This window comes from Staphylococcus ureilyticus (genome assembly GCF_025558845.1).
GTDB classification, from domain to species: Bacteria; Bacillota; Bacilli; order Staphylococcales; family Staphylococcaceae; genus Staphylococcus; species Staphylococcus ureilyticus.
Map to the genome: position 1 here is coordinate 807,400 of NZ_CP094825.1, position 115,343 is coordinate 922,742.

Sequence of the window (115,343 nt, forward strand, 5' to 3'; positions counted from 1 at the left end):
AAATAAATACGGCTGTAGTGTTTCAATGATTGATGATTTAATTTGATGCCATTGTATTTCTGGATTTTGATTCAGTTTAGAAATAACATCTGTTTTGATTTTTCTTTGGGCATCATAAATTAATTGACCAGATTCACGCATATAAACAAAACCACGAGAAATGATGTCAGGACCAGATAGTAATTTGTTCGTTTTAAAGTCTATACTAACAACGACGATGACTAGGCCTTCTTCTGACAATAGTTTTCTATCTCGGATAACTACGTTTCCGATATCTCCAATACCGCTACCATCCACTAAAACATTGCCAGATGGTATTCTTCCAGCTTTTCTAGCTGAATTATGTGTTAAAGCTAAAACATCACCGATGTCAAAGATAAACACGTTGTCTGGTTCCACACCACATTCAATTCCTGATTGGCCATGTGCTTTTAACATGCGATATTCACCATGAATTGGGAGGAAGAATTTTGGACGTAACAAGCGTAACATTAATTGTTGATCACCTTTAGATCCGTGACCAGATGTGTGAATATTTGATACCTTATTGTGTATGACTTCAGCACCTGCTCGGTATAATGCATTTATAGTGCGGTTAATACTTTTAGTATTACCTGGAATAGGTGAAGAACTAAATACTACAGTGTCTTCTGGAATAATTTTAATTTGTTTGTGTGTACCATTAGCAATTCTTGATAGAGCCGCCATTGGTTCACCTTGTGACCCAGTACATAAAATTAGTAATTCATGTTTAGGCACACTATTAATTTTATTTGGTTCTATAAAAGTTTCAGGTGGTGCTTTAATATAACCGAGTTCCATACCAATTTTAATATTGTTTTCCATTGAGCGACCAAAAGTTACAATTTTACGATTGTGTTTAATTGCAGCTTCAACAGCTTGTTGAACACGATAGATATTAGATGCAAAAGTAGCAAAGATGATTCTACCGCTACAATTACGGAATATCTTTTCAACATTTTGGCCAACTTCACGCTCACTCAATGTAAAGTCAGGAACTAATGAATTGGTAGAGTCTGAAAGTAAACAAAGGACACCTTCTTCTCCAAGTTTTGCCATCTTCGCAATATTTGCTGGTTCACCAACTGGCGTAAAGTCAAATTTGAAATCTCCAGTATGAACAATATTGCCTTCTGGTGTATTAACGATAACACCATATGATTCTGGGATACTATGTGTTGTTAAATAGAATGAAACTTCGAAATGTTTAGATTTAATAACAGAACTTTCTTCGATTTCAACAAGTTCTGTTGTTCTTAACAAGTGATGTTCTTCTAATTTATTTCTGATTAAACCTAAAGCTAATGGTCCACCATATATAGGCACGTTTATTTGTTTTAATAGGTAGGGCACACCACCTATATGGTCTTCGTGGCCGTGTGTTATGAACAGACCAACTATTTTGTCTTGATTCTGTTCTAAATAAGTAATGTCAGGAATCACGTAATCAATTCCTAATAAATTATCATCAGGGAATTTGATACCTGCATCTATAATTACGATTTCATCCTGATATTCTACGGCATAAGTGTTTTTTCCGATTTCACCTAAGCCACCAAGGGCATATACCGCAACTTCATTTTTATGAATTTGTTTCATTACTCAGCTTGCTCCACATTAAAATGATCTGATTGTTTTTCATATTCTAAATGTGCGCCCTCAAGTTTAGTAATAAACTCGATATTGTAATTACGGTCTTTCAAATATCTTCTTACTTGTTCTTCTGATTGAGCTTCAACATAAATTGTTTGTGTGTGTTCTCTTACGACTACTTCATCTTTGTTATGTTGAAAAAATACTTTAAATACTGCCATTATATCTATTTCCTCCTAAGTTTTGGTTAGATTATTTATATAAACCCTGAAATGTATAATATTTTGTGAGTTTCTCAATTTTAAATAAAATAAATTTCACTAAAAGTGAATTGAAACTACGTTTTATATAAAGAGAACATACGAGCAGTTGCCCAGTATGTTTCTAGGGTCATTTTAAATTCGTTCGTATAGAAAAATACAAATAGAACATATTCGTATGTTTTCAGTTATTTCTCATTTTACATGATGTAGTAGAATAAATAAAGCAGTTTTATTTTCTACTAAAGCTTAATATGTAGAAAAAAGTGATTCACTTTATAAAAGGTATTTAACTAAGTAAATTTAGGCTACATATATTCAAATATTAAATGAATCATCATATAGCTTGAGTCAATAATAAAAATTAATTATGATTAAAAGGAAATATAATAATTAATAATTTAAAATAGAAAGTAATAGTAGAAAGTAATAAAGACGAGATGAGGATGATTGCTATGGATAAAGTGAAGCGTATTGTTGAAGATATTAAAAGTGAGAAACAACGAACTGACAAGGTCTTTCAAGATATTACATTTGAAATACGTGCGGAACAAGTTATCATGTTTTTCAATTATAATGAAATCATTGACACTGTAAATGAAGATCAAAATTATGTGAAACACAATCATGACCCTGTATTTATTGATATTCAAGAATTAAATGCTTTGAAAAAAGAGTTACAAGAGCTCAATATTATATACCATGAAAGAAGAGACGACTTTATGTAAAAAGAACTGTTAGTAAGCGTACGCGATTGGCACGTTTACTAACAGTTCTTTTTTATACTTCTACTGCGTCTTCATGAGGTTGCAATGGATGTTCTGAATCTATGTGATCATAAAACATGATGCCATTAATATGATCTATTTCATGTTGAACTACAACGGCTGGATAACCCTTTAAACGTAATTTGACATCGTTACCATCTATATCTTTTGCTTTAACAGTAACTCTATATTTACGGTGTACTAGGCCTGGTATATTTTCGTCTACGCTTAAGCACCCTTCACCAGTAGGTAGATAAGCTTCTTGAATGCTATGACTCATAATTTTAGGATTCACTAACATCAAGTCATAACTTTTACCTTCGCCATCATCCGGTAAATAAACCGCAATCATTTTTTTTGAAATATTAATCTGTGGCGCTGCAAGTCCGACACCAGAACGAAGACCATATTTATTAGCAGTTTCTTCATCTTGACTATTTATTAAAAATGTTCTCATAGCTTTTAATGTTTCTCTATCTTCATTTGATAATGGAACCTCGACATCTTTAGCTTTTTCGCGTAGCGTAGGATGTCCATCTCGAATTATATCTTTCATTGTTAACATTTGTTCATACACCTTCCTTAATATAAAATATACCAAAGATTACCAAATAAAATACAGTAATTCATTTGATTTATTAAAATTTATTATATAATATAGCACACGAAAAAGGAGGATTTTTCAAAATGAAATTTAAATATGGTATTGGTGCCATACTAGCTTCCACAGTACTTATAGCTGGATGTACAACGGATAAAGGTGAGATTAAAGATTACAATGAAAAGATACAACAAGCATTTGATGAAGAAAAGCCTGTTTCTTCAGTAGGCAAAAAACTTAACGAACTAGAGCAAGAAAAACAAAAACTTGTGAAAAAAATCAATGGTAAAGACCAACAAGAAGCAAAACAAACTTCTGAAAAAATTGTAGATAATGTTGAGAAAAGAAAAAAAGAATTTAAAAAAGAAGAAAATGCTTTAGATAATTCAGAAGAAGCGTTTAAAAAAGCTCAAAAACATTTAGATAATATTAGTGACAAAGATAAGAAAAAAGAAGTGAAAGAGTTAAATGATGCTTTGAAAGATAAATATAAGGCACATGATAACTATGCAAATTCATATAAAAATATTATGGATAAAGAAAAAGATTTATTTGAATATGGCTCACGTGATCAAGCTAATCAAGAAGAAATGAATAAAAAAACAGAAGCTGTATCCAAATCATATAAAACTATGGACAAATCATTTAATAAATACAAAGACGCAATGGAAAAAGTAAATAAAGAAAAACAAGATGTTGATAATTTAAATTAACATAAAAATGCTATTAATTTGAAATTTAATGTAAATAACTATAGCATTATAAATGAGGGCGCTTACATTCCTTTGGACATTGACGCTTTGAAACTTGAGAAAAAATATAGTACAGCAAGTTTGAAATTAGTGATACAGTTTTAAAACTGTACCTATTTACTGTATTACAGAACTTTTCATATTTGTTTAACAGTGAAACAGTTTTGTGATACAATGTTAAAGGATAAAATGAATTTCTATTATACGGGAAAGGTATGGTGAATTGAATGGCTCCGAAATTAAAAGCCCAATTCGATGCAGAGAAAGTATTGAAAGATACTGAATCTCAATTTGAAATGATCCAAATTTTGGATGAAGACGGTAATATCGTTAATGAAGATCTAGTACCTGATTTATCAGACGAGCAATTAGTAGAATTAATGGAAAGAATGGTTTGGACACGTATTCTTGATCAACGTTCTATTTCTTTAAATAGACAAGGGAGATTAGGATTCTATGCGCCTACTGCTGGACAAGAAGCTTCACAATTAGCTTCTCAATACGCATTAGAACAAGAAGACTTCATTCTTCCTGGTTATCGTGACGTACCACAATTAATTTGGCAAGGTTTGCCATTAACTGAAGCGTTTTTATTCTCTAGAGGCCACTTCAAAGGAAATAGAATGCCTGAGGGTGTTAACGCGCTAAGCCCACAAATTATTATCGGTGCACAATATGTACAAACTGCTGGTGTTGCACTTGGACTTAAAAAACGTGGGAAACAAGCTGTAGCAATCACGTATACTGGTGATGGTGGTTCTTCACAAGGTGATTTCTATGAAGGTATTAACTTCGCTTCAGCTTACAAAGCGCCAGCAATTTTTGTGATTCAAAATAATAACTATGCGATTTCTACGCCACGTAGTAAACAAACAGCTGCTGAAACATTAGCTCAAAAAGCGATTTCAGTAGGTATTCCTGGCATACAAGTAGATGGAATGGATGCACTTGCAGTATATCAAGCCACTAAAGAAGCGCGTGATCGTGCTGTGAACGGTGAGGGTCCAACACTTATTGAAACAATTACTTATCGTTATGGTCCACATACAATGGCTGGTGACGATCCAACGAAATACAGAACTTCAGACGAAGATTCTGAATGGGAGAAAAAAGATCCGTTAGTTCGTTTTAGAAAACATCTAGAAAATAAAGGTCTATGGACTGAAGAGAAAGAAAACGAAGTAATCGATCGTGCGAAAGCTGAAATTAAAACTGCTATTAAAGAAGCGGATAATACAGAAAAACAAACAGTTACAGACTTAATGGAAAATATGTATGAAGAAATGCCTCAACATTTAGCAGAACAATATGAAATCTACAAAGAGAAGGAGTCGAAGTAACCGATGGCACAAATGACAATGGTTCAAGCGATTAACAATGCGCTTAAAACCGAATTACAAAATGATGAAAATGTCTTACTTTTCGGTGAAGACGTCGGTGTTAACGGTGGTGTATTCCGTGTAACTGAAGGATTACAAAAAGAATTCGGTGAAGACCGTGTATTTGATACACCTCTAGCTGAATCTGGAATTGGTGGCTTAGCTTTAGGTTTAACTACACAAGGCTACCGTCCAGTAATGGAAATCCAATTCTTAGGATTCGTATTTGAAGTATTTGACTCTGTTGCAGGTCAAATTGCACGTACACGTTTCCGTTCTGGTAACTCAAAACAAGCACCAGTAACAATTCGTGCTCCATTTGGTGGTGGTGTCCATACTCCAGAACTACACGCAGATAATTTAGAAGGTATCTTAGCGCAATCACCAGGATTGAATGTAGTTATTCCATCAAGCCCTTATGACGCAAAAGGATTATTAATTTCTGCAATTAGAAGTAATGACCCAGTTGTATATTTAGAGCACATGAAATTGTATCGTTCTTTCCGTGAAGAAGTTCCAGAAGAAGAGTATACAATTGAAATTGGTAAAGCAAGTGTCAAACAAGAAGGTAATGACATTACTTTAATTGCTTACGGTGCCATGGTACAAGAATCATTAAAAGCTGCTGAAGAGTTAGAAAAAGATGGTCATTCAGTGGAAGTGATTGATTTACGTACGGTACAACCAATCGACTTAGAAACGTTAGTTGCTTCAGTAGAAAAAACTGGACGTGCAGTTGTAGTTCAAGAAGCACAACGCCAAGCTGGTGTTGGAGCAACAGTTGCTTCTGAATTAGCTGAACGTGCAATCCTATCATTAGAAGCACCAATTGCTCGTGTAGCTGCTGCTGATACCGTTTATCCGTTTACTCAAGCAGAAAATGTTTGGTTACCAAACAAAAACGATATCATTGAAAAAGCAAAAGCAACATTAGAATTTTAATAAATATTAATAAGTTTGGGATAGCTTTTGAAATGTTATCCCAGCTTCAATTATTAATAATAAAACAGCATGAGATTGCGAATCATAAGTTCCGTTCTCATTTTCTAATTTTTGACTAAATATGAATTTTTAGGAGGATAATAACGTGGCATTTGAATTTAAATTACCCGATATTGGTGAAGGTATCCACGAAGGTGAAATTGTAAAATGGTTTGTTAAAGCTGGAGATAATATCGAAGAAGATGATGTTTTAGCTGAAGTACAAAATGACAAATCTGTAGTAGAAATCCCATCACCTGTGTCAGGTACAGTAGAGGAAGTACTCGTAGATGAGGGTACAGTAGCTGTTGTCGGCGATACAATTGTTAAAATTGACGCACCTGATGCAGAAGATATGGAATTTAAAGGTAGCGATAGCAGTGAATCTGCAGAAGAAACAGAAGCAGAACCTGCTAAAGAAGAAAGTTCTGAAGCAGCTGCGACACAATCATCAGCTGATGCAGATGTAGATGAAAACAAACGTGTTAAAGCAATGCCTTCAGTACGTAAATATGCACGTGAAAATGGTGTGAACATTAAAGCTGTTGTAGCTTCAGGTAAAAATGGACGTACAACGAAAGAAGACATTGATGCATACTTAAATGGAGATGCAAGTGCAGCTTCAACTGAGAGCGCACCTGAAACTGCAGAAGAAACTTCTGCGAGCGCAGCACAATCAGCGCCAGTTTCTAGTGAAGGAGAATTCCCAGAAACAACAGAAAAAATTCCTGCTATGCGTAAAGCAATTGCAAAAGCAATGGTGAATTCTAAACACACTGCACCTCACGTTACTTTAATGGATGAAATCGATGTTCAAGAACTATGGGATCACCGTAAAAAATTCAAAGAAGTAGCAGCTGAGCAAGGTACTAAATTAACATTCTTACCTTACGTTGTGAAAGCACTCGTTTCTGCGCTTAAAAAATATCCAGCGCTTAACACAGAATTTAATGAAGAAGCTGGCGAAATTGTACACAAACATTATTGGAATATTGGTATCGCAGCAGATACAGACAGAGGTTTATTAGTCCCTGTTGTAAAACATGCTGATCGTAAATCTATGTTCCAAATTTCAGATGAGATTAATGAATTAGCTGTAAAAGCACGCGATGGTAAATTAACTTCAGATGAAATGAAAGGTGCTACTTGTACTATTAGTAATATTGGATCAGCAGGTGGACAATGGTTTACACCAGTGATAAATCATCCAGAAGTAGCTATCTTAGGTATTGGTCGTATTGCCCAAAAACCTATCGTTAAAGATGGTGAAATTGTAGCTGCGCCAGTATTATCATTATCATTAAGCTTTGACCATAGACAAATCGATGGTGCTACTGGACAAAATGCAATGAACCATATCAAGCGTTTATTAAATAATCCAGAATTATTATTAATGGAGGGGTAAAACATGGTAGTTGGAGATTTCCCAATTGAAACAGATACTATTGTAATCGGAGCAGGACCTGGAGGATATGTTGCAGCAATTCGTGCAGCACAATTAGGTCAAAAAGTAACAATCGTTGAAAAAGGCGAATTAGGCGGTGTATGTCTTAACGTTGGATGTATTCCATCAAAAGCATTATTACACGCATCTCACCGTTATGATGAAACTAAAAACTCTGAAAATTTAGGTGTTATTGCTGAAAGTGTTTCACTTAAATTTGACAAAGTTCAAGAATTCAAACAGTCAGTAGTTAAGAAATTAACAGGTGGCGTTGAAGGATTATTAAAAGGTAATAAAGTAGAGATTGTTAAAGGTGAAGCTTATTTCGTAGATAACAACAGTTTACGTGTTATGGATGAGAAGAGCGCTCAAACTTATAACTTTAAACATGCAATTATTGCAACTGGTTCTAGACCAATTGAAATTCCTAATTTCGAATTTGGCAATCGCGTTATTGATTCAACTGGTGCTTTAAATTTACAAGAAGTTCCTGGTAAATTAGTAGTAGTTGGTGGCGGTTATATCGGTTCAGAACTAGGTACTGCTTTTGCTAACTTTGGTTCAGAAGTTACTATTTTAGAAGGTGCTAAAGATATCTTAGGTGGCTTCGAAAAACAAATGACACAACCTGTTAAAAAAGGTATGAAAGAAAAAGGCGTTGAAATTGTTACTGAAGCAATGGCTAAATCTGCTGAAGAAACAGACAATGGTGTTAAAGTAACTTACGAAGTTAAAGGTGAAGAACAAACGATTGATGCTGATTATGTATTAGTTACTGTAGGTCGTCGTCCAAACACTGATGAATTAGGCTTAGAAGAATTAGGTCTTAAATTCGCAGATCGTGGATTATTAGAAGTAGACAAACAAAGCCGTACTTCTATCGACAACATTTTCGCAATTGGTGATATCGTTCCTGGGCTACCATTAGCTCATAAAGCGAGCTATGAAGCGAAAGTAGCTGCTGAGGTTATTTCTGGAGAAGCATCAGAAGTGGATTACATTGGTATGCCTGCTGTATGTTTCACTGAACCAGAATTAGCACAAGTAGGTTACACTGAAGCCCAAGCAAAAGAAGAAGGATTAGAAGTTACAGCTTCTAAATTCCCTTATGCAGCTAACGGTCGTGCCTTATCATTAGATGACACAACTGGATTTGTTAAATTGTTAACACTTAAAGAAGATAATACACTTGTTGGTGCGCAAGTAGTTGGTACTGGTGCTTCTGATATTATCTCTGAATTAGGTTTAGCAATTGAATCTGGTATGAATGCTGAAGATTTAGCATTAACTGTACATGCTCACCCAACTTTAGGTGAAATGTCTATGGAAGCTGCTGAAAAAGCTTTAGGTTTACCAATTCATACAATGTAATAATTTATAAGCACAAATTGTTATGCTTTAGACGTTTTAACTTAAGTGATTAGGAAGTATGAACAGGAACACTGTTCTCGCACTTTCAAGTCAATGTTCAAACATTTAAAGGATATAACAAATATAAAGGGCGGGAATAAGAAATCAATTTAATATATTGGTTTCTGTCCCGCTCTTTTTTTACTTTTTTAAAATTTTGATAACTACTTGTTAACAAAAGGGAGTGTAATGATATGGAATATTCATATCCTATTGATCTTGAATGGACAAATGAAGAAATGATGCAAGTGGTAGCTTTTTTTAATGCCATTGAGCAATACTACGAATCAAAAGTTGAGGGCAAGCTTTTGTTAGAACGCTACAGTCAATTTAAAAAAGTAGTTCCAGGTAAAGCTCAAGAAAAGCAAATATTTAAAGAATTTGAGAAGCAAAGTGGCTATAATAGCTACAAAGCTGTAAAATCAGTCAAAGAGGCTTCTAACCAAAAATATTTTAGCTCAGAATAAATTTTACTATTGTCATATTAGCCATATTTTGATACTTTTATTAAGCACTAAACATAATGTTTGATAAAAGTAAACAAAATATGGTTTTTTGTGTAGAGCATGCTAACGTTGTGATTAACAATTAAGCTTTAAATGTGCAAAAGTATAAGTTATAAAATAAGGTGACAAAATGAAGATAGGGAAAAAATTAAAAAATCTAAGAAATATTAAACAACTTACTCAAAGTGAGTTAGCAGAACGTACAGATTTATCTAAAGGATATGTCTCGCAAATAGAAAGTGAACACGCTTCACCAAGTATGGAAACTTTTTTTAATATTTTAGAAGTGTTAGGTACGACCCCTCGTGAATTTTTTAATGATTCAGCGAATACTAAGGTGTTATATAAGAAAAATGAGCAAATTCACTATGATGAATCTGATAGAGGATATTTATTGAATTGGCCAATTACACAATCAAATAATTTCGAAATGGAACCTTTAATACTTACTTTAAGACCTAATGCATCTTATAAAAGTTTTGATCCTTCAGATTCCGACACATTCATATATTGTTTACAAGGTGAGGTTTCGCTTTTATTAGGGAGTGATTATTATCACGCTGAAGAAGGGGACGCGTTATATTTTAAAGCAAACCAAATACATAGGTTAAAGAACCTTACGTCACAAGATGTGAAAGTGATGGTTGTTGCAACAGCATCATATTTATAGGAGGACAATACATGAACCCTTTATTGACATTTGAATCGGTAAGCAAAGCTTACGATGGAACTCAAATATTAGATAACATAGATTTAAATATTGAATCTGGACATTTTTATACACTATTAGGTCCATCTGGTTGTGGCAAAACTACAATTCTCAAATTGATTGCAGGCTTTGAACAAGTTGATCATGGCCAAATCATTTATCAAGGAAAATCAATTAATCAAGTTCCTGCTAATAAGAGAAAAGTAAATACAGTTTTTCAAGATTATGCACTCTTTCCGCATTTGACTGTATTTGATAACATCGCATTTGGATTAAAAATAAAAAAATTAAACAAGGAAGTCATTAAAACTAAGGTACAAGAAGCTTTAAAATTAGTGAAATTAACTGGCTTTGAAAACAGAATGATAGAAGGCATGAGTGGCGGACAAAAGCAAAGAATTGCGATTGCGCGTGCTATTGTAAATGAACCTGAGATTTTACTTCTAGATGAATCATTATCAGCACTAGATTTAAAACTAAGAACTGAAATGCAATATGAATTAAGAGAAATTCAATCTAGATTAGGTATTACATTTATATTTGTAACACATGATCAAGAAGAAGCATTGGCACTAAGTGACTATATATTTGTAATGAAAGATGGAAAAATACAACAATTTGGTACGCCAATAGATATTTATGATGAACCAGTAAATCGATTTGTTGCTGATTTTATTGGAGAATCTAATATTTTGCAAGGTACGATGGTCAAAGATTATGTCGTTAATATTTACGATCAATCATTTAAGTGTGTTGATATGGGAATTTCTAGTCAACAACAAGTTGAAGTCGTTATCAGACCAGAAGACATTACATTAGTATCTCCTGGGGATGGGTTATTTGAAGTGACTGTTGAATCCATGTTATTTAGAGGTGTGCACTACGAAATCAATTGTGTAGATAGAAAAGGTTATGAGTGGATGGTGCATTCAACAAAGAAAACTGAAGTAGGCAGTAAAGTAGGTTTATATTTTGAACCAGAAGCGATTCATATTATGGTACCGGGTGAAACTGAAGCAGAATTTGATAAACGCATTAATAGTTATGAGGTAAATGATAATGCGTAAAATAAATAGATTTTTATTTATACCATACATTTTGTGGATGATTTTATTTATTGTTGTGCCAGTTATTTTGTTAATTTATTTTTCTATGATTGATATCCATGGTGATTTTAGTTTAGAAAATTATAAACAAATGATGACAACCAAATATTTTTTGATGTTATGGGACTCTGTATTGTACGCTGTACTTATTACGCTGACTACATTACTTATTAGTTATCCAGCGGCGTATTTTATTCGTATATCAAAACATCAGAATGTATGGTTATTGATATTAATTATACCTACTTGGATTAATTTACTTCTGAAGACCTATGCATTTATCGGATTGTTCAGTCATGATGGTATTATCAACCGAATATTATATAGTTTACACTTACCTAGAACGGAACTGTTATTTACAGGACCAGCGTTTATAATTGTAGCAAGTTATATTTATATTCCATTTATGATTTTACCAATTTTTAATAATATGAAAGACATACCAAATAATTTATTACAAGCTTCAAGTGATTTAGGTGCTAGTCGTTTAGCCACTTTTAAAAAAGTAATCATGCCTTTAACTAAACGAGGCGTATTAACTGGAGTGCAAGTTACATTTATTCCTGCACTTTCTTTGTTTATGATTACAAGGTTAATTGCTGGAAATAAAGTGATTAATATTGGAACGGCGATAGAGGAACAATTTCTTGTAATTCAAAATTATGGAATGGGTTCTACAATTGCATTATTTCTCATTCTCTTTATGGCATTTGTCTTAATCATCACAAATAATAAATCTACAAATGGAAAAGGGTGAATCATATGAAATGGTATGGCAAACTATATATCGGTATATTAATTGCAGTATTGTACATCCCTATACTGTTTTTAATGTTTTATTCATTTAATTCAGCAGGTAATATGATTCATTTTGAGCATTTTACATTAGCGCACTATCTATCTTTATTTAACAATGACAGATTGTTATCGGTTATTTTTAATACGATTACAGTGGCATTATTAGCTGCTGCAATTGCAACGGTCATCGGAACAATGGGAGCCATTGCTTTATATCATTTAAGGAATAAGAAATTAAAAATTTCATTACTAACTTTAAATAATGTGCTAATGGTTTCTTCCGATGTTATTATTGGTGCATCATTTTTGATTATGTTTACGGCAATCGGTCATTTTACAGGGTTAGGTCTTGGTTTTATCACTGTGCTCATTTCACATATTGCATTTTGCATTCCAATTGTAGTGATAATTGTGTTGCCTAAATTATATGAAATGAATGCACATACGTTAGATGCTGCTAGAGATTTAGGTGCCACTGAGTTACAAGTGTTAAACAAAGTGATGTTACCACATTTATTCCCAGCAATTCTTGGCGGTTTTTTTATGGCATTAACTTATTCATTAGATGATTTTACAGTTAGTTTTTTCGTTACGGGAAACGGATTTAGTGTATTATCAGTAGAAGTTTATGCTATGGCTAGAAAAGGTATAAGTATGGAAATTAATGCAATATCGACTATACTTTTTATAACAATAATCATAGGTATTCTTGGATATTATTTGATACAAAAAATTATCAAACGAAATAAAGCATTGAAGCAGGTGACTCAACAATGAAACGATTTTTACAATTAATCTTGCTCTCAATTTTTGTTGGATTACTATGTCTATGGATAAGTCAAAAACTCACTGAAAAAGAGCACTCTGCTTCAGGTGAAAAAATATATGTGTATAATTGGGGAGAATATATTGATCCAAGTTTAGTAAAAAAATTCCAAAAGGAAACTGGTATTGAAGTTGTGTACGAGACGTTTGATTCTAATGAGGCTATGGAAGCCAAAATACGCAATGGTGGAACAAATTATGATGTTGCTTTTCCAAGTGAATATACGATAGAAAAAATGAAAAAAGAAGGTTTGTTATTGCCTTTAAATCATGAGAAAATACCAAATATAAAAAATTTAGATAAAGATTATATGAACATGTCATTTGATAGAGATAATCGTTATTCAGTACCATACTTTTTTGGTACAGTTGGTATTTTATATAATAAAAATGTGTATCCAAAAGATAACTTTAATTCGTGGGAAAGTTTATATAACCCAAAATATGAAAATGATATTTTATTAGTGGATGGTGCAAGAGAAGTTATAGGTTTAGGTTTAAACAAATTAGGCTACAGTTTAAATGATAAAAAAACACAACACTTAGCAGAAGTTGAACATGATTTGAAACAAATAAGTCCTAATATTAAAGGTGTCGTTGGTGATGAAATAACTATGATGCTTGAACAACATGAAGCAAATATCGCGGTTGTGTGGAGCGGTATAGCAGCGCCAATTGTGCAAAATAATAGCGACTTTGATTACGTGGTACCCAAAGAAGGGTCAAACTTGTGGTTTGATAACATGGTTATTCCCAAGACTGCTCAAAATAAAGCAGGTGCACACAAGTTTATCAACTTTATGTTAGATGCACAGAATAGTAAACAAAATACGGAATGGGTAGCTTATGCAACACCTAATAAGACTGCAAGAGCACAATTACCAAAAAATATCAAAGACGATGAACGATTTTATCCTTCAAAACGTACACAAGCAAGATTAGAAGTCTATAAAGATTTAGGTAAGGATACATTAAGTGAATATAATGAACGCTTTTTAAATTTTAAAATGTCGTTAAATTAAAGCGTAGTATAGTAGTTATTTTATCGTTTATTCGATATAATAGTTTGATAAGTAGTATAAGGAGTTGTATAGAAATGTCAGGAGAACAATATACTCAAGTTAGGCGTCCAGTGAGTCGACTAGCAGAAAAGGTATTGGGTTGGTTGAGCTGGATATTCTTACTATTATTAACAATCATCACAATGTTTATTGCACTAGTTTCTTTTAGTAGTGAAAGTTCTATTCAAAATTTAGAAACGTCGTTAAATGGTAATGATTTTATTCAGCAAATACTGGCGAATAATGGATTAAATACGATTCAATTCGTTATTTGGTTACAAAATGGTATATGGGCAGTTATCGTATATTTTATTGTTTGTTTATTAATATCATTTTTAGCTTTAATATCAATGAATATTAGAATATTATCTGGTTTTTTATTTTTAATAGCTACAATCGTAACTTTACCTTTAGTTCTGTTATTTGTACCACTCATTATACCGATTCTATTTTTAATAGTGGCAATTATGATGTTTGCACGCAAAGATAAAGTAGAAATGATACCAGCATATTATTCTGGTGGTTATCAAGGTGGTTATAATGACTATGGACAAGAAAGAAAAGCAGAATCAAACCCTGAACCAAGGACAGAACCAAGGACAGAACCAAGACCAGAACCAAACCCACAATACAAAGCACAACAAGATACTTCTGACATAGAACAACCATCAAATCAAGAACAACAATTAAGAAGAGGTGGGTATAGTTCCGAAGTTGCTAATAAAGTAAATTCGGATATCAATTCAAAAGAGGAAGAACCTCAAGTACTATCTCGACAAGCCAAATACAATTATAAATCAAAACAGCAGTCAAATGATAATGATGAAAATCTTCAAAACGACCAAGCAGATCAAAACTTTGATAGCCAAGCCTCTGAAGAAGAAGCTAGACGTAGACAAGAAGCATTTGAAAAAGAACAACAACTTCAACGAGAAGCATATGAAGAACAACAGCGAATCAAGCAAGAAAAGGCTGAGGAAGCTGCCAGATTGAAACAAGAAAAAGCAGAAGAAAAAGCTCGGATCAAGCAAGAAAAGAAAGCACGTAAACAGCGTGAAAAAGAAAGACGTAAACAACAACCCAGTGCAGTTAATCAACGAAGAATGAATTTTGAAGAACGAAAGAAAATCACAAGTCAATCTGCAGAGTCATCAGAGAGTGATGAAGAACAAAACCAATCAAGTAAGAATATGCAAAGCGAAGCAGCAGATACAGATAAAGAAAAATAAAGCATGTATTTTATTATGCTATGCACAAAAAAGAGCAAATCCAAAATGGATTTGCTTTTTTTATATGAATATTTGACAATTTTGACCGTTCACAAAATCACTATAATAATGAAAACATACAGAAATCGTCATTAAACAAAGGTATTAGATTTAAAAATAAACAAAACAGCAACTTCAATAAAGAAATTGCTGTTTTATTAGTCTGTATATATTTAAGTAATATGTTTACATAAGTTCTTTAAATGTTTCTAATATTAAATATACATTTAATAAGCTTAAAATAATGATTAATAACCACGATATCGTATTAACCCAAGTTCTGTTTTTAAATTGTCCCATTAAATAACGATTGTTTGTCGCCAATTGTAAAGGTATTAATGAGAATGGTAAAGCTAAACTTAAAAATACTTGTGAAAATACTAGTAATTGTTCAATTTTAGCTTCATCACTTTTAAAAATAATGATACAGAATATAATTGGTAAAATTGCAAGTAGACGTGTAACCAGTCTACGTAACCAATTTGGAATTTTGAGGTGTAAAAAACCTTCCATTACAATTTGTCCAGCCATCGTTCCAGTAATTGTAGAATTTTGGCCTGATGCTAATAAAGCAATTGCAAATAAGGTACTCATAATTGCCCCCATAGAAGCTCCTAATATAGGCTGGTTTTGTAAAGCATGATATAGATCGTAGAAACCACCTAATTGATCAGTATTAACACCATAAAATAAGGCTGCACCTAAAACAAGTAATAAGCAATTAATAATAAATGCAATCGAAAGTTGAATATTAGAATCCATTGTAGCATATTTGATTGCATGTGCTTTTGATTTTAGACTATTTCTATCATACATTCTTGACTGCACAATAGAAGAGTGTAGGTATAAGTTGTGTGGCATAATTGTAGCACCAATAATCCCAAGTGCAATAAACAACGCGCTATTATTCGTTATGATTTCTTTGCTTGGTACAAAACCACTTAAAACCTCATTGACATGTGGTGAAGCGATAAACACTTCAAATATAAAGATCACAAGTACAGTGAAAATTAACGTACCTACGATTGCTTCTATCTTTCGGAAACCAAATCGCATAATAAAGAGTAATAAAAATACATCTAATACGGTGATAAGCGCACCAACAAGTAATGGAATGCCAAACAATAAATCTAATGCTATCGCACTTCCGATTACTTCTGCAATATCGGTTGCAATAATTGCTAATTCAGCAATAATCCAAAACACAAAAGATAATGGTTTATTTAAGTAATATTTTGTAGCTTGTGCTAAATCCATACCTGTAGCTATTCCTAATCTTACCGTCATACTTTGTAGTAACATTGCTGATAAGCTAGAGAGTAAAATGACGAATAGCAAAATGTATCCAAATTGTGCACCACCTTGCATTGAAGTAATCCAGTTACCTGGATCCATGTAACCAACTGCTACTAATAATCCTGGACCTAAATAAGATAATAACTTTTGACTAAATTTACCATTGGTATTAATAGAAACCGTATTGTTGATTTCTTCTAAACTTTTATTATGCATTTTTATATTATTAGTCAATAGTGATACCTCCTATACTTCTAACTAACTTTTTATAGATTAATCCAAAAAAATTATTAGGTCAACCTAACAAAGAAAAATTGTTAGGTTAAAATTTTACTGCTTTTAATTTTTTATTAGTAAATTAATATTTTGAAATATAGAAAATAATACTTTGTAATTTTGTAATATTGTTAAATTTGCTATGATAGTGATAATGAAAGAATAGGAGGAAAAAATGATGAATCGGAAAGCAGAAAAAATCCTTGCTTGGATTGCAAACGGTCTTAGTTTATTATTTTTAATACTCATGATTTTGGGGTTAATTTTATTGAATTTTCCCGAATCCAAGGAAGCATTAAATCAAATATATGAACAGCAAGGTATGTCTATATCAGCAGATGCACTTAAAGCGTCGATATTAATGCAAGGTGGATTTTTATTATTCGCGACGATTCTAGGATTCTGTGGTGTTTTTACAATTAAAGGAAACAGAATTTTAGCTGGGTGTCTTTTAATTGCAGCGGCTTTAATTAGTATTTTTACTGGTAATTTTATCGCATTAATACTTTGGATAATTGCTGGTATTATGCTGTTAGTAAAAAAAGACAAAATTCAATCACAATATCAAATGAAGTCAAATGACAATAGTGAAAATGGCAAGAATAATGATCCACGACAAAAAAATGACATGAATCCAGAGCAAGAATTAAAAAAGAAAAAAGATGAAGATCCATATATTTATTAAATTATGTGAACGATTCGTACCATTAAAAGATTTATAGTCAAATTGAAAATATACGCTAACTGCTAACAAAGTATTGTCTATGTTAGCAGTTTAGTTATGAGTATAATTTTTGGATTTAATAAGGATACAGACATAGAAATTAAATAAATATATTTTTTTGCTTCTGTCCGTTAATTTAAAGTTAGTTAACGAAATACGTTAAAGTACATTTATTAACATAAAAAAAGAGTCTAGGTCGACTCAACGATGACCTAAACTCTTTCATATTATTCTTTTTTTAATTCTAATCAACATGACTGGAGTGGGACGACGAATTTTTTTAATAATAATAAATTTCTGTCCCACTCTTTTTATAAGATCTAAGCTATTTATACCTTGGTTGCTTTATAGAATCGGAGTTAAACATTATTTATAAAATTTTAATAACTGTGCGAAAGTCTCTTCTAAAAAGTTTAAGAAAGCTTTATCTGTTTTTAATTCATTCGCATTTGGGGCAAGTGTGCGTGCAACAAATAATTCACCTTTTTTCACTTTTTTAACACGATCAATTGCACTTTGTATATCATCGTCTGACATGTTTGCGATGTAAGTTTTTTCTTGAGACATGTGGTCCAAGCTTAAACTATAATCGGATGGTAAATTTTTAAGGGTTTGAAATTGTTCTTCAAAAACCTTCACACGCTGCGCTTTATCTTTTGCTTCGTGCATAACACCATACATGACAAATAATTGGTTTTCAAAAAGACCTACTTGAAAATGAGGCAACATTTTATAACCGCGATTGTTAGTTGCAAATGCAACCCATGTATCCTTAGGCGGATTTACACTTCGTCTTGCATGTTTAGCTACGTGAGGATAAAATACTTCTCCTGTTGTTGCCTCTAAATATTGGGAAAAATATTCTCCTAATTCATGTAATTGTGGTCGAACATGTTTATTCAAAGCTTCCACTCTGTTATCTAAACCATCAACAGTAAATGCTTTAAAATCATTTGCTTTAAATGTATATTTAGCCATTTTAACCTCCTAGTATGTAATTATTATTTTTATTTTAGCACAATATTACGCTATAAACATTGCCATTGCATTTTTCTTTGAACGATATTACATTGCACAGAAACGTGTATAAACCTATGAATCAGGGTAAAAACATAGTATTATTAACTAATATGATATTACATACAATTGACTATTTTAAATATATAGAACTTTATCTTATTAAATATTAATGAAAAGTGAGTCGTGAAAAAGGAGAGGGATACAATGACTGTTTATGAGTTTGCAAAAGGCCTTATTTTAGAAGCGGGCATCAATGTAAAAAAAATCATGAAACAAGGTATAGAAATAGAAACTAAGTCAAATCCCAATGATTTAGTGACGAATGTTGATAAAGCGACTGAAAAGTATATTTTTGACAATATTAAGCAGACTTATCCAGAACATTTAGTAATTGGTGAAGAGGGACATGGACATGACCTTAAAGATGAATCAGGTATTGTATGGGTTGTTGACCCAATCGATGGGACGTTGAATTTTGTACATCAAAAAGAAAATTTTGCAATTTCTATAGGCATATTTAATGATGGCAAACCATATGCAGGATTTGTATACGATGTCATAAATGATAAACTTTACCATGCAAAAGTTGGAGATGGTGCATTTGAAAATGGGAATTCGTTATCTACTATTCAATCAAGTCCTTTAAAAACAAGTATAATTGGTATTAATCCAAATTGGCTTACAAAGCCAAATTTAGGTGAAGTGTTCAAACCAATTGTGGATGAAGCTAGAAGTGCGAGGGCTTATGGCTCGGCTGCCTTAGAAATTATTCATGTAGCTACGGGTAAATTAGGAGGCTACATTACACCTAGATTACAACCTTGGGATTTTGCTGGTGGTTTAATCATTTTGCAAGAAGTAGGTGGCATAGGCACAGATTTAATGGGAAATGCTTTGTCTATATATGAACCGAGTTCCATAGTAATGGCAAATCCTCAATTACATGCAGAACTATTAGAATTTCATTTTCAAAAAAATAATGAAATGATAGAAGCATTACAAAAACGATTAAAACATTAAGATGATTGTTTTGAATCATATAACTAATCAAATTTTAACTTTTAAAGTAAGTGATGTGATACAGAAAGTCAATGATGGTTTAATTAGTAGCGTGTTAAATACAAACTTTAAAGCATTTTTAAATAAAATTAACATATAAAAAAGGACAGAAAATACATTTTTTAATGATTTTCTGTCCTCATTTATTTTATAATTATAACCAATTATTCTCACGATATTTCTTTTTTAAAGTGAAACCGCACCCAAATGTTGCAATGAATAGTATAAATGTTAAAATCATCATTGGAACATTTGTAGCAGCGATACTAAAGCTAAACAAAAGCAAAAATATAACAGCTATGATAGCGAGTACCCAGAATATTGATTTAGATTTTTTTTGTTGCATCCCAACCACACCTTTATAGTTTTCTTTAACCAATTATATGATATAATAAAAAAGTTGCAAAGAAAAGTGGGAATTTACTCGAGAAAGGAAATTATATAAAATGACTAAAATAAGAGAAGATGTTCGTAATATCGCAATCATCGCTCACGTTGACCATGGTAAAACAACATTAGTAGATGAATTATTAAAACAATCAGGAATTTTCCGTGAAAATGAGCATGTTGATGAGAGAGCAATGGATTCTAACGACATAGAAAGAGAACGAGGCATAACAATTCTTGCTAAAAATACGGCGATTAATTATAAAGATAACAGAATCAACATTTTAGATACACCTGGACACGCCGATTTCGGTGGCGAAGTTGAACGTATTATGAAAATGGTTGATGGTGTAATCTTAGTTGTAGACGCTTATGAAGGTACAATGCCACAAACACGTTTCGTATTAAAAAAAGCACTTGAACAAAATTTAAAACCTGTAGTAGTAGTAAATAAAATTGATAAACCTGAAGCTAGACCTGAAGGTGTAGTAGACGAAGTTTTAGATTTATTTATTGAATTAGAAGCTAATGATGAACAATTGGATTTCCCTGTTGTTTATGCATCAGCTGTTAATGGTACTGCAAGTTTAGATTCTGAAAAACAAGATGAAAACATGCAATCACTTTACGAAACAATTATTGATTATGTGCCAGCGCCAATTGATAATAGAGAAGAACCGTTACAATTCCAAATAGCATTGTTGGATTATAACGATTATGTTGGACGTATTGGTGTAGGACGTGTATTTAGAGGAACGATGCGTGTTGGTGATAGTGTATCTTTATTAAAATTAGATGGCTCTGTAAAGAATTTCAGAGTAACTAAAATTTTCGGTTATTTCGGATTAAAACGTGAAGAAATTGAAGAAGCTTATGCAGGCGATTTAATTGCTGTTTCAGGTATGGAAGACATTAACGTAGGTGAAACTGTAACACCTAATGATCATCAAGAGCCTTTACCGGTTCTTAGAATAGATGAACCTACATTGGAAATGACATTTAGAGTTAATAACTCACCGTTTGCTGGACGTGAAGGTGACTTCGTAACGTCTCGTCAAATTCAAGAGCGTTTAGATGAACAATTAGAAACAGATGTATCATTAAAAGTAACGCAAACAGAATCTCCAGATAAATGGATAGTTGCAGGACGTGGTGAACTACATTTATCTATTTTAATTGAAAATATGAGACGTGAAGGTTATGAATTACAAGTTTCAAAACCACAAGTTATCTTAAGAGAAATTGATGGCGTTAAATGTGAACCATTCGAACGTGTACAATGTGAAGTACCACAAGAATATACAGGTGCTGTCATAGAATCATTAGGTCAACGTAAAGGTGAAATGCTAGATATGGTGACTACTGATAATGGTTTAACTCGTCTTATATTTATGGTTCCAGCACGTGGTTTAATCGGTTATACTACTGAGTTTATGTCACAGACACGTGGCTACGGCATCATTAACCATACTTTTGAAGAATTCAAACCTCGTGTTAAAGGCCGTATAGGCGGTAGAAGAAATGGTGCGCTTGTGTCTATGGACAAAGGTCAAGCAAGTTCATATGCAATTATGGGATTAGAAGATCGCGGTACGAACTTTATGGAACCAGGTACTGAAGTATATGAAGGTATGATTGTCGGTGAACACAATCGTGAAAATGACTTAACAGTAAATATTACGAAAGAAAAACACCAAACTAACGTACGTTCAGCTACAAAAGATCAAACAGTTACAATGAAACGCCCAAGAAAATTAACTTTAGAAGAAGCATTACAATTTATCAATGATGATGAATTAGTAGAGGTAACGCCTGAAACGATTCGCATTAGAAAAACAATTTTAGAAAAAGCAGCGCGTGAAAAAGAAGCAAAACGAATCAAACAATTAATGCAAGAAGAAGAGTAATTAGTAAATCATCATAGTATTGGAGCAATAAATACTTTTGATTAACCTGGCAATGTCAATTTCTATTGGAATAATATAGAGATTGATGTTGCTTTTTTTATGATATTCACTTGTTAAGTAGTAAAAATGATCTGTATTTGGTAATATAATTAGTTCGATTTTTAATTAATTAGGCGTTTTAGTAAAGCAGAGGTGTTATATTAACTTATAACTTTTATACACATGACATCAAATTAAATTATTTAATTGTATTTATTCATGATAGATAAATATTTTGATTTTGTAGCGAATATCTTTGATAAGTAATCGTGAAATCTAGAATAGTAGTTACTGATAAAACTTCAAAGTATATCATGAGTTGCTTGAGTATACAGGATCAGTGTTGTTTCACATCAAGAAAGTTAATTGATAAGCAATGGTGATATAAAACAAACCCTATAAAAGTTTCAAATTGATAGAAACTTCCACAGGGCGTATTTTAAGATTAAGGTTCCAGTTGACTTATAAAATATTAACAGTCGATGACGATGGTCAAAGCTATTAATGATTGCTAATATGATGAAGCTATATTTTGCTTTTTGATTTAAAACATGTGTAAGTCTGTACAAATAGATTATCGATGGTCGAAAGTTGTTGCTTGATTACGTTGTTTTGGTGTATCCAGACGACTTTTACATTCGTCGCACATAAATGTGTGCATTGGATCATTTCTTAATCTTTTAGCTTCTAATGTATTTTGATCAATGAATACTTCGGTATCACAGATAATACATTGCACTTTTATCATTTAAATCACCTCGATGTGAGTAACATACTTGAACTCATATGAATAACCTTGTTCTGGAATGTAGACAAAACTATCTACGAAGTTATCTTCATAAAGTCTTTTACCATCACGAGCGAATTGGAAGAAAAGATATGGTAGTAAATCTATTGGCACTTCTATTGAGTCTTTATCATTAAATAAACGTATTGCTTTCGCATGATCATAAGGCTCAGCATTTTTGAAAAATGGTGACATATTAATTACAAATGAATTTTCTAAAACTGCTCTTTTTCTATATTTAATTTCTGAATTAAGTGTTGGAGGATTTGTTTGCCCTTCTAAAATTGCACGATTCCATTCCCGATTGTCATCGAAATTGATTGGTTTAGTGCCGTCAAAAACACCACTCTCTAAATCTTCTAATTTAACTTTTCTATCATCAAATATCCAAGTTGTACTATCTAAAGTAATTGAAAATTTAACTTCACCCTTAATTTGAATCATAATCCCACTCCTAATGTATTATAAAAATTTTAAATAAAACGAATCGACAAAAAGTTCAGCCGTTACAATAATTGACATTTTTGTGAATTTAGACGTAATTAAATAGTTTATATCATATGAGTTGCTTCATATAAATAAAAATGTCTAATTGCTTGAACGCTCATAGCACAATGATTTGTGTAGTTCGTTTCATTAATTATATATGTAACTAAACTAAATATATCACTATTTCTAATATTATCATAAATAACTAGCCTTAGTATATTACTGAATTCGCTTGCTTTTTCTGTATCAGTAAGATAAACTTTTACATATAAAGTTACAATTGATAGGGGGAGTATGTCATGGTAAAGGGCCAAAAATTAAACAGTGCGGCATATGACCAATTAAATAAAGATGCAGACAGGATTCTTCAATTGATCAAAGTTCAAATGGATAATCTTACATTACCTCAATGCCCATTGTATGAAGAAGTTCTTGATACGCAAATGTTTGGTTTACAAAAAGAAGTTGATTTTGCTGTTGAACTAGGCTTGGTAGATAGAGAAGCGGGCAAAGATTTAATGCTTCGTTTAGAAAAAGAATTGTCTAAATTGCATGAGGCATTTACAAACGTTTAATTGGATTCAGTAATTTTAAAAGTATAAATTTATTTTTACTAAATAAAATGATATAAAGTGAAATTAAGTAGTTAAAAAACTACATAAGATATTTGAAGTGGCTAAGATGTCAATATTATATTGATCGTATCGTAGCCACTTTTTTTGTTTGATAACAAAGGATGTATTAGTATATTAATGATTGAACAACAAATTATATTTGTTCGAAAAATGAATACAATTTTTGATATACTGTTAAAGGTACAATTAATTTAAAAAACAATTTCGGTTTTTAGAATAACGTAACGTTTCTGAAACTTTTTATTAAAAATGATTAATATGTAAAGAATATATAAAATAGAATTGGATGATATGTCGAATGAATAACATAAAGAGTTTTTTTCAATATATTAGCAAGAATGCTAAATATATTGATTATCCGTTAGTAATTACATATTTGTTGTTATGTCTCATTGGCTTAGTCATGGTATATAGTGCAAGTATGGTTGCAGCCACTAAAGGTTCTTTAACAGGCGGTGTACCTGTGACAGGAACATATTTTTACACTAGGCAATTAATGTACGTAATTATGAGTATCATTCTTGTTTTTATTATGGCTTTTGTGATGAATGTGAAGTTTTTGGAAACAATTAAGTTTCAAAAATGGATGATGCTTGGGATTATCTTATTATTAATGGCAACGCTTTTAGTAGGAAGTAATATTAATGGTTCGAAAAGTTGGATTAATTTAGGCTTTATGAATTTACAAGCTTCAGAACTGTTGAAAATTGCTTTGATATTATATATTCCATATATGATTGAAAAGAAAAGACCAAAAGTTTTTAAAAATCCTAAATTAATGACTTCACCAATCATTTTATCTGCTATTTGTATTGGTCTTGTGTTTTTACAGCGCGATGTAGGGCAAACATTATTAATTTTAATAATTTTTTTCTCAATCTTATTTTATGCAGGTATTGGCGTTCAAAAATCGCTAAAATATGGTTTAATTGTTCTTACAGGTGTTGTACTTATTGGTGGCTTATTTTTACTCATAGGGCTCGTACCAGATTATTTAACGGCTAGATTCAGTACCCTTACAGATCCATTTAGTAATGAAGGTGGCACAGGTTACCACATCTCTAATTCATTAATTGCAATTGGTAATGGAGGATTGTTGGGCCGTGGTTTAGGAAATAGTATTATGAAATTAGGTTATTTGCCGGAACCACATACTGACTTTATTTTCTCTATTATTTGTGAGGAACTTGGACTTGTTGGAGGGCTAATTGTCATTTGCCTATTATTCTTTATTGTATATCGTGCATTTGAACTTGCGAGTAAAACAAGCTCATACTTTTATAAATTAGTTTGTGTAGGTGTTGCGAGTTATATAGGTAGTCAAACATTTGTCAATTTAGGTGGTATTTCAGGCACGATACCTTTAACTGGTGTCCCGTTACCATTTATTAGCTTTGGTGGGTCATCAATGATTAGCTTAAGTATTGCAATGGGACTATTGTTAATTACAGCTAAACAAATTAAAGTAGATGAATCGAAAAGAAGACAGCAACGTAAACATACTAAAAATTTTAGCGTGCCAAAAAATAATTAATTCGCGCAAAATAAGCAAACGATTCAACATGCAAATGTTGGAAACGTTTGCTTATTTTTTTATCTGTACAAGCTACTTTTGAAAAAGTTAATAAGTGTAACTCTGTTGATAAGTTTAAGTTATTAATAATGATAACTTTATATTATGTTGTTTTTGTGATATAATCTCTCTTAAATACGATAGGTATCCATTTTTTCAGTATTAATTACAATAAAATAGTTAGTCTTATCTTTAAAATAAAAGTAATGGTTTTATTGTAATTTTAAATAATGTGAAAACTATTTTACTGTATACATAGTTCGTATTTTGCTATAATCAATTTTATATTCAACTTTTTAGAAAATTCAAAATTTAAGGGGGACCATGATTTGAAACAAATTAATAAACTTATGGTAGCCAATCGTGGAGAGATAGCAATAAGGATTTTTAGGGCTGCAACAGAATTGAATATTAAAACAGTTGCGATTTATTCAAACGAAGATAAAGGATCTTTACATAGATATAAAGCTGATGAGTCATATTTAGTTGGGAAAGATTTAGGACCAGCAGAATCATATTTGGATATAGAGCGCATTTTAGATGTTGCGAAACGTGCAGGAGTGGACGCAATTCATCCTGGTTATGGATTTTTAAGTGAAAATGAAACTTTTGCTAAACGCTGTCAAGAAGAGGGGATAAAGTTTATCGGCCCACGTGTCGAACATCTAGACATGTTTGGGGATAAAGTTAAGGCAAGAACGACAGCTATAAATGCTGATTTAAGAGTTATTCCAGGTACAGATGGACCAATTGATAATCAATCCGATGCAATTGCTTTTGCAAATGAAGCCGGCTACCCATTGATGATTAAAGCTACAAGCGGTGGCGGCGGTAAGGGTATGCGTATTGTGCGTTCAGAAGATGAATTGGAAGAAGCATTTCACAGAGCAAAATCTGAAGCAGAGAAATCTTTTGGTAATAGTGAGGTTTATATTGAAAAATATATAGATAATCCAAAACACATTGAAGTACAAGTCATTGGTGATGAACATGGAAACATCGTTCATTTATATGAACGTGATTGTTCTGTCCAAAGACGTCATCAGAAAGTTGTTGAAGTTGCGCCATCTGTTGCACTTACTGATGATTTAAGAGAGCGTATATGTGATGCTGCGATTCAATTAATGGAAAATATTGAATATGTAAATGCTGGTACAGTTGAATTTTTAGTATCTGGAGACGATTTCTATTTCATAGAAGTTAACCCTCGTGTACAAGTTGAGCATACAATTTCTGAGATGGTAACAGGTGTAGATATTGTTAAAACTCAAATTCTTGTAGCAGATGGTGAAAAACTATTTGATGATGAAATAGGCATGCCACAACAAAAAGATATTCAAACATTAGGCTATGCGATTCAATGTCGTATTACAACGGAAGATCCGACAAATGACTTTATGCCAGATACTGGTAGAATTATTGCTTATCGCTCAAGTGGTGGCTTTGGTGTCAGACTTGACGCTGGTGATGGTTTCCAAGGTGCCGAGATTTCACCATATTATGATTCATTACTTGTAAAATTATCTACACATGGTATGACGTTTAAACAAGCAAATGAAAAAATGGACCGTTCATTACAAGAAATGCGTATTCGTGGCGTGAAAACTAATGTGCCATTTTTAATTAATGTAATGAGAAATACTCAATTCAAGACCGGAGACTATACGACTAAGTTTATCGAAAGTACACCTGAGTTATTTGATATTGAACCTACTTTAGATAGAGGAACAAAGACATTAGAATATATAGGTAATGTATCTATCAATGGTTTTCCTAACGTAGAAAAAAGGCCGAAACCGATTTATGAAACGTCGCCTATTCCTCAGGTTCCAAAAAAGGTTGTCGAAAAATTTGAAGGTACAAAGCAGTTATTAGATCATAAAGGGCCACAAGCAGTTGCGGAATGGTTAAAACAACAAGAAGATGTATTAATTACAGATACAACGTTCAGAGACGCACATCAGTCATTGTTGGCCACACGCGTACGAACTAAAGATATGATGAATATTGCTTCTAAAACAGCAGAAGTAATGAAAGATAGTTTTTCATTAGAAATGTGGGGCGGCGCAACATTTGATGTTGCTTACAACTTCTTAAAAGAAAATCCGTGGGAAAGACTTGAAAGATTAAGAAAAGCTATTCCAAACGTTTTATTCCAAATGCTTTTACGTGCATCTAACGCTGTTGGCTATAAAAACTATCCAGATAATGTCATTAAAAAATTTGTGAAAGAAAGTGCTGATGCAGGTATAGATGTCTTCCGCATATTTGATTCATTAAATTGGATAGATCAAATGAAAGTGGCAAATGAAGCCGTTCAAGAAGCAGGTAAGATTTCAGAGGGCGCTATTTGCTATACAGGTGATTTCTTAAATAGTAATCGTTCTGATATTTACACATTAGATTACTATATAAATATGGCGAAAACACTTGAATCAGAAGGATTCCACATTTTAGCAATTAAAGATATGGCCGGTTTATTAAAACCAAAAGCTGCGTATGAATTAATCGGTGAATTAAAAGCAGCGGTCAATTTACCAATTCATTTACACACACATGATACAAGCGGAAATGGGCTATTAACTTATAAAGAAGCTATAGATGCAGGTGTAGATGTCATTGACACAGCAGTTGCATCTATGAGTGGTTTAACCAGTCAACCTAGTGGTAATTCGTTGTATTATGCACTGAATGGTTTCGGTAGAAGCATGCGTGCAGATATTGATGGTATGGAAGAATTATCACATTATTGGGGTACTGTACGTCAATACTATAGCGATTTCGAAAGTGATATTAAGTCACCTAACACAGAAATTTATCAACATGAAATGCCAGGTGGACAATATTCGAATTTACGTCAACAAGCGAAAAGTTTAGGCTTAGGCAATAGATTTAATGAAGTGAAAGATATGTATAAACGCGTTAATTTCTTATTCGGTGATATTGTTAAAGTAACACCTTCATCAAAAGTTGTTGGTGATATGGCTTTATACATGGTTCAAAATGATTTAGATGAACAAACGATAATAAAAGATGGATATAAATTAGATTTCCCTGAATCTGTCGTATCATTCTTTAAAGGAGAAATTGGTCAGCCGGTAAATGGATTCAATAAAGAGCTTCAAAAAGTGATATTGAAAGGTCAAACACCATTAACTGAACGCCCAGGAGAATACTTAGAGCCAGTCGATTTTGAAACAGTGAGACAAGAATTAGAGGAAAAACAACAAAAAGAAGTCACTGAGCAAGATGTAATCAGTTATGTGTTATATCCTAAAGTCTATGAACAATTTATTTCGACACAAGAACAATATGGCAATGTATCACTTCTAGATACACCAACATTTTTCTTTGGCATGAGAGCAAATGAAACTGTAGAAATTGAGATTGATACAGGTAAACGATTAATTATTACACTTAAAACGATTACAGAACCTGATGAAAAAGGCGTACGTACGATATTTTATGATATGAATGGTCAGGCTAGACGTATCTTTATACAAGATGAAAATGTGAAAGCCAATGCCAGCGTTAAACCCAAAGCGGATAAACTGAATCCAAATCATATTGGTGCACAAATGCCAGGATCAGTTACAGAAGTTAAAATTACAGAAGGTGAATCTGTGACGAGTGGGCAAGCATTATTGATTACTGAAGCTATGAAGATGGAAACAACTATTCAAGCACCATTTGATGGTGTCGTAAGAAAAGTGACAGTACAAAATGGTGATGCGATTGAAACAGGAGATTTATTAATAGAAATTGAAAAAGAGCAAGAAGATTAAACTAAAAAATGCTGGGATACGGTTAACGTATCCCAGCATTTTTGTAAGTTAATTAAAGTAGATTATCCGCCACTTCTTATCGTTCTTAGCATCAATACAATAAAGTAAGCAATTAAACCAAACAATATTGTTATGAATAGTGCGTGCAATAAAGCAATTAATAAATTCACTTCAGTAATAATAGATAAAGCACCTGTAATCACTTGTAAAATTATTAAAATAAATGCAGCGGTATAACCAAAACGAATTGTTCGATTTTCTTTGTAATTATTAATTGCGTGTATAAACGTAATTAAAATCCAAATAAAAGCGATTAAAGCCATACCTCTGTGAGTGAAGTTCACCCAATCTTGTACGTTATGAGGTATTAAATCATTAAATGGAAGCGGCCATTGACCATAAGCTAAACTTGCTTCTTTATGTCTAACTAAAGCTCCAGTATAAATCGTTAAATATACAATGACTGCCATAATCCATGTGTAGATTCTAAGTGGTTTACGAATAAATAATTCATCAGCTTCGTATTTACGGTCTACTTCAAAGATAATTAACGCTAAAACAAATACTGAAGAAAATGAAATTAATGAAATACCAAAATGTAACGCTAAAACATAATCGTTTTGTTGCCACATGACTGCTGCCGCACCAACAAGTGCTTGTAATAATAAGAAACCAATACTAATCATGCATAACGGTTTAACTTCTTTGATATAACCAATATGTTTCCAAGCAACTATCACTAGCCATAAAACAAGAATTAAAGATAGACCTGATACTGCACGATGACTTAATTCAATTATTGTTTGTATAGGTAAATTTTGAGGTAAAAAAGCACCATGACATAACGGCCAGTCAGAGCCACAACCATCAGCTGAACCAGTTTTAGTAACTAGGGCACCTCCTAGCTGTACAAATGCCATTATTATCGCTGCCAATACAGATAACCATTTCAGGTTTTTTTTGTTAAACAAGAATTAACCCCCCACAAATAAATAAAACAGAATATGAGTAATGGTTCAGCTCAAATGATAACAACCATTATACTGTAAACCAAAGACTCTTTACATTTACTTCTTTATTTTTAAATAAAACTTAATTATTATTATAACAAGAAATACACTTCTAATTGTGTCACAAAAATGACTATTTGTGAATGTCGATAAAGTGTCACAAATAACTTTGTATAAATGTAGTCAATGACCTTAAATTGATATATCATTGTATTATATGGAAAATTTAGGAGGGAAATTATGAACAAAGAACAAACTTTGTCGCATAATTCTAGTCGTGTAACGTTTAAAGAGTTACAACAAATTATTAAGATGGGACTAGTACAGGGCAATTTAATTCCAGCGTTTGCCGGTTCATGGCTTGCAATTGTGTTGGCAAATCATTCCTTCCTCTCGTCAATACCACAGATTTTAATGATGTTGGTAGGTTCGACATTAATTATGGGGGGCGCATGCGCTTTAAATAATTACTATGATCAAGATATTGACAGTATCATGCCAAGTAAACAGCAAAGACCTTCAGTTAATGGAAAAATTTCAAATAGAAATTTATTATTACTTAGTTTTGGAATGATGCTCGTAGGGGAAGCATTATTATTTGCTTTAAATATACCATCCGGTGTAATTGGATTGTTAGGTATCGTTGGCTATGTGTCATTTTATTCAATTTGGTCTAAACGTCATACAGTTTGGAATACAGTAATTGGGAGTTTTCCTGGTGCTGTACCACCGTTAATAGGTTGGACAGCTATCGAGAGTAATATTAGTATAATTGCTGTAGCGCTATTCTTAGTAATATTTTGTTGGCAACCAGTACATTTTTATGCATTGGCAATAAAACGTAAAGATGAATATAGCTTGGCAAATATTCCGATGTTACCTTCTGTTAAAGGTTTCAAACGCACGAGAGTGAGTATGTTTATATGGCTAATATTGTTATTACCATTACCATTATTATTGAGTGATCTTGGTACAACGTTTATGGTATTAGCTACGTTATTAAACTTAGGCTGGTTATATTTAGGTTTAACTAGTTTTAACAAAGATTCAGATCAAACAAAATGGGCAACAAAAATGTTTGTTTATTCTTTAAACTATTTAGTAGTTTTCTTCGTACTCGTTGTTGTTGTTTCATTAATTAAAATGTTCTAATAAATATTAATAAGGATGGAATTTATGAATTTACCAATCTTACCTACAATTAGCACAACATGTATAGTGATAAGCGCAATCCTTATTGCAATCGGATGGCGTAAAATATGGAAAAGAGAAATCGAAAGTCATAAAAAATTTATGTTACTTGCTGCTGTATTTGCGCTAACGTTTTTTATTATTTATGCTTCGAGAACGATATTTATTGGTAATACTGCTTTTGGCGGCCCAGAATCAATTAAGATTTATTATACAATCTTCTTAATTTTTCATATCAATTTAGCTACCATTGGTGGGTTATTGGGACTTTTCCAGATTATCACTGCGTTCAAAGACAAATTTAAACTTCACAGATTTGTAGGACCAATTGCATCAATTGTTTGGTTTTGTACTGCTATCACAGGTGTGATGGTTTATGTACTACTCTATGTATTATATCCAGGCGGAGAAACGACATCATTATTGAAAGCAACTTTCGGTTTTATAAATATACTTAGCTAAGGATACGAGAGACTAATCTAGCTAAAATATTGATTATATCTAAAAATAACCTGCGACACTTTTGTGTCGCAGGTTATTTTTTATTTAAAGGTTACAGATACATTTGGATTTATTTTATATTAATAAAAATGTGAAAATATGAATTAAGTGTAGAAGCATCTTAACCTAAGATAAATATCTATTTAAGTGTTTTGCTGTAACAGAAGCAGTGTTTGTTAATAGATCATCCGGTTTCCCTTGATATAGTAATTTGCCACCTTTATTTCCAGCATATGGACCAATATCTATAATCCAATCGGCATGCGACATCATTGTTAAATTATGTTCAATGATTATCACAGTGTTCCCTTGCTCAATTAAATTGTCAAAACTAGCTAAAATAATTGGTATATCATCTTCATGTAAACCAGTGGTAGGCTCATCAAATACAAAGATATGGCCGCTTACAGTGTGTGTTAAATACTTGCTGAGTTTAACACGTTGTATTTCACCACCAGAAAGTGTATCAAGTGTTTGACCTAAACTCATATAATTTAAGCCAGTTGCCTTCAATGATTGTAAAGGTTCTGCAATAGACCTATTTGTATGGAAGAAATCTAACGCTTCATCCACCGTTAAGTTTAATATATCTGCTATTGAATAGCCTGCAATCGTTGCACTTAATACTTCAGGTTTATATCTTTTACCACCACATACATTACAAATTTGAGTGAAGTCTGGCATAAACGCAAGCTCAGTTTTTAACACGCCTTTACCATGACACTCAGGACAAGCGCCTTCAGAGTTGTAACTGAATAATGATTTCTTTAAGCCTGTATGATTACTGAAATAGGTACGGAGGTCATCAAATATATCAAGATACGTTAATAAATGAGAACGACTTGAAGCGTGCACCGGTTTTTGATCAATAATAATAGCATCAGTATTATTTTTTAAGCCCCCGTGTATAAGTGTGCTCTTGCCAGAGCCAGCTACACCGGTTACCACAGTCATTGCATGTTTAGGAATACGCGCTGAAATATCTTTTAAATTGTTTTGCGTCATATGGTTTAAGTTAATAAACGCATGAGTTGGTCTTACTTTTGATTTTAATTTGTGTTTTTTCTTTAGTGCTTGTCCAGTACTAGAATTTGATGATAACAGACTAGAATAACTACCAGTGAAAATAATTTCACCGCCATTTTTTCCGGCATAAGGTCCTAAATCTATGATGTGATCAGCGATTTTGATAACGTCAGGGTCATGCTCTACAACTAGAACTGTGTTACCTTTGTTTTTAAGCGATTGAATAATTTCATTTATTTTTTGAATATCCTCAGGATGTAGCCCGACATTCGGTTCATCAATGATATAAACTAGGTCACTTAAAGGACTATTTAGATGTCTGATAAGTTTAATACGTTGAGACTCTCCACCTGACAGGGTCTTCGTTTCACGATCCAAAGTAAGATAGTTAAGACCGATATAACTAAGAGATTCTAATTGCTTTAGCAAAGGGTTAATTATAAATTGTGCTTTACTAGATTCTAGTTTTTTTATGAAATGCATCGCATCATCAATAGATAAGTGTGTGAAATCAGCAATATCTAAGCCGTTAATTTTAGATTTTAATACATTTTGATTTAATCTCTTGCCATCACATGTCGGACATTTTTGTGACGTCACAACTCTTTCAATATCATTTTTGAATTTATTTTTTTCGAAATTATCATTTAATAAAAATGAACGTCTGAATCGATGGATCAGCCCTTCGAATTTTGCAGTTTTTGGCCAGTTTTCAGGAGGATTTTTCAATTTGGTAGGCTTCGTGTATAACAAAGTATCCAATTCTTCTTTAGTATAATGCTTTAATTTCTTGTCATTATCAAATAAACCTGAATATAAATAACGTTTACCACGCCAACTATCTGGTCTGAAAGAAGGGAAACGGATTGCATCTTCATTTAAAGATTTTTCAAAATCTAATAACTCTTCTAAGTTAATATCTTCTATGTATCCAAGGCCAGAGCATGTTTCGCACATACCTTTTGGGTTATTAAAAGAAAAGATATCAGAATATCCTACAAATGGTGTACCGATACGTGACCATAATAAACGGACTGAAGCATATATATCAGAAATTGTACCTACAGTTGAACGTGAATTTCCCCCTAATCTTTTTTGATTGATAATCATAGCTACGGGTAAGTGTTCTATTAAGTCTACGTTTGGTTTACTATATTGTTTTAATTGGTTTTGTATATATGTAGAATATGTTTCGTTAAGTAAACGTTCAGATTCGGCAGCAATTGTATTGAAGACTAATGATGACTTACCTGAACCAGAACGACCAGTGAATACAGAAATTTTATGTTTTGGTATATCTACGGAAATATCTTTCAAATTATTTTGTTTCGCACCGTGAATACGAATGATTGACATTTTTGTCACCCCTTTATTTATTTTATACCCAAAATTTTATTGTCTATTAAGTCGTGTTAAGATAATCTATGATGAAAATGTAAAGGGATGATTACAAATCAATAAATTTGAGGACATGCCTTGCTTGTATCTGTTATAAACATGTACAATGAACCAAAGAATAATGTAGGTGGATGAGCGATGAAGAAACTGATAATTAAAGTTATTGGTGTATTAGTATTGATTTGTTTTATAATTTATTTATTTTACTCACCGCGTTTGAAATTCGATGTTTTAGAAAATCCTAATAAAGATACGTCAAAAACAACACAAAATAAAGATTTTCGAAACACAAAAACAAATGTTGAAAATCCAAAGCTTAAAAAAGGTGTGGGTACTTGGATTGGACAAGATTTACATAATTTAACTGAAAATTATGGACAAGCTGATAGAGTGTATGCATATAAAGGTGGTTTTAAAAACTACGTCTTTAAACAAAAAGATCAATATTATCTTGTAACAACTAAAAAAAATAAGATTAAATCTGTGTATGCCACTGGTAAAAATGCTAACGCTAATCCGGTAGAAATTGGTGACAATGCATCTCATGTTTTCGAAAAGTACAGTATCAATCCGGAACCGACGATTAAAGCTAATGGCAAAACGTATGAAATAGAACTTTCTGATTCAGATATGAAAACACAGACATTAATTAAATTTAATGATGTTTATGCACAAATATATATTGATCAACAAGCTAACGAAATCGTAGGTGTAAGATATTTAGATAGTGAAGCATTAATGGCATTTAAACCTTATCAAATGATAACTGCACAAGAAGATAAAAAGGTGAAAAATAATTATAAAAAAATACCATATGAACAGAATGTAAATCAATTGATGACACTTTATGAAATAACTAATGAAATGCGTAAATTAAAAGATGCAAAACCTTTAAAAATCAACAATGACGTAGCTCATATCGCATCATACAATTTATACGAAGCTATTGATACTGACAGTGTAGAATTCACAGAAGATGCATTAAAACAAAAGCTGAATGAACAAAATATTTCTTTTGTTTCCACTAGTCAAAATGTGGGTTATGATTTTAACGAAGTACCAACTTTAATCCACAGTTGGTTAAACTCTGATATTCATAGATCAAGGATGTTAAATTCTAAATACAATGAAGTTGGCGGCGAAGTGTCAAACGGATATTATACAATTATTTTCATTGAAGATAAGTAGGAGAGATTATTATGATAACAGAAGAAACGGTGAATATTCTTGATGATATTGAGCATTTAAGTGATAAAATACTTGATTCACGATTATATCATTCATTTAAAAAAGCAGAACAAAATTTACAAGAAAACGATGAAGCACATTTACTCTATCAAGCCTTTTTAAAATCAAAAGAACAATATGATGAAATCATGAGATTTGGTAAATATCATCCAGATTACCAAAAAGTGATGTTAGAAACACGTAAACGTAAACGTGCTTATGAAATGCTACCTGTAGTTATGGATTACAAACAAAAAGAGGTTGCATTACAAGACTTAATAGATGAGGTTATCGTGAAAATAGCTTATGCTGTATCTGAAAATGTAAAGATAGAAACTGGCAATCCATTTTTCCAAAAAGATGCAAGTGGTTGTGCTACAGGCGGTTCTTGTAGCTGTTCTTTATAGCAAATCGACGCTGTAGTGTTAATTCATATAAAAGCTGGGCACTTGTAGTGACCCAGCTTTTGTATAATTATTTATTTCGATAGGTGTTTTTAAAACGTTCTGCTAAATCAGGTCTATCAGTGACTAACGTATGCACCCCAGTTTTAACTAAATCATTCATTAAATCTAAATTGTTAATGCCATAAAAGCCTGGAACGATGTTACGTTCATTTAACCACTGAATAAATCTAGGAGAAGTCAATTTAATACCATTAAAATTCACTGGCATTTGAAATGTATGTGCTTGTGGTTTAAACGTGTTACCTAAACCTGATTTGAATTTTAAGAAGCCTTCTGCCACTTCATTTTGGCTTGCGCCAATCGCTATTGTATGGTTGCTTTCTTTTTTGAACAAATTAATTTGATCGCTTTGAAAACTAGTAACTAAAACTCGATTTTGCGCGTGGTTTTTAACAATGATATCGTAAATTATTTTAGGTGCTAATTTACCTTGATCACTTTGTGAATCATCTTTAAGATCAACATTTATCAGTGTGTTAGGATATAATGTTAATAATTCATCAAAAGTTAGTATTTTAGCGTCAGGATGATTACGATAAGGTGTTGAGCCGTTTAAATCCTTGAAATGATAACCTGCGTCTAGCTGCTTTAATTCAGTTAAAGTATGTGTTGCTACTTTTCCAGAGCCATTTGTTGTACGATCAACATCTGCATCATGAAAGACCACTAATTGTTGATCTTTAGTCAATCTCACGTCAATTTCGAATCCGTCTACGTGATGTGATAAAGCATTGTCAAATGCGAGTTTTGTTAGCTCAGGTTTTACTGCCATACCACCACGATGTGCGAAAATGTACGGTGCAGGCTTAGAGAAAAAAGCTGGAACTTCTTGGTTCGTAGGTTTAGCTTTATATTTAGAAAAGAAAATAACACTACCTACTAAACCAACCGTACCTAAAAATGCACCTTTTATTAATTTGTTTATTGTTGTCATGCGCAAATCCTCCTTGATTTGAGTATATACAGTAATATAGCAAATGTTAGCTATTGTTCAAAATAATTGTTATTTATTAATCGAATTAGGCATGATATTATAAAGTGGCTAATAAATGGAGTGATAATAGTATGAATATTGTATCTAGAACAAGTTTAGTTATATATTTAAAACATATGAAACACGAACGCCAAATTAGAAAATTTGGACATATAGTCAGTACGAATAAGTTACAACGTTATGTTATTATGTATATAAATGAAGAAGAGGCTGACACTATTGTAGACAAACTGATGAGTTTAAAATATGTAAAACATATAGCAGGTTCTCCTTATAAATATCTTAAAAAGGAGTATCCAAAAGAACAACATGAATTTTCGTGATTGTATTAAATTTAAATATTTTTTATTAATAAACAAAGTCACATTAGCTTTAAATATAACTACGTGACTTTGTTTTATTTACGATTATTGTAATGGTGGTATCCACCGTTGAAGTCTCAATACACTGATTAAATAATTGAAATAAATACTGTTGGAATGAAAATGCTCGGGTGGTTGCACATCAATTTCTTTCACATCAATGTTGAAACTTGCTGCTTGTTCATTAATTAAATTGAATTTTTTATTCGAATATGGATATGGATATTTAACTGCATTTACCATAATGTACATCGCCTGAAAATGTTGACCTTGGGTAGGTTTCATAATAATAGCCACTGAAGATAATTGTTTATCAAAAGTAGGGGTGTGGAAATAAACGATATGCTCGATTCGTGCGTGATTGTATTCAATGAGCGTTGTAAATTCAAATAAGTCTGTAAGGCCCTCGCCCAATTGTATAAAGGCTTGTTTCATTTTGCCCCTCCTTTCATGCAGTATGTATTATATAAAAATAACTTAAAGAATGGAAGTGTTTCTCAATGAGAGTGATTTCTGGAATCCATAAAAGTAAACCACTAGAAAGTATGGAAGGTCGTAACACTCGGCCTACGATGGACAAAGTTAAGGAAGGAATTTTTAACAGTCTACACGAAGTATCAGGCATTGGGTTAGATTTATTTGCCGGAAGTGGTGCCTTGGGTATTGAAGCATTGTCTCGAGGAATGGAAAAAGTGATTTTTGTAGATCAAAATTTCAAAGCAATAAAAATTATCAAAGCGAACCTTCAACATTTAAACATTGATGAACAAGCGGAAGTTTATAAAAATAATGCAGATAGAGCACTTAAAGCACTTTCAAAAAGAGAAATACAATTTGATGTTATATTTTTAGACCCACCTTATGATAAGGGATTAATTGATGAAGCGTTAGACGGAATTATAAAGTTTAATTTATTAAAAGAAAATGGTATTATCGTTTGTGAGTTCAATCATAAAGAAGAGATTGATACAAAATCATTTCATGTGATTAAAAGATATCACTATGGATTAACAGACACTTTGTTATTAGAAAAAGGAGATTAAAATGTCTACAACTAAAGCAGTGATTCCAGGAAGTTTTGATCCAATTACATATGGTCATATTGACATCATTGATAGGAGTGCCGATCGCTTTGATGAATTGCACATTTGTGTTTTGAAAAATAACAACAAGTCGGGCACTTTTTCAGTCGATGAGCGCATTGAGTTAATAGAAGCATCTGTAAAACACCTTGATAATGTTACAGTACATCATTTTAATGGATTACTTGTAGATTTTTGTGATGAAATTGGAGCGCAAACAATTATTAGAGGTTTGAGAGCTGTAAGCGATTTTGAATATGAATTGAGATTGACTTCAATGAACAAAAAGTTAAATAGTAATGTAGAAACGATGTACATGATGACAAGTACAAATTATTCCTTTATTAGTTCCAGTGTAGTGAAAGAAGTGGCTGCATATAAGGCTAATGTATCCGATTTTGTACCAGAACATGTTGAAAAAGCATTAAATGAAAAGTTTAAGAAATGATAAAGAACCACTTCCCAACTTGTTGGGTTAGTGGTTCTTATGCATGAGCAGAAGCTCAGGTAATCCAAAATATACTTCCCAACTTGTTGGGTTAGTGGTTCTTATGCATGAGCAGAAGCTCAGGTAATCCAAAATATACTTCCCAACTTGTTGGGTTAGTGGTTCTTATGCATGAGCAGAAGCTCAGGTAATCCAAAATCCACTTCCCAACTTGTTGGGTTAGTGGTTCTTATGCATGAGCAGAAGCTCAGGTAATCCAAAATATACTTCCCAACTTGTTGGGTTAGTGGTTCTTATGCATGAGCAGAAGCTCAGGTAATCCAAAATCCACTTCCCAACTTGTTGGGTTAGTGGTTCTTATGCATGAGCAAAAGCTCAGGTAATCCAAAATCCACTTCCCAACTTGTTGGGTTAGTGGTTCTTATGCATGAGCAGAAGCTCAGGTAATCCAAAATATACTTCCCAACTTGTTGGGTTAGTGGTTCTTATGCTTTCGAGCAGCAGAGAGAAAGTAAACGATGTACACCTGTGATGAAAAATTTCTATCAAAAGGATGATAACCATTAATAATAATTCGAACTCACTATTTAATAAATTAAAAGAAACGAAATTAGCCTTTTCGTTTGAAGCCTTAAATATTGAAAACTGGAATCAAGCATATGAAGCTATCAATTTTATGTTTAATCATGTCACTTTTAAAAGTAGATTAGCTAAAAAAACACCAAAGAAACACGGCTATTTTGTTGCGATATGGCGTAAAAATGATCAAGGAAACAACGTACCTTTTAATTATGATGAGATGGAAGATAAATTAGTTATTAATATATTAGATGGAGTGAAAAAAGGACAATTCATTTTTCAAAAAGAAATTCTTATGCGCAAAAATATTTTAAGTTCTGAAAAGCAAAAAGGGAAGATGGCTTTTCGTGTTTATCCAAGTTGGGAAAAAGACTTAAACAAAACTGCAAAACTTACTCAAAAGTGGCAACTCGACTATTTTGTAGATTTATCATATGATGTCGATGAACAGAAACTAATTGAATTATATACATAGTGTTGATTCGAGCTGTTTAATATAGACATCAGTCATTTTCGTACGCTATAAATACGAAAACTAAATGAGACAAACGGATTTATTTTGATAAAAGTCAAAATGTAGGTAATTAATTACCATTATTACTGAAAATACCTATGAGATACTACTATTGAAAATTAAGCTAAATAATAAAAATAACGCTATATATAAAGCCTGTAAATAAAATTCTAAAAATTTGTTTACAGGCTCTATTACTAGGATCTTGTTTTAATTGTTTTGATTAGGATTCAGTCATTTTCAGTGCGTATGACATGTGTATTGAAGTCTGTTTCTGTGAAGTCTGTTTCTGTATGGTGTGTGAGCAAATTATAAATATGTGTTGAATGGATTTCTCGTTCAAATAAATGCGCGTTTTGTTGATTTATTTGCGTAATAAAATGACGTTCTGGAAATTTTTGTTTTAAGTATTTTAAATATTGTTGACCCTTTGCTGACATACCAAGAATGTGCACTGCATTTATAGCGTTATGTTTATGGTTTTGTTGAAAGTTTAGTAAAATATTCATTAAAATACGCTGTATATGCGTATAAGTATACCTTTTTGTTTTAATAAGTGACATGAAATGCTCGAATGATGTAGCATATCTAATTTTATCTAATATGCGATTTTCTAATCCTTCGGACATCGTATAGATATTTTTCAGGGATTGTGACGTATGACTTAAAACAGCATATTTAATATATGGAAACGTATCTTCTACAGTTGCTTGTGGTTCTTGATAGAGCTGTTGTATTGAGTCGGGAACAACTGATTTCCATTGGTCGTTATGAGCTTGTATTGCATTGCGAATGGAAGTGCCACTAGCGAAATCTAAATTTGAAATATTGGAATCATGGTGGTGACTGCTTTCTCTTGGTATCGTCCAAGGTTTGATATGAGGTGCTAACTTTTGAATCGCTCGCATATAAGAAATACCTAATGTATTATTGGGTGAAGATAATAATGTATGATTGTTTAAAAGTTCACTTAATATTCTTGGATAACTTTTGCCTTCTTTTAGTTTCTTAATAAATTCAGGCGATTGTTCTATTTTAGAGATATTTTGTAGCAATTCATGAAATGAATCGATGTCACCTGATTCACTACCAAATGATAGATGATCTGCATCAACGTAACTCGCTATTTGGACAGCTGTTTCTGCAAAATATTGGCCTGCTGATAATGCAGCTACTGCTGGTAATTCAATGACTAAATCCACTGCACTCAATGCCATTCGAGTACGTGTAAATTTATTATATATGGCAGGTTGACCTCTCATAACAAAATTACCACTCATAATGGCTATAGATATTTCAGAAGCAGTTATTGACTTTGATGTCTGGGCATGGTATAAGTGACCATTGTGGAAAGGATTATATTCAGTGACTAGTGCAACGCTTTTCATTTGCAATTCTCCCTTTCAGAATTCATTATAGATATTGTATCAGATTAATTTGTGTTAAGAAAAAATCTTGACAACTTTTGTCTATAAAGTTAAAATAAATTTTGTGCTTGTTAGAGGTGAAGCCATATGAAATGGTCAATAACACAATTAAGAAAATTCCAAGATAAACCATTTGAGTTCCATCAAACGGTGAATTTTGATCATTTAGTAAAATCATTAGATTTAATAGATTTATCTGATATTGATGTTGAGGGTGAACTAACTGTCAAATCAAATGAAGTCATTGCAGATATGCATATAACTGGAACCTATACGATGGCGTGCGCGCGTACGTTAGTACCAGTCGAAGTGCCTATTGACATAAAATCACAAGAAATTTTTGATTTGGAAGGTAACGCGTATATAGGTGATGACGAAGAAGATGAGCATTATCATGATGCCACAGACGGCATGATTAATCTAAAAGATATTGCTGAAGAACTTGTTATTATAGAAAAGCCAATGCGTGCTTTTGCAAATAATAGCGATCAGATGCTACGTGAAGGTAATGGTTGGGAAGTTATTGACGAGGAACAAGCGGTTGAGCTTGCTGAAGAAGAGGAAGCTGAGCAAATCGATCCTAGGCTTCAAAAACTACAACAATTATATGACGAAGAGCAATAGCGGATTTAAATAATTTATAGTATAATAGATTATTGAGTCTGAAAATAATTTAGTAATGTATGAATATAAGGAGGATATATCATGGCAGTACCAAAAAGAAGAACGTCAAAAACAAGAAAAAATAAACGTCGTACGCATTTTAAAATTTCAGTACCTGGTATGACAGAATGCCCAAATTGTGGTGAATACAAATTATCTCACCGTGTTTGTAAGAACTGTGGTTCATACAAAGGTGAAGAAGTTGTATCTAAATAATTTCATTTATTTAAAGGCTAATGTTTAGCCGAGATTAATCGTTCATTAATTATTCATATAATAATTTATGAGCGATTTTTTATTTTTAATAGTAATGTTATATACAATTGATGGGTTGTGTAAATGATGATTGAAATAAATGCATAAGTAATATTAGAAAAAATAGAAAATAGTGACAGCGAATGGTTGTATAATCAGTTTAGTGATTATTTTCAAGAAATTTCCTCCTATCACGAGTTAGAAAGATTATTGAAATCATATAATACAATTAGACATAAAAATAAATTATACAAACATATACAACTCAATTATAAAGAAGAATACATATGGTTAGATGTAAAGAAAACATCTAGTATTAGTGTGACGTTAAATAAGTACCATGAAATTATTGGTTTCGTGCTTATTCCTATGAATTTGTCAAACAGACATAAAGAAACGAATTTAAGGTATACGATACCAGTTCTAGACACGGGGTTTGTATACGCTGGTGGTGAAAATGAGCTTGTAAATCATCATTACTCATACAAAAATCAACGTTATGCATTAGACCTGATTCTAGTGAAAAATCATCTGACTTATCATGGCAATCCTAATTGCTGTGAAAGTTATTATAATTATAATCAAAGTGTGATTGCTCCATCAAATGGTGTTGTAATAGATATCGTAGACGGTATAGCAGATGCACTACCAGGAGAAAATAATATGAAACATCCAGAAGGTAATTACATTATTATTAAACACACGGACAAAGAGTTTAGTATGATAGCGCATCTTAAACCAAATTCCTTTGAAATCAGTGTCGGAGAGCAGATAAGACGTGGACAATTAATTGCACGAGTAGGAAATTCGGGCAACACAATGGAACCGCACGTACATTTTCAAATTATGAATCAAAACAATCCACAATTCGCTAAAACATATAAGTGTAAGTTGCTTGATAATGTTTTGCCTGAAAAAGGTGATATGGTAAGTTATAGTGGAGATAGTATAATATTAGAAAATCAATTTGACTTAGCTAGAAGATGCAAACAATTAAGTTCAAATATAAGACATATATTTAAAATTTGAAATAAAGAGGCTATATTATGGAAATGATAACTTCTGCACAAAACAATAAGATTAAAAACGCAAATAAATTGAAAAAGAAACGTGAAAGAGATAAAACAGGTCATGTGCTTATCGAAGGCGTACACTTAATTGACGAAGCACATGAGAGTAATATCAAAATCCTTCAATTATTTGCTATTGATATCGATAGATTAGATGAACAACTTGTAAATGATGTTGAAGAAGTATATGAAATCAATTTAAAAGTTGCAGAATCACTGTCTGGTACGGTTACGCCGCAGGGGTTCTTTGCGATTATAGAAAAAGTGCATTATGAGGAAAAAGCATATCAACAAGTACTGTTACTAGATCGTATCCAAGACCCAGGAAATATGGGAACATTAATACGCACTGCAGATGCAGCAGGCATTGATTTAATCGTGTTAGAAAAAGGAACCGCAGATCCTTATCAAGACAAAGTACTCCGTGCAAGTCAAGGTAGCGTTTTTCATATTCCTATTATAACGAGAGATTTAAGTGAATTTATCGAAGGTTTTAATGGCAATGTTTATGGTACAGCATTAGAGCATGCGATTCCTTATAATCAAGTGAAGCATCAAGAAAGTTTTGCACTGCTCCTTGGAAATGAAGGAGAAGGTGTCAATCCTGATTTATTAAAACAAACGACTCAGAATTTAAACATTCCTATATATGGTCAAGCCGAAAGTTTAAATGTTGCAATTGCAGGAAGTATATTATTGTATCATTTGAAAGGTTGACCCTTTGAATGAATTTCGTATATAATAAACACATCAATGAAAAATATTAACCTATAAAAAGACGTAAACTAATAGTAGCAGTTGTTCAAGGGAGATTATTCATAGACTGAAAGATAATCCACTGTGATTAGTTTTTTTCATCTTTTTGGTTACTTAAAGAAATTTAAGTCGGAAATCATTTCCGTTATCAAAGATTACAAGTGTATGCGTGTGCATAAATTTGGGTGGTACCACGGAAAGCTTTCGTCCCAGTTTTAAGGGATGAAAGCTTTTTTGTATGCAATTATTGATCATTTGAAAATATAGATTTTAAATAGGAGGCAAAGTATGGCGCAAACAGAGGCAATGTCTGAGATTAAACAACAAGCATTAGTAGATATAAACGAAGCTCAAAATGAAAAAGAACTACAAGATGTCAAAGTCAAATATTTAGGTAAAAAAGGTTCTGTGACTGGTTTGATGAAACATATGAAAGAATTATCGAATGAAGAAAAAAAAGCATACGGACAAAAAGTAAATGAAGTGAGACAAACGATTGAAGGTGAGATTGAATCACGTCGAGAGATTTTAGCAAATGCAAAATTAGAGCAACAATTAACAGAAGAAAAAATCGATGTGACTTTACCTAGCCGTAAAATTTCAATAGGTGCTAAGCATCCGTTAACAAGAACGATTGAGGAAATTGAAGATTTATTTTTAGGTTTGAGTTATGAAATTGTAGATGGATATGAAGTTGAAAAAGATTATTACAATTTCGAAGCATTAAATTTGCCAAAATCACACCCGGCGAGAGATATGCAAGATAGTTTTTATATTACTGAAGATATCTTAATGCGTACGCATACGTCACCGGTTCAAGCAAGAACAATGGAACAACGTAATGGCCAAGGGCCAGTGAAAATTTTATGTCCTGGTAAAGTTTACAGACGTGATTCTGATGACGCAACGCATAGTCACCAATTTACGCAAATTGAAGGATTAGTTGTAGATGAAAATATTCAAATGAGCGATTTAAAAGGTACATTAGAATTGTTAGCTAAACAACTATTTGGTGAAGACAGAGAAATTCGTCTGCGCCCAAGCTACTTCCCATTCACTGAACCATCTGTAGAGGTTGACGTATCATGTTTCAAATGTGGCGGAGCAGGTTGTAATGTCTGTAAACAGACAGGGTGGATAGAAATTTTAGGTGCTGGTATGGTTCACCCTAATGTTTTAGAAATGGCTGGATTTGATGCATCGAAATATACAGGTTTTGCTTTTGGCATGGGACCAGATAGAATTGCGATGCTCAAGTATGGTATCGAAGATATACGACATTTTTATACAAATGATGTGCGTTTCTTAGATCAATTTAAAGCGGTAGAAGATAGAGGTGAATTATAATGTTTATTTCAAAAGAATGGTTAGAGTCGTTTGTAGCAATTAATCAACCTGTAAATGTTCTTGCAGAAAAAATAACACGCACAGGTATTGAAGTAGATGATATTATTGATTACACAAAAGACATTAAAAATTTAGTGGTTGGCTATGTTCAATCTAAAGCACCCCATCCAGATGCAGATAAATTAAGTTTATGCCAAGTTGATATTGGTGAAGAAGCGCCAGTACAAATTGTCTGTGGTGCACCAAATGTTGATGCAGGGCAGAGCGTCATTGTAGCTACAGTAGGTGGACGTTTACCTGGAGGTATAAAAATCAAAAGAGCAAAATTACGCGGTGAACGTTCGGAAGGTATGATTTGTTCATTACAAGAAATAGGTATTTCGCCAAACCTTGTTCCAAAGCAATTTGAATCAGGCATATATGTATTTACTTCAGAAGTCAAACCTGGTACTGATGCACTTACTGCTTTATATTTAAATGATCAAGTTATGGAATTTGATTTAACACCAAATAGAGCAGATGCGTTAAGTATGATAGGTACTGCTTATGAAACAGCTGCACTTTATAATGTGCCAATGAAAAAGCCAGAAACACAAAGTGAATTAACGAATAAACAAGCCACAAATGAATTAAGTATCAATGTTCAAAATCAGGACAAGGTGCCTTATTACAGCGCTAGAATAGTGAAAAATGTTAAAATTCATCCCTCACCAGAATGGATGCAAATGAGATTGATTAAAGCAGGTATTCGACCAATCAATAATGTTGTTGATATTTCAAATTATGTATTATTAGAATATGGTCAACCGTTGCATATGTTTGATAAAGATCAAATTGGTTCTGATCAAATAGAAGTGCGTCAAGCTGAGGCAGAGGAAAAAATGACAACACTAGATGATCAAGAGAGAATATTAAAGGATAGCGATATTGTTATTACTAATGGCAATACTCCAATTGCAATTGCAGGTGTGATGGGCGGAGATTTCTCAGAGGTGACTGAAAATACTACAAATGTCATTATTGAAGGTGCGATTTTCGACCCAGTTTCAATTAGACATACTTCTCGACGACTAAACTTACGTAGTGAAGCTTCAAGTCGATTTGAAAAAGGTATTGCAACCGAGTTTGTAGACGAAGCCGTGGACAGAGCATGTTATTTGCTACAACAATATGCAAGTGGAACAGTACTACAAGATCGTGTAGCTGAAGGCGATCTAGATCAATTTGTGACACCTATTGAAATCACAGTTGAAAAAGTAAACAAAACAATTGGTTTTGAATTATCTAAAGAAGATATTGAAGGGATATTTGTTCAATTAGGATTTGAAACGACACAAGAAGGTAATACACTGACAGTAATGGTTCCTTCGCGCCGTAAAGATATTACAATAAAAGAAGATTTAATCGAAGAAATTGCTCGAATCTATGGTTATGATGAAATACCATCAACGTTACCAGTTTTTGAACACGTAACACCAGGCACACTAAATGATAGACAAGCAAAAACAAGAATTGTAAAAGCGACATTAGAAGGTGCTGGATTAAGCCAAGCGATTAATTATTCACTTGTAGATAAAGCACGTGCAACTGATTTTGCATTGCAGGATCGCTCAACGATATCATTACTGATGCCTATGAGTGAAGCTCATGCTACTTTGAGACAGAGTTTGATTCCACATCTTATTGATGATGTGTCTTATAATGTGGCTCGAAGTAATCATCATGTTGCGCTTTATGAATTGGGCCGTGTATTCTTTGGCAATGGAAAAGATCAATTGCCAGACGAAGTAGAATACTTAAGTGGTATACTAACAGGAGATTATGCTGTCAATACTTGGCAAAGTAAAAAAGAAGCGATTGATTTCTTTGTAGCAAAAGGTGTTGTTGAACGTATTGCTGAAATCTTAGATGTTCAATTTGAATATGAAGCTGGTGAAATAAGTGGATTACATCCAGGCAGAACTGCATTGGTTAAGCTGAATAATGAAATTGTTGGATTTGTAGGGGAATTACATCCACAAACTGAAAACGACTATGATTTAAAACGAACTTATGTATTTGAACTCAATTATGATAAGTTGATGTCAGTTTCCGTTGGTTATATTAATTATCAACCAATTCCAAGATTCCCTGGTGTATCGAGAGATATTGCATTAGTCATTAATCGCGCGATGCCATCAGCCAAAATCGTTAATGTGATTAAAAATAACGGTGGGGACATTTTACAAAATGCAGAAGTCTTTGATGTATATGAAGGTGAACATGTGGCAGAAGATGAAAAATCAATTGCACTTCGTTTATCATATTTAGATACAAAACAAACGCTCACTGATGATAAAGTAAATGAAGTACACGACCGCATTTTAGAAGCGTTACAAGCAGAAGGTGCGACGATTAGATAATATTATAAAGCCTTGAATCTATGCCAAATGTGGCGATGATTCAAGGCTTTGTTTTTTACATTAAGAACGTTTTGAGTTATAGATTATCGTTTATTGATGTTTTTTATTTATTAAATTCAAAGCTTTTGTTCTGTTCGCAAAATGCTTTTTAGTCATAGCGTCTAAATATTGGACACCGTTTTTATCAATTATTTTTGCAGCAGCTAAATCTACTTTATTGCTAGCGCCTTTAGGTAATTCAACTTTTGCATGCTTTGATAGTTGATCCATATTTTTCACAAAGGCATAACGTGAAATAATACTTGCAGCAGCAATTGCAATAGACTTTGATTCACCTTTTGTTTCAAATTTTGTCTTATTTTCAAACGGTAGATTGCTAAGTGCATATCTTTTATATACACCAGGCTCAGCAAATTGGTCAATCACAATATAATCAAGTTCATCCGTGTCAATTTTTGCAACGACATTTTTTATAGCTTCGTTATGTAACACTGCCTTCATTTTAACTTGAGACCAACCGGCTTTTTGTTTCTCATTGTATTTTTCATTATGCATTGTTAATAAAGAATGCGGGATGAAAGTTATAATTTGTTCGGCAATCTCTATAATTTTAGCATCAGTAAGTCTTTTAGAATCATCTACGCCAAGTGTTTTTAAAATTTGAGCGTGCTTTTTGGATACATAGGCTGCACAAACCGTTAGTGGCCCGAAATAATCACCACTACCTGCTTCGTCGCTGCCAATACATTGAAATTGATTATAGGAGATGTGCTGTTTAGTTTGTTTGCTTTGATTGTGTTTGGTGTTGCTTTTTGAAGGTATTGATTTATTAGGCAACATAGCGTTTGCTACAGATTCGGCATCTTTACCTTGAAACATTACTTTATTAGAATTGTATATCGTAATAGCGGTGTTACGATATTTCGTCCGTGCTTTCATACCTTGTGAAAGATTAGTCGTATTAAAATCAATTTTAGTCATTAATTGTTGTATTTCTTGGTTTGTTAATTTTTGTACTATATTAGCCATTTAGTGACCTCTCTTTGTTCATATAACTTATTTTAAAATTGGATAATGCATATCATATCATAAATTTAAATAAGTTAGTTATTTATGATATAAATGGCAATATGATATGAAATAAAAATGATTTAAATAATTGTTGTATAATCATTAAATATTTCAAATAGAACAATTCACACCTCTTACAAAAAAATATCTTGTCGTGTATAATAGTTCGTAATAAATATTATAAATTACCAACATATAAATATAAATAAAGTAAAATCATTCAGATTAGAAATAAAATTTAAAAGTCAGGAGTTATTATATGGGTGAGTTTAAAAATCGGATTAACGTAACTATAAATGATCAACATTATACAATAGTCGGAGAAGATAATCCTGAGCATATCCGTTATGTAGCACATTTGGTAGATGAGAGACTCAAAGAGTTAGCAAGTAAAAGTGCAGGTTTAGATACAACTAGAAAAGCAATTCTTACTGCGGTTAATATCATGCATGAAAAAGTGCAAGTAGAAGAAGAAAATGACCGTTTAAGACAAGAAATAAATCAATTGAAGCATAGTGAAGATTAATGATTTTTGATTTAGCGATAGTTGTCATCTTCATATATATTGGCATCATTGGCTTTAGAAGAGGCGTGTGGTTATCGACGATACATCTAAGTGCAACTATTTTTGCTTTGTGGATGGCTCAAAAATATTATTTACAGATAGCACAGCGTTTGGAGTTATTTGTGCCATATCCTAAGACACGCGCTTACGATATGAATTTTGCATTTCAATTTGCAGATTTGCAGCAACGATTTGAGCATATTGTCGCATTTGTAACGATAGCTCTGATTACAAAAGTCATATGTTATGGCATTATCGTTATATTCGATTATACCCTTAAACAAAAATTACCGAATATAACAAGCAGGTTATTTGGTATGATGTTAAGTATTATTCCATCAGTAACTATTAATATAATTTTGTTGTATAGTTGTGCCATTTATCCTAATAGGATGATACAGCAACAACTATCTAATTCGATTATAACAGAACATATATTATTACATATTCCGTTTATCTCAATGTTTATCACACAACTATAAAAATAGTGATGTGAAATTTATAGCTTTAAAAAACTAGGAGGTCAAGGCATAACTTAAATACCAAAATGGTTAGGTGATGCTGTCTTGACCTTTTTCTATGGAGTGAAACAAATGACTAAAAAAGAAATTATTCAATTATTAGAAAAAATTGCGATATATATGGAAATACAAGGCGAAAACACTTTCAAAATTTCTGCTTATAGAAAAGCCGCTCAAAGTTTGGAAATAGATGAGCGACCTTTAGACCAAATCGAAGATGTTACAGAGTTAAAAGGTATTGGTAAAGGCGTAGGAGAGGTGATTAATGAATATAGAGAAACAGGTCATTCTACGACTTTAGCAACATTACAAGAAGAAGTGCCAGAAGGATTAATTCCTCTACTTAAAATACAAGGACTCGGTAGCAAAAAAATAGCGAAATTATATAAAGCGCTTAATATTGATGGAAAAGAAGCATTGCAAAAAGCGTGTGAAGAAGGAAAAGTAAGTGAGCTAAGTGGATTCGCTAAAAAAACTGAACAAAATATCCTTGAAGCAGTAAAAGCATTAGGAGCGAAAAAAGAGCGTTATCCAATTGATCAAATGAGAGGACTCAATATAGAAGTTAGCGATTATTTATCCTCAATCGAGTCGATAGAAAAATACGAAGTTGCAGGGAGTTTCCGTCGCTATAAAGAAATGAGTAAGGATTTAGATTATATTATAAGCACAGAACAACCATTAGAAGTTCAAAAAGCTTTATTAAAAATCCCTAACAAGGTTAAAGAAGTAGCAGTTGGAGCAACGAAAATTTCGTTAGAGTTAACCTATGATGATGAAACCATTGGCGTAGATTTTAGATTAATCGAGCCATCTGCTTTTTACCATACACTGCAGCATTTTACAGGTTCAAAAGAACATAATATTCGAATCCGTCAATTGGCAAAAGAAAAAAATGAGAAGGTTAGTGAGTATGGTATAGAAGAAGTGGATGGTTCATTAATTCAATATAACAGTGAACAAGAAATTTATAATCATTTTGGAGTAAATTGGATTGCACCTTCAATACGTGAAGATGGTAGTGAATTTGACAAAGATTTAACAGATATAATCAATATCAATGACATCAATGGAGATATTCATATGCATACAACATATAGTGATGGCGCGTTTAGTATTGAAGATATGATAGAGGCTAATATCGCTAAAGGTTACCAGTTTATGGTTATTACAGATCATTCTCAGAGTTTAAAAGTAGCAAATGGACTTTCTGTTGAGCGGTTGTTGCGACAAAATGAAGAAATTAAAGCACTAAACAAAAAATATGATGATATTGATATATACTCAGGCATTGAAATGGACATTTTACCTGATGGACGTTTAGACTATGATGATGAAATATTAGCACAGCTAGATTATGTCATTGCAGCGATACATCAAAGTTTCAACCAGTCTCAAGAAGATATCATGTATCGTCTAGAGCAAGCATGTCGTAATCCTTATGTCCGTCATATTGCACATCCAACGGGGCGTATCATAGGTAAACGTGCAGGTTATGGGCCTGATATTGATAAATTATGTGAAATCGCAGAAGAAACAAATACTATTTTAGAAATCAATGCGAATCCTAAACGCTTAGATTTAAATGCAGATATAGTTAAAAAGCATACGAATGTGAAACTAACGATTAATACTGATGCGCATCACGTAGACCATTTAGAATTTATGAAATACGGTATAGCTACTGCACAAAAAGGATTTGTAAACAAAGAGAGAGTTATAAACACAATGAATCGAGAATCTTTTAAAGCATTTATTGACAATAATATAAAATTGAAGAAATAGAGGGATTGTATGAGACAAAAATCATTAAATGTCCTAGAGTTCGATAAAATTAAAACACTTGTTGAAAAAGAAACAATGAGTGATTTAGGGAGAGAGAAAGTTGTTGAAATGGAACCAGCAACTGATATTCAAACAGTCGAATTTCAAATGAATGAAACAGATGAAATTGCTCAAATATACAATAAACACCGTTTACCTAGTTTGAGTGGATTATCAAAGGTTTCATCACTGATTCATAGGGCAACAATTGGTGGTGTATTAAGTGTTAAAGAACTTAATACAATTAAAAGATTAATTCAAATTCAAAATCAATATAAAACATTTTATAATAATTTATTGGAAGAAGAGGAAGCAGTGAATTATGCTATTCTACATGATAGGATGGAACAATTGCCTGTACTTTCAGAGTTGTATCAACATATTCATCAAAAATGTGATGCTAATGATTTATACGATAATGCGAGTTATGAACTACAAGGTATCCGGAGTAAAATTTCTGGTACGACGCAACGGATAAAACAAAACTTAGATAAAATTGTAAAGCGTCAAGCAAATCAGAAAAAATTGTCAGATGCTATTATAACGGTACGTAATGACCGCAATGTTATTCCTGTAAAAGCAGAATATCGTCAAGATTTTAATGGTATCGTTCATGACCAATCAGCTTCTGGTCAAACACTCTATATTGAACCTTCGTCTATTGTTGAAATGAATAATCAGATTAGTCGTTTGCGCAATGAGGAAGCGGCTGAAAGTGAACGAATTTTAACTGAGTTAACTGGTTATGTAGCCGCTGAAGCAGATGCCTGCTTAATTTCGGAAAATATTATGGGACAAATTGACTTTTTAACTGCTAAAGCGCGCTATGCACGTTCAATCAAAGGCACGAAACCTGAATTTACAAGTGAACGAACTGTTTATTTACCTAAAGCATTTCATCCTTTATTAGATAGAGACACGGTTGTAGCTAATACGATTGAATTTGCCGACGATATTGAAACGGTAATCATCACTGGGCCTAACACAGGTGGTAAAACAGTAACGTTAAAAACACTGGGACTTATAATTTTGATGGCACAATCAGGGATGTTGATACCTACCTTAGACGGGAGTAAATTAAGCATTTTTGAAAATGTTTATTGTGATATCGGAGACGAACAATCTATTGAACAATCACTATCAACATTTTCATCACACATGAAAAATATTGTTGAAATTTTACAGCATACAAGCAGAAATAGTTTGATACTTTTTGATGAACTTGGTGCTGGAACAGATCCAAGTGAAGGTGCTGCTTTAGCGATGAGTATCCTAGATTATGTTCATGAAATAGGCTCATTAGTTATGGCGACAACACATTTTCCTGAACTTAAAGCATATAGTTACAACAGATCAGGAGTAATGAATGCTAGCGTAGAGTTTGATGTAAATACATTAAGCCCAACATATAAGTTGCTCATGGGTGTGCCGGGCCGTTCTAATGCTTTCGATATTTCAAAAAAATTAGGCCTTAATATGAAAGTGATTCAAAATGCGAAAGCAATGATTGGACAAGATGAACAAGAAATAAATGAAATGATTGCTTCATTAGAGAAAAATTCTAAACGTGTAGACGAACAGAGAATTGAATTAGATAGCTTACTGAGAGAAGCTCAAGAAACACATGATGAACTTGAAAAAGAATACGATAAATATCGTAATCATGAGAAACAATTAATGAGCGAGGCGAAAGACAAAGCCAATCAGCGTGTGAAAGCCGCTACTAAAGAAGCTGATGAGATTATTAAAGAATTACGTGAACTTAGAGACAAAAAAGGTGCCGATGTAAAAGAACATGAGCTCATCAATAAAAAGAAACAGTTAGATGATCAATATGAAGCCAAATCATTGAAACAAAATGTTGAAAAGAAAAAATGGGATGAAATTAAAGTTGGCGATGAAGTAAAAGTTCTAACATATGGGCAAAAAGGTGAAATATTAGAGTTACTAGATGATAATGAAGCAGTTGTTCAAATGGGCATCATTAAAATGAAATTACCTACTAGTGATTTAGAAAAAACAAAAAAGACAAAAGAAGCACCTTCTAAAATGGTTAAACGTGAAAATCGTCAAAGTATTAAAATGGAACTAGACTTACGTGGCTACCGTTATGATGAAGCAATGGTTGCTGTTGATCAGTATTTAGATCAAGCAGTGTTAAGTAATTACGAACAAGTATATATTATTCACGGTAAAGGAACTGGCGCGCTGCAAAAAGGTGTGCAAAAACATTTAAAACAACATAAAAATGTGTCATCATATAGGAACGGCATGCCAAGTGAAGGTGGATTTGGCGTGACCGTCGCAGAATTGAAATAAATGTGAGCAAGAGGTATGCAGATTTGCTTAAAGTCTGTTATAATTTCTTCATCATTTGAAATTTAAGGAGGATTGGCAGTTATGGCAATCGTAAAAGTAACAGATTCAAACTTTGATGAAAATATTCAATCAGGTGTCAATTTAGTAGATTTTTGGGCAACTTGGTGTGGCCCATGTAAGATGATTGCTCCAGTATTAGAAGAATTAGCTGGTGATTATGATGGAAAAGCTAATATTTTAAAACTTGATGTAGATGAAAATCCATCAACAGCTGCTAAATTTGAAGTAATGAGTATCCCAACTTTAATCTTATTTAAAGATGGCGAACCTGTCGATAAAGTTGTAGGTTTTCAACCTAAAGAAAACTTAGCAGAAGTTATTGAGAAACATTTATAAAAGTACAACGAAACGACCTGGGGCATCTATGAATGTCTCAGGTTTTTTCTGTGACTTTTTGTTATTCCAACTGAAGCCATAGTTGTTTGAAGTGTCTTTTTCAGAGCCACACTTCCATTTTGAGGATGAAAGCATTTTATGAATAACAATTAAAATATCTAGTTGTTACATTTTGATATGGAAATGAATACTTTGGTTTAATGCTAATGTATATTCTATAATGTAGGTAAGAATTGAAAAGTTTTATTTGCAAACAAGCGTTAATCTCTATATAACGGTTATGCAAATTTTTATAATTACTATTTTAACAATGTACTTTTATTAAGAAAGGAGGGGAACTTAAATGGAAAAATACCAAGAAGATATTAAACAAAAATTAACGGTAGTCCCCACTGAACCAGGTTGCTATTTAATGAAAGATCGAAATGATCAAGTCATTTATGTCGGCAAGGCTAAAAAATTAAGAAATAGATTAAGGTCTTATTTTACAGGTGCACATGATGCTAAAACGACACGACTTGTTTCAGAAATTAGAAACTTTGAATATATTGTAACTTCGAGTGAAACAGAATCTTTACTACTCGAACTTAATTTGATTAAACAATATCAACCGAGATATAACATTTTGTTGAAAGACGATAAAAGTTATCCTTTTATCAAAATTACAAAAGAAAAGTATCCTCGTTTAATCGTGACACGCACAGTTAAAAAAGGGACAGGAAAATATTTTGGACCTTATCCTAATGCTTATTCAGCTCAAGAAACAAAAAAGTTATTAGATAGAATTTATCCATTTAGAAAATGTGATAAAATGCCCGACAAATTGTGTTTATATTACCATATTGGTCAGTGTTTAGGACCTTGTGTTTACCCGGTAGATTTAAATAAATATGCAGAAATGACTAAAGAAATCACTGATTTTTTAAATGGTGAAGATAAAACAATACTGAATAACTTAGAACAGAAAATGAACGAAGCGAGTGAATCGTTAGACTTTGAAAGAGCAAAAGAGTATCGAGATTTAATTCAACATATTCACAATTTAACTAAGAAACAAAAAATCACTACTTCAGATAATACTATAAGAGACGTATTTGGCTACAGTGTGTCAAAAGGTTGGATGTGTATTCAAGTGTTTTTCATAAGACAAGGGAATATGATTAAACGAGATGCTACTATGATTCCGCTGCAGCAAACAGAAGAAGAAGAATTTTATACTTTTATAGGTCAGTTTTATGATTTAAATCAACATATTCTCCCTAAAGAAGTGCATATTCCTAAAAATTTAAACAAAGATATTATCCAATCGGTTGTAGATACAAAAATAGTTCAGCCGATTAAGGGCAAGAAAAAAGAAATGATTGATTTAGCAAATCATAATGCTGAAGTTACTTTAGAGAATAAATTTGAACTCATTGCTAAAGATGAATCACGTACCGTGAAGGCGATTGAAGAATTAGGTGACCGCATGGGAATTCAGACACCTATTCGTATAGAAGCTTTTGATAATTCAAACATCCAAGGTGTACACCCAGTTTCAGCCATGGTGTCGTTTATTGATGGTAAACCAAATAAAAAAGGATACCGCAAATATAAAATTAAAACGGTAGATGGCCCAGATGATTATAAATCTATGAGAGAAGTTGTGCGTAGACGTTATACTCGTGTTTTAAATGAAGGTACTCTATTACCAGATTTAATCATCGTTGATGGTGGTAAAGGCCATATGAGCGGGGTTATCGATGTGCTTGAAAACGAATTAGGTTTGGATATACCAGTCGCTGGGTTGCGTAAAAATGATAAACACCAAACTTCAGAGATTTTGTACGGTGAAAGTGCAGAGATTGTACCTTTGAAAAAAAATAGCCAAGCATTTTATTTACTTCAAAGAATACAAGACGAAGTTCATAGATTTGCAATTACATTTCATAGACAAACTCGCCAAAAAACTGGCTTGCAATCAGTATTAGATACCGTCGATGGTATTGGTTCTAAACGAAAAACTAAATTATTGCGAACTTTTGGTTCCATAAAGAAAATGAAAGAGGCAAGCATTGAGGATTTAAAATCTTCTGGTTTACCTCAAAAAGTTGCTGAGAATCTTCATCACGCACTATATAACAAATAGATAAAAAAGAATATGGCATGAGAATCATTCTCATGCCCAAAATTTTATGAATTAGTGTTACAATAGCAAATAACAGGAATTCTTTTTTTAAAAGTATATGGAAGCGTTTACTAATTGAGAAAAGTTATCACTTAAATCTAAATAATAAAACAATTGTCAAATTCAACTAGGGGTATTACTTCATTGTTTTATACATACATGTTGAAGTTTATATTGTTATAAATATAAAGCGATTGCATAACATGTTGTTGTTTAGTTTTAGTTGATAAGTATCATCACATTTATACTTTAAAAAAAGATACCAAAAAATTAATTGTTTCACAGGGGGGACTTCCTTTTGGCATATTCGAAAAATCAATTCTATTTAAGACGCTTACATTCTTTGTTAGGCGTAATACCGATAGGTGGATTCTTATTAGTGCATCTACTTGTTAACCATCAAGCTACAAAAGGCGTTGAAGCGTTTAACAAGGCTGCTGGATTTATGGAATCTTTACCATTCTTGATTGCATTGGAGTTTATCGTAATTTATATTCCAATTCTATATCATGCGGTATATGGTGTACATATTGCCTTCACGGCAAAAGAAAACGTAGGACATTACTCTCAATTTAGAAATTGGATGTTCTTATTACAACGTTTGACTGGTATTATAACGTTTATTTTCATCGGAATACATTTGTGGCAAACACGTATTCAGCGTGCATTAGGTGAAGAAGTTAACTTCGATATGGTTCATGATATTGTATCTAATCCAATTTGGTTAATTTTCTATATCATCTGTTTACTTGCTGTAACATTCCACTTTGCAAATGGCTTATGGTCATTTTTAGTTACATGGGGTGTTTTACAATCTAAAAGATCACAACAAATCTTTACATGGGTATCACTTGTTGTATTTATCGTAGTTTCATATATCGGAATAAGTGCTATCCTTGCTTTCGTATAATTTAAAAATGTTTCAGATATATTTAGGGGAGTGACTATTTATGGCAGAGAAGAAAATTATTGTTGTCGGTGGAGGACTTGCCGGTCTGATGTCAACAATTAAAGCAGCAGAACAAGGCGCACATGTTGACTTGTTCTCATTAGTGCCTGTTAAACGTTCACACTCTGTATGTGCACAAGGTGGCATAAACGGAGCAGTGAATACAAAAGGTGAGGGTGACTCACCTGCTGTTCACTTTGATGATACAGTTTACGGTGGAGATTTCTTAGCGAATCAACCACCAGTAAAAGCAATGGCAGAGGAAGCGCCAAACATTATACATTTACTTGACCGTATGGGTGTAATGTTCAATAGAACAAATGAAGGCTTGCTAGATTTCCGTCGCTTCGGTGGTACCATGTATCATAGAACGGCATATGCTGGAGCAACAACTGGTCAACAATTAATGTATGCCTTAGATGAACAAGTACGTAGCTATGAAGTGGATGGTTTAGTTACAAAATATGAAGGATGGGAATTCTTGGGCATTGTCAAAGATGATGACAATATGGCTAGGGGTATTGTGGCTCAAGACATGACATCTTCTGAAATAAAATCATTTGGTTCAGATGCAGTTATTATGGCTACTGGTGGTCCAGGTATCATATTTGGTAAAACAACTAACTCAATGATTAATACTGGTTCTGCTGCGTCAATCGTCTATCAACAAGGTGCGATTTATGCAAATGGTGAGTTTATTCAAATTCATCCAACTGCAATTCCTGGCGATGACAAACTACGATTGATGAGTGAATCAGCTCGTGGTGAAGGTGGCCGAATTTGGACATATAAAGATGGTAAACCATGGTATTTCTTAGAAGAAAAATATCCAGATTATGGTAACTTAGTACCTCGTGATATAGCTACACGTGAAATTTTTGATGTATGTGTGAATCAAAAATTAGGCATTAATGGTGAAAACATGGTCTACCTTGACCTTTCACACAAAGATCCGCATGAGTTGGATGTAAAATTGGGCGGAATCATTGAAATTTATGAAAAATTCACTGGTGACGATCCAAGAAAAGTACCGATGAAAATCTTCCCAGCGGTGCACTATTCAATGGGTGGACTTTATGTAGATTATGATCAAATGACAAATATCAAAGGTTTATTTGCAGCTGGTGAATGTGATTTCTCACAACATGGTGGTAACCGTTTAGGTGCTAATTCATTGTTATCTGCCATATACGGTGGAACAGTTGCAGGACCAAATGCGATTGAATATGTCGCTAATATTGAAAAATCATATACTGATTTAGATGATAGTATTTATGAAAAACGTGTTAAAGAAGAACAAGATAAATTCGATAATTTATTGAAAATGAACGGTACAGAAAATGCGTATAAACTTCATAGAGAACTTGGTGAAGTCATGACAGCAAACGTTACTGTTGTACGTGATAATAAAGCATTATTGGAAACAGACAAGAAAATCGTAGAATTGATGGAACGTTACCAAAATATTGATATTGAAGATACTCAAACTTGGAGTAACCAAGCGGTATTCTTTACGCGTCAGTTATGGAATATGTTAGTATTAGCACGTGTAATTACAATCGGTGCATATAACCGAAATGAGTCTCGTGGGGCACATTATAAACCTGAATTCCCTGAAAGAAACGACGAAGAATGGTTGAAAACGACTTTAGCATCATATCAAGGAAAAACAGAAGCGCCTAAATTTACATACGAACCAGTAGATGTAAGTTTAATCCCACCTCGTAAACGTGACTATTCAAGTAGTTCTAAAGGAGGTAAATAAAATGGCAGATACTAAAGAAGTAAATGAAACTCAAGTGCAAGACGAACAACAAAGCCAACAACAAAATCAAAATACAATTAAGCTCATCATTAAACGACAAGATGATGCAGAGTCTAATCCTTATGAAGAAGAATTTGAAATTCCTTACAAAGAGAATTTAAATGTTATTGCTTGTTTAATGGAAATTAGACGTAATCCAGTCAATAGTAAAGGTGAGAAAACAACACCTGTTATTTGGGATATGAACTGTTTAGAAGAGGTTTGTGGTGCTTGTTCTATGGTTATCAATGGTAAAGCAAGACAATCTTGTACAGCAATTGTTGATCAATTAGAACAACCAATAAAGTTAGAACCAATGAGTACATTCCCAGTTATTCGTGACTTACAAGTTGATCGTAGTAGAATGTTTGATAATTTGAAACGTATGAAAGCATGGGTACCGATTGACGGTACGTATGACCTTGGACCAGGTCCTCGTATGCCAGAGAAAAAACGTCAAACTGCATATGAATTATCTAAATGTATGACGTGTGGTGTATGTTTAGAAGTTTGTCCAAACGTTACAAGAAACAACGATTTTGTTGGTGCGCAAGCTATTTCACAAGTTAGATTGTTTAACTTACACCCAACAGGTTCAATGACTAAAGATGAACGTTTAAATGCATTGATGGGTACAGGTGGGTTACAAGAGTGTGGTAACTCACAAAACTGTGTTAACGCATGTCCGAAAGGCATTCCTTTAACGACATCAATAGCTGCATTAAACCGCGAAACTTCTTTCCATATGTTCAAATCATTCTTTGGTTCAGACCACCAAGTAAACTAATATATAATGAAAATGCTAACAAAGTTTAAACTTTGTTGGCATTTTTTTATGAAATATTTTATAGATACAAATTTAATACAGTGATTAAGCTTTAAAAAGTATATATACTATAATAAAATTTTTAATTTATTAGTGTATTAAAATATTGATATATAGATTATCTGATTATATAAAAATTTTCCATTAGAAATATTGTGAATTTTGTTAAATAGCGAAGCACTGATGTGACTCTATGATTCAATGATGCTAACCTATTGATAAGTATAAAATTTGAATTGTCTGCTATTTTGTATTATAGGTCTTGGAAAATGATTTTGAAAACGCAGCTATGCTACAATAAAAGACAAGTAAATATATAAGGATGAACAAGATATGGAGAAACCGATTGGAGTTATTGACTCTGGCGTTGGAGGTTTAACAGTTGCTAAAGAAATCATGCGCCAATTACCAAATGAAACCATTTATTATTTAGGAGATATAAAACGCTGTCCATATGGACCAAGAGAAGCTTCTGAGGTAAGACAATTTACTACAGAATTAGCTGAAAAACTCATGACGTTTGATATCAAGATGTTAGTGATTGCATGTAATACTGCAACGGCAGTGGCATTAAAACATTTACAAAACTTATTGGCAATACCTGTTATTGGCGTTATTGAACCAGGTGCTAGAACAGCGATTATGACAACAAAAAATCAAAATGTTTTAATATTAGGTACAGAAGGTACGATTAAATCAGAGGCATATCGACATCACATTAAGCAAATAAATCCAAATGTAGAAGTATCTGGTGTGGCATGCCCAGGCTTTGTGCCTCTCGTAGAACAAATGAGATACAAGGATCCAACGATTACGAGTATCGTTATACATCAAACGTTAAAACAGTGGAGAAATAGCAAAGCAGATACAGTTATTTTAGGATGTACACATTATCCTTTACTTTATCAGCCGATTAATGATTATTTTCACGGAGAAAAAGTAGTTATTTCATCTGGATTAGAAACAGCCAGAGAAGTGAGTGCATTATTAACATTCAGTAATGAACACGCAGGTTATAAGAAACAGCCCGCACATAAATTTTTTGCGACAGGAGAAACAGAACATATCGAACGTATTATTGAAGAATGGTTAAATATGAAAGCAACAGTTGAAAAAATAGAAGTTTAAAGTGAGGCGTAAAAAATGGAAGATATTGTTATTGCATCAAATAATAAAGGGAAAATAAATGATTTTAGAGTTATTTTCCCTGATTATAATGTTATAGGCATTTCAGAACTCATCGAAGATTTTGACGTTGAGGAAACAGGTGACACGTTTGAAGAAAATGCAAGACTAAAATCTGAAGCAGCTGCAGAAGCATTAAATAAGCGTGTTATTGCTGATGATAGTGGATTGGAAGTTTTTGCTTTAAATGGAGAGCCAGGTATATATTCAGCGCGTTATGCTGGAGAAACAAAAGATGATAATGCAAATATTGAAAAACTCCTAACTCAGTTAGGTGATGAAACAGACCGTAGTGCACAATTTGTTTGTGTTATTAGCATGAGCGCACCGGGTGAAGATACAGTACAATTTAAAGGAACTGTACAAGGAGAAATCACACTAAATAAAATTGGTGAACATGGCTTTGGATATGATCCTATCTTTTTTGTAGAAGACAAAAATAAAACAATGGCTCAGCTAACTGCAGAAGAAAAAGGACAAATTAGTCATAGAGGTAAAGCAATAGAACAGCTACAAGAATATCTAGAAGGTGATCAATAATGTCGAAATGGATTATAGTTAGTGACAATCATACTGAACAAGGTGTGCTATTTGATATTATAAATCAGCATGAGGATATAGATGCTGCCATTCACTTAGGTGACTCTGAATTCGCTTATGATGATAGTGAACTCAGTTACTTTTATAGAGTAAAAGGGAATACTGATTTTTATCCTGAGTTTCCAAATGAACAAACAATCGATATAAATGGTATTAAGGCATTTTTAACTCACGGTCATTTATATCAAGTGAATCGTACAAGAATGCCTTTAGCAGAACAAGCAAAAGCAGCAGACTGTAAATTTGCTTTTTATGGTCATACACATGTTGCTAAACATGAAACAATAAATGGTGTGCATGTCATAAATCCAGGTAGTATTTCACAGTCGAGAAGTAATATTGAAGAAACATATGTAGAATTGCTTATTGATGATACGAGATTAGAAGCAACTTTAAATTTCCGTAATCGAAATCATGAAATCATCAGTAGTGAAAATTTTGTACTCTAAATAAGTGGGGTGAATCTACGTCTAGAAATGATTGAATCGTAGGTTCATCTTCGTATTACTGTAAAGCGTTGAATGTAAGAAACATTTTACATTTCAGTGTTGTAAAAATAGTGCTCACGTTAATGGATTGTACTATTTAAAGAATTTAAATAAATTAGCAATATTATGATAAAAAGTTTACAATAGTGAAAAATCATATTTATTTTTAAGGAATAGAGTATTGCTTTATCAGTGTAAATTAGATATAATTATTCTTGTGTTCAAAAGATAATGTCCTGGTAGCTCAGCTGGATAGAGCAATGGCCTTCTAAGCCATCGGTCGGGGGTTCGAATCCCTCCCAGGACGCTAATAACGTAAAATACATAATAAATTATGTGTTTACTGACTAGGTCGCTAATATATTAGCGGTCTTTTTTTGTTTTGTTTGTTTTTTACATGCGCAGTGAACAACATATACTGTTAATTTATGGCTTAATAAAGTTAAACTGCTAATTGCAAAATAGGGTTACTTATGAAATTTGTTATTGAATCAAGTAAATTATACTCAAAATATAGGGAAGTTTTGTCAGAAAGTAATGCTTTAGCTAGTAAATTTAAACACGGCTTTGATTATATAGTTGTGGCATAACAATCATTATTATATATTGTTGTAATCATTTAAATTTATTAGGTGCTTAAATTGTATATAGACGATTAAGACAATAAATATGTTTTAGGATAATGCTAAGTGGTATTGAATATATAACTATAAGGTAATATAATTTAATGATTATTTGCGTTTGCGCTACTTCAATTTGAAGTGGCGCTTTTTTGATGTTTGTATCGAATCAATAAATGCATGTATAAACTGTTAGATAAAAATATTGAGAAATACCACAATAAGTATAATCATCGTTAAAGCATTTATTAATTTTATTTATATATAAATTTTATAAATAAATCATCGTTCATAAATTACATGGCATGAAATTGCGTAAAATACAGTTGGGCATTCAAAACTGTAAACCAATGTATCTTTTGCTACAGTTTTTACTACTATTTAACGAAGTATGAAATAAATCACAAATTTATATGCAAATGTCTTATAGTTATAGATAACAAACGATACTTAATTAAATAACAAATTAACAGTATCGTTTAAAACATAAAAAACAGTCATAAGCATTTATCTTATAATAAGGAGTGTTTATAATGGAAGGTTTATTTAATGCAATCAAAGATACAGTACAAGCTGGCATAGCAGGAGACGGTGCTAAATTAGGTACAAGTATCGTAAGCATCGTAGAAAACGGAGTAGGTTTAGCAAGTAAATTATTTGGATTCTAATATAAATATATAAATAATAAAGGAGAAATAAATTATGACTAAATTAGCAGAAGCAATTGCAAACACAGTAGAAGCAGCAAAATCAGGTAACGGTTCAGAATTAGGTACAAGTATTGTAGATATCGTTTCAAGTGGTGCAGGTTTACTAGGAAAACTTTTCGGATTTTAAAAATAGCAGATTATTTATTCTAAATAACATAATGAGGAGTGTTTATAATGGAAGGTTTATTTAATGCAATTAAAGATACAGTACAAGCTGGCATAGCAGGAGACGGTGCTAAATTAGGCACTAGTATTGTAGATATCGTAGAAAATGGTGTAGGTTTAGCAAGTAAATTATTCGGATTTTAATTTGAATTTCTATGACGGACTGGCCAAGGTAATAACCTTGGCCTTTTTTGTTTGCTAATATTTGAAATATGGTATGATGAAATAAAATTCGACTATGTTTATACATTAACGATGACATAATTAATTGACTTTATTAAGTGAATTCATTAAGGGGTTAGAAAATACTATGAATAAAAGATGTTTGCTTATCGATTTTGACGATACAATTGTAGATTTTCATGATGCTGAAGCATATGCATTTCATCAACTTACAAAAAAATATAATTTAGAGACAGATCAAAATGATTTAAATCAATTTATAACTGTAAACCAAGCACATTGGGAAGCGTTTCAACAAAATCAATTAACAAAAACTGAAGTGTTAAGTAAAAGATTTGAAGTGTATTTTGATTTACATCAAATCAATGTGAATGGGCAAGAAGCGGATGTAATCTTTCGGGATGAACTCGCAAATGCCCCAATAAAGTATTTTATGAATACGGTGGAAACATTGAGCATGCTCAAAAACACTCACGATCTATATATTGTTACCAATGGAGTTTTGGAAACACAACAAAGACGTATAGCAAAAACAGAAATGGGAGATTGGTTTAAAGGTGTGTTTGTATCTGAGCAAACTGGATATCAAAAACCTATGCCAGAATTTTTTGATTTTGTTTTTAATAAAATCGGTCATGACAAAAGAGCTCATGCAATGATTGTTGGCGATTCAATAACATCAGATATTTTAGGTGGAAAAAATGCGGCAATAAAAACATGTTGGTTTAATCCAAGAAATAAAATAAATGATACAGAAATTAATCCAGATTATACTATCGAATCGCTTGATCAATTGTTAGATATAGCAAAATAAAAGAAGCGTGAATTATAATCAGAAAAATTGATTGTAATTCACGCTTCATATTATGTTAATGATAATTTAAGAAATGAAAAAGTTTACTTTATAAAAAAACATATACTATATATTAAAAATGTGTGTATCATTATTTAGTGGTATTGGACAGGAAAATCATGGTGTCCAAATAAGTATATCGTGACCGTCTTTATTTTGTTGTTCGATATCTTTAAATCCATGTTTAATGAAGAAATTTTTTGATTGGTTACGAGCAATGACTTTAATAGGTTGGCCTTGTTCCTTAGCGAAATCTAGCAGTGCTTCGCCGTAACCACGACCTTGGAAATCACGTAAAACTTCTAATTTCCATAAAATATTATAATCATCAAAATCTGAGAAGTATACTTCTTCAACTTCTCCTTTACGGTATAAAGCCATACGAGCACCTAACCTATCACCGACATATATGCCATAAAATGGTGAGTCCGAACTAGCGTCTATCATTTCACCGCGTAATTCATCTACTAAATATAAATCTTCATTTCCGAAGTTCCTAAAATCTTCAAATAATTCATCTGTTTTGTAATTAATATCTAGTCGTTTAACATTACTCACTTTAGCTTCCCCCTTTGCTTTATTACTAACTATTATACCTTATTTTATTGGATATTTCACAAAAATGAATGCTTAAAACATTTTATGAAAAATCAATATTAATTTGTGCTTTGTTTTAATATATTTAAAGGTATTGATCGTATGTATAAGCATTGGATTACAACGTTGAAAGAGAGTAAGTATAATTTCTAATAAATTTATAAGCCGTAAAATTGTCAATGTTGAATATAAACTTTATACTAAATAGGAATAGAGTAACGTAAGGAGAATTACGAATGGATTGTATGACAACGAAACTTAATGAAAAAGATCAATTTATAGCGAATATTAAAAATAGTGATTCAACTTTAGCTAAGTATTATCATCTTGATGCAATGGATGAACAAAATTATAAAAAAAGACTACTTTCAGAAAATAATGGAAGAGAAGCGTCTCTAGCCAAAATCATTGAAGCATATATGGATGATTTAACATTAGATTATCAACAAAATAAAAATTTAAAAGCGCTTAGTAAAGGTGCGAAAGTTGTAATCGGTGGTCAACAAGCTGGTTTGTTTGGTGGACCTTTATATACGTTTCATAAAATATTTTCGATTATTACATTAAGTGAAAAACTATCGAAAGATTACGATACACATGTTGTCCCTGTTTTTTGGATTGCAGGTGAAGATCATGATTTTGATGAAGTAAATCATACTTATGTTTTTAATGAACATACGGCAACGTTACAAAAAATAAAATATAGTACTATGACGCCTCCAGAATCTAGTGTTTCAAAGTATACGCCAGATAAAGAAGCGTTACATAAAGCATTAAATCAATTTTTCAAAGAATTAAAAGAAACTGAGGCTTCTCCAAAACTATTAAACATGTGTAGAAAGATTATCGATAACTATGATGGTTGGACTGACATGTTTAAAGCGCTATTACACGAAGTTTTCAAACATTACGGATTATTACTGATAGATGCAAATGATAAAGCATTGCGTCATTTAGAAAAGCCAATGTTCAAGGATATTATTAAAAATCATAATTTAGTTGACGATGCCTTTAGGCAAACACAGGCTCAAACTATCACTGACGGCTTAGATCATATGATACAGACAGAGACGAATGTACATTTGTTTATGGATGATGGTGGTGTAAGACAACTATTAACTTTTGAAAATGAACGTTTCTATTTAAATAAATCAGAGAAATCGTTTTCGGAACAAGAACTTCTTAATATGGTAGAAACAGACCCAGAAAAATTTTCTAATAATGTCGTTACGAGACCAGTAATGGAAGAATGGCTATTTAATACAGTAGCATTCATAGGCGGCCCTAGTGAAATTAAATATTGGACAGAATTAAGTGAAGTTTTTCGAACATTACAAGTAGACATGCCTATCGTTTTACCACGATTAAGGATTACGTATTTAAATACCAGAATAGAAAAATTAGTAGCACAATATCGATTGAATTGTAATAATATCATTGAAAAAGGAATTGAAGCAGATAAAACAAAGTTTATTAGATCTAAAGCTTCGCAATCTTTTATAGAACAGATTGAAGCTTTAAAAGAACAGCAAAATGATTTGTTTCAATCTCTTCAGACAGAAGTTAAAGACAATCATGATAATAAGGTATTGTTGAACAAAAATAACGAAATTCATCAAAAGCAATTTGATTATTTAATAAAACGGTATTTATTGAATGTTGAAAGAGAAAATGACATTAGCATGAAACATTTTGAGCTCATAAGCCAAACACTCCATCCAATGGGTGGATTACAAGAAAGAATTTGGAATCCACTTCAAATTATGAATGATTTTGGGATAGATGTGTTTAGTCCCTCCACTTATCCACCACTTTCATACACATTTGATCATATATTGATAAAACCTTAGAGTATCAAGGGAAGCACCCGGTTCATTTAAAAGATGAATCGGGTGTTTTTTTCTATGTTTCAAGAAATTTTGGTGAAATTTGTATAATTAGTGGAGGATAGTGGTGAGATGTGGTAAATTATATATAAGAAGGTGAGGTGATTATAAATGTTCATGGGTGAATACGAGCATCAATTGGATACTAAGGGACGTATGATTGTTCCGTCCAAATTTCGTTATGACCTAAATGAGCGTTTTATAATTACCCGTGGCCTTGATAAATGCTTATTTGGTTACACTTTAGAAGAATGGCAAGTAATTGAAGAGAAAATGAAAACCTTACCAATGACAAAAAAAGATGCGCGTAAATTCATGCGTATGTTCTTTTCAGGTGCTGTTGAAGTGGAATTAGATAAGCAAGGGCGTATAAATATTCCTCAAAATTTGAGGAAATATGCCAATTTGAGTAAGGAATGTACGGTAATAGGTGTCTCAAACCGTATTGAAATTTGGGATAGAGAAACTTGGAATGATTTTTATGATGAATCAGAAGATAGTTTTGAAGATATTGCCGAAGACTTAATTGACTTTGATTTTTAAATGGAGGCGTTAAATTGTTTCATCATGTCAGCGTTATGCTAAAAGAAACTATAGATTATTTAGATATTAAAGAAGATGGCATATATGTCGACTGTACATTAGGTGGAGCAGGCCATGCCCTCTATTTATTAAATCAAATTGGTGACGAAGGTAGACTTATTGCAATTGATCAAGATACAACAGCCCTTGAAAATGCAAAAGAAGTATTGAAAGAGCATATACATAAAGTTACCTTCGTCCATAGCAACTTTAGAAAATTAACTGAAATTTTAGATGATTTAAATATTGAAAAAGTAGATGGTATTTATTATGACTTGGGTGTGTCTAGCCCCCAATTAGACGTACCTGAAAGAGGTTTTAGTTATCATAATGATGCGAAATTAGATATGCGTATGGATCAAACCCAATCATTATCAGCGTATGAAGTAGTTAATGATTGGTCATTTGAAAAATTAGTGAGAATTTTTCATCGTTATGGCGAAGAAAAATTTTCGAAACAAATTGCTAGACGAATAGAACAAAATAGAGCACAAAAGCCAATTGAAACAACTTTAGAACTGGTGGATGTTATTAAAGAAGGAATACCTGCTAAGGCAAGACGAAAAGGCGGGCATCCTGCTAAAAGGATTTTCCAAGCAATTAGAATTGCAGTTAATGATGAATTGTCTGCATTTGAAAATTCATTAGAACAAGCAATCGAGCTTGTGAAAGTGAACGGAAGAATATCTGTGATCACGTTCCACTCGTTAGAAGATCGCCTTTGTAAACAAATGTTCCAAGAATATGAAAAAGGCCCCGAAGTGCCAAGAGGCTTACCAGTTATTCCAGAAGCTTATACACCAAAATTGAAAAGAGTTAATCGAAAACCAATTATTGCTACAGATGAAGATTTAGAAAAAAATAATCGAGCGCGTAGTGCCAAGTTACGTATAGCTGAAATACTAAAATAAGGAGTGATTTTTGAGTGGCAGTAGAGAAGATATACCAACCGTATAATGGAGCAGAACAACAAATACCACAAACGCAACCGTCGCCTCATCCCCAGAGTCAACCCCAGACAGTTAAGCGTAAAGTAATTGTCAAGCTAACTAAGTTTGAAAAGATGTTATACATAGGACTTATAACAGTGATTGCTTTAATAAGTATTTATATGCTATCTTTAAAAATGGATGCGTATGAAACTCGAGAAAAAATTGCAGATTTAGATACAAAAATTGAAAAACAATCTAGTGAAAACAGCGCAATAAAATCTGAAATTAAAAAGAACTCCTCATATGAACGCATTTACGATAAGGCCAAAAAAGATGGAATGAGCCTTAAGAACGATAATGTAAAGGTAGTGCGTAATAATGGCGAAGCGAAGAATTAAATTAAAGAAACCGAAGTTTTCAATTAAAAAAAGTAAAATAGGGGCAGTCCTACTCATTCTTGGATTTGGACTGCTCTTTTTTACGTTGGTTTTAAGATACTCATATATTATGTTGACAGGACACTCTTCTGGTGAAGATTTAATTATGAAAGCGAACGAAAAATACTTAGTAAATAGTCAGCAGCAACCAGAACGAGGTAAGATTTATGACAGAAATGGCAAAGTGTTAGCGGAAGATGTGGAACGGTATAAAGTTGTGGCAGTTGTTGATAAAAAAGCAAGCGAAGGCAGCGATAAACCTAAGCATGTAAAAGACAAAAAAGAAACTGCAAAAAAACTTGCGACAGTGATTGATATGTCAGCAAAAGAAATTGAGAAAAAACTAGATAATAAAAAAGCCTTTCAAGTTGAATTTGGTCAAAAAGGCACAGATTTAACGTATCAAGAGAAAGAAAAAATTGAAAAAATGAAACTTCCTGGTGTGACGTTATATCCAGAAACGGAAAGATTTTATCCTAATGGAAACTTTGCATCTCACTTGATAGGTATAGCTCAAAAAGACCCAGATAGTGGAGAATTAAAAGGTGCTTTAGGTGTTGAAAAAATATTTGATAGCTATCTTTCAGGACAAAAAGGTGCTTTATCGTATATTCATGATATTTGGGGGTATATTGCACCAAACACCAAAAAAGAAAAAGTGCCTAAACGTGGAGATGACGTACATTTAACGCTTGATTCAAATATACAGGTTTTCGTTGAAGAAGCGTTAGATGGCATGGTTGAACATTATAAGCCAAAAGATTTGTTTGCCGTAGTGATGGATGCGAAAACAGGAGAAATCTTGGCATTTAGTCAAAGACCAACTTTTAATCCAGAAACTGGTAAAGATTTTGGGAAAAAATGGGCAAATGATTTATATCAAAACACATATGAACCAGGGTCAACTTTTAAATCTTATGGTCTAGCGGCAGCAATTCAAGAAGGTAAATTTAAACCTGATAAAAAATATACTGCTGAACCTAGAGAAGTAATGGGCTCTAAAATATCTGACTGGAATAAAGTAGGTTGGGGGAAAATCTCAATGTCTACCGGTTTCACGTATTCTTCAAACACTTTAATGATGCACTTACAAGATTTAGTTGGCTCAGATAAGATGAAAGAATGGTATGAAAAATTTGGTTTTGGTAAATCTACTAAGAGTATGTTTGATGGTGAATCTACGGGCGGTATAGCTTGGGATAATGAAGCACAGCAAAAAACATCCTCATTTGGTCAATCTACAACTGTAACACCAGTTCAAATGTTAAGAGCGCAATCCGCTTTTAATAATGAAGGTAAAATGCTGCAACCATGGTTTGTAGATAGCGTGAGCAATCCTGTTACTGATGATACTTTTTATAAGGGTAAAAAAGAGTTTGCAGGAAAACCAATTACTAAAGACACTGCTAAGAAAGTGCGTACTGAATTAGACAAAGTTGTAAACAGTGAAGATAGTCATGCTAAAAACTATCAAATTGATGGTTATGACGTAGCAGGTAAAACAGGTACAGCACAAGTTGCTGACTCTGATAATGGTGGTTATGTTCAAGGGGAAAATCCATACTTTGTAAGTTTTATTGGTGATGCACCTAAAGATGATCCAGAAGTAATAGTGTATGCTGGTATGAGTTTAGCACAAAAAAATGACCAAGAAGCTTATGAAATGGGTGTAAGTAAAGCGTTTAAACCTATTATGGAAAACACGTTGAAATACTTAAACGTAGGGGATAAAAACTCTAAAGATAAATCTGATGTGAAGTATAGTAAAGTGCCAGATGTTCAAGGTCAGGAAACGCAAAAAGCACAAGATAAGGTAAATGGTAAGTCTCTCGAACCAATTGTCATAGGAAGTGGAGATAAAGTTGTTAAACAATCAGTATCACCAGATAAAGAAGTGCTACCGAATAGTAAGGTATTATTACTGACAGACGGGGATATAACTATGCCAGACATGACAGGTTGGACAAAAGAAGAAGTGATTGCTTTTGAAACCTTGACGCAAACAAAAGTAACTACAAAAGGTAGTGGCTTCGTTTCTAATCAATCTGTTAGTAAAGGACAAAAAGTTGATAAAAAAGATAAAGTAGAAGTGACGTTATCTGCAGAAGCGGTTAATGGTGAGTCTTCGACGACATCATCCAAAGAAAAAGAATCGTCCAAAGATGATTCTAATAAAAAAGATGATAATAACTCAGGTTCAAACAGTGACAAACAAAGTGAATAAAAATTTATTGTATTTCTGACGTCACTGGTAAAACATGTTAAAATGTATCATTTGAAAATTGATGCGAGGTAGTAATTTAAATGTTGAATACAAAATATAATTTTGAAATTTGAAACATACTTACTGCCTCGTTACATATGATTTATAAGTTGCACTTAGCATTAACGACATCAATCCAATTTAATATTAAAGGAGCATAATATGGTTTATTTACTAGCAATCATTGCACTACTAATAACATTTATATTAGTCCCTGTATTGATACCAACACTAAAGCGAATGAAATTTGGACAAAGTATAAGAGAAGAAGGCCCTCAAAGCCATATGAAAAAAACAGGTACACCGACGATGGGAGGATTAACTTTCCTACTTAGTATCATTGTCACATCAATATTAGCTATTATTTTTATGGATAATGCAAATCCGATTATATTGTTGTTGTTTGTGACGATTGGTTTTGGATTAATTGGTTTTATTGATGACTATATCATTGTTGTTAAAAAGAACAATCAAGGATTAACGAGTAAACAAAAATTCCTTGCTCAAATCGCTATTGCAGTTGTTTTCTTCATATTAAGCCAAGTGTTTAATCTGACAGACTTTTCAACGGGAATTCATATTCCATTTACAGGTTTAGAAGTACCATTATCAATTGCATATGTAATTTTCATTGTATTTTGGCAGGTTGGTTTTTCTAATGCGGTCAATTTAACAGATGGATTAGATGGACTTTCTACTGGACTGTCTATTATTGGATTTATTATGTATGCCCTTATGGCATATATCCAAGGCGCAAATTCTATTGGCTTGTTTTGTATTATCATGATTTTCGCATTACTTGGATTCTTACCTTTTAATTTAAATCCCGCTAAGGTATTTATGGGAGATACAGGTAGTTTAGCTCTAGGCGGTATTTTTGCTACAATTTCAATTATGCTCAATCAAGAATTGTCACTTATTTTTATCGGTTTTGTATTTGTAGCTGAAACATTATCAGTTATGATTCAAGTCACATCATATAAGCTTACAGGAAAAAGAGTTTTCAAAATGTCACCACTACATCACCACTTTGAGCTAGTAGGTTGGAATGAAAGAAAAGTTGTTACTGTATTTTGGACAGTTGGTATTATTTCAGGTCTTATTGGCTTATGGATTGGAGTGAATTAAATTGCTGAAATATACAGGTTTAGAAAATAAAAATGTATTAGTAATAGGATTAGCAAAAAGTGGATATGAAGCTGCGAAATTGTTACAAAAACTTGGTGCAAATGTCGTTGTTAACGATGGCAAAGATTTAAGCCAAGATGCACATGCAATCGATTTAGAAAATATGGGTGTCAAAGTTGTTGGTGGAGCACATCCATTTTCCTTACTTGATAATGAACCACTCATTTTTAAAAATCCAGGTATTCCATACACAGTTCCGTTAATTCAAGAAGCGGAACGTCGAGGATTACACATACTTACTGAAGTAGAACTAAGTTATTTAGTTTCCAAAGCGCCCATTATTGGCGTGACTGGAACAAATGGAAAAACAACGGTCACTTCTTTAATAGGTGATATGTTTAAAAAAAGTAGAATTACTGGTAAATTATCTGGCAATATTGGTTATGTAGCTTCAAAAGTGGCACAAGAAGTAGAAGAAGAGGATTACCTTATAACTGAACTCTCTTCATTTCAATTACTAGGTATCGATCAATATAAGCCGCATATATCGATTATTACAAATATTTATTCTGCACATTTGGATTATCATGAGAATTTAGAGAATTATCAAAATGCAAAAAAACAAATATATAAAAATCAAACTGAAGAGGATTATTTAATATGTAATTATCATCAACGTCACCTGATTGAATCAGAATCCTTAAAAGCAAAAGTGTATTACTTTTCTACACAACAAGAGGTTGATGGTATATACGTAAAAGATGGTTATATTACATTTAAAGGTTTCCGACTTATTCATAAAGATGACTTAGTATTACCTGGTGAACACAATTTAGAAAATATACTCGCAGCTGTGTTAGCGGCACTGTTAGCAGGGGTTTCAGTAAGAGCCATAATAGATAGTTTGACAACTTTTTCTGGTATAGAGCATAGACTTCAATATGTAGGTTCAAACAAAACCAATAAATATTATAATGACTCTAAGGCTACCAATACTTTAGCGACACAGTTTGCTCTAAATTCATTTGAGCAACCCATTATTTGGTTGTGTGGTGGTTTAGACAGAGGCAATGGATTTGATGAATTGATTCCATATATGAATAACGTCAGAGTGATGGTGACCTTTGGTGAGACGCAAGAAAAATTTGTGAAATTAGGCGTGAATCAAGGTAAATATGTAATAAAGGCCACAGATGTAGAAGATGCAGTCGATAAAGTACAATCAGTTATTGAGCCTAATGACGTTGTATTATTATCACCAGCTTGTGCAAGTTGGGATCAATACAATACATTTGAAGAGCGCGGAAATAAGTTTATTAAGAGCTTCCAAGCGCACTTACCTTCACTTTAAAGGTTGTGAAATAAATGTCAGATAAAGTTAGTGAATTTGATTCTGAATATTTAAAAGAGAAACGTGCAAAACGACGTAAAAAACAAAAACAAATACAATACACAATCTTCGGTATTTTGCTATTTATTATTTTACTGATTCTTATTTATATGTTCACGCCATTGAGTAAAATCAACTCGGTGACAATTGAAGGTAATGACAATGTATCTAAAGCTTCTATAAAAAAAGCGATAGATGTAAAAGATGACTCTAGAATGTATACCTATAGTACTTCATCAGCTGTTAATAATTTGAAAAAGAATAAATTAATAAAGCATGCAGAAGTAACTAAAGTATTGCCGAATAAGGTGAAGGTTAAAGTGACAGAAAGCCAAATCGTTGGTTTAGTTAAAAAGAAAGATCATTATGTACCGATTCTTGAAGATGGAACAGAATTAGAAAATTATGAAGAAAGTAATGTAACAGATGACGGTCCCGTCCTTGAAGGATTCAAAAAAGAGAAAAAAGAAAAAATAATACAAGAATTAGCAAAAATGCCTACAAAAGTGCGTAGCATGATCGCCGAAGTGCAATATGACCCGCAAGAAAATTTACAAAACCAAATCAAGTTATATACGACAGATGAGATTCAAATTGTGGGTAATTTGAATACTATTGCAAATAAAATGAAGTATTATCCTCAAATGTCACAGTCGTTAGAACGTGATGAATCAGGAAGCTTAAAAAAATCAGGCTACATTGATTTGTCTGTTGGTGCTTCTTTTATTCCTTATAGTGGTGGAAGTACTACTAAATCAACAAGTGATCAAAATGTTGACAAAGGAAACACAGAAGAAGATAAGGCGAAAGACGAGTTACAAAGTGCCTTAAATAAGATAAATAAAGAATCAGACAAAAATAATTAAAAAATTTAGACAAATACATGTGTTTATAGTTCACAAGCGTCAAAACGTATTGTAAACTGTTAATAGTGTGAACATGAATAAGTTATTGTCAGGAGGTGCCTATCTATGGAAGAGCATTATTATGTAAGTATAGATATCGGTTCGTCAAGTGTTAAAGCGATAGTGGGCGAAAAATTTCACAATGGAATAAATGTGATAGGTACAGGACAGACCTACACAAGTGGTATAAAAAATGGTCTTATTGATGATTTCGACATCGCAAAACAAGCGGTTAAAGATACAATCAAAAAAGCCTCTATTGCGTCAGGCGTCGATGTTAAGGAAGTATTTTTAAAACTTCCAATTATCGGAACTGAGGTATTTGATGAGTCAAATGAAATTGAATTTTATGAAGATACTGAACTAGATGGTACACACATTGAGCGTGTACTTGAAGGTATTCGTAAAAAAAATGATGTACCCGAAACAGAAATAATAAACGCTTTCCCAATTAAATTTGTTGTGGATGGCGATAATGAAGTGTCAGATCCTAAAGAACTCATTGCAAGACATAGTTTGAAAGTTGAAGCTGGTGTTATTGCGATTCAAAAATCAATTTTAATAAACATGATTAAATGTGTAGAATCTTGTGGTGTAGATGTATTAGATGTATACTCTGATGCATATAATTATGGCTCAGTACTTTCGGCAACTGAGAAAGAACTTGGCGCATGCATTATTGACATTGGTGAGGATATAACACAATTGGCATTTTACGAAAGAGGAGAGCTTGTAGATGCTGATGCTATAGAAATGGCTGGTAGAGATATAACGGAAGATATTGCAAAAGGTTTAAATACTTCTTATGAAACGGCTGAAAAAATCAAACATCAATATGGTCACGCTTTCTTTGATTCAGCGTCGGATCATGATGTGTTTACTATTGATCAAATAAATAGCGAAGAAGAAGCACAATTTACTCAAAAAGATTTGGCAGATGTGATAGAAGCACGTGTGGAAGATATATTCTTTAATGTGTTTGATGTATTACAAGAGTTAGGTCTTACAAAAGTAAATGGTGGTTTCGTTGTAACAGGTGGTTCGGCCAATTTACTAGGCGTTAAAGAATTGCTGCAAGACATGGTAAGTGAAAAAGTAAGAATTCATACGCCATCCCAAATGGGTATAAGAAAACCAGAGTTTTCTTCAGCGATTTCAACGATTTCTAGTAGCATTACTTTCGACGAATTACTAGATTATGTTACAATAAATAATCATGACAGTGAAGAATTTGAAGAAGAAGTCATAGAATCAAATGATCGAGAAAATAGTACGAAGTCAAGCGGATTTGATTGGTTCAAAAAGAAATCAAACAAACAAGAAGAGCCACATACATCAACTTCTGATATAGAAGAACCAGAAGCGTCTGAGGCATACGAACATGAAGACAACATAGAACAAGAAGAAGAAAGTAAACCTCAAGACAAAGAAGAAAGTAAGTTCAAGAAACTTATGAAATCTCTATTCGATTGATTGGCCACTAAAACTAGGAGGAAATTTAAATGTTAGAATTTGAACAAGGATTTAATCATTTAGCGACGTTAAAAGTCATCGGTGTAGGGGGCGGCGGAAATAACGCTGTTAACCGAATGATTGATCATGGTATGAATAATGTTGAATTTATTTCAATCAATACGGATGGACAAGCTTTAAACTTATCTAAAGCTGAGTCTAAAATCCAAATTGGTGAAAAATTAACACGTGGTTTAGGCGCTGGTGCAAACCCTGAAATTGGTAAAAAAGCTGCCGAAGAATCTCGTGAGCAAATTGAAGATGCAATCCAAGGTGCTGATATGGTATTCGTAACAGCAGGAATGGGCGGCGGTACTGGTACAGGTGCTGCTCCAGTTGTAGCAAAAATTGCAAAAGAAATGGGAGCGTTAACAGTTGGTGTTGTTACACGTCCATTCGGGTTTGAAGGCCGTAAGCGTCAAACACAAGCAGCTGCTGGTGTAGAATCAATGAAAGCTGCTGTTGATACATTAATCGTCATCCCTAACGACCGTTTATTAGATATTGTTGATAAGTCAACACCAATGATGGAAGCATTTAAAGAAGCAGACAATGTATTACGTCAAGGTGTTCAAGGTATTTCAGACTTAATCGCTGTTTCAGGTGAAGTTAACCTTGACTTTGCAGACGTTAAAACAATTATGTCTAACCAAGGTTCTGCATTAATGGGTATCGGTGTATCTTCTGGTGAAAACCGTGCTGTAGAAGCTGCTAAAAAAGCTATTTCTTCTCCATTATTAGAAACTTCTATTGTAGGTGCACAAGGTGTGCTAATGAACATTACTGGTGGAGAGTCATTATCATTATTTGAAGCACAAGAAGCAGCAGACATTGTTCAAGATGCAGCTGATGAAGATGTTAATATGATTTTCGGTACTGTGATTAACCCAGAATTACAAGATGAAATCGTAGTAACAGTCATTGCTACTGGATTTGAAGATAAACCTTCATCTCAAGGGCGCAAAGCTTCAAATACTGGATTTGGCAACAGTGCATCATCTGGAAGTACATCTGCAAAAGAAGATTCATTCTCTTCTAGTGCATCACAAACGACAGACAGTGCAAATGAAGGTAGAACACATACTACAAATGAAGATGATATTCCTAGCTTTATCAGAAATCGTGAAGAAAGACGTTCTAGAAGAACTAGACGTTAATCTCGAATGGACTTCTTCTTCTGTTAGTTTTTTATAATAATTAATAATAATTTAGACAATATAAAATATATAAATGTCATCAGGTCCAAAGATCTGATGACTTTTTTGAATTTAGAAGTTGGCATATTATTTGTTGTGAACTACATTATTATGTAGAAAAATATAGTTTTCAATTATTTAGAATCTCCCGAATGTCTTTAGATAGTTTATAAATGTTGAATAGCTGGAGGTTTATAGCATGCAAGAGAAATTTATCAAAGATCGTCATATTTTAAAATATTTCGATAATCAATTAAAGAATGTAAAACTGGGTATAACAACAAGAGAAGAAGGATACAGCCATTACCCGAAAGATGCATTTAATATGGCTAGATACATTAATGATGATCAAGATAATGTAACGAGACACCAAGCGTTACTTGCTTCTGTAATTCAGTTTCCAAGAAATCAATGGGTTTTCCCGATTCAAACACATGAAAATAAGGTAGTTGAAATTACAAACAAAGATAAAGGTACTAATATTGATAGTCTTTCTAATGCATTACATGGTATAGATGGTATGTATACATTTGAAAATGACATTTTATTAACTATGTGTTATGCAGATTGTGTACCAATTTATTTTTATAGCGAAAAACATCACTTTGTAGGCTTAGCTCATGCAGGTTGGCGTGGCACAGTAGGTCAAATTGTCAATCAAATGTTAAAACGTATACCATTTGATTGGAACGACTTAAGCGTTGTTATTGGACCAGCAACTGCAAATTCATATGAAATTAATGATGATATTAAAAGCAAGTTTGAGCAATTACCTATAGATGCTCATCAATATATCGAAACAAGAGGTGACAATCGTCATGGCATAGACCTAAAAAAGGCGAATGCTATGTTGTTAGAGTATGATGGTGTTCCGAAAAATAATATTTATATAACGAATTATGCGACATCGGAAGATTTAAATTTGTTCTTTTCATATAGAGTAGAGAAAGGCGATACAGGTCGTATGTTAGCTTATATTGGTCAATAACTAAGAGGTGTATAAAAATTGGATGTACAACAAAGTTTAGCGCAAATAAATGAACAATTGAAAATACATTGCGAAAAAGGTAATATTACAACAGTCCCGCACGTGATAGCAGTGACAAAATATGTTACAATAGAGCGAGCTAATGATGCTTATCAAGCAGGTATTAGACATTTTGGTGAGAATCGTTTAGAAGGTTTTCAACAAAAGAAAGCAGCTTTACCAGACGATGTAGTCATGCATTTTATCGGTTCTTTACAAACAAGAAAAGTTAAAGAGGTCATTAACGATATCGACTATTTTCACGCTTTAGATCGTCTGAAATTAGCAAAAGAGATTAATAAAAGAGCTGAACATAAAGTGAAATGTTTTGTTCAAGTCAACGTTTCTGGAGAAACGTCAAAACAAGGTATCGCTTTAGATGAGGTAGATACGTTTATTAAGGATTTAGAGCAATATGAAAACATAGAAATAATTGGTCTTATGACGATGGCACCTTATACGGATGATGAACCGTATATTAAAGATTTATTCAAATCATTAAGAGCAAAGAGAGATGAAATTAAAGCGCTCAATTTAAATTATGCACCATGCACAGAATTGTCAATGGGAATGAGTAATGATTACCATTTAGCAGCCGAAGAAGGTGCATCATTTGTGAGAATTGGGACTAAACTTGTAGGAAAAGAGGAGTGAGCCCCGTGGCTTTAAAAGATTTATTTAGTGGTTTTTTCGTAGTTGAAGAGGAAGACGATGATTTACAAGCGCCACCTGAAGAAGAACAAGATAGACACCAAGCGCAGTCTCAAACAAATTATAATAATCAACAAAATGACAATACAGAAAGACAACGCATACAGTCCGTACCCAAAAAACAACCAACAAGATTACAACAATCAACCGGGGAAAGGAAGTATCAAATGAATAACAGTGCACCTAAAAATAATACTAGGAACGTTGTGAACATGAATAATCAAGATCAAAACAATTATGGTTTTACGCAAGAAAGTTCTAAAATGTGTTTATTTGAACCACGCGTCTTTTCAGATACTCAAGACATTGCGGACGAATTAAAAAATCGCAGAGCAACTTTAGTGAACTTACAACGTATTGATAAAGTATCTGCAAAAAGAATTATCGATTTTCTAAGTGGTACCGTTTATGCAATTGGTGGAGACATTCAACGTGTAGGTTCTGACATATTCTTATGTACGCCAGATAATGTTGAAGTTGCAGGAAGCATAACAGACCAAATCGAAAATATGGAATACCAAGGTGAATAGAGGTAAACATTCATGGATATAGGTTTATTAGCAAATATATTTCAATTTATTTTATTCTTGGTTCAAATTTATTACTTTGGGATGATTGTATATTTCTTTATGTCATGGCTTCCAGGCGCACGTGAAAATAAATTCGGTCAATTTTTATCAAAATTGTATGAACCGTTTTTAGAACCATTCCGTAAAATTATTCCACCTATTGGCATGATTGATATTTCATCCATTGTTGCAATAATTGTACTTGTATTATTCCGAACTGGTTTAGAAAATATTTTTAATTTAATTTTAAATTATTTAGTGTAAGTTTTGTATTGAGGATAAAATGATATTTGAATAAATTATAAAATAAATGTTAAGCACCTAACGTTAAAAACGCGAGGTGCTTTAACTTATATTTGGAGTGAAATCACATCGATATTTATCAACATTTTAGAAAAGAAGAACATGAATTAATCGATCAACTCATCGATAAGTGTTATCGTGCCAACGACCAGTTTGCACCAGTATTAACTTCCTTTTTAGATCCCAGAGGCCAATATATATTAAATGTTGTAGTTGGTAGTTTTCAAGATTTAGAAGTTACTTTTTATGGTGGGCCATATGCTGAGAGACAAAGAGCCATCATAGCACCAGATTACTTTCAACCTGAGGTGGAAGATTTTGAAATCATTCTTTTTGAAATCGATTATCCTCAAAAATTTGTCACACTTCAACACCAACATGTCTTGGGCACAATTATGTCATTGGGAATCGAAAGAGACCAATTAGGTGATATTGTTGTAGATAATCGCATACAATTTACTTTGACAAAGCAATTAGAATCATATATTATATTGGAATTAAATAAAATTAAAGGCGCGACAGTTAAACTAAATGCGCTACCAATAAAAGATATGATACAATCAGTAGAGAACTGGCACTCATCCGAAACAACCGTAACTGGTTTACGTTTAGATGTCGTTCTAAAAGAAATGATTCGTAAATCTCGTTCCATTAGCAAACAGTTAATCGAAAAGAAACGTGTTAAAGTTAATCATACGATTATTGATTCTGCAGATTTCCAACTGGATAAAGGAGACTTACTATCTATTCAAGGTTATGGCAGAGCAATGATTACTGATATTGGTGGAAAAACAAAAAAAGATAAAGTACGAATTTCCTACAAAACTTTATTTAAATAAGTTATACTTATAAAGTGTAGAACAACCGAATTTTAACGACTAAAATAAGCAATGATACCATATAAGATGAAATTTTATTTATGATATTTAATGAAATTACAAAATAGTGTATGATAGAAGGAGGATATTGACGCATGGCTTTTACACCAAGTGAAATAAAAAACAAATCCTTTACTCGTGTGAAAACGGGTTTTGAACCAACTGAAGTTGAAAGTTATCTAGAACAACTCAGTAATGAAATTGAACGTTTAAAAGAAGATAAAGCACAACTAGAAAAAGTTGTCGAAGATAAAGAAACAAATATTCAATCTTATAAAGATGTGCATCAATCTGTGAGCGATGCATTAGTTCAAGCGAAACAAGCTGGAGAAGAGACGAAAGCAGCAGCCAATAAAGATGCAGAGGCAACAATTGCTAAAGCAAAAAGCGAAGCAGATCGTATTGTCAATGATGCAGTTGAAAAAGCTCGCCGCCTTTCTTTCCAAACAGAAGATATGAAACGCCAATCTAAAATATTTAGATCTCGTTTCCGTATGTTAGTAGAAGCACAGTTAGATTTACTTAAAAATGATGATTGGGATTATTTATTAAATTATGACCTTGATTCTGAACAAGTAACACAAGAGAATATTAATCATTTAAATGAAAATGAATTAACTGAAGAAGAAAAAGCGATGAAAGCAAAAGCTGAAGCAGATAGTACGGCAGAGGCGGATGCAGAAGCAACAGATAACAGCGGTTCAACAGATAATGAGAATAATAAACAATAAACAGCAGACGCGTAAGAAACAGTCGATATATTCAAGCGAGTTAGGGATAGTGTGAGCCTAATATATATTTGTTTCTTATATCACTGTAGTTTTAACTGAATAACATGCAATGAGAGAACTCTAAGTTGAGTTAATCAGGGTGGTAACGCGGTATATATCGTCCCTGTTAATTGAACTTAGAGTTCTTTTTATTGTTAAATACTAAACAAGTCAGAATATTGTAATAAGGAGTGTAGGAAATGGACTACAAAGATACGTTATTAATGCCGAAAACGAATTTTCCAATGCGTGGAGGATTACCGAATAAAGAGCCAAAAATCCAAGAAGAATGGGATGCTAATGATATTTATCAAAAAGCATTAGACAAAAATAAAGATAACGAACATTATATTTTACATGATGGTCCACCATATGCAAATGGTAACTTACATATGGGACATGCGTTAAATAAAATTTTGAAGGATTTTATTACGCGTTATAAAACAATGCAAGGTTTCTATACACCATATGTTCCTGGTTGGGATACACATGGGTTACCAATTGAACAAGCGCTTACTAAAAAAGGTGTTAAGCGTAAAGAATTATCAATTGCTGAATTTAGAAGAAAATGTGAAGCATTTGCGTTAGAACAAATAGAAAATCAAAAAAAAGATTTTAAACGCCTTGGTGTTAAAGGAGATTTTGCTGATCCATATATTACATTAAAACCGGAATATGAAGCTGCACAAATTCGTTTATTTGGTGAAATGGCTGATAAAGGTCTTATTTACAAAGGTAAAAAACCAGTTTATTGGTCACCATCTAGTGAATCATCACTTGCTGAAGCAGAAATTGAATATCAAGATAAGCGTTCGCCATCTATTTATGTAGCATTTGATGTTAAAGATAGCAAAGGTATTGTTGATGAAGATGCAAAATTCGTTATTTGGACTACTACACCTTGGACATTACCATCGAATGTTGCGATCACAGTACACCCAGATTTAATTTATGGTCAATATAATGTGAATGGTGACAAATATATCATCGGTAAAGACTTAGTTGCTAATGTTGCTGAAGCATTAGGATGGAACGAAGATGCCATTGAATTAGAAAAAGAATTCAAAGGTAGTGACTTAGAGTATATCGAAACACAACATCCTTTTGTTGATCGTGTGTCACTTGTGATTAATGGATTACATGTCACAACAGATGCTGGTACAGGGTGTGTTCATACGGCACCTGGACATGGGGAAGACGACTTTGTAGTAGGTCAAAAATATAACTTGCCTGTTATTAGCCCTGTAGATGATAAAGGTGTATTTACAGAAGAAGCTGGTCAATTTGAAGGTATGTTCTACGATAAAGCGAACAAAGAAATTACAGATTTATTAAAAGAAAATGGTTCATTATTAAAATTAGAGTTTATTACTCATAGTTACCCACATGATTGGCGTACTAAAAAACCTGTTATTTTCCGTGCAACACCACAATGGTTTGCCTCTATTGATAAAGTACGTCAAGATATTTTAGATGCAATCGAAGATACACACTTCAAGGTTGATTGGGGTAGAACTCGTATTTATAACATGGTAAGAGATCGTGGCGAATGGGTTATATCACGTCAACGTGTTTGGGGTGTACCATTACCAGTATTTTATGCGGAAAATGGCGATATTATTATGACTAAGGAAACTGTTAATCATGTTGCAGATTTATTCCAAGAACATGGTTCAAATGTATGGTTTGAGCGAGAAGCTACAGAGTTACTACCTGAAGGGTTCACACATCCAAGCAGTCCAAATGGTGTGTTTACAAAAGAAACAGATATCATGGACGTTTGGTTCGATTCTGGATCATCACACCGTGGTGTATTAGAAGAACGTCCGGAACTTTCATATCCTGCTGATTTATATCTAGAAGGTAGTGACCAGTACCGTGGTTGGTTTAACTCTTCAATTACAACTTCTGTTGCTACGAGAGGAATTTCACCATATAAAATGTTACTTTCACATGGATTTGTAATGGATGGTGAAGGTAAAAAGATGAGTAAATCATTAGGTAATGTCATTGTACCTGATCAAATCGTCAAACAAAAAGGTGCAGATATTGCGCGTCTTTGGGTAAGTAGTGTAGATTATTTATCAGATGTGCGTATTTCTGATGAAATTTTAAAACAAACTTCTGATGTATATCGTAAAATTAGAAATACCTTAAGATTTATGTTAGGTAATTTAAATGATTATAATCCTTCAACAGATGCAATTGCAGAATCTGAGCTATTAGAAGTAGATAAATATTTATTAAATAGATTACGTGAATTTACTGCTAATACGCTAGACAATTATGATAATTATGATTATTTAGATATATATCAAGAATTACAAAATTTCATTAACGTTGAATTAAGTAATTTCTATTTAGATTACGGTAAAGATATCTTGTACATTGAAGAGCAGAATGCACATAAACGTCGCAGTATGCAAACAGTGTTGTACCAAATTGTAGTAGACATGACAAAATTATTAGCGCCTATCCTAGCGCATACGTCTGAAGAAGTGTGGTCACATATCCCACATGTAGAGGAAGAAAGTGTTCATTTAACACGTATGCCTGAACGTGTAGCAGTTGATGCTGAATTCATGGAAAAATGGAATACATTTATGAAATTGCGTGACGATGTGAACCGTGCTTTAGAAGTTGCGCGTAATGAAAAAGTAATTGGTAAATCATTAGAAGCCAAAGTGGTAATCGGTAGCAATGATAACTTTGATGCGACTACATTTTTACAACAATTCTCTGACTTACAACAATTATTTATTACTTCACAAGCGGAGGTAGTTGATAAAGTTGAAAATGGAGAATCATATCAATATGGTGATATCCACATTGAACATGCTCACGGAGAAAAGTGTGAACGTTGTTGGAACTATAGTGAATCATTGGGTTCAGTAGGTGAATTAGATAACCTATGTCCACGTTGTCAAGCAGTAGTTAAAACACTTGTTTAAATATGGATAAATGTTAAAGTAAGAACATGGCAAATACGTTATTCATAAAATATTAAACGGTTTTGTTCTGATGTATTTGAATAGAATTATAAAAGTGTACTATGTATTTTTTCATTAAAACAAGTTATGACTAATATTTTAGAAAAACCTGAGACATCACTACGATGTCCCAGGTTTTCTTTTCGCTAATATAAAAATGAAACGAGTTATTTCACAAATCCAAAAGTAAGATTAAAATGAGCATATTAAAATTTAAAATTAAACAAATCAGATATAATGGATGCAATAAGCAATTAGAAAGGTGTTAAATATGTTCCATAACGAAAGTGCCCATTTTGTAAATGGCATTATATTAAATGTAAGAGATAAAGATGAAATGAAAAAATTTTATGGAGATACTATTGGATTAAATGTAGTAAATGAATCATATTCTACAATTCAATATGAGGTTGGTAATCTGAATCACTTCATGACACTTAATCAAATCAATATGGGAAGAGAACCTCTTGTTTCAGAAGCAGGTTTATTTCACTTAGCGATAAAATTACCATCTAAAACAGACTTAGCAGACTTGCTTGTGCAATTCAGTGAATATAAAATACCTATCAATGGTGGCGAACACGACATTTCAACTTCATTATATTTAGAAGATACGGAAGGAAACGGCTTGGAGTTTTATGTAGATAATCCCATTGATGAATGGTCTATTGAAAATGAAAAAGCAGTTTTAGAAACAAAACCATTAAATGTACCTAAATTACTAACTTATGTCTCAGATGAGAAGTGGCAAGGTATTCCTGATGAAAGTATTATTGGATATATAAATTTAAAAACAATTCGATTAAATAGAGTTAAGCAATATTATAAAAATTACTTTGGTTTGGTACCTTCTTCTGTAGAAACTGACAGTGCGGTTTATTTAGCTTCAAATGGTTATCACCAACATCTCGTAGTGAATAATTGGTTATCAAGTGTAAAACGTATAGAAAATCATAGAACTTATGGTTTAGCGTGTGTAGATTTTCATTTTCCAGAAACAACACATAAATTATTAGTTGGACCTGATGGTATTCAATTTAGGTTTAATTATTATTCCGTACTCTAGAATAATGTCTATTTTAATAACATTTAAAAAAATCAACTTATTATTTGAACTGTAACTTTTTTTATAAGTTTGATTAGGATATAATGAGAGTTGTTGTAAAAAGCGACCGCACGAAGAACAAATAGGAGGTACAGACATGAAACGTCAGTACTATATTGGTATTTCTATATTTATAACAATTGTTATACTTATATTAGATCAAATCACAAAATTTATAATAACTAAAACAATGCAAATTGGTGACTCATTTGAAGTAATCCCTAATTTTTTGAGTATCACTTCACATAGAAATAATGGTGCAGCATGGGGAATTTTAAGTGGAAAGATGGCTTTTTTCTATATTATAACTGTCATTATTCTGATCATACTCATTGTCTTTTTTATAAAAGAAGCGAAGCATAATTTGTTAATGCAAATTGCTATAAGTTTATTGTTTGCTGGTGCTTTAGGTAATTTTATTGATCGTGTATTAAATGGTGAAGTTGTAGACTTTGTTGATACTTATATATTTAGTTATAATTTTCCAATATTTAACGTAGCTGATTCTAGTTTAACTATAGGCGTCGTTTTAGTAATAGTCGCATTATTAAGGGATATGAGGACAGAAGAATAGGAGAGATAGTGTATGGAATTTCATGAGTTTAATATAGATGACCCAGCTAATGTAGGACAACGAATAGATAAATTATTGCCTGAATTTAATACTGAATGGTCACGTACTCAAATGCAAGATTGGATTAAAGAAGGCCTGGTTAAAGTCAATGGTAAAGTGATAAAATCCAATTATAAAACTAAGTCAAATGATAAAATTATAGTAACTGAGAAAGAAATTGTTGAGGCAGATATTAAACCAGAAAATCTTAATCTGAATTTTTATTATGAAGACGATGATGTCGCAATTGTATATAAACCTAAAGGTATGGTAGTACATCCATCAGCAGGTCATTATACGGGTACATTAGTAAATGGATTAATGTATCAAATGAAGGACTTATCTGGTATAAACGGAGAGATACGTCCAGGGATTGTACATCGTATTGACAAAGACACTTCCGGGTTATTAATGATTGCAAAAAATGATGTTGCACATCGTAGTTTAGTAGAACAGTTGATAGATAAATCAGTAACGCGTAAATATATTGCATTGGTACATGGTAACATTCCACATGATTATGGTACTGTTGATGCACCTATTGGTAGAAATAAGAATGACCGCCAATCTATGGCTGTAGTTGATGATGGTAAAGACGCGATTACTCACTTTAATGTATTAGAACATTTTAATAAATATACGTTAATAGAATGTCAGTTAGAAACAGGCCGTACTCACCAAATTCGTGTGCATATGAAATACATTGGTTACCCATTAGTAGGAGATCCCAAATATGGTCAGAAAAAAACATTAGATATTGGTGGTCAAGCATTGCATGCTGCAGTAATCGGTTTTGAACATCCAGTTACACAAGCGTATATTGAAAAGACAGCACCTTTACCAGAGGAATTTGAGCAACTCTTAAATGATATTCGTAAATCTGATAATTAATAATGCTTTGCTAAGTTATATCGTGAATTTTAGATAATACTATGATATATAAATGGGATTGAAACGGAAATCTAATTTTATTAATTAGATTTCGTTATCTCACCTCAACAAGGATGACTAGAAGTGAAAAAATGATTTAAAGGCAAACGATCGCTTTTATAAAACGAACGATATTCTAATATAGACTTGCAACGATATGTTATTCATGATAATATAATGACAGTTTAATAAAGAACGAACGTCTTTAATTGAAAGTCCAGAGAGGCTTCGAAGACATGTAATGAAAATAGAATATACAAACAAAGTATTTAAGTTATAACAATAGCTAAAGCCATCGTAGTTTTTCGTAAAACGCGATAAAAGTCATAATCACAAGTACAAAAATGGTTATGATGGAGAAATCATCTAAGTTTTAGATATGTCTCTACATTTTGTTTGTAATATTTTATTACGCTACCTCATGTCTTCTGAAGATGTGAGTTTTTTTAATATCATTAAAATTAAGGTAGGTGTCCAAAATGTCAGAACGCGTAATTATGGATGAAGCAGCAATACAAAGAACAGTTACACGTATTGCACACGAAATCTTAGAATACAACAAAGGTACTGATGAATTAATTTTATTAGGCATTAAAACAAGAGGGGCATTTTTAGCACGACGTATCCAACAAAAAATTGAACAAATTGAGGAAATAACTGTCCCGACAGGTACGATTGATATTACACAATTTAGAGATGATTTAGAACAGACAATAGATCAAGTTGCAGAACAGACGTATGAAATTGATGTCAATATAACAAATCAAGTCGTGATTATTGTGGATGATGTTCTATATACTGGGCGTACAGTTAGAGCATCGCTTGATGCAGTACTTCAATATGCAAGACCTAGAAAAATAGGATTAGCAACGCTTATTGATCGTGGACATAGAGAGCTTCCAATACGCGCAGACTTTGTTGGTAAAAATATACCGACCGCTAGAGAAGAAGCTGTCTCGGTTTTTCTTAGTGAAATAGATAGTAGAAATGCAGTTGTAATTGAATAAATCAACACCTTTTAATTCAGTACGAGAGACTGAGAAAGGGAAGAGAATCATGTGGAAGTCAAAGGCAAGTTTCTAGGAAGCCACACTTCAAAATATAGTTATATTATAAAAACATATACTATAGATTCTCTCCATATCATCTGAACTTAATTTAAGCTAACTATTCAAACAGCAATGCTGATGATTTAAGTCGTAATGTTGTTTGAACAAGCTGAATTTTGATTTGAGGATAGATATTTTTTAAGTCTCTTTACATGAAAACAATGTAAAGGGACTTTTTTTATGAGAGGAAGCGGAAAGTCATGGAAAATGAAACAATGTTTGAACGGACAGCTAAACCAGTATTAGATGTACGAGATAAACCTAAATTAGGACAATGGGCATTTCTAAGCACTCAACATTTATTTGCAATGTTTGGATCGACTGTCCTCGTACCATTTTTAACTGGATTACCGATATCATCTGCTTTACTAGCATCAGGGATAGGGACATTATTATATATATTAATTACACAAGCGAAAATACCCGCATATTTAGGTTCAAGTTTCGCATTTATCACACCAATCATAACTGGATTGAATTCACATAGCTTAGGTGACATGTTAGTAGCATTGTTTATGAGCGGAGTGATGTATGTGCTTATTGGATTAGCTATTAGGTTAAGTGGAACAGGGTGGCTTATGCACTTACTTCCCCCGGTTGTTGTTGGACCAGTTATTATGGTGATTGGTTTGAGTCTGGCACCTACCGCAGTCAATATGGCGATGTTTGAAAATTCAGGAGATATGAAAGGCTATAACTTAAGTTATTTAGTAGTAGCAATGATTACGCTGCTGGTGACGATTATAGTTCAAGGATACTTTAAAGGCTTCTTGTCCCTTATACCTGTATTAATCGGCATTATAACGGGGTACATTGTGTCAATATTTATGGGGCTTGTTAATTTTAAACCTGTAGCTGAAGCAAAATGGCTGCAACTTCCAGAAGTGTACCTACCATTTAAAGATTACACACCATCATTTCATCTAGGTTTAGTACTTGTCTTAATACCAATCGTTTTTGTGACAGTTAGTGAGCACATTGGGCATCAAATGGTGATTAACAAAATCGTAGGAAGAAATTTCTTTAAGGATCCAGGATTAGACAAATCAATTATTGGTGACGGAGTGTCAACGATGTTTGCAAGTATTATAGGTGGCCCACCAAGTACAACATACGGAGAAAATATAGGTGTCTTAGCTATCACGAAAATTTATAGTATATATGTTATTGGAGGTGCTGCAGTCATCGCTATAGTATTAGGTTTTGTAGGCAAATTCACAGCATTAGTTTCATCTATACCAACCCCTGTTATGGGAGGTGTATCGATATTACTTTTCGGAATTATTGCAGCAAGTGGTCTGCGAATGCTTGTAGAAAGTGAAGTTGATTTTGCAAGTAACCGAAATCTAGTCATCGCATCAGTCATATTAGTTATAGGTATTGGTAACCTAGTCTTCAATCTAAATGGTATAGGTATAAATTTAGAAATTGAAGGGATGGCATTAGCAGCATTGGCAGGTATTCTACTAAACTTAATTTTACCGCAAGAGATTGAGTCAAATAAATAAACGTCTATTTCATTACTAGGAGGCTGAAAAAATGGATAACTTACTATCAATGGAACATCTAACTACAAATGAGATTTATGAACTAATAGAAATTGCAAGTGGTATTAAAAATGGATCATTTAAACCACATAATTATGAAGACAAATTTGTAGCAAACTTATTTTTTGAAAATTCTACCCGTACGAAAAGTAGCTTTTTAGTAGCAGAGCAAAAATTAGGATTAAAACTGATTGATTTCGAAACGAGCACTTCTTCTGTTCAAAAAGGTGAGAGCTTATACGATACATGTAAAACATTAGAACAAGTAGGTGCAGATGTTCTAGTAATTAGACATTCAGATACAACATACTATAATGATTTAAATTCACTTAAGTTACCGATTATTAATGCAGGTGATGGTAGTGGACAGCATCCAACACAAAGTTTATTAGACCTAATGACAATATACGAAGAGTATGAAACATTTAAAGATTTAAATATATTAATATGTGGAGATATTAAAAACTCCCGTGTAGCGAGAAGTAACTTTCAAAGTTTAACCGCACTCGGTTCAAATGTGATGTTCTCAAGTCCAAAAGCGTGGAGAGATGACACTTTAGAAGCACCTTATGTTGATATAGATAAAGTCATAGAGGACATAGACATTGTCATGCTACTAAGAGTACAGCATGAAAGACATGGTGATGAAGAAACAATGAATTTTGAAAATCAAAATTATCATGAAAATTTTGGTTTGACAAAAGCGCGTTATAATCGATTGAAGTCATCTACAATTGTTATGCATCCCGCGCCTGTCAATCGCGGTGTTGAAATAGATGATTGCTTAGTAGAAGCAGAAAAATCTCGCATCTTTAAACAGATGGAAAATGGTATGTATACACGTATGGCAGTAATTGAGTATATATTACAAACAAAGGAGGCAGCAATAAATGAAATTGCTAACTAATGCGAAAATCTTGGAAAATGGTGAACTTAAAACCACTTCAATTTTAATAGAAGGTAAAACCATTAAAAAAATTGCGTCAGACATAGAGGTTGATGCCGATGTTGAAATCATTGATTTAAAAGGACACTTTGTTGCTCCAGGTTTAGTTGATGTTCATGTACATTTGCGTGAACCAGGCGGTGAACATAAAGAAACAATTGCAACGGGAACACAAGCAGCTGCAAGAGGCGGTTTTACGACAGTTTGTCCAATGCCAAATACACGACCTGTACCTGACTCTGTTGAAAATTTAGAACGTTTAAACAAATTAATCGACGAAAATGCACACGTCAGAGTTTTACCATATAGTGCAATCACAGTTAGGCAAGCAGGTACTGAACATGTTGATTTTGAAGCTTTAGCCCAGTTAGGCACATTTGCTTTTACTGATGATGGCGTAGGTGTACAACAAGCAAATATGATGTATGAAGCTATGCAACAAGCAGCTAAAGTGAATAAAGCAGTCGTTGCTCATTGTGAGGATAATAGCTTGATATATGGCGGCGCTATGCATGAAGGGGAACGTAGTAAAGCATTAGGCATACCGGGGATACCTAATATTTGTGAAGCGGTACAAATTGCGAGAGATGTTTTGCTAGCTGAAGCAGCAGGTGCACATTACCATGTCTGTCACGTATCTACAAAAGAAAGTGTACGAGCTATAAGAGATGCTAAAAAGGCAGGAATTCATGTAACAGCAGAAGTGACACCGCATCATTTATTATTAACAGAAGATGATGTGCCTGGTGATGATGCAATTTATAAAATGAATCCACCTTTAAGAAGTAAAGCAGATCGAGCTGCACTAATCGAAGGATTATTAGATGGGACAATTGATTGTATTGCTACAGACCATGCGCCACATGCGAAAGAAGAAAAAGCACAACCAATGACAAAAGCGCCTTTCGGCATTGTTGGTAGTGAAACAGCATTTCCATTATTGTATACACACTTTGTAAAAAATGGTAACTGGTCATTGCAACAATTGGTTGACTATTTAACGATTAAACCATCTCAAGTATTTGATTTACCTTATGGAAGATTAGAAGAGGGCGGTTTAGCTGACCTTACTGCTATTAATTTAGAAGACGAGAAAGAGATTAGGGCAGAAGATTTTGCGTCAAAAGGGTCAAACACACCATTTATAGGTGAAAAAGTATACGGAACTCCAGTATTAACATTGGTAGAAGGTGAAGTTAAATTTAAGGAGGAAAAGTAATGTTGCAAAAACGCTATTTAGTTTTAGAAGATGGAACATATTATGAAGGTTATCCACTAGGATCGGACCATTTAACGAAAGGCGAAATAGTATTTAATACGGCTATGACTGGATATCAAGAAACGATATCTGATCCATCTTATACAGGGCAAATTATTACGTTTACTTATCCATTAATAGGAAACTACGGAATTAATCGAGATGATTTTGAATCTTTGATACCAACATTGAATGGTGTTGTTGTCAAAGAAGCAAGCACATATCCGAGTCATTTTCGCATGCAAAAAACATTCCACGAAGTGTTAAAAGATTATGATATCCCAGGTATTTCAGGTGTGGATACACGTAGTATTACTCGAAAAATTAGAAACTATGGCGTTTTAAAAGCAGCTTTTACAGATGACAAGGCAGATATTCCACAATTAATAGAAGAGTTGAAAGTAATTGAATTACCTAGAGATGAAGTGAAAACAGTGTCTACCAAAACACCATATGTTTCTACCGGTTATGATTTAAGTGTTGTACTTGTAGATTTTGGTAAAAAACAAAATATTGTGAGAGAACTTAATTTACGTGGTTGTAATGTTACAGTTGTACCTTATGATTCCACAGCAGAAGAAATTATTAGAATGTCACCAGATGGAGTCATGTTGTCTAATGGACCTGGTGATCCAGAAGAAGTCAAAGTTGCAATTAATATGATTAATGGCATTTTAGGAAAAATTCCTTTCTTTGGTATCTGTTTAGGCCATCAATTATTTGCACTTTCACAAGGTGCAACATCGTTTAAAATGAAATTTGGACATAGAGGTGCAAACCATCCTGTGAAAGATTTAAAGAGTGGGAAAATAGCATTAACTAGCCAAAATCATGGTTATGCGATCGATAAAGATTCATTAGCCAGTACACCTTTAGAAATAACACATATAGCGATTAATGACGGTACAGTTGAAGGTTTAAGACACCAATCATTACCTGCGTTTTCAGTACAATATCATCCTGAAGCAAGTCCTGGACCTACAGATTCAAATTATTTGTTTGATGAATTTATTAAAATGATGCATGACTTTAAAGAAAAGGAGATTTTGACAAATGCCTAAACGTAACGATATTAAAACGATTTTAGTTATAGGATCTGGACCCATTATTATAGGTCAAGCTGCAGAATTTGATTATGCGGGGACACAAGCATGCTTAGCATTACGAGAAGAAGGTTACCGCGTTATATTAGTAAATTCAAATCCAGCTACAATCATGACAGATAATGAAATTGCTGACAAAGTCTACATTGAACCTTTAACGCATGACTTTATTGCACGTATTATTCGTAAAGAACAACCTGATGCGTTGTTACCAACATTAGGTGGTCAAACAGGGCTTAATATGGCGATTCAATTACATGATAGCGGTGTATTAGAAGCGAACAACGTACAATTACTAGGTACTAAATTGGCTTCTATTCAACAAGCGGAAGATAGAGAATTATTTAGAGACTTAATGAATGAGCTAGATGTTCCAGTTCCAGAAAGCGATATCGTCAATACTTTAGAACAGGCGTTTGAATTTAAAGAAGCGGTAGGGTACCCATTAATTGTGAGACCGGCTTTCACGATGGGCGGTACTGGTGGTGGAATTTGCCATAATGATGAAGAGTTTAAACAAGTGGTAACGAATGGCTTACATTACAGTCCGGCAACACAATGCTTAATTGAAAAATCAATCGCAGGCTTTAAAGAGATTGAATATGAAGTGATGCGAGATAAAAATGATAATGCCATCGTTGTATGTAACATGGAAAATATAGACCCAGTCGGCATACATACTGGCGATTCAATTGTAGTAGCACCTAGTCAAACTTTATCAGATGTTGAATATCAAATGTTACGTGATGTGTCGTTAAAAGTTATTCGTGCTTTAGGCATTGAAGGTGGTTGTAATGTACAACTGGCATTAGACCCACACTCAATGAAATATTATATAATTGAAGTGAACCCACGTGTGTCACGTTCATCATCTTTAGCTTCTAAGGCTACAGGCTATCCGATTGCAAAATTAGCTGCAAAAATAGCGATAGGTTTATCATTAGATGAAATGTTGAATCCAATCACTAAAACCTCTTATGCTGCATTTGAACCGACGTTGGACTATGTTATTTCAAAAATCCCACGTTTTCCTTTCGATAAATTTGAAAAGGGTGAACGTGTGCTCGGTACACAAATGAAAGCAACTGGTGAGGTAATGGCGATTGGCCGAACATATGAAGAGTCTTTATTAAAAGCAATTCGCTCACTCGAATATGGCGTGCATCATTTGGGATTACCAAATGGCGAAACATACGATTTAGATTATATAAAAGCGCGTATACAAGACCAAGATGATGAGCGCTTATTCTTTATAGGAGAAGCGATAAGAAGAGGTACATCTTTAGAAGAAATACACGAAATGACTAAGATTGATTACTTCTTCTTAAATAAATTCTTGCACATCATTGATATAGAACATGACTTAAAAGTACACAAAGGAGATCTAGATTATTTAAAATTTGCTAAGAGTTATGGGTTTAGTGATCGCGTTATTGCACATCGTTTTGATATGTCAGAATCAGAAGTTTATAACTTAAGAAAACAACATAATATTTCACCAGTATATAAAATGGTAGATACATGCGCAGCAGAGTTTGAATCAGCTACACCATATTACTATGGCACGTATGAACAAGAAAATGAATCCATTATCACTGAAAAAGAAAAAATATTAGTCTTGGGATCAGGGCCAATAAGAATCGGTCAAGGTGTCGAATTTGATTATGCAACTGTGCATGCTGTGTGGGCTATTCAACAAGCTGGTTATGAAGCTATTATCGTCAATAATAACCCTGAAACAGTATCTACAGACTTTTCAATTTCAGACAAATTATATTTTGAGCCATTAACAGAAGAAGATGTCATGAATATTATAAATATTGAACAGCCAAAAGGTGTAGTAGTACAGTTTGGTGGTCAAACTGCGATTAATTTAGCAGATAAAATTGAAAAGTATGGTGTGAAAATTTTAGGAACATCACTCGAAGATTTGAATCGTGCGGAAGATCGTAAAGAATTTGAGGCACTGTTACATAAAATTGATGTGCCTCAACCTAAAGGTAAGACAGCAACGTCAACTGATGAAGCGCTCAATAATGCACGTACAATCGGTTATCCTGTAGTAGTTAGACCTTCGTATGTATTAGGTGGACGTGCAATGGAAATCGTGTATAACGATGAAGAGTTAACCAATTATATGAATCAAGCAGTGAAAGCGAGTCCGGATCATCCTGTATTAGTTGATAGATATCTCACAGGTAAAGAAATTGAAGTCGATGCTATTTCTGATGGTGAAACGGTAATTATTCCAGGGATTATGGAACATATTGAACGCGCTGGTGTCCATTCAGGTGATTCGATTGCGGTATATCCTCCACAATCTTTGACACCAAATGAACTTAAAACATTAGAAGATTATACAATTCGCTTAGCGAAAGGGCTAAATATCATAGGTCTAATCAATATACAATTTGTCATTGCACATGATGGTGTTTATGTTTTAGAAGTGAATCCTCGTGCGAGTCGTACGGTTCCTTTCTTAAGTAAAATTACGCATATTCAAATGGCACAGTTGGCCATGCGCGCTATTGTAGGTGAGAAACTTAAGGATTTAGGTTATAACGAGGGCGTTCAACCATATAGTGAAGGTGTCTTTGTTAAAGCTCCGGTATTTAGCTTTAACAAATTGAAAAATGTAGATATTACCTTAGGACCTGAAATGAAATCAACTGGGGAAGTCATGGGGAAAGATTTAACCATGGAAAAAGCATTATATAAAGGTTTGACAGCAAGTGGTATGGAAGTAAAAGATTATGGTACGGTATTGATGACCGTAAGTAATAAAGACAAAGATGAAATTGTGAATATCGCGGCTCGCTTAAATGAAGTTGGCTATAAAATATTAGCTACGGAAGGTACTGCTAAAAAATTAGAAAATAACCATATCACTGCAGAAACTGTAGGTAAAATTGGTGGAGAAAACGATTTATTATCACGTATACAAACGAATGATGTTCAAATTGTGATCAATACGATGACAAAAGGAAAAGAAGTTGAACGTGATGGTTTTCAAATTAGACGTGCCTCTGTTGAAAATGGCGTACCATGTCTAACTTCATTAGATACTGCAGAAGCATTAACATCCGTTATAGAAAGCATGACTTTCACGATGAAAAATATGTAAAATATAATTAAAAAACTGAAATAATTTTTATGCTTTCATGCAAAAAAATGCTATTGGCAATAGACGGCTAGGATAAAAATATTTTTATGAAATTTTTCTCTAGTCGTCCTTGTCAGTATGAAAAAAATTCCAAAATATTATTGCTGTCATATGTCCATACACGCTTGGCAAATATAATAAAATAGCTATAGATGAGAGGCGATATATATGCAAAATAATCTACCTATCATTGCTTTAGATTTTGAATCAGCAGAAGCGGTTACACAATTTTTAAATCAATTTGATGAACCTTTATTTGTCAAAGTTGGAATGGAACTTTTTTATCAAACTGGGCCTTCATTAATCACTGATATTAAGAAACGTGGTCATAGCATATTCTTAGATTTAAAATTGCATGATATTCCTAACACTGTTGGTAAAGCAATGGAAGGCTTAAGCAAATTAGATGTCGATTTAGTAAATGTACACGCAGCTGGTGGTTCAGAAATGATGAAACGTGCTGTAGAAGGTATTAGAAAATATAACAGTAATATTAAAATTATTGCGGTTACACAATTAACGTCGACTACAGAAACAATGTTGCGTGATGAACAAAATATCCAAAGTACAATGGATGAAGCAGTGTTGAATTATGCTCGTCTAGCTCAATTATCAGGATTAGATGGCGTTGTATGTTCACCACTTGAAGCAAATTTAGTAAAACAGGAATTAGGTGAATCTTTCTTGAAAGTGACACCAGGCATCAGACCAGAAAACACTTCTTCAGATGATCAACAACGTATTACGACACCAGAAAAAGCAAGTGTTTTAGGGGCTACACACATTGTTGTAGGACGACCTATTACACAAAGTGAAAATCCGGTAACGAGTTATCAAAAAATTAAAGAAAGTTGGTTGAAATCACATGACTAAATCAATTGCACAAGCATTGTTAGACATAAAAGCTGTATCATTATCTCCCAATGATCCGTTTACTTGGAGTTCAGGTATTAAATCGCCAATATACTGTGATAATCGCATCACACTAGGTTTTCCTGATGTACGTACTCATATTAGAGATGGCCTGCAAGCATTGATTGAAACACATTTTAAAGATATTGAAGTTATATCAGGTACTGCAACAGCCGGGATTCCACATGCAGCATATGTCTCAGAAGTGATGAACTTACCGATGAATTACGTTAGATCAAAAAGCAAAAGTCATGGTAAACAGAATCAAATTGAAGGTGCATCAAGTGAAGGTAAAAATGTAGTAGTTATAGAAGATTTAATATCTACAGGTGGCTCTTCAATAACTGCAGTAGATGCACTAAAAGCTGCAGGTGCAAATGTATTAGGTGTAGTAGCAATCTTTACTTATGGTTTGAAAAAAGCAGATGACCAATTTGCACGAGCTGATATACCCTTCTATACATTAAGCAATTATAATGAACTAATTGAGGTTGCTAGAGAAAATGGAGAAATTTCTGAAAATGATATTACTACATTAGTTGATTGGAGAGATAACTTGTCATAAAATGTTAGATGGAGGGGATGTTATGACAAAAGACTCAAATGTAGCTTATAATCATTTTGCTCATTTAAATAAATTCCTCAAAAAATCAGAAGACTATAGAGCACAAACAACTTCAGAAGATGAAAATAAATGGTTGTTTAACGCTACAGAATCAAATATTTATAAAAAATCAAAATTAAATCTAAAGCAAAAAGGACATATTAAATAAACGATATATGTAAATATATTATGTGAATTTGAGACAACATTAAAAATTTATTTAATTAAATTGGTTAAAAAATGCTTAAAAGACTTTTATATATTGATAAAAGGTCTTTTAGGCATTTTTTAATATATAAATATATTTTGTTCATATTTAGTTCACAAAATAGGTTTTAAATAATGAGTATCATATGAAATTCCAAGATAGAAAGGAATGAATGAACTTGAATCAAAAAAAATTTGATATTGTTGCACTATTTTTACTCATTGGTGTGTTTATGGCAGCTTTAGACAACGGCATTATTAGTGCAGCGTTAACCACAATAAATCAATCTTTTGAAATTTCAGCACAAATGGGGTCATGGGGCATAACGATTTACACATTAGGTATGGCTGTAACTACACCTATAGCGGGTAAACTTGCTGATATGTATGGTCGTAAAAAAATATTTGTTATTGAAGTCATTTTATTTGGTTTAGGATCATTGTTAGTTGCTTTAAGTCCAAATTATACAATATTTATTATTGCACGATTAATTCAATCATTTGGTGGAGGCGGTTTATTTGTAATCGCTAGTTCACATATTATAGCTACTTACACCAAGGAAAAACAAGGTAGCATGCTTGGTGGGTTAGGTGCAATGAATGGTATTGCTTCCGTATTAGGACCAAATATAGGAAGTTTATTAATTAACGTAAGTGGAACATGGCATTGGCTATTCCTGATCAATGTGCCAGTGGCAGTAATGATTATTATTTTTATGATTCTTAAAATGCCAGAAACACAAGAAAAAGTTAAAACTAAAATTGATAAGTACGCCATCATTATATTTTCATTTTCAACGTTGCTAATGATGTTTGCGATTAATAATATACAAACGAAAAATATTGCTAATAGTATACTTAGCTTTTCAGTAATTGGTTTATTTATATTGGCAATCATTGGATATGGTATTTTGATTTTAGTAGAATATAAAAACGAAGCAACTGATATAGATGCATTCTTACCTTTCTATTTATTAAAAAAACCAGCTTTTTCAGTAGTATTGATTATGGGCGTTTTATCAGGGATGTTAATTGGTTCCATTATTTTCATTCCTTCCTTTGTCGAAAACGTATTGCATGTTAAAGCTGAGAACAGTGGCTATTGGATGACACCCTTAGCGTTAGCTTCAGGTGTTGGCGCGTCAATGGGTGGGAAGATTGTTGATAAAAAAGGGCCAATATTTGCATTAGTGATTGCGAGTATCATTAGCATCATTGGGTATGGAGGCTTAGCCTTTTTAACTTATTCAATTACGCCATTTTTAATATTTTCAATTATCGCAGGTTTAGGTTTTGGTTTTACTATTGGTGCACCAATGACTGTATTAGCAACTAGATCAGCACATTCAGATAAAAATAATAGTACTGTAATTGGAACATTATCCGTTTCTAGACAAGTCGGCATAACAATTGCACCGACTATGTTTACGACATTCATTCAATTCGGATATAGCCAAATGGGTAGTAAAATTAAAGAAAGTATAAATTCAGCCCATTTTGGTTTCAAAGATATACCAGTTTCGTTAATGAAAACGATGGAACATAATTCAGGCAATCTTAATAAATTTTTGAACAAGTGAATCAAATTTCTAATGATACATTAAGACATGCAATTACAAATGGCATTGAGGATGCTACACACCTTGCGTATATGCCTATATTTTTAACTGCAGTTATTGCAGCTTTTATTATTTTGCTACTTGTAACGCTCTTTAGTAAAGAATTTAAATAAAAATTTGATAAACTGGTGGAATCGTAAAGAAAGATTAAAAAAGATTAATTGTAGGAAGTAACGTAAAAAAACAGCAACGCAGTATGGTAGACAAGGTTTTAATGTCTACTTTACTGCGTGTTTTGTTTAATATAATACTAAAATGATTGAAATGATTAATGTTATTAAAATGATTAAAAAGTATTGTGATAAAGTTATGATATAAAATGGATTAACGAATCATAATTTTAATGATGATAAAGCCAATGAGTATCACTAAAGCGGCAATCAGTAATGGAATAATGTAATAAAACATGAAATACCTCCAATTATATTTGTATTTATTTTAACTATAAATATTTAAAAGTAAAGTGATTTTATGGTTTTAAGCCGTCAAAGCTTTCAATATTACACACTTTACAAATTAATGTTGCAAACTACATGAAGTGGTATATTGAAATGGGTTGTGTTACATTTGCAATTATACTATGTAACTGTAACAAATGTTATATTTTCATTTATTTTGGTTTTAAATAGATTTGTGAGTATAAAAAACAAATTTGTAAAATTAAAATGAGGCATGATTTGAATACACTTTTTTAGCTTACCTTATTTAATTTTATATTATCAAATGTAAGGGGATATGATATGAAACGTATGAAGCAACTTTTAAAAAACCATACTAAAAATATTATTGTATGCTTAATTGGCGCATTTGTAAGTGCGATTGCAGTAAATTCATTTATATTAGAGTCTAATTTAGGTGATGGGGGTACTGTGGGTATGTCATTAGCATTAAAATATGCCTTTGGTTTTTCACCAGCGATATCCTCGTTAATTATTAACACATTGGTCATTATTGTAGGATGGCGTTTTTTAAGTACTAGAACAGCAGTATATACGTTTATTGCTAATACAGCGATTTCAATCTTTTTAGATTTAACTGAAAATTTTAAGACAGGTATTGATAATTTTGTAATAAATGCTTCGTTTGGTGGCGTTTTAGTAGGTGTAGGTATTGGATTAGTAATTGCTTCTGGTGGTGTGATAGGTGGGACATCAGTCATTGCTAAGATGCTAAATAAATATTTTGACATCAAAACATCGCAAGGTATTTTTGTTTTAGATGGATTAGTTGTCTTGTCTTTTTTATTTGTCTTACCTTTAGAAAACGTCTTATTTACTGTAATTATGATATTTATAACTGAACGTGCTACTGCATTCATTATAGAAGGATTCCATCCTAAAAAAGCAGTGACTGTGATATCTAGTAGAAATGAGATTATAAGTGATGAAATCAATAGTTTTACAGGTAGAGGTTCAACACTCTTAAAGGGTAAAGGTGGATACGGTAAACATGAAACAAGTATGTTGTATGTTGTAGTTCCACAATCACAAGTAACTAGAGTTAAAAAGCTTGTAAATGAGGTAGATGAAAATGCCTTTTTAGTCATTCATGATGTGAGAGATGTATTAGGTAATGGATTTATAAATTTATCTTAATGATAGATTAGTAAAGGAGCACTTCATGTGACGTGTTGTTAATTGCAAATTTTATTCGTTCGATTTTTTTAAGCGTTTGTTTTATTCTAGAACTAAGATGTTTTAAGGAGGCAGTTAAATGGCAATTCCCAAAATAACGACATTTCTAATGTTCAATGGACAAGCAGAAGAAGCAATCAATTTATATGTAGATGCATTTGAAGATGCAGAAATATTAGCGATGGTTAAATATGAAGAAGATGATAAAGAACCCACTGGTGCCGTACAACATGCTATCTTTCGCTTAAAAGATCAAGTTTTTATGGCGATTGATAATATGAATGGTGTCGATGTAGACATGAATCCAGCAATGTCTTTATATGTCACTGTAGATAGTCCGTTAGAAATGGAAAGATTATTCAGTAAATTGAAAAGTGGTGGGGCAATTTTAATGCCTAAAACGGAAATGCCACCATTCAGAGAATTTACATGGATTGTAGATAGATTTGGCGTTAATTTTCAGCTTGCATTACCAGATAAAAAATAAATATTAAAAAGGCTAAGATAAAGTATCATGCACGCGTTACATGTGCTGCTTACTCATAATCTTAGCCTTTTTTAGATTGAAGTATGTTACTAATGCTTTAAAGTATTTGGTGTTATCATGTCACCTTCATTTTTTGAATGTGATCGTAATCAGGTGTAGCATAGAGTGTTTTTTGGTGATCATATGTTACAAATCCTGGTTTTGCGCCAGAAGGTTTGTGAACGTGTCTAATTTCAGTGTAATCAACTGGTATTTGACCAGAATTACCAGCTTTTGAAAAGTAACCGGCTAGCATAGCCGCTTCTTTAATAGTATTTTCGCTTGGCGCATCATTTAAGATAACCACATGAGACCCTGGGATCTCTTTCGTATGAAACCAAAGATGCTGTTTGCTGGCTTTTTTATTCGTTAAATAATCATTTTGCTTATTATTTTTTCCTACAAGTATGGTATCTCCATCAGTTGAAACATACGTTTGCAATTGAATGGTCGGTTTCTTTTTCTTATTTTTTTGCTTCCGCTGTTTCATATAACCTTGTTCAGCAAGCTCTTCTCTAATATCATCAATGTCATCCACAGATATATGTGCGAGTTGTTGTTCTATATTTTCAAAATATGTGATGTTTTCTTTTGTTAAATCGATTTGTCGTGTTAATTCATGTGCACGTGTTTTCAATTTATTATATTTTTTATAATACATTTGAGCGTTTGTAGCTGGTGATTTTGTTGTATCTAATGGAATGGTTATTTCCTGACCATCATAATAATTGGTAGTCGTCAGATACTTATCACCTTGTTTAATTCTATAAATATTTGCAGTGATTAATTCACCGTATAATTGCTGTATTTCTTTATCCTTAGTGCCTTCTTGTTCGTCGATTAATTTACTGAGTTTATTTTGATATTTATGCAGTTGTTGCTGTACAAATTTGACTAAATCATTTGCACGTTGTTTAACGCGTTCTCTTTCTCCTCTAGCATCGTAATATCTATCTAATAAATCATGTAGAGAATCATATTCAACCATATCATCGTAAAATTGATTTAAGTGCATAAAATAGAAATCTTCTTTTCCTGTTTCATGATTCTTATGAAATACAGGAGTAGGTAAATCCATTGTCTCATTCATAACTGAATTAAATGCCTCTGGTAACGTGTCGGTCGTCATAAATTGTTTACGATTGACAATTTCATTCGTAATTAAAGGACTAAAGCCTTCAAATTGATTTAGCAGTTGCCTAGCGATTTTTCCACTATTGAAATCGATGAATTTTAAAACTTCTGTACCCGTAATACTATATGGATTAGTTTTATTTTGGGTAGGGGGCGCTTCATATTGAAACCCAGGCATAACTGTACGATATTGATTTGTATTTGGAGTTAAATGTTTAAAACCTTCAATAATCTTGCGTTGATCATCTACTAACATTAAATTACTGTGTTTACCCATTATTTCTAAAATAACTGTGCGGTATGTGGTATCACCGATTTCATCTTTACTGTGAATATCTATTTCTACACGTCTATCGTTTCCGATTTGTCTTATAGCTTTAATGAAACCACCCTCTAAATGTTTACGGAATACTCTTGCAAACATTGGTGGTTCAAATGGATTATCATATTTTTTATTCGTTAAATGCATTCTAGCAAAACTAGGATGGATCGAGAGTAGAAGTTGATGGTTTTTACGATTTTGACGTATTACCATGATGATTGTATCGTTTTCAGGTTGATTGATTTTATGAATCCTACCATCAACGAGAAATTGTAAAGATTCTACCATTTTTCGTGTAAATAAACCATCGTATGCCATTACTATCAGCCACCTTATTTTTAGTCATTCATCACATTGTAACATGGTGAAAAGATTTGGTCATGAGCAAAGTTTGTTTGAACGTATGCTATACAACCAAACACTCATTATGGTATCATAGTTTAATAATAGAAGAATAGCTTAGAGAGGTAGTAAGGCATGGATAATGAGAAAGGTTTGTTGATTGTACTTTCTGGACCATCTGGTGTAGGAAAAGGTACAGTTAGAAAAAAAATATTTGATGACCCAACCACATCTTATAAATATTCTATCTCGATGACGACACGTAATATGCGTGAAGGTGAAGTCGATGGTGTAGATTATTTCTTCAAAACAAAGGCAGAGTTTGAAGCGTTAATTAAACAAGATCAATTTATAGAATATGCAGAATATGTGGGAAATTATTACGGTACACCAGTGCAATACGTAAAAGATACTATGGACCAAGGACATGATGTATTTTTAGAAATTGAAGTTGAAGGTGCCAAACAGGTTCGAAAGAAATTCCCTGATGCATTATTTATTTTTCTAGCTCCACCAAGTTTAGATCATTTACGTGAGCGCTTAGTAGGGCGTGGTACTGAGTCAGACGAAAAAATTCAAAGCAGAGTACTTGAAGCTCGTAAAGAAGTTGAAATGATGAATTTATACGATTATGTTGTCGTTAACGATGAAGTAGAATTAGCTAAGCAACGTATTCAATCCATTGTTGAAGCTGAGCATTTGAAAAGGGAAAGAATTGAAGCAAAATATAGAAAAATGATATTGGAGGCAAAAAAATAATGTTATATCCACCATTAAATGATTTAACATCTAAAATCACATCAAAATATTTAATCGCTACAACTGCAGCTAAACGTGCACGTGAGTTGGATGAGCATCCAAATAGTACACTATTAAACAAATATAATTCAGAAAAAGCAGTGGGAAAAGCTTTGGAAGAAATAGCTGGCGGCGAAGTTTATCCTGAAACTACAAAATAACACTTTCTAAGCGAATATTAAATCATATAATTTTATATTTTTGAAAAGTACACCAGGTTAATGATGTGCACTTCAAAAGTCAGACGCATGTGATGACTTTGAGGTTTCATAGCCAAGGTGTGCTTTTTTAATTTGGGCAATAATTTGTGTATAATAAGCAGTAATCATATTTATATTTAAAGCAATGAAGCTAAAATAAGGTATTGCATAAAATAATTCATTGGCTGAGTAACATAAAATACATTGTGTAGTTATTTGTACGACCTTGATACAGAATTAAAACATTTGTTTATATTTAGGTATATTGAAAAATTCAATATATAAATTACAAAGTTGAACAATTAATAGAAAGATATTAACGATTTGGAGGAAAACTACGATGAAAAATATTTTACTTGCTGTCACTGGTGGTATCGCTGCGTATAAAGCAATAGATTTAACGAGTAAACTCACACAGGCTGATTATAACGTGAGAGTGATGTTAACAGATCATGCACAAGAGTTTGTAACTCCTTTAGCTTTTCAGGCTATTGGTAGAAATCCTGTTTATACGAGTACTTTTAGAGAACACAATCCAGAAGAAATTCAGCATGTTGCTTTAGGAGATTGGGCAGATGCGATTGTTGTAGCACCGGCAACTGCTAATACCATCGCTAAACTGGCAAATGGTATTGCTGATGACATGGTTACATCAACATTATTAGCTACAGAAACACCCAAATTTATCGCTCCTGCAATGAATGTACATATGTATGAGAACAAAAGAACGCAACATAACTTAGCAACATTAAGTTCAGATGGTTATTATTTCTTAGAACCTGGTGAAGGATTCCTAGCTTGTGGTTATGTAGCAAAAGGAAGAATGGAAGAGCCTTTACAAATTGTAGAAAGATTAAATCAGTATTTTAAAAACAACACGTCAGCGACAAAAAATAGTAGATTTAACGGTATACAAGCATTGGTGACAGCGGGGCCAACCATAGAAGAGCTAGACCCTGTTCGTTATTTATCCAACCGCTCATCAGGTAAAATGGGATATGCACTCGCAGAATCTTTAGCTCAAAGAGGGGCGATCGTGACACTTATATCTGGTCCAACTCATCTAACACCACCTAAGAATGTAGAAGTCATTCAAGTAGAAAGTGCACAACAGATGTTTGAAGCGGTTAAAACGCGATTCGATAAGATGGATATTGTCTTTAAATCTGCAGCGGTATCAGATTATGCTCCAACTGAATTATTAGAACATAAACTTAAAAAACGACAAGGTGATTTGACTGTTACTTTTAAACGCACACCCGATATTTTAAAATACTTGGGTGAGCATAAAGATAAACAATTTTTAGTTGGTTTTGCAGCAGAAACACAAAATATTGAATCATATGCTCAAAAAAAACTAAAAAGTAAAAACGCAGATGTCATCATAGCGAATAATGTTGGCGATCGTACCATTGGGTTTAGCTCTGATGATAATGCATATACTATGTACTATAAAAACGGTGAAACAATATCATTAGGGAAACATAAAAAAGTCATATTAGCGGAGCATATATTAGACAGTTTAGAAACAAGGTGGAAATAAAATGATAGCAAAAGTAATCGTAGATATACCATCTAAAAGTGTTGACTTTACGTTTGATTATTTAATTCCACAAAAATTTCAAGCGATGGTTGAAGTTGGTATGCGCGTGATTGTACCTTTTGGACCGAGAACGATTCAAGGTTATGTTATGGACATCACTCAGCAAACCGACACTAGTATGGACATATCAAAATTAAAAGCAATAAAAGAAATACAAGATATTAAACCTGAATTAACGAAAGAATTAATACAACTTGCAGATTGGTATCATACGTATTTTGTTACAAAACGAATTTCTATGTTAGAGGTTATGCTTCCAAGCGCAATCAAAGCCAAATATACTAAAGTATTTGCAGTTAAAGATACTGAAGCCATACCAGAAAAATTGTTGAAACGATTTGATTCGGAAGGACATTATGCATATAAAGTAGCACAAAAAAATGAAGACTTAACGCTCATTGCACCATTTTTAAAGCAAGGTGCAATTCTTGAAGATACGATTTTGTCTCAAAGTTTAAAGAAAAAGAAACAACGCGCAGTGCGCATTGTCGAAGGCTTTAATGATGATACAGTATTAGAATCTTTGGAAAAATCAAAAAAGCAATATGAATTATATGCTTATTTAATTGATGAAAATCATCACGTAGTTTTTTTAAAACAGTTGGAAGAAATGGGTTTTTCAAAATCTAGCATTGAGACGTTAGTCCGTAAAGGCTTTATTGAGAAATATGATACAACTGTAGAGCGAGATCCTTTTGCAACACGGGTATTTGAACAAGATCAAAAGCAACAACTTACGCAAGAACAACAAGAAGCATATGATGCGATACTTGAGACGATTAATAAAGGTGAACAACGTACATTTTTATTACATGGCGTAACGGGTTCTGGTAAGACGGAAGTTTACTTGCAAACTATAGAAAATGTACTCAATCAAGGTAAACAAGCGATGATGTTAGTGCCAGAAATTGCACTCACTCCTCAAATGGTATTAAGATTTAAACGAAGATTTGGAGACGAAGTAGCAGTTTTACACTCAGGATTATCTAAAGGGGAACGTTATGATGAATGGCAAAAAATTAGAGATGGAAAAGCGAGTGTGAGTGTAGGAGCTCGCTCAAGTGTATTTGCCCCTTTCAAAGATTTAGGTATGATCATTATAGATGAAGAACATGAGTCTTCCTATAAACAAGAGGATTATCCTAGATACCATGCTAGAGATATTGCACAATGGCGCAGTCAATATCATCATTGCCCTTTAGTATTAGGCAGTGCTACACCAAGTTTAGAGACATATGCACGTGCAACTAAAGGTGTTTATGAACTATTATCATTACCTCATAGAGTGAATCAGCAAGCTTTGCCAGACGTGAATATCGTAGATATGCGTGCTGAACTTGCTTCTGGCAATCGTTCTATGTTTTCAGAAGATTTGCGTAGTGCGATTCAAGAGCGTTTAGATAAAAAAGAACAAGTTGTTTTATTTTTAAATAGACGTGGATATGCGTCATTTATGTTGTGTCGAGATTGTGGCCATGTCCCTCAATGTCCTAACTGTGATATTTCTCTCACATATCATAAGTCTACGGATCAATTGAAATGCCATTATTGTGGTCATCAAGAAGTACCACCTAATAAGTGTCCCAACTGTGAAAGTGAACATATCAGACAGGTAGGCACAGGTACTCAAAGAGTTGAAGAACTATTACAAGAAAATTTTCAGGAAGCAAAAATTATTCGTATGGATGTTGATACCACTTCTCGAAAAGGTGCACACGAACAATTATTAGATGACTTTGGTTCAGGTAAAGGAGATATTTTACTGGGGACACAGATGATAGCGAAAGGTTTGGACTTTCCAAATATTACTTTGGTTGGCGTATTAAATGCTGATACGATGTTAAACTTGCCTGACTTTAGAGCTAGTGAGCGTACATATCAATTGTTGACGCAAGTTTCAGGACGTGCAGGCCGTCATGAAAAAGAGGGACAGGTGATTATACAAACATATAATCCTGATCATTATGCTATTAAAGATGTTCAAGATAATGACTATCATTCCTTTTTCGAAAAAGAAATGAATTATAGAAAGTTAGGTAAATATTCACCATATTTCTTTTTAATTAATTTTACGATTGCGCATAATAATATGAAAAAAGTAATGGAAGCTTCTAAACATATACACAAAATATTGTTACAGCATTTATCAGATAAGGCATTAGTTCTAGGCCCTTCTCCAGCAGCTTTATCACGAATTAATAATGAATATCGCTTCCAAATATTAATAAAATATAAAAGCGAACCTTCATTGCACGAAGCATTAAAGTATTTAGATGATTTTTATCATGATCAGTATTTAAAAGACAAATTATCACTGAAGATAGACATCAATCCACAAATGATGATGTAGGTTGTTGTTGTAAATGGATTAATTGCAGTGTATAAAAGGGGAGTCTTAAAATCAGTATTTTATTGGTTTTAAGGCTCTCTTTTTATTGAATATTAAATATTAATGGTTGAATATGATTGATAGATATAGTAAATTTATTTGCTCACATTTTTTTAAAGGAGTACTAGATATGGAGATGAGAATTGCAAATAAAAATGATATTGAAACAATTATAAAATTAAGAAAAGAACAATTACTTGATCAAGGCATGCATGGTACTGAAGATATTGACGATAATATGAGAGCATATTTTAAAGATGTTTTCGATAAAGGAAACATCTACCAAGTATTTATGATAGATAATCATCAAGTTGTAGCAACAGGAGCTGTTGTCTTCCAACAGATACCACCTGCATATGATAATCATTATGGTGTAGAAGGTTATATTACTAATGTTTATACAACTAAATTATATAGAGGATTAGGTTTGAGTAAACAAATTCTAGAAGAGCTTTTATTAAAGTGTAAAACAGAACAGGTGAATATCGTTAATTTAAAAGCTTCTACTCAAGCAGAGCCATTATATTCTAAAATTGGTTTTATAAAAAATGTATCATCCATGACCATTGAGTTAGCAAATAGTGAAGCGAAACAGTAATAGATATAAAGCTAATTATTATTATATCGTTTATTTAGTTTAACGTTTTAGATGTTTCTAAATAAACTAAATTTTAATATAAGGTATAAATTTAAGGTTTATTTTATTGAAGAAATAATAAAGTAATGTCTTGCTATAGTTAAAATAAATCTAAATATAAAATGAAAAAGTAGAAGTAAGAAGAATGTCATTCAGCTAGTATTTATTTCTTTTTACTTCTACTTTTTAATTAATTCATATTATAAAATATTAAAAAGAATATAAACTGATTAATAAAAATGCTTTCGCATTATAAGTTACAATGATAACATAATATTAATTTATAAAAATTGATATAGAAGTATTATACGCAATTGCTAAACATTTTAATGATTAATATTTCGCGTGATAAATTATGCGATAAAGTTCTCTAGTCATTGATTAAAAGGGGGGCATAAATGGAATATAATCAGTTTGAACAACCTATCGGTAAGTCATTAATCGATTTCTCTCAACCCAAAACACCAACGGCTGATGTGTTAGAAGGGAAGTATTGTAGATTAGAAAAATTAGCTTCAAAACATATTAACCCTTTATTCACTCATTTTAATGAGCAAGAAGATGCACCTAATTGGACGTATTTACCAGACGCGCAGCCTAAAAGTTATGATGATTTTGCAACCTATATAAAAAATAAAGTACAAACAAAGGATCCATATTTTTTTGCTATAATAGATCAATTTGATAATGATGTAGTAGGTATTTTATCATTACTTAGAATAAATGAACCAAATGCAACAATTGAAGTTGGTCATATTCATTATGCTAATAAAATGAAACGAACACGTATTGCTACAGAAACACACTACTTATTAGCAAAATATATCTTTGACACTTTGGGATATAGAAGGTATGAATGGAAATGTGATGCATTAAATGAGCCTTCTATAAAAGCAGCCAAACGACTTGGCTTTAAATATGAAGGTTTGTTTAAAAATCATACTATTTATAAACAAAGAAGTAGAGATACATACTGGCTCGCTATGTTAGATGATGAGTGGTCAGTATATAAAACTAAGTTTGAGAATTGGTTGAACGAATATAATTTTGATGAATCTGGCAATCAAATAAATAAGTTATCACTATGATATTACAACATTAACTGGATAATAAATATTTTGTAAACCGTAAGCTTGTATAGGGGGCTTACGGTTATATTTGTGATGACGGAATAAAATTAAAGTGAAAATATATGTGATTTCAGTTCGTGTATTTCATCAAAGCTTGGTGCAAATTTAACTAAAATAAGTTATAATGATATGATGAATTTTTATGAGGAGTAATTTGTATGACAATAAAGCAACTTGTTACAGCAGAAAATCCAATTTTGCAAAAGCACGTGCCGGATGTATCACGATTTGACGAAAACTTAGCTCAATTATTGCTCGATTTAGAAGACACAATGTATGAAGTTGAGGCTTCTGCCATATGTGCCCCGCAAATTGGCATTTTACAAAAGGTAGCTATTATAGATATGGAAATAGATGGATTGTTACAACTTATTAATCCAAAAATCATTCGAGAATCTGACCAAAAAGTAACTGAGTTAGAGGGCTCTATTTCATTACCTGACATTTATGGTGAAGTTGAAAGAAGTAAAATGATTGTTGTTAAAAGTAATGATAAAAATGGAAACGAAGTAGAAATGACTGCATATGATGATATTGCACGCATGATATTGCATATGATTGATCATTTTGAAGGTAAACTTTTTACAGAACGTGCAGATAAAATTTTGACTGAAGCAGAAGTGGAGGCGTATTTTGAAAATGAGTAAAATTATTTTTATGGGGACACCAGATTTTTCAACAAAAGTGTTAGAAATGTTAATTGTAGAACATAACGTGATCGCAGTCGTTACTCAACCTGATCGACCAGTTGGCAGAAAACGAAAATTAACACCACCACCAGTGAAACAAGTTGCAATAGAACATGCGATTCCTGTATATCAGCCTGAAAAACTGTCAAAATCTGAAGAATTAGAGATGTTGATTGATTTAAACGCGGATTTAATTGTTACTGCGGCATTTGGCCAATTATTACCACAACGTTTATTGGATGCACCAAAGTTAGGTGCTATCAATGTACATGCATCATTATTACCTAAATATAGAGGTGGAGCCCCGATACATCAAGCGATTATAGATGGAGAAACACAAACTGGTATTTCTATCATGTATATGGCTAAGAAATTGGATGCTGGAAATATTATAGCTCAAAAAGCGATCGATATTGAACCACAAGATGACGTTGGTGTAATGCATGATAAATTAAGCTTTTTAGGTGCTGAATTATTAAAAGAAACGCTTCCTTCTATCATTAATGGTACGAATGAAAGTATTGTTCAAAATGAAGACGAAGCGACATTTGCATCTAACATTCGTCGAGAAGATGAAAAAATTGATTGGTCAGAACCTGCTGAAGTAGTTTATAACCATATTAGAGGTCTATCTCCATGGCCGGTTGCCTACACAATTATGGATGGAGAAAACTTAAAAGTCTATGCTTCACGCATTGAAAAAGATAAAGACGGTGAGCCAGGTACAATAATAGAGACAACTAAGAAAGCAATTATTGTGGCTACAGGTTCTAGTGATGCGATTGCATTAACAGAGATTCAAGTTGCTGGTAAAAAGAGAATGCCTACAGCTAATTACTTAAGTGGTGTACAATCAACACTCGTTGGGAAGGTATTAAAATGACAATTGAAACTAATGTAAGGTTATTAGCTTTTGAAACACTACAAGATATTATTAATGATAAAGCTTATAGTAATATTATTATTAATGAGGTATTAACAAATAATGAGTTAAATCGAGCTGATAAGAATTTATTAACCGAATTAGTATATGGTACGTTAAAAAGAAAATATACACTAGATTATTATTTGAAACCATTTGTACAAACTAAACTTAAAGGTTGGGTCAGACAGTTACTATGGATGAGTATCTATCAGTATATGTATTTGGATAAAGTTCCTGAACATGCGATTATTAATGAAGCTGTTAATATAGCAAAATATAAAGGCGGCCCACATAACGGTAATGTGGTTAATGGAATCTTGAGAACCCTTATGCGCAGTGAGTTACCAAATTTCAATGAAATTTCGGACGATAAGAAGCGAATTGCTATTCAGTATAGTTTGCCTAAATGGCTTGTTGATCACTGGGTGACACACTTTGGAATAGAAGAAACTGAAGCAATTGCACAATCATTTTTAACAAAAGTGACAACAACTGTAAGGGTTAATTTGACAAGAATTTCAGTTGAACATGTGATGCAACGTTTAGAAGAAGAAGGTTACACTGTAACGCAAGATAATGACATTACAATTTGTTTACATATTAGTGGTAAACCGATTATAGAGTCACGCGTATTTAAAGATGGTTTAGTATCTATCCAAGATAAAAGTTCTATGTTTGTAGCTGACGTGATGAATCTTCAAGATGGCGACCTTGTATTAGATGCTTGTAGTGCACCTGGCGGAAAAGCATGTCATATAGCAGAAAGGCTACATGGTACTGGACATGTAGATGCGACAGACATCCATGAACATAAAATTGATTTGATTGATTTTAACATTCGAAAATTACGATTATCTAACATTTCCGCTTTTAGTCACGATGCGACGGAAAATTATGATAAAGTGTATGATAAGATTTTAGTAGATGCACCTTGTAGTGGCTTAGGTGTACTTAGACATAAGCCAGAAATCAAATACGAACAAAGTCAGCAAAGTATTCAATCTTTAGTGAATATTCAACTAGAAATTTTAAATAATGTGAAACATCATTTACGTCCAGGAGGCACTTTAGTTTATTCAACTTGTACAATAGAACAGTTAGAAAATGAAAATGTAATATATACATTTTTAAAAGAAAATAAAGATTTTGAATTTGATTTATTTGAACATCCAATCAGTGGAGAAAAGGTAAAAACTTTACAAGTGTTACCTCAGCATTTTAATTCTGATGGCTTTTTCATTACTAGGATAAAAAGAAAGGACCAATAAATAATGATAACTGCAGAAAAGAAGAAAAAGAATAAATTTCTTCCCAATTTTGAAAAGCAATCTATATACTCTTTAAGATATGATGAAATGGAAAATTGGTTAAAGGAAAATGGGCAACAAAAATTCAGAGCGAAACAAATCTTTGAATGGTTATATGAAAAACGAGTAGACAGCATTGATGAAATGACAAATTTGTCTAAAGAGTTAAGAGCACTATTGAAAGATCATTTTGCAATGACAGTGATGACGACAGTAGTTAAACAAGAAAGCAAAGATGGTACAATCAAATTCTTATTTGAATTACAAGATGGGTACACAATCGAAACAGTATTAATGAGACATGAATATGGTAATTCCGTATGTGTTACTACTCAAGTGGGTTGCCGTATAGGTTGTACATTCTGTGCATCTACACTAGGTGGCTTAAAGCGTAATTTAGAAGCGGGAGAAATTGTATCTCAAGTGCTTACTGTCCAAAAAGCATTAGATGAAACCGAAGAACGTGTATCTCAAATCGTCATCATGGGTATTGGGGAGCCATTTGAAAACTATGATGAAATGATGGACTTTTTGAAGATTGTTAATCATGACAATGGTTTAAATATAGGTGCGCGTCATATTACTGTTTCTACTTCTGGTATTATACCTAGAATTTATGATTTTGCTGACGAAGATATTCAAATCAATTTTGCAGTAAGCTTACATGGGGCTAATGACGAAATTCGTTCTCGATTAATGCCTATTAACCGAGCGTATAAAGTTGAAAAATTAATGGAAGCCATTAAATATTATCAAGAAACAACAAATAGACGTGTTACATTTGAATATGGTCTATTTGGAGGCGTCAATGATCAAGTTGAGCATGCGAGAGAGTTAGCACATTTAATTCAAAAATTAAACTGTCATGTAAATTTAATACCTGTGAACCATGTACCAGAAAGAAATTACGTCAAGACGCCTAAAGAAGATATCTTTAAATTTGAAAAAGAATTAAAGAGACTAGGTATTAATGCAACTATAAGAAGAGAACAAGGTGCTGATATAGATGCAGCATGTGGTCAATTAAGAGCTAAGGAACGAAAAGTAGAAACGAGGTAATAGTATGCTAAAAGCACAATTTTTTACTGACAC

At 32.8% G+C, this 115,343-nt stretch carries 109 protein-coding genes and 1 tRNA gene (2 of these 110 only partly in view); 94 read left to right on the forward strand and 16 right to left on the reverse strand.

Annotated elements, in window-relative coordinates:
- Together rnjA and MUA21_RS03965 are read right to left on the reverse strand one after the other, a co-directional pair.
- A protein-coding gene (gene rnjA / locus MUA21_RS03960) for a ribonuclease J1 (protein WP_262561916.1) crosses the window boundary here: on the reverse strand, nucleotides 1-1,620 show its 5' portion. It extends 246 nt beyond the left edge of the window; 1,620 of the gene's 1,866 nt are visible here — the first part of the coding sequence; its start codon is at nucleotides 1,618-1,620; its stop codon lies beyond the left edge, outside the window.
- Nucleotides 1,620-1,835 (reverse strand): DNA-dependent RNA polymerase subunit epsilon, encoded by a 216-nt coding sequence (locus MUA21_RS03965; RefSeq protein ID WP_046207878.1) that lies wholly within the window; start codon nucleotides 1,833-1,835, stop codon nucleotides 1,620-1,622. Before MUA21_RS03965 ends, rnjA begins: the two co-directional genes overlap by 1 nt.
- 494 nt (nucleotides 1,836-2,329) lie before the next feature.
- On the opposite strand from MUA21_RS03965, the gene MUA21_RS03970 reads away from it, so the two are divergent.
- The gene (locus MUA21_RS03970; protein ID WP_064209104.1) at nucleotides 2,330-2,602 is read left to right on the forward strand and encodes a hypothetical protein; all 273 of its coding nucleotides are present in this window, start codon (nucleotides 2,330-2,332) and stop codon (nucleotides 2,600-2,602) included.
- A gap of 52 nt (nucleotides 2,603-2,654) precedes the next feature.
- On the opposite strand, the gene def is transcribed toward MUA21_RS03970, so the two are convergent.
- Complete coding sequence (def, locus tag MUA21_RS03975) at nucleotides 2,655-3,206, reverse strand: peptide deformylase (RefSeq protein ID WP_046207876.1); 552 nt, start codon at nucleotides 3,204-3,206, stop codon at nucleotides 2,655-2,657.
- 122 nt (nucleotides 3,207-3,328) lie between these two features.
- Between def and MUA21_RS03980 the strand changes: the two genes are divergently transcribed.
- The 12 genes from MUA21_RS03980 (at nucleotide 3,329) to auxB (ending at nucleotide 15,442) form a co-directional block, all read left to right on the forward strand.
- Entirely contained in the window at nucleotides 3,329-3,955 is a 627-nt protein-coding gene (locus MUA21_RS03980) for a YkyA family protein (RefSeq protein WP_105874124.1), read from the forward strand.
- Between the two features lie 266 nt (nucleotides 3,956-4,221).
- On the forward strand, nucleotides 4,222-5,334 hold the full coding sequence (gene pdhA / locus MUA21_RS03985; protein ID WP_046207874.1) for a pyruvate dehydrogenase (acetyl-transferring) E1 component subunit alpha: 1,113 nt from the start codon (nucleotides 4,222-4,224) through the stop codon (nucleotides 5,332-5,334).
- A gap of 3 nt (nucleotides 5,335-5,337) precedes the next feature.
- Complete coding sequence (locus tag MUA21_RS03990) at nucleotides 5,338-6,315, forward strand: alpha-ketoacid dehydrogenase subunit beta (protein ID WP_046207873.1); 978 nt, start codon at nucleotides 5,338-5,340, stop codon at nucleotides 6,313-6,315.
- A gap of 145 nt (nucleotides 6,316-6,460) precedes the next feature.
- A complete protein-coding gene (locus MUA21_RS03995) occupies nucleotides 6,461-7,759 on the forward strand; it encodes a dihydrolipoamide acetyltransferase family protein (protein WP_064209103.1) in 1,299 nt (432 codons plus the stop codon).
- A 3-nt stretch (nucleotides 7,760-7,762) separates the two neighbouring features.
- Nucleotides 7,763-9,169, forward strand: a complete 1,407-nt coding sequence (gene lpdA / locus MUA21_RS04000; RefSeq protein ID WP_046207871.1) for a dihydrolipoyl dehydrogenase — start codon at nucleotides 7,763-7,765, stop codon at nucleotides 9,167-9,169.
- Nucleotides 9,170-9,402: 233 nt separating this feature from the next.
- Complete coding sequence (locus tag MUA21_RS04005) at nucleotides 9,403-9,675, forward strand: UPF0223 family protein (protein WP_046207870.1); 273 nt, start codon at nucleotides 9,403-9,405, stop codon at nucleotides 9,673-9,675.
- A gap of 169 nt (nucleotides 9,676-9,844) precedes the next feature.
- A complete protein-coding gene (locus MUA21_RS04010; protein WP_064209102.1) occupies nucleotides 9,845-10,384 on the forward strand; it encodes a helix-turn-helix domain-containing protein in 540 nt (179 codons plus the stop codon).
- Nucleotides 10,385-10,395: 11 nt separating this feature from the next.
- Nucleotides 10,396-11,490 carry an ABC transporter ATP-binding protein gene (locus MUA21_RS04015; protein WP_107525657.1) on the forward strand — a complete coding sequence of 365 codons (1,095 nt, stop codon included), beginning with the start codon at nucleotides 10,396-10,398 and terminating at the stop codon, nucleotides 11,488-11,490.
- Nucleotides 11,483-12,286: an ABC transporter permease gene (locus tag MUA21_RS04020; protein ID WP_262561917.1), complete on the forward strand. Its 804-nt coding sequence runs from the start codon at nucleotides 11,483-11,485 to the stop codon at nucleotides 12,284-12,286. Before MUA21_RS04015 ends, MUA21_RS04020 begins: the two co-directional genes overlap by 8 nt.
- Nucleotides 12,287-12,291: 5 nt before the next feature.
- Nucleotides 12,292-13,104 carry an ABC transporter permease gene (locus MUA21_RS04025; RefSeq protein WP_262561918.1) on the forward strand — a complete coding sequence of 271 codons (813 nt, stop codon included), beginning with the start codon at nucleotides 12,292-12,294 and terminating at the stop codon, nucleotides 13,102-13,104.
- Nucleotides 13,101-14,174, forward strand: coding sequence for an ABC transporter substrate-binding protein (locus tag MUA21_RS04030; protein WP_064209099.1), 1,074 nt, complete (start codon nucleotides 13,101-13,103; stop codon nucleotides 14,172-14,174). The genes MUA21_RS04025 and MUA21_RS04030 overlap by 4 nt, the downstream gene beginning before the upstream one ends.
- Before the next feature lie 74 nt (nucleotides 14,175-14,248).
- A complete protein-coding gene (auxB, locus tag MUA21_RS04035) occupies nucleotides 14,249-15,442 on the forward strand; it encodes a lipoteichoic acid stability factor AuxB (protein ID WP_107525655.1) in 1,194 nt (397 codons plus the stop codon).
- 225 nt (nucleotides 15,443-15,667) lie between these two features.
- On the opposite strand, the gene MUA21_RS04040 is transcribed toward auxB, so the two are convergent.
- Entirely contained in the window at nucleotides 15,668-16,993 is a 1,326-nt protein-coding gene (locus tag MUA21_RS04040) for an Nramp family divalent metal transporter (protein WP_064209130.1), read from the reverse strand.
- A 238-nt stretch (nucleotides 16,994-17,231) separates the two neighbouring features.
- Here MUA21_RS04040 and MUA21_RS04045 point away from each other — a divergent pair, with 238 nt between their 5' ends.
- Nucleotides 17,232-17,738 (forward strand): DUF4064 domain-containing protein, encoded by a 507-nt coding sequence (locus MUA21_RS04045; RefSeq protein ID WP_107525654.1) that lies wholly within the window; start codon nucleotides 17,232-17,234, stop codon nucleotides 17,736-17,738.
- A gap of 405 nt (nucleotides 17,739-18,143) precedes the next feature.
- Here the strand turns inward: MUA21_RS04045 and MUA21_RS04050 are convergent, their stop codons facing one another.
- On the reverse strand, nucleotides 18,144-18,755 hold the full coding sequence (locus MUA21_RS04050; protein ID WP_262561919.1) for a YktB family protein: 612 nt from the start codon (nucleotides 18,753-18,755) through the stop codon (nucleotides 18,144-18,146).
- Between the two features lie 246 nt (nucleotides 18,756-19,001).
- Between MUA21_RS04050 and MUA21_RS04055 the strand changes: the two genes are divergently transcribed.
- On the forward strand, nucleotides 19,002-19,817 hold the full coding sequence (locus tag MUA21_RS04055) for an inositol monophosphatase family protein (protein WP_262561920.1): 816 nt from the start codon (nucleotides 19,002-19,004) through the stop codon (nucleotides 19,815-19,817).
- Between the two features lie 193 nt (nucleotides 19,818-20,010).
- Here the strand turns inward: MUA21_RS04055 and MUA21_RS04060 are convergent, their stop codons facing one another.
- Nucleotides 20,011-20,202, reverse strand: coding sequence for a DUF5325 family protein (locus MUA21_RS04060; protein ID WP_046207860.1), 192 nt, complete (start codon nucleotides 20,200-20,202; stop codon nucleotides 20,011-20,013).
- 100 nt (nucleotides 20,203-20,302) lie between these two features.
- Between MUA21_RS04060 and typA the strand changes: the two genes are divergently transcribed.
- Nucleotides 20,303-22,150: a translational GTPase TypA gene (gene typA / locus MUA21_RS04065; protein ID WP_046207859.1), complete on the forward strand. Its 1,848-nt coding sequence runs from the start codon at nucleotides 20,303-20,305 to the stop codon at nucleotides 22,148-22,150.
- 613 nt (nucleotides 22,151-22,763) lie between these two features.
- On the opposite strand, the gene MUA21_RS04070 is transcribed toward typA, so the two are convergent.
- Entirely contained in the window at nucleotides 22,764-22,937 is a 174-nt protein-coding gene (locus MUA21_RS04070) for a DUF2197 domain-containing protein (RefSeq protein ID WP_073342466.1), read from the reverse strand.
- Nucleotides 22,938-23,420 (reverse strand): hypothetical protein, encoded by a 483-nt coding sequence (locus tag MUA21_RS04075; RefSeq protein WP_262561921.1) that lies wholly within the window; start codon nucleotides 23,418-23,420, stop codon nucleotides 22,938-22,940. It abuts the gene before it with no gap.
- Between the two features lie 344 nt (nucleotides 23,421-23,764).
- Between MUA21_RS04075 and MUA21_RS04080 the strand changes: the two genes are divergently transcribed.
- The 3 genes from MUA21_RS04080 (at nucleotide 23,765) to MUA21_RS04090 (ending at nucleotide 29,458) form a co-directional block, all read left to right on the forward strand.
- Nucleotides 23,765-24,040, forward strand: coding sequence for an Fpa/YlaN family protein (locus MUA21_RS04080; RefSeq protein ID WP_019469266.1), 276 nt, complete (start codon nucleotides 23,765-23,767; stop codon nucleotides 24,038-24,040).
- A 358-nt stretch (nucleotides 24,041-24,398) separates the two neighbouring features.
- A complete protein-coding gene (gene ftsW, locus MUA21_RS04085) occupies nucleotides 24,399-25,634 on the forward strand; it encodes a cell division peptidoglycan polymerase FtsW (protein WP_046207857.1) in 1,236 nt (411 codons plus the stop codon).
- Between the two features lie 368 nt (nucleotides 25,635-26,002).
- Nucleotides 26,003-29,458, forward strand: coding sequence for a pyruvate carboxylase (locus tag MUA21_RS04090; protein WP_262561922.1), 3,456 nt, complete (start codon nucleotides 26,003-26,005; stop codon nucleotides 29,456-29,458).
- Between the two features lie 62 nt (nucleotides 29,459-29,520).
- Here the strand turns inward: MUA21_RS04090 and MUA21_RS04095 are convergent, their stop codons facing one another.
- A complete protein-coding gene (locus tag MUA21_RS04095) occupies nucleotides 29,521-30,429 on the reverse strand; it encodes a COX15/CtaA family protein (RefSeq protein WP_046207855.1) in 909 nt (302 codons plus the stop codon).
- A 279-nt stretch (nucleotides 30,430-30,708) separates the two neighbouring features.
- Here MUA21_RS04095 and cyoE point away from each other — a divergent pair, with 279 nt between their 5' ends.
- Both cyoE and MUA21_RS04105 read left to right on the forward strand, forming a co-directional pair.
- Nucleotides 30,709-31,620: a heme o synthase gene (gene cyoE / locus MUA21_RS04100; RefSeq protein WP_070658357.1), complete on the forward strand. Its 912-nt coding sequence runs from the start codon at nucleotides 30,709-30,711 to the stop codon at nucleotides 31,618-31,620.
- Between the two features lie 24 nt (nucleotides 31,621-31,644).
- Nucleotides 31,645-32,121 (forward strand): DUF420 domain-containing protein, encoded by a 477-nt coding sequence (locus MUA21_RS04105; RefSeq protein ID WP_046207853.1) that lies wholly within the window; start codon nucleotides 31,645-31,647, stop codon nucleotides 32,119-32,121.
- 165 nt (nucleotides 32,122-32,286) lie between these two features.
- Here the strand turns inward: MUA21_RS04105 and MUA21_RS04110 are convergent, their stop codons facing one another.
- Complete coding sequence (locus tag MUA21_RS04110) at nucleotides 32,287-34,542, reverse strand: ATP-binding cassette domain-containing protein (protein ID WP_262561925.1); 2,256 nt, start codon at nucleotides 34,540-34,542, stop codon at nucleotides 32,287-32,289.
- A gap of 180 nt (nucleotides 34,543-34,722) precedes the next feature.
- On the opposite strand from MUA21_RS04110, the gene MUA21_RS04115 reads away from it, so the two are divergent.
- Nucleotides 34,723-35,772, forward strand: a complete 1,050-nt coding sequence (locus MUA21_RS04115) for a CAP-associated domain-containing protein (RefSeq protein ID WP_107525650.1) — start codon at nucleotides 34,723-34,725, stop codon at nucleotides 35,770-35,772.
- An 11-nt stretch (nucleotides 35,773-35,783) separates the two neighbouring features.
- The gene (locus tag MUA21_RS04120) at nucleotides 35,784-36,218 is read left to right on the forward strand and encodes a YlbF/YmcA family competence regulator (protein WP_107525649.1); all 435 of its coding nucleotides are present in this window, start codon (nucleotides 35,784-35,786) and stop codon (nucleotides 36,216-36,218) included.
- Nucleotides 36,219-36,285: 67 nt separating this feature from the next.
- Here MUA21_RS04120 and MUA21_RS04125 read toward each other — a convergent pair whose 3' ends face one another.
- Entirely contained in the window at nucleotides 36,286-37,212 is a 927-nt protein-coding gene (locus MUA21_RS04125; RefSeq protein ID WP_073342449.1) for a lysophosphatidylglycerol phospholipase D, read from the reverse strand.
- Between the two features lie 131 nt (nucleotides 37,213-37,343).
- On the opposite strand from MUA21_RS04125, the gene MUA21_RS04130 reads away from it, so the two are divergent.
- Nucleotides 37,344-37,595, forward strand: a complete 252-nt coding sequence (locus MUA21_RS04130; protein ID WP_064209091.1) for a YlbG family protein — start codon at nucleotides 37,344-37,346, stop codon at nucleotides 37,593-37,595.
- 84 nt (nucleotides 37,596-37,679) lie between these two features.
- Here the strand turns inward: MUA21_RS04130 and MUA21_RS04135 are convergent, their stop codons facing one another.
- Complete coding sequence (locus MUA21_RS04135; protein WP_107525647.1) at nucleotides 37,680-38,069, reverse strand: DUF7147 family protein; 390 nt, start codon at nucleotides 38,067-38,069, stop codon at nucleotides 37,680-37,682.
- A 65-nt stretch (nucleotides 38,070-38,134) separates the two neighbouring features.
- Here MUA21_RS04135 and rsmD point away from each other — a divergent pair, with 65 nt between their 5' ends.
- The 3 genes from rsmD to MUA21_RS04150 all read left to right on the forward strand — a co-directional run bounded on the left by rsmD (nucleotide 38,135) and on the right by MUA21_RS04150 (nucleotide 40,218).
- Nucleotides 38,135-38,677, forward strand: coding sequence for a 16S rRNA (guanine(966)-N(2))-methyltransferase RsmD (gene rsmD, locus MUA21_RS04140; RefSeq protein WP_046207846.1), 543 nt, complete (start codon nucleotides 38,135-38,137; stop codon nucleotides 38,675-38,677).
- Between the two features lies 1 nt (nucleotide 38,678).
- Complete coding sequence (gene coaD / locus MUA21_RS04145) at nucleotides 38,679-39,164, forward strand: pantetheine-phosphate adenylyltransferase (protein WP_019469279.1); 486 nt, start codon at nucleotides 38,679-38,681, stop codon at nucleotides 39,162-39,164.
- Nucleotides 39,165-39,717: 553 nt separating this feature from the next.
- The gene (locus MUA21_RS04150) at nucleotides 39,718-40,218 is read left to right on the forward strand and encodes a MepB family protein (RefSeq protein WP_064209129.1); all 501 of its coding nucleotides are present in this window, start codon (nucleotides 39,718-39,720) and stop codon (nucleotides 40,216-40,218) included.
- 269 nt (nucleotides 40,219-40,487) lie between these two features.
- Here MUA21_RS04150 and MUA21_RS04155 read toward each other — a convergent pair whose 3' ends face one another.
- On the reverse strand, nucleotides 40,488-41,645 hold the full coding sequence (locus MUA21_RS04155; RefSeq protein WP_107526288.1) for a nucleotidyltransferase: 1,158 nt from the start codon (nucleotides 41,643-41,645) through the stop codon (nucleotides 40,488-40,490).
- A gap of 126 nt (nucleotides 41,646-41,771) precedes the next feature.
- Here MUA21_RS04155 and MUA21_RS04160 point away from each other — a divergent pair, with 126 nt between their 5' ends.
- The 6 genes from MUA21_RS04160 (at nucleotide 41,772) to pheT (ending at nucleotide 48,177) form a co-directional block, all read left to right on the forward strand.
- A complete protein-coding gene (locus MUA21_RS04160) occupies nucleotides 41,772-42,308 on the forward strand; it encodes a YceD family protein (RefSeq protein ID WP_046207843.1) in 537 nt (178 codons plus the stop codon).
- A gap of 81 nt (nucleotides 42,309-42,389) precedes the next feature.
- Nucleotides 42,390-42,563, forward strand: a complete 174-nt coding sequence (gene rpmF, locus MUA21_RS04165; RefSeq protein WP_019469283.1) for a 50S ribosomal protein L32 — start codon at nucleotides 42,390-42,392, stop codon at nucleotides 42,561-42,563.
- Nucleotides 42,564-42,812: 249 nt separating this feature from the next.
- Nucleotides 42,813-43,631, forward strand: a complete 819-nt coding sequence (locus MUA21_RS04170) for a M23 family metallopeptidase (protein ID WP_262561930.1) — start codon at nucleotides 42,813-42,815, stop codon at nucleotides 43,629-43,631.
- A 17-nt stretch (nucleotides 43,632-43,648) separates the two neighbouring features.
- Entirely contained in the window at nucleotides 43,649-44,389 is a 741-nt protein-coding gene (locus tag MUA21_RS04175) for a TrmH family RNA methyltransferase (RefSeq protein WP_107526289.1), read from the forward strand.
- A 327-nt stretch (nucleotides 44,390-44,716) separates the two neighbouring features.
- On the forward strand, nucleotides 44,717-45,775 hold the full coding sequence (gene pheS / locus MUA21_RS04180; protein ID WP_262561931.1) for a phenylalanine--tRNA ligase subunit alpha: 1,059 nt from the start codon (nucleotides 44,717-44,719) through the stop codon (nucleotides 45,773-45,775).
- Entirely contained in the window at nucleotides 45,775-48,177 is a 2,403-nt protein-coding gene (gene pheT / locus MUA21_RS04185) for a phenylalanine--tRNA ligase subunit beta (RefSeq protein ID WP_262561932.1), read from the forward strand. The genes pheS and pheT overlap by 1 nt, the downstream gene beginning before the upstream one ends.
- 90 nt (nucleotides 48,178-48,267) lie before the next feature.
- Here the strand turns inward: pheT and rnhC are convergent, their stop codons facing one another.
- The gene (rnhC, locus tag MUA21_RS04190) at nucleotides 48,268-49,206 is read right to left on the reverse strand and encodes a ribonuclease HIII (protein WP_107526291.1); all 939 of its coding nucleotides are present in this window, start codon (nucleotides 49,204-49,206) and stop codon (nucleotides 48,268-48,270) included.
- Between the two features lie 301 nt (nucleotides 49,207-49,507).
- Here rnhC and zapA point away from each other — a divergent pair, with 301 nt between their 5' ends.
- The 17 genes from zapA to MUA21_RS04275 all read left to right on the forward strand — a co-directional run bounded on the left by zapA (nucleotide 49,508) and on the right by MUA21_RS04275 (nucleotide 65,384).
- Nucleotides 49,508-49,774, forward strand: coding sequence for a cell division protein ZapA (gene zapA / locus MUA21_RS04195; RefSeq protein ID WP_019469289.1), 267 nt, complete (start codon nucleotides 49,508-49,510; stop codon nucleotides 49,772-49,774).
- On the forward strand, nucleotides 49,774-50,295 hold the full coding sequence (locus MUA21_RS04200) for a CvpA family protein (protein ID WP_046207838.1): 522 nt from the start codon (nucleotides 49,774-49,776) through the stop codon (nucleotides 50,293-50,295). Before zapA ends, MUA21_RS04200 begins: the two co-directional genes overlap by 1 nt.
- Nucleotides 50,296-50,406: 111 nt before the next feature.
- The gene (gene polX / locus MUA21_RS04205; RefSeq protein WP_107526292.1) at nucleotides 50,407-52,119 is read left to right on the forward strand and encodes a DNA polymerase/3'-5' exonuclease PolX; all 1,713 of its coding nucleotides are present in this window, start codon (nucleotides 50,407-50,409) and stop codon (nucleotides 52,117-52,119) included.
- A gap of 9 nt (nucleotides 52,120-52,128) precedes the next feature.
- Complete coding sequence (locus MUA21_RS04210) at nucleotides 52,129-54,477, forward strand: endonuclease MutS2 (protein WP_262561933.1); 2,349 nt, start codon at nucleotides 52,129-52,131, stop codon at nucleotides 54,475-54,477.
- Nucleotides 54,478-54,558: 81 nt separating this feature from the next.
- Nucleotides 54,559-54,873, forward strand: a complete 315-nt coding sequence (gene trxA / locus MUA21_RS04215; RefSeq protein WP_019469293.1) for a thioredoxin — start codon at nucleotides 54,559-54,561, stop codon at nucleotides 54,871-54,873.
- 343 nt (nucleotides 54,874-55,216) lie between these two features.
- Nucleotides 55,217-57,001, forward strand: coding sequence for an excinuclease ABC subunit UvrC (gene uvrC / locus MUA21_RS04220; RefSeq protein WP_262561934.1), 1,785 nt, complete (start codon nucleotides 55,217-55,219; stop codon nucleotides 56,999-57,001).
- Nucleotides 57,002-57,338: 337 nt separating this feature from the next.
- A complete protein-coding gene (sdhC, locus tag MUA21_RS04225; RefSeq protein ID WP_046207834.1) occupies nucleotides 57,339-57,950 on the forward strand; it encodes a succinate dehydrogenase, cytochrome b556 subunit in 612 nt (203 codons plus the stop codon).
- A gap of 40 nt (nucleotides 57,951-57,990) precedes the next feature.
- Nucleotides 57,991-59,754, forward strand: coding sequence for a succinate dehydrogenase flavoprotein subunit (gene sdhA / locus MUA21_RS04230; RefSeq protein ID WP_046207833.1), 1,764 nt, complete (start codon nucleotides 57,991-57,993; stop codon nucleotides 59,752-59,754).
- A 1-nt stretch (nucleotide 59,755) separates the two neighbouring features.
- On the forward strand, nucleotides 59,756-60,580 hold the full coding sequence (gene sdhB / locus MUA21_RS04235; protein ID WP_262561935.1) for a succinate dehydrogenase iron-sulfur subunit: 825 nt from the start codon (nucleotides 59,756-59,758) through the stop codon (nucleotides 60,578-60,580).
- Between the two features lie 372 nt (nucleotides 60,581-60,952).
- Nucleotides 60,953-61,747 (forward strand): glutamate racemase, encoded by a 795-nt coding sequence (racE, locus tag MUA21_RS04240; RefSeq protein WP_046207831.1) that lies wholly within the window; start codon nucleotides 60,953-60,955, stop codon nucleotides 61,745-61,747.
- Nucleotides 61,748-61,762: 15 nt separating this feature from the next.
- Complete coding sequence (locus tag MUA21_RS04245; RefSeq protein ID WP_046207830.1) at nucleotides 61,763-62,344, forward strand: XTP/dITP diphosphatase; 582 nt, start codon at nucleotides 61,763-61,765, stop codon at nucleotides 62,342-62,344.
- Entirely contained in the window at nucleotides 62,344-62,853 is a 510-nt protein-coding gene (locus tag MUA21_RS04250; RefSeq protein ID WP_070658370.1) for a YfcE family phosphodiesterase, read from the forward strand. The genes MUA21_RS04245 and MUA21_RS04250 overlap by 1 nt, the downstream gene beginning before the upstream one ends.
- 272 nt (nucleotides 62,854-63,125) lie before the next feature.
- Nucleotides 63,126-63,199, forward strand: a tRNA-Arg gene (locus MUA21_RS04255).
- Between the two features lie 846 nt (nucleotides 63,200-64,045).
- Entirely contained in the window at nucleotides 64,046-64,180 is a 135-nt protein-coding gene (locus MUA21_RS04260; RefSeq protein WP_019469301.1) for a beta-class phenol-soluble modulin, read from the forward strand.
- 34 nt (nucleotides 64,181-64,214) lie between these two features.
- A complete protein-coding gene (locus MUA21_RS04265; RefSeq protein ID WP_046208718.1) occupies nucleotides 64,215-64,349 on the forward strand; it encodes a beta-class phenol-soluble modulin in 135 nt (44 codons plus the stop codon).
- Between the two features lie 47 nt (nucleotides 64,350-64,396).
- Complete coding sequence (locus tag MUA21_RS04270) at nucleotides 64,397-64,531, forward strand: beta-class phenol-soluble modulin (protein ID WP_019469303.1); 135 nt, start codon at nucleotides 64,397-64,399, stop codon at nucleotides 64,529-64,531.
- Nucleotides 64,532-64,697: 166 nt separating this feature from the next.
- Nucleotides 64,698-65,384: a YjjG family noncanonical pyrimidine nucleotidase gene (locus MUA21_RS04275; RefSeq protein ID WP_107526117.1), complete on the forward strand. Its 687-nt coding sequence runs from the start codon at nucleotides 64,698-64,700 to the stop codon at nucleotides 65,382-65,384.
- A 156-nt stretch (nucleotides 65,385-65,540) separates the two neighbouring features.
- Here the strand turns inward: MUA21_RS04275 and MUA21_RS04280 are convergent, their stop codons facing one another.
- Complete coding sequence (locus MUA21_RS04280; RefSeq protein ID WP_046208716.1) at nucleotides 65,541-65,981, reverse strand: N-acetyltransferase; 441 nt, start codon at nucleotides 65,979-65,981, stop codon at nucleotides 65,541-65,543.
- Between the two features lie 275 nt (nucleotides 65,982-66,256).
- Between MUA21_RS04280 and bshC the strand changes: the two genes are divergently transcribed.
- The 33 genes from bshC to MUA21_RS04445 all read left to right on the forward strand — a co-directional run bounded on the left by bshC (nucleotide 66,257) and on the right by MUA21_RS04445 (nucleotide 102,736).
- Nucleotides 66,257-67,870 carry a bacillithiol biosynthesis cysteine-adding enzyme BshC gene (bshC, locus tag MUA21_RS04285; protein WP_262561937.1) on the forward strand — a complete coding sequence of 538 codons (1,614 nt, stop codon included), beginning with the start codon at nucleotides 66,257-66,259 and terminating at the stop codon, nucleotides 67,868-67,870.
- Nucleotides 67,871-68,017: 147 nt separating this feature from the next.
- Nucleotides 68,018-68,449: a division/cell wall cluster transcriptional repressor MraZ gene (mraZ, locus tag MUA21_RS04290; protein WP_046208714.1), complete on the forward strand. Its 432-nt coding sequence runs from the start codon at nucleotides 68,018-68,020 to the stop codon at nucleotides 68,447-68,449.
- A gap of 14 nt (nucleotides 68,450-68,463) precedes the next feature.
- The gene (gene rsmH / locus MUA21_RS04295; protein WP_107526115.1) at nucleotides 68,464-69,399 is read left to right on the forward strand and encodes a 16S rRNA (cytosine(1402)-N(4))-methyltransferase RsmH; all 936 of its coding nucleotides are present in this window, start codon (nucleotides 68,464-68,466) and stop codon (nucleotides 69,397-69,399) included.
- A gap of 14 nt (nucleotides 69,400-69,413) precedes the next feature.
- Complete coding sequence (gene ftsL, locus MUA21_RS04300; protein ID WP_107526114.1) at nucleotides 69,414-69,818, forward strand: cell division protein FtsL; 405 nt, start codon at nucleotides 69,414-69,416, stop codon at nucleotides 69,816-69,818.
- Nucleotides 69,799-72,081 (forward strand): penicillin-binding protein, encoded by a 2,283-nt coding sequence (locus tag MUA21_RS04305; protein ID WP_262561938.1) that lies wholly within the window; start codon nucleotides 69,799-69,801, stop codon nucleotides 72,079-72,081. The genes ftsL and MUA21_RS04305 overlap by 20 nt, the downstream gene beginning before the upstream one ends.
- A 201-nt stretch (nucleotides 72,082-72,282) precedes the next feature.
- Nucleotides 72,283-73,248, forward strand: coding sequence for a phospho-N-acetylmuramoyl-pentapeptide-transferase (mraY, locus tag MUA21_RS04310; protein ID WP_046208710.1), 966 nt, complete (start codon nucleotides 72,283-72,285; stop codon nucleotides 73,246-73,248).
- Between the two features lies 1 nt (nucleotide 73,249).
- A complete protein-coding gene (gene murD, locus MUA21_RS04315; RefSeq protein ID WP_262561939.1) occupies nucleotides 73,250-74,599 on the forward strand; it encodes a UDP-N-acetylmuramoyl-L-alanine--D-glutamate ligase in 1,350 nt (449 codons plus the stop codon).
- Nucleotides 74,600-74,613: 14 nt separating this feature from the next.
- Nucleotides 74,614-75,504, forward strand: coding sequence for a cell division protein FtsQ/DivIB (locus MUA21_RS04320; RefSeq protein ID WP_262561940.1), 891 nt, complete (start codon nucleotides 74,614-74,616; stop codon nucleotides 75,502-75,504).
- Nucleotides 75,505-75,609: 105 nt separating this feature from the next.
- Complete coding sequence (ftsA, locus tag MUA21_RS04325) at nucleotides 75,610-77,016, forward strand: cell division protein FtsA (protein WP_262561941.1); 1,407 nt, start codon at nucleotides 75,610-75,612, stop codon at nucleotides 77,014-77,016.
- A gap of 29 nt (nucleotides 77,017-77,045) precedes the next feature.
- Nucleotides 77,046-78,212, forward strand: a complete 1,167-nt coding sequence (gene ftsZ / locus MUA21_RS04330; RefSeq protein ID WP_107526110.1) for a cell division protein FtsZ — start codon at nucleotides 77,046-77,048, stop codon at nucleotides 78,210-78,212.
- A 238-nt stretch (nucleotides 78,213-78,450) separates the two neighbouring features.
- Entirely contained in the window at nucleotides 78,451-79,239 is a 789-nt protein-coding gene (pgeF, locus tag MUA21_RS04335) for a peptidoglycan editing factor PgeF (RefSeq protein WP_262561943.1), read from the forward strand.
- Between the two features lie 18 nt (nucleotides 79,240-79,257).
- Nucleotides 79,258-79,932, forward strand: a complete 675-nt coding sequence (locus tag MUA21_RS04340) for a YggS family pyridoxal phosphate-dependent enzyme (RefSeq protein ID WP_070037957.1) — start codon at nucleotides 79,258-79,260, stop codon at nucleotides 79,930-79,932.
- Nucleotides 79,933-79,937: 5 nt separating this feature from the next.
- Nucleotides 79,938-80,519 (forward strand): cell division protein SepF, encoded by a 582-nt coding sequence (locus MUA21_RS04345; protein ID WP_262561944.1) that lies wholly within the window; start codon nucleotides 79,938-79,940, stop codon nucleotides 80,517-80,519.
- 12 nt (nucleotides 80,520-80,531) lie between these two features.
- Nucleotides 80,532-80,822 carry a YggT family protein gene (locus MUA21_RS04350; RefSeq protein ID WP_046208703.1) on the forward strand — a complete coding sequence of 97 codons (291 nt, stop codon included), beginning with the start codon at nucleotides 80,532-80,534 and terminating at the stop codon, nucleotides 80,820-80,822.
- A 107-nt stretch (nucleotides 80,823-80,929) separates the two neighbouring features.
- Nucleotides 80,930-81,700, forward strand: a complete 771-nt coding sequence (locus tag MUA21_RS04355; protein WP_064209069.1) for a YlmH family RNA-binding protein — start codon at nucleotides 80,930-80,932, stop codon at nucleotides 81,698-81,700.
- A gap of 134 nt (nucleotides 81,701-81,834) precedes the next feature.
- Nucleotides 81,835-82,470, forward strand: a complete 636-nt coding sequence (locus MUA21_RS04360) for a DivIVA domain-containing protein (RefSeq protein WP_046208701.1) — start codon at nucleotides 81,835-81,837, stop codon at nucleotides 82,468-82,470.
- A 239-nt stretch (nucleotides 82,471-82,709) separates the two neighbouring features.
- Nucleotides 82,710-85,460 (forward strand): isoleucine--tRNA ligase, encoded by a 2,751-nt coding sequence (gene ileS / locus MUA21_RS04365; RefSeq protein WP_107526107.1) that lies wholly within the window; start codon nucleotides 82,710-82,712, stop codon nucleotides 85,458-85,460.
- Nucleotides 85,461-85,770: 310 nt separating this feature from the next.
- On the forward strand, nucleotides 85,771-86,565 hold the full coding sequence (locus MUA21_RS04370) for a VOC family protein (protein ID WP_262561945.1): 795 nt from the start codon (nucleotides 85,771-85,773) through the stop codon (nucleotides 86,563-86,565).
- Nucleotides 86,566-86,701: 136 nt separating this feature from the next.
- Nucleotides 86,702-87,178, forward strand: a complete 477-nt coding sequence (gene lspA, locus MUA21_RS04375) for a signal peptidase II (RefSeq protein WP_107526105.1) — start codon at nucleotides 86,702-86,704, stop codon at nucleotides 87,176-87,178.
- Nucleotides 87,179-87,190: 12 nt separating this feature from the next.
- Nucleotides 87,191-88,108: an RluA family pseudouridine synthase gene (locus tag MUA21_RS04380; RefSeq protein WP_064209065.1), complete on the forward strand. Its 918-nt coding sequence runs from the start codon at nucleotides 87,191-87,193 to the stop codon at nucleotides 88,106-88,108.
- Nucleotides 88,109-88,626: 518 nt separating this feature from the next.
- On the forward strand, nucleotides 88,627-89,154 hold the full coding sequence (gene pyrR, locus MUA21_RS04385) for a bifunctional pyr operon transcriptional regulator/uracil phosphoribosyltransferase PyrR (RefSeq protein ID WP_046208696.1): 528 nt from the start codon (nucleotides 88,627-88,629) through the stop codon (nucleotides 89,152-89,154).
- A gap of 302 nt (nucleotides 89,155-89,456) precedes the next feature.
- On the forward strand, nucleotides 89,457-90,764 hold the full coding sequence (locus tag MUA21_RS04390; protein ID WP_073342371.1) for a uracil-xanthine permease family protein: 1,308 nt from the start codon (nucleotides 89,457-89,459) through the stop codon (nucleotides 90,762-90,764).
- Between the two features lie 31 nt (nucleotides 90,765-90,795).
- Nucleotides 90,796-91,710, forward strand: a complete 915-nt coding sequence (locus MUA21_RS04395; RefSeq protein ID WP_262561946.1) for an aspartate carbamoyltransferase catalytic subunit — start codon at nucleotides 90,796-90,798, stop codon at nucleotides 91,708-91,710.
- The gene (gene pyrC / locus MUA21_RS04400; protein ID WP_073342365.1) at nucleotides 91,694-92,968 is read left to right on the forward strand and encodes a dihydroorotase; all 1,275 of its coding nucleotides are present in this window, start codon (nucleotides 91,694-91,696) and stop codon (nucleotides 92,966-92,968) included. The genes MUA21_RS04395 and pyrC overlap by 17 nt, the downstream gene beginning before the upstream one ends.
- Nucleotides 92,968-94,068 (forward strand): carbamoyl phosphate synthase small subunit, encoded by a 1,101-nt coding sequence (locus MUA21_RS04405; protein WP_046208692.1) that lies wholly within the window; start codon nucleotides 92,968-92,970, stop codon nucleotides 94,066-94,068. The genes pyrC and MUA21_RS04405 overlap by 1 nt, the downstream gene beginning before the upstream one ends.
- A complete protein-coding gene (gene carB, locus MUA21_RS04410; RefSeq protein ID WP_262561947.1) occupies nucleotides 94,061-97,234 on the forward strand; it encodes a carbamoyl-phosphate synthase large subunit in 3,174 nt (1,057 codons plus the stop codon). The genes MUA21_RS04405 and carB overlap by 8 nt, the downstream gene beginning before the upstream one ends.
- A gap of 207 nt (nucleotides 97,235-97,441) precedes the next feature.
- Nucleotides 97,442-98,146 (forward strand): orotidine-5'-phosphate decarboxylase, encoded by a 705-nt coding sequence (gene pyrF / locus MUA21_RS04415; protein ID WP_046208690.1) that lies wholly within the window; start codon nucleotides 97,442-97,444, stop codon nucleotides 98,144-98,146.
- The gene (gene pyrE / locus MUA21_RS04420; RefSeq protein WP_046208689.1) at nucleotides 98,139-98,750 is read left to right on the forward strand and encodes an orotate phosphoribosyltransferase; all 612 of its coding nucleotides are present in this window, start codon (nucleotides 98,139-98,141) and stop codon (nucleotides 98,748-98,750) included. The genes pyrF and pyrE overlap by 8 nt, the downstream gene beginning before the upstream one ends.
- 22 nt (nucleotides 98,751-98,772) lie before the next feature.
- A complete protein-coding gene (locus MUA21_RS04425) occupies nucleotides 98,773-98,958 on the forward strand; it encodes a hypothetical protein (protein ID WP_046208688.1) in 186 nt (61 codons plus the stop codon).
- A gap of 217 nt (nucleotides 98,959-99,175) precedes the next feature.
- A complete protein-coding gene (locus tag MUA21_RS04430) occupies nucleotides 99,176-100,576 on the forward strand; it encodes an MFS transporter (protein WP_262561949.1) in 1,401 nt (466 codons plus the stop codon).
- On the forward strand, nucleotides 100,573-100,728 hold the full coding sequence (locus MUA21_RS04435) for a hypothetical protein (protein ID WP_262561950.1): 156 nt from the start codon (nucleotides 100,573-100,575) through the stop codon (nucleotides 100,726-100,728). Before MUA21_RS04430 ends, MUA21_RS04435 begins: the two co-directional genes overlap by 4 nt.
- 627 nt (nucleotides 100,729-101,355) lie before the next feature.
- The gene (locus MUA21_RS04440) at nucleotides 101,356-102,210 is read left to right on the forward strand and encodes a YitT family protein (protein ID WP_046208686.1); all 855 of its coding nucleotides are present in this window, start codon (nucleotides 101,356-101,358) and stop codon (nucleotides 102,208-102,210) included.
- A gap of 118 nt (nucleotides 102,211-102,328) precedes the next feature.
- A complete protein-coding gene (locus tag MUA21_RS04445; RefSeq protein ID WP_046208685.1) occupies nucleotides 102,329-102,736 on the forward strand; it encodes a VOC family protein in 408 nt (135 codons plus the stop codon).
- 115 nt (nucleotides 102,737-102,851) lie between these two features.
- Here the strand turns inward: MUA21_RS04445 and MUA21_RS04450 are convergent, their stop codons facing one another.
- On the reverse strand, nucleotides 102,852-104,549 hold the full coding sequence (locus MUA21_RS04450; protein ID WP_262561953.1) for an Rqc2 family fibronectin-binding protein: 1,698 nt from the start codon (nucleotides 104,547-104,549) through the stop codon (nucleotides 102,852-102,854).
- Nucleotides 104,550-104,708: 159 nt separating this feature from the next.
- On the opposite strand from MUA21_RS04450, the gene gmk reads away from it, so the two are divergent.
- The 11 genes from gmk to MUA21_RS04505 all read left to right on the forward strand — a co-directional run.
- The gene (gene gmk / locus MUA21_RS04455; protein WP_046208683.1) at nucleotides 104,709-105,332 is read left to right on the forward strand and encodes a guanylate kinase; all 624 of its coding nucleotides are present in this window, start codon (nucleotides 104,709-104,711) and stop codon (nucleotides 105,330-105,332) included.
- On the forward strand, nucleotides 105,332-105,532 hold the full coding sequence (gene rpoZ / locus MUA21_RS04460; RefSeq protein WP_046208682.1) for a DNA-directed RNA polymerase subunit omega: 201 nt from the start codon (nucleotides 105,332-105,334) through the stop codon (nucleotides 105,530-105,532). The genes gmk and rpoZ overlap by 1 nt, the downstream gene beginning before the upstream one ends.
- Nucleotides 105,533-105,911: 379 nt before the next feature.
- Nucleotides 105,912-107,114, forward strand: coding sequence for a bifunctional phosphopantothenoylcysteine decarboxylase/phosphopantothenate--cysteine ligase CoaBC (coaBC, locus tag MUA21_RS04465; RefSeq protein WP_145381267.1), 1,203 nt, complete (start codon nucleotides 105,912-105,914; stop codon nucleotides 107,112-107,114).
- 1 nt (nucleotide 107,115) lies between these two features.
- The gene (priA, locus tag MUA21_RS04470) at nucleotides 107,116-109,524 is read left to right on the forward strand and encodes a primosomal protein N' (RefSeq protein WP_262561955.1); all 2,409 of its coding nucleotides are present in this window, start codon (nucleotides 107,116-107,118) and stop codon (nucleotides 109,522-109,524) included.
- 169 nt (nucleotides 109,525-109,693) lie between these two features.
- Entirely contained in the window at nucleotides 109,694-110,161 is a 468-nt protein-coding gene (locus MUA21_RS04475) for a GNAT family N-acetyltransferase (protein WP_046208679.1), read from the forward strand.
- 437 nt (nucleotides 110,162-110,598) lie between these two features.
- Nucleotides 110,599-111,288 carry a GNAT family N-acetyltransferase gene (locus tag MUA21_RS04480; protein ID WP_107526280.1) on the forward strand — a complete coding sequence of 230 codons (690 nt, stop codon included), beginning with the start codon at nucleotides 110,599-110,601 and terminating at the stop codon, nucleotides 111,286-111,288.
- Nucleotides 111,289-111,488: 200 nt separating this feature from the next.
- Entirely contained in the window at nucleotides 111,489-111,977 is a 489-nt protein-coding gene (locus tag MUA21_RS04485) for a peptide deformylase (RefSeq protein ID WP_046208677.1), read from the forward strand.
- Nucleotides 111,970-112,902: a methionyl-tRNA formyltransferase gene (gene fmt / locus MUA21_RS04490; RefSeq protein ID WP_262562237.1), complete on the forward strand. Its 933-nt coding sequence runs from the start codon at nucleotides 111,970-111,972 to the stop codon at nucleotides 112,900-112,902. The genes MUA21_RS04485 and fmt overlap by 8 nt, the downstream gene beginning before the upstream one ends.
- 2 nt (nucleotides 112,903-112,904) lie before the next feature.
- Nucleotides 112,905-114,212, forward strand: coding sequence for a 16S rRNA (cytosine(967)-C(5))-methyltransferase RsmB (gene rsmB / locus MUA21_RS04495; RefSeq protein ID WP_225792175.1), 1,308 nt, complete (start codon nucleotides 112,905-112,907; stop codon nucleotides 114,210-114,212).
- A 3-nt stretch (nucleotides 114,213-114,215) separates the two neighbouring features.
- On the forward strand, nucleotides 114,216-115,310 hold the full coding sequence (gene rlmN / locus MUA21_RS04500; RefSeq protein WP_262561956.1) for a dual-specificity RNA methyltransferase RlmN: 1,095 nt from the start codon (nucleotides 114,216-114,218) through the stop codon (nucleotides 115,308-115,310).
- A gap of 4 nt (nucleotides 115,311-115,314) precedes the next feature.
- Nucleotides 115,315-115,343, forward strand: the 5' portion of a protein-coding gene (locus MUA21_RS04505) for a Stp1/IreP family PP2C-type Ser/Thr phosphatase (protein WP_046208674.1). It continues 715 nt past the right edge of the window; 29 of the gene's 744 nt are visible here — the first part of the coding sequence; it begins with the start codon at nucleotides 115,315-115,317; its stop codon lies beyond the right edge, outside the window.

Coding starts and splice junctions, on each gene's coding strand:
- MUA21_RS03965 (WP_046207878.1), bottom strand. CDS start 1,835: ATGGCAGTATTTAAAGTATTTTTTCAACATAACAAAGATGAAGTAGTC.
- MUA21_RS03970 (WP_064209104.1), top strand. CDS start 2,330: ATGGATAAAGTGAAGCGTATTGTTGAAGATATTAAAAGTGAGAAACAA.
- def (WP_046207876.1), bottom strand. CDS start 3,206: ATGTTAACAATGAAAGATATAATTCGAGATGGACATCCTACGCTACGC.
- MUA21_RS03980 (WP_105874124.1), top strand. CDS start 3,329: ATGAAATTTAAATATGGTATTGGTGCCATACTAGCTTCCACAGTACTT.
- pdhA (WP_046207874.1), top strand. CDS start 4,222: ATGGCTCCGAAATTAAAAGCCCAATTCGATGCAGAGAAAGTATTGAAA.
- MUA21_RS03990 (WP_046207873.1), top strand. CDS start 5,338: ATGGCACAAATGACAATGGTTCAAGCGATTAACAATGCGCTTAAAACC.
- lpdA (WP_046207871.1), top strand. CDS start 7,763: ATGGTAGTTGGAGATTTCCCAATTGAAACAGATACTATTGTAATCGGA.
- MUA21_RS04005 (WP_046207870.1), top strand. CDS start 9,403: ATGGAATATTCATATCCTATTGATCTTGAATGGACAAATGAAGAAATG.
- MUA21_RS04010 (WP_064209102.1), top strand. CDS start 9,845: ATGAAGATAGGGAAAAAATTAAAAAATCTAAGAAATATTAAACAACTT.
- MUA21_RS04015 (WP_107525657.1), top strand. CDS start 10,396: ATGAACCCTTTATTGACATTTGAATCGGTAAGCAAAGCTTACGATGGA.
- MUA21_RS04020 (WP_262561917.1), top strand. CDS start 11,483: ATGCGTAAAATAAATAGATTTTTATTTATACCATACATTTTGTGGATG.
- MUA21_RS04025 (WP_262561918.1), top strand. CDS start 12,292: ATGAAATGGTATGGCAAACTATATATCGGTATATTAATTGCAGTATTG.
- MUA21_RS04030 (WP_064209099.1), top strand. CDS start 13,101: ATGAAACGATTTTTACAATTAATCTTGCTCTCAATTTTTGTTGGATTA.
- auxB (WP_107525655.1), top strand. CDS start 14,249: ATGTCAGGAGAACAATATACTCAAGTTAGGCGTCCAGTGAGTCGACTA.
- MUA21_RS04040 (WP_064209130.1), bottom strand. CDS start 16,993: ATGCATAATAAAAGTTTAGAAGAAATCAACAATACGGTTTCTATTAAT.
- MUA21_RS04045 (WP_107525654.1), top strand. CDS start 17,232: ATGAATCGGAAAGCAGAAAAAATCCTTGCTTGGATTGCAAACGGTCTT.
- MUA21_RS04050 (WP_262561919.1), bottom strand. CDS start 18,755: ATGGCTAAATATACATTTAAAGCAAATGATTTTAAAGCATTTACTGTT.
- MUA21_RS04055 (WP_262561920.1), top strand. CDS start 19,002: ATGACTGTTTATGAGTTTGCAAAAGGCCTTATTTTAGAAGCGGGCATC.
- MUA21_RS04060 (WP_046207860.1), bottom strand. CDS start 20,202: ATGCAACAAAAAAAATCTAAATCAATATTCTGGGTACTCGCTATCATA.
- typA (WP_046207859.1), top strand. CDS start 20,303: ATGACTAAAATAAGAGAAGATGTTCGTAATATCGCAATCATCGCTCAC.
- MUA21_RS04070 (WP_073342466.1), bottom strand. CDS start 22,937: ATGATAAAAGTGCAATGTATTATCTGTGATACCGAAGTATTCATTGAT.
- MUA21_RS04075 (WP_262561921.1), bottom strand. CDS start 23,420: ATGATTCAAATTAAGGGTGAAGTTAAATTTTCAATTACTTTAGATAGT.
- MUA21_RS04080 (WP_019469266.1), top strand. CDS start 23,765: ATGGTAAAGGGCCAAAAATTAAACAGTGCGGCATATGACCAATTAAAT.
- ftsW (WP_046207857.1), top strand. CDS start 24,399: ATGAATAACATAAAGAGTTTTTTTCAATATATTAGCAAGAATGCTAAA.
- cyoE (WP_070658357.1), top strand. CDS start 30,709: ATGAACAAAGAACAAACTTTGTCGCATAATTCTAGTCGTGTAACGTTT.
- MUA21_RS04105 (WP_046207853.1), top strand. CDS start 31,645: ATGAATTTACCAATCTTACCTACAATTAGCACAACATGTATAGTGATA.
- MUA21_RS04110 (WP_262561925.1), bottom strand. CDS start 34,542: ATGTCAATCATTCGTATTCACGGTGCGAAACAAAATAATTTGAAAGAT.
- MUA21_RS04115 (WP_107525650.1), top strand. CDS start 34,723: ATGAAGAAACTGATAATTAAAGTTATTGGTGTATTAGTATTGATTTGT.
- MUA21_RS04120 (WP_107525649.1), top strand. CDS start 35,784: ATGATAACAGAAGAAACGGTGAATATTCTTGATGATATTGAGCATTTA.
- MUA21_RS04125 (WP_073342449.1), bottom strand. CDS start 37,212: ATGACAACAATAAACAAATTAATAAAAGGTGCATTTTTAGGTACGGTT.
- MUA21_RS04130 (WP_064209091.1), top strand. CDS start 37,344: ATGAATATTGTATCTAGAACAAGTTTAGTTATATATTTAAAACATATG.
- MUA21_RS04135 (WP_107525647.1), bottom strand. CDS start 38,069: ATGAAACAAGCCTTTATACAATTGGGCGAGGGCCTTACAGACTTATTT.
- rsmD (WP_046207846.1), top strand. CDS start 38,135: ATGAGAGTGATTTCTGGAATCCATAAAAGTAAACCACTAGAAAGTATG.
- coaD (WP_019469279.1), top strand. CDS start 38,679: ATGTCTACAACTAAAGCAGTGATTCCAGGAAGTTTTGATCCAATTACA.
- MUA21_RS04150 (WP_064209129.1), top strand. CDS start 39,718: ATGATAACCATTAATAATAATTCGAACTCACTATTTAATAAATTAAAA.
- MUA21_RS04155 (WP_107526288.1), bottom strand. CDS start 41,645: ATGAAAAGCGTTGCACTAGTCACTGAATATAATCCTTTCCACAATGGT.
- MUA21_RS04160 (WP_046207843.1), top strand. CDS start 41,772: ATGAAATGGTCAATAACACAATTAAGAAAATTCCAAGATAAACCATTT.
- rpmF (WP_019469283.1), top strand. CDS start 42,390: ATGGCAGTACCAAAAAGAAGAACGTCAAAAACAAGAAAAAATAAACGT.
- MUA21_RS04175 (WP_107526289.1), top strand. CDS start 43,649: ATGGAAATGATAACTTCTGCACAAAACAATAAGATTAAAAACGCAAAT.
- pheS (WP_262561931.1), top strand. CDS start 44,717: ATGGCGCAAACAGAGGCAATGTCTGAGATTAAACAACAAGCATTAGTA.
- pheT (WP_262561932.1), top strand. CDS start 45,775: ATGTTTATTTCAAAAGAATGGTTAGAGTCGTTTGTAGCAATTAATCAA.
- rnhC (WP_107526291.1), bottom strand. CDS start 49,206: ATGGCTAATATAGTACAAAAATTAACAAACCAAGAAATACAACAATTA.
- zapA (WP_019469289.1), top strand. CDS start 49,508: ATGGGTGAGTTTAAAAATCGGATTAACGTAACTATAAATGATCAACAT.
- MUA21_RS04200 (WP_046207838.1), top strand. CDS start 49,774: ATGATTTTTGATTTAGCGATAGTTGTCATCTTCATATATATTGGCATC.
- polX (WP_107526292.1), top strand. CDS start 50,407: ATGACTAAAAAAGAAATTATTCAATTATTAGAAAAAATTGCGATATAT.
- MUA21_RS04210 (WP_262561933.1), top strand. CDS start 52,129: ATGAGACAAAAATCATTAAATGTCCTAGAGTTCGATAAAATTAAAACA.
- trxA (WP_019469293.1), top strand. CDS start 54,559: ATGGCAATCGTAAAAGTAACAGATTCAAACTTTGATGAAAATATTCAA.
- uvrC (WP_262561934.1), top strand. CDS start 55,217: ATGGAAAAATACCAAGAAGATATTAAACAAAAATTAACGGTAGTCCCC.
- sdhA (WP_046207833.1), top strand. CDS start 57,991: ATGGCAGAGAAGAAAATTATTGTTGTCGGTGGAGGACTTGCCGGTCTG.
- sdhB (WP_262561935.1), top strand. CDS start 59,756: ATGGCAGATACTAAAGAAGTAAATGAAACTCAAGTGCAAGACGAACAA.
- racE (WP_046207831.1), top strand. CDS start 60,953: ATGGAGAAACCGATTGGAGTTATTGACTCTGGCGTTGGAGGTTTAACA.
- MUA21_RS04245 (WP_046207830.1), top strand. CDS start 61,763: ATGGAAGATATTGTTATTGCATCAAATAATAAAGGGAAAATAAATGAT.
- MUA21_RS04250 (WP_070658370.1), top strand. CDS start 62,344: ATGTCGAAATGGATTATAGTTAGTGACAATCATACTGAACAAGGTGTG.
- MUA21_RS04260 (WP_019469301.1), top strand. CDS start 64,046: ATGGAAGGTTTATTTAATGCAATCAAAGATACAGTACAAGCTGGCATA.
- MUA21_RS04265 (WP_046208718.1), top strand. CDS start 64,215: ATGACTAAATTAGCAGAAGCAATTGCAAACACAGTAGAAGCAGCAAAA.
- MUA21_RS04270 (WP_019469303.1), top strand. CDS start 64,397: ATGGAAGGTTTATTTAATGCAATTAAAGATACAGTACAAGCTGGCATA.
- MUA21_RS04275 (WP_107526117.1), top strand. CDS start 64,698: ATGAATAAAAGATGTTTGCTTATCGATTTTGACGATACAATTGTAGAT.
- bshC (WP_262561937.1), top strand. CDS start 66,257: ATGGATTGTATGACAACGAAACTTAATGAAAAAGATCAATTTATAGCG.
- mraZ (WP_046208714.1), top strand. CDS start 68,018: ATGTTCATGGGTGAATACGAGCATCAATTGGATACTAAGGGACGTATG.
- MUA21_RS04305 (WP_262561938.1), top strand. CDS start 69,799: ATGGCGAAGCGAAGAATTAAATTAAAGAAACCGAAGTTTTCAATTAAA.
- mraY (WP_046208710.1), top strand. CDS start 72,283: ATGGTTTATTTACTAGCAATCATTGCACTACTAATAACATTTATATTA.
- MUA21_RS04320 (WP_262561940.1), top strand. CDS start 74,614: ATGTCAGATAAAGTTAGTGAATTTGATTCTGAATATTTAAAAGAGAAA.
- ftsA (WP_262561941.1), top strand. CDS start 75,610: ATGGAAGAGCATTATTATGTAAGTATAGATATCGGTTCGTCAAGTGTT.
- ftsZ (WP_107526110.1), top strand. CDS start 77,046: ATGTTAGAATTTGAACAAGGATTTAATCATTTAGCGACGTTAAAAGTC.
- pgeF (WP_262561943.1), top strand. CDS start 78,451: ATGCAAGAGAAATTTATCAAAGATCGTCATATTTTAAAATATTTCGAT.
- MUA21_RS04350 (WP_046208703.1), top strand. CDS start 80,532: ATGGATATAGGTTTATTAGCAAATATATTTCAATTTATTTTATTCTTG.
- MUA21_RS04360 (WP_046208701.1), top strand. CDS start 81,835: ATGGCTTTTACACCAAGTGAAATAAAAAACAAATCCTTTACTCGTGTG.
- ileS (WP_107526107.1), top strand. CDS start 82,710: ATGGACTACAAAGATACGTTATTAATGCCGAAAACGAATTTTCCAATG.
- MUA21_RS04370 (WP_262561945.1), top strand. CDS start 85,771: ATGTTCCATAACGAAAGTGCCCATTTTGTAAATGGCATTATATTAAAT.
- lspA (WP_107526105.1), top strand. CDS start 86,702: ATGAAACGTCAGTACTATATTGGTATTTCTATATTTATAACAATTGTT.
- MUA21_RS04380 (WP_064209065.1), top strand. CDS start 87,191: ATGGAATTTCATGAGTTTAATATAGATGACCCAGCTAATGTAGGACAA.
- pyrR (WP_046208696.1), top strand. CDS start 88,627: ATGTCAGAACGCGTAATTATGGATGAAGCAGCAATACAAAGAACAGTT.
- MUA21_RS04390 (WP_073342371.1), top strand. CDS start 89,457: ATGGAAAATGAAACAATGTTTGAACGGACAGCTAAACCAGTATTAGAT.
- MUA21_RS04395 (WP_262561946.1), top strand. CDS start 90,796: ATGGATAACTTACTATCAATGGAACATCTAACTACAAATGAGATTTAT.
- pyrC (WP_073342365.1), top strand. CDS start 91,694: ATGAAATTGCTAACTAATGCGAAAATCTTGGAAAATGGTGAACTTAAA.
- MUA21_RS04405 (WP_046208692.1), top strand. CDS start 92,968: ATGTTGCAAAAACGCTATTTAGTTTTAGAAGATGGAACATATTATGAA.
- carB (WP_262561947.1), top strand. CDS start 94,061: ATGCCTAAACGTAACGATATTAAAACGATTTTAGTTATAGGATCTGGA.
- pyrF (WP_046208690.1), top strand. CDS start 97,442: ATGCAAAATAATCTACCTATCATTGCTTTAGATTTTGAATCAGCAGAA.
- pyrE (WP_046208689.1), top strand. CDS start 98,139: ATGACTAAATCAATTGCACAAGCATTGTTAGACATAAAAGCTGTATCA.
- MUA21_RS04425 (WP_046208688.1), top strand. CDS start 98,773: ATGACAAAAGACTCAAATGTAGCTTATAATCATTTTGCTCATTTAAAT.
- MUA21_RS04440 (WP_046208686.1), top strand. CDS start 101,356: ATGAAACGTATGAAGCAACTTTTAAAAAACCATACTAAAAATATTATT.
- MUA21_RS04445 (WP_046208685.1), top strand. CDS start 102,329: ATGGCAATTCCCAAAATAACGACATTTCTAATGTTCAATGGACAAGCA.
- MUA21_RS04450 (WP_262561953.1), bottom strand. CDS start 104,549: ATGGCATACGATGGTTTATTTACACGAAAAATGGTAGAATCTTTACAA.
- gmk (WP_046208683.1), top strand. CDS start 104,709: ATGGATAATGAGAAAGGTTTGTTGATTGTACTTTCTGGACCATCTGGT.
- rpoZ (WP_046208682.1), top strand. CDS start 105,332: ATGTTATATCCACCATTAAATGATTTAACATCTAAAATCACATCAAAA.
- coaBC (WP_145381267.1), top strand. CDS start 105,912: ATGAAAAATATTTTACTTGCTGTCACTGGTGGTATCGCTGCGTATAAA.
- priA (WP_262561955.1), top strand. CDS start 107,116: ATGATAGCAAAAGTAATCGTAGATATACCATCTAAAAGTGTTGACTTT.
- MUA21_RS04475 (WP_046208679.1), top strand. CDS start 109,694: ATGGAGATGAGAATTGCAAATAAAAATGATATTGAAACAATTATAAAA.
- MUA21_RS04480 (WP_107526280.1), top strand. CDS start 110,599: ATGGAATATAATCAGTTTGAACAACCTATCGGTAAGTCATTAATCGAT.
- MUA21_RS04485 (WP_046208677.1), top strand. CDS start 111,489: ATGACAATAAAGCAACTTGTTACAGCAGAAAATCCAATTTTGCAAAAG.
- fmt (WP_262562237.1), top strand. CDS start 111,970: ATGAGTAAAATTATTTTTATGGGGACACCAGATTTTTCAACAAAAGTG.
- rlmN (WP_262561956.1), top strand. CDS start 114,216: ATGATAACTGCAGAAAAGAAGAAAAAGAATAAATTTCTTCCCAATTTT.